This window comes from Aquisalinus luteolus (assembly GCF_009712425.2).
GTDB classification, from domain to species: domain Bacteria; phylum Pseudomonadota; class Alphaproteobacteria; order Caulobacterales; family Parvularculaceae; genus Aquisalinus; species Aquisalinus luteolus.
In genome coordinates this window covers 57672-169994 of sequence record NZ_VCJR02000002.1, presented here as the reverse complement: position 1 = coordinate 169994, position 112323 = coordinate 57672, and the positions used below count along the sequence as shown (strand labels likewise).

General features: G+C 60.0%; 116 protein-coding genes, 1 tRNA gene and 1 pseudogene (2 of these 118 running past the window's edge). 74 read left to right on the top strand and 44 right to left on the bottom strand.

The genetic code is table 11. The features are described from left to right. From cydB to hemH, 3 genes are all read right to left on the bottom strand, one after another. Positions 1–222, bottom strand: partial view of a cytochrome d ubiquinol oxidase subunit II gene (gene cydB / locus FF098_RS09210; protein WP_155139784.1) — the 5' portion only. It extends 792 nt beyond the left edge of the window; the window shows 222 of its 1014 coding nt (coding positions 1–222); the start codon lies at positions 220–222; the stop codon falls past the left edge of the window. A gap of 4 nt (positions 223–226) precedes the next feature. Further along, a complete protein-coding gene (locus FF098_RS09205) occupies positions 227–1801 on the bottom strand; it encodes a cytochrome ubiquinol oxidase subunit I (RefSeq protein WP_229714568.1) in 1575 nt (524 codons plus the stop codon). Between the two features lie 103 nt (positions 1802–1904). Continuing rightward, complete coding sequence (gene hemH, locus FF098_RS09200) at positions 1905–2933, bottom strand: ferrochelatase (RefSeq protein ID WP_155139782.1); 1029 nt, start codon at positions 2931–2933, stop codon at positions 1905–1907. Between the two features lie 106 nt (positions 2934–3039). On the opposite strand from hemH, the gene FF098_RS09195 reads away from it, so the two are divergent. The 5 genes from FF098_RS09195 (at position 3040) to FF098_RS09175 (ending at position 6223) form a co-directional block, all read left to right on the top strand. Then, positions 3040–3432: a hypothetical protein gene (locus FF098_RS09195; RefSeq protein ID WP_155139780.1), complete on the top strand. Its 393-nt coding sequence runs from the start codon at positions 3040–3042 to the stop codon at positions 3430–3432. Positions 3433–3482: 50 nt separating this feature from the next. Continuing rightward, a complete protein-coding gene (locus FF098_RS09190; RefSeq protein ID WP_155139778.1) occupies positions 3483–4139 on the top strand; it encodes a hypothetical protein in 657 nt (218 codons plus the stop codon). 13 nt (positions 4140–4152) lie between these two features. Next, positions 4153–4647: a heavy-metal-associated domain-containing protein gene (locus FF098_RS09185; protein ID WP_155139776.1), complete on the top strand. Its 495-nt coding sequence runs from the start codon at positions 4153–4155 to the stop codon at positions 4645–4647. A gap of 113 nt (positions 4648–4760) precedes the next feature. Continuing rightward, a complete protein-coding gene (locus tag FF098_RS09180; RefSeq protein WP_205967456.1) occupies positions 4761–5024 on the top strand; it encodes a hypothetical protein in 264 nt (87 codons plus the stop codon). Between the two features lie 131 nt (positions 5025–5155). Next, positions 5156–6223: a hypothetical protein gene (locus tag FF098_RS09175; protein ID WP_188544093.1), complete on the top strand. Its 1068-nt coding sequence runs from the start codon at positions 5156–5158 to the stop codon at positions 6221–6223. A gap of 4 nt (positions 6224–6227) precedes the next feature. Here FF098_RS09175 and FF098_RS09170 read toward each other — a convergent pair whose 3' ends face one another. Further along, positions 6228–7160, bottom strand: coding sequence for a hypothetical protein (locus FF098_RS09170; protein ID WP_155139774.1), 933 nt, complete (start codon positions 7158–7160; stop codon positions 6228–6230). A 210-nt stretch (positions 7161–7370) separates the two neighbouring features. Between FF098_RS09170 and rpmI the strand changes: the two genes are divergently transcribed. The 9 genes from rpmI (at position 7371) to FF098_RS09125 (ending at position 14149) form a co-directional block, all read left to right on the top strand. After that, positions 7371–7571 carry a 50S ribosomal protein L35 gene (gene rpmI, locus FF098_RS09165; protein ID WP_155139772.1) on the top strand — a complete coding sequence of 67 codons (201 nt, stop codon included), beginning with the start codon at positions 7371–7373 and terminating at the stop codon, positions 7569–7571. 26 nt (positions 7572–7597) lie between these two features. Further along, on the top strand, positions 7598–7954 hold the full coding sequence (gene rplT, locus FF098_RS09160; protein WP_155139770.1) for a 50S ribosomal protein L20: 357 nt from the start codon (positions 7598–7600) through the stop codon (positions 7952–7954). A 104-nt stretch (positions 7955–8058) separates the two neighbouring features. Continuing rightward, positions 8059–8412, top strand: a complete 354-nt coding sequence (locus tag FF098_RS09155; protein WP_155139768.1) for a GFA family protein — start codon at positions 8059–8061, stop codon at positions 8410–8412. Positions 8413–8424: 12 nt separating this feature from the next. Further along, complete coding sequence (gene pheS / locus FF098_RS09150; protein WP_155139766.1) at positions 8425–9501, top strand: phenylalanine--tRNA ligase subunit alpha; 1077 nt, start codon at positions 8425–8427, stop codon at positions 9499–9501. A 5-nt stretch (positions 9502–9506) separates the two neighbouring features. Beyond that, entirely contained in the window at positions 9507–9929 is a 423-nt protein-coding gene (locus FF098_RS09145; RefSeq protein ID WP_155139764.1) for an acyl-CoA thioesterase, read from the top strand. A 2-nt stretch (positions 9930–9931) separates the two neighbouring features. Beyond that, entirely contained in the window at positions 9932–12349 is a 2418-nt protein-coding gene (gene pheT / locus FF098_RS09140; RefSeq protein WP_155139762.1) for a phenylalanine--tRNA ligase subunit beta, read from the top strand. A gap of 9 nt (positions 12350–12358) precedes the next feature. Beyond that, positions 12359–13042, top strand: coding sequence for a GNAT family N-acetyltransferase (locus FF098_RS09135; protein ID WP_155139761.1), 684 nt, complete (start codon positions 12359–12361; stop codon positions 13040–13042). 107 nt (positions 13043–13149) lie between these two features. Next, positions 13150–13225: transfer RNA gene (locus FF098_RS09130), tRNA-Thr, on the top strand. A 252-nt stretch (positions 13226–13477) separates the two neighbouring features. Continuing rightward, the gene (locus FF098_RS09125; protein WP_155139758.1) at positions 13478–14149 is read left to right on the top strand and encodes a sulfotransferase family 2 domain-containing protein; all 672 of its coding nucleotides are present in this window, start codon (positions 13478–13480) and stop codon (positions 14147–14149) included. A gap of 136 nt (positions 14150–14285) precedes the next feature. On the opposite strand, the gene FF098_RS09120 is transcribed toward FF098_RS09125, so the two are convergent. Further along, positions 14286–16661 carry a serine/threonine-protein kinase gene (locus tag FF098_RS09120; RefSeq protein WP_155139756.1) on the bottom strand — a complete coding sequence of 792 codons (2376 nt, stop codon included), beginning with the start codon at positions 16659–16661 and terminating at the stop codon, positions 14286–14288. Between the two features lie 168 nt (positions 16662–16829). Between FF098_RS09120 and FF098_RS09115 the strand changes: the two genes are divergently transcribed. The 21 genes from FF098_RS09115 to FF098_RS09015 all read left to right on the top strand — a co-directional run bounded on the left by FF098_RS09115 (position 16830) and on the right by FF098_RS09015 (position 38476). Beyond that, complete coding sequence (locus FF098_RS09115; RefSeq protein WP_166426451.1) at positions 16830–17396, top strand: ECF-type sigma factor; 567 nt, start codon at positions 16830–16832, stop codon at positions 17394–17396. Positions 17397–17528: 132 nt separating this feature from the next. Then, positions 17529–18515 (top strand): hypothetical protein, encoded by a 987-nt coding sequence (locus tag FF098_RS09110; RefSeq protein ID WP_155139754.1) that lies wholly within the window; start codon positions 17529–17531, stop codon positions 18513–18515. A gap of 2 nt (positions 18516–18517) precedes the next feature. Further along, positions 18518–21643, top strand: a complete 3126-nt coding sequence (locus FF098_RS09105) for a hypothetical protein (protein WP_155139752.1) — start codon at positions 18518–18520, stop codon at positions 21641–21643. Continuing rightward, a complete protein-coding gene (locus FF098_RS09100) occupies positions 21640–22605 on the top strand; it encodes a porin family protein (protein WP_155139750.1) in 966 nt (321 codons plus the stop codon). Before FF098_RS09105 ends, FF098_RS09100 begins: the two co-directional genes overlap by 4 nt. Positions 22606–22732: 127 nt before the next feature. Next, a complete protein-coding gene (locus FF098_RS09095) occupies positions 22733–22987 on the top strand; it encodes an XrtV sorting system accessory protein (RefSeq protein WP_155139749.1) in 255 nt (84 codons plus the stop codon). A gap of 99 nt (positions 22988–23086) precedes the next feature. Then, positions 23087–24568 (top strand): mechanosensitive ion channel family protein, encoded by a 1482-nt coding sequence (locus FF098_RS09090; RefSeq protein WP_155139747.1) that lies wholly within the window; start codon positions 23087–23089, stop codon positions 24566–24568. A 110-nt stretch (positions 24569–24678) separates the two neighbouring features. Beyond that, positions 24679–25194 carry a CC0125/CC1285 family lipoprotein gene (locus tag FF098_RS09085; protein ID WP_155139745.1) on the top strand — a complete coding sequence of 172 codons (516 nt, stop codon included), beginning with the start codon at positions 24679–24681 and terminating at the stop codon, positions 25192–25194. A gap of 100 nt (positions 25195–25294) precedes the next feature. Continuing rightward, positions 25295–27415: a prolyl oligopeptidase family serine peptidase gene (locus FF098_RS09080; protein ID WP_155139743.1), complete on the top strand. Its 2121-nt coding sequence runs from the start codon at positions 25295–25297 to the stop codon at positions 27413–27415. Between the two features lie 99 nt (positions 27416–27514). Further along, a complete protein-coding gene (locus FF098_RS09075; RefSeq protein WP_155139741.1) occupies positions 27515–28843 on the top strand; it encodes a dicarboxylate/amino acid:cation symporter in 1329 nt (442 codons plus the stop codon). After that, positions 28840–29337 carry an asparaginase domain-containing protein gene (locus tag FF098_RS09070; RefSeq protein WP_155139738.1) on the top strand — a complete coding sequence of 166 codons (498 nt, stop codon included), beginning with the start codon at positions 28840–28842 and terminating at the stop codon, positions 29335–29337. Before FF098_RS09075 ends, FF098_RS09070 begins: the two co-directional genes overlap by 4 nt. A gap of 226 nt (positions 29338–29563) precedes the next feature. Further along, entirely contained in the window at positions 29564–30916 is a 1353-nt protein-coding gene (locus FF098_RS09065) for a TadE/TadG family type IV pilus assembly protein (protein ID WP_155139736.1), read from the top strand. An 11-nt stretch (positions 30917–30927) separates the two neighbouring features. Then, positions 30928–31509, top strand: a complete 582-nt coding sequence (locus FF098_RS09060; protein ID WP_155139734.1) for a TadE/TadG family type IV pilus assembly protein — start codon at positions 30928–30930, stop codon at positions 31507–31509. A gap of 13 nt (positions 31510–31522) precedes the next feature. Next, complete coding sequence (locus tag FF098_RS09055; protein ID WP_166426450.1) at positions 31523–32398, top strand: TadE/TadG family type IV pilus assembly protein; 876 nt, start codon at positions 31523–31525, stop codon at positions 32396–32398. Between the two features lie 167 nt (positions 32399–32565). Next, positions 32566–33585, top strand: coding sequence for a glucokinase (locus FF098_RS09050; protein ID WP_166426449.1), 1020 nt, complete (start codon positions 32566–32568; stop codon positions 33583–33585). A gap of 242 nt (positions 33586–33827) precedes the next feature. Further along, positions 33828–35342: a signal recognition particle protein gene (ffh, locus tag FF098_RS09045; RefSeq protein WP_155139728.1), complete on the top strand. Its 1515-nt coding sequence runs from the start codon at positions 33828–33830 to the stop codon at positions 35340–35342. Between the two features lie 14 nt (positions 35343–35356). Further along, on the top strand, positions 35357–35581 hold the full coding sequence (locus tag FF098_RS09040; protein WP_155139726.1) for a DUF768 domain-containing protein: 225 nt from the start codon (positions 35357–35359) through the stop codon (positions 35579–35581). A 29-nt stretch (positions 35582–35610) separates the two neighbouring features. Then, positions 35611–36054, top strand: coding sequence for a 30S ribosomal protein S16 (gene rpsP, locus FF098_RS17855; protein WP_155139724.1), 444 nt, complete (start codon positions 35611–35613; stop codon positions 36052–36054). Between the two features lie 48 nt (positions 36055–36102). Then, on the top strand, positions 36103–36642 hold the full coding sequence (rimM, locus tag FF098_RS09030; protein WP_155139722.1) for a ribosome maturation factor RimM: 540 nt from the start codon (positions 36103–36105) through the stop codon (positions 36640–36642). After that, entirely contained in the window at positions 36639–37370 is a 732-nt protein-coding gene (gene trmD / locus FF098_RS09025) for a tRNA (guanosine(37)-N1)-methyltransferase TrmD (protein ID WP_155139720.1), read from the top strand. The genes rimM and trmD overlap by 4 nt, the downstream gene beginning before the upstream one ends. Beyond that, entirely contained in the window at positions 37367–37738 is a 372-nt protein-coding gene (gene rplS, locus FF098_RS09020; RefSeq protein WP_155139718.1) for a 50S ribosomal protein L19, read from the top strand. Before trmD ends, rplS begins: the two co-directional genes overlap by 4 nt. A 147-nt stretch (positions 37739–37885) precedes the next feature. Beyond that, a complete protein-coding gene (locus FF098_RS09015) occupies positions 37886–38476 on the top strand; it encodes an SRPBCC family protein (RefSeq protein WP_155139716.1) in 591 nt (196 codons plus the stop codon). A gap of 19 nt (positions 38477–38495) precedes the next feature. Here the strand turns inward: FF098_RS09015 and FF098_RS09010 are convergent, their stop codons facing one another. The 6 genes from FF098_RS09010 to FF098_RS08985 all read right to left on the bottom strand — a co-directional run bounded on the left by FF098_RS09010 (position 38496) and on the right by FF098_RS08985 (position 45408). Next, positions 38496–39671 (bottom strand): alkaline phosphatase D family protein, encoded by a 1176-nt coding sequence (locus tag FF098_RS09010; RefSeq protein ID WP_166426448.1) that lies wholly within the window; start codon positions 39669–39671, stop codon positions 38496–38498. Positions 39672–39766: 95 nt separating this feature from the next. Beyond that, on the bottom strand, positions 39767–41194 hold the full coding sequence (locus FF098_RS09005) for a M20/M25/M40 family metallo-hydrolase (RefSeq protein ID WP_205967455.1): 1428 nt from the start codon (positions 41192–41194) through the stop codon (positions 39767–39769). A gap of 79 nt (positions 41195–41273) precedes the next feature. Beyond that, positions 41274–42218, bottom strand: a complete 945-nt coding sequence (locus tag FF098_RS09000; RefSeq protein WP_155139713.1) for a fatty acid desaturase family protein — start codon at positions 42216–42218, stop codon at positions 41274–41276. 16 nt (positions 42219–42234) lie between these two features. Continuing rightward, positions 42235–42792: a GNAT family N-acetyltransferase gene (locus FF098_RS08995; protein WP_155139711.1), complete on the bottom strand. Its 558-nt coding sequence runs from the start codon at positions 42790–42792 to the stop codon at positions 42235–42237. A 58-nt stretch (positions 42793–42850) separates the two neighbouring features. Continuing rightward, complete coding sequence (locus tag FF098_RS08990; protein WP_155139709.1) at positions 42851–44080, bottom strand: glycosyltransferase family 4 protein; 1230 nt, start codon at positions 44078–44080, stop codon at positions 42851–42853. Then, positions 44080–45408 carry a nucleotide sugar dehydrogenase gene (locus FF098_RS08985; RefSeq protein WP_166426447.1) on the bottom strand — a complete coding sequence of 443 codons (1329 nt, stop codon included), beginning with the start codon at positions 45406–45408 and terminating at the stop codon, positions 44080–44082. Before FF098_RS08985 ends, FF098_RS08990 begins: the two co-directional genes overlap by 1 nt. A gap of 213 nt (positions 45409–45621) precedes the next feature. Here FF098_RS08985 and FF098_RS08980 point away from each other — a divergent pair, with 213 nt between their 5' ends. Then, on the top strand, positions 45622–46374 hold the full coding sequence (locus tag FF098_RS08980; protein WP_166426446.1) for a helix-turn-helix transcriptional regulator: 753 nt from the start codon (positions 45622–45624) through the stop codon (positions 46372–46374). A 531-nt stretch (positions 46375–46905) separates the two neighbouring features. Here FF098_RS08980 and FF098_RS08975 read toward each other — a convergent pair. From FF098_RS08975 to FF098_RS08960, 4 genes are all read right to left on the bottom strand, one after another. Beyond that, positions 46906–47505, bottom strand: a complete 600-nt coding sequence (locus tag FF098_RS08975; RefSeq protein ID WP_155139703.1) for a peroxiredoxin family protein — start codon at positions 47503–47505, stop codon at positions 46906–46908. A gap of 110 nt (positions 47506–47615) precedes the next feature. Next, positions 47616–48650, bottom strand: coding sequence for an isoaspartyl peptidase/L-asparaginase family protein (locus tag FF098_RS08970; RefSeq protein WP_166426445.1), 1035 nt, complete (start codon positions 48648–48650; stop codon positions 47616–47618). Further along, complete coding sequence (locus FF098_RS08965; RefSeq protein WP_155139699.1) at positions 48601–49341, bottom strand: hypothetical protein; 741 nt, start codon at positions 49339–49341, stop codon at positions 48601–48603. The genes FF098_RS08970 and FF098_RS08965 overlap by 50 nt, the downstream gene beginning before the upstream one ends. Before the next feature lie 173 nt (positions 49342–49514). After that, positions 49515–50870, bottom strand: a complete 1356-nt coding sequence (locus tag FF098_RS08960; protein ID WP_155141296.1) for an alanine/glycine:cation symporter family protein — start codon at positions 50868–50870, stop codon at positions 49515–49517. 356 nt (positions 50871–51226) lie between these two features. Here FF098_RS08960 and putA point away from each other — a divergent pair, with 356 nt between their 5' ends. Beyond that, entirely contained in the window at positions 51227–54352 is a 3126-nt protein-coding gene (gene putA / locus FF098_RS08955; protein ID WP_155139697.1) for a bifunctional proline dehydrogenase/L-glutamate gamma-semialdehyde dehydrogenase PutA, read from the top strand. A 3-nt stretch (positions 54353–54355) separates the two neighbouring features. Here the strand turns inward: putA and FF098_RS08950 are convergent, their stop codons facing one another. From FF098_RS08950 to FF098_RS08935, 4 genes are read right to left on the bottom strand one after another with little or no spacing between them, the layout of a single operon-like run. After that, positions 54356–54805, bottom strand: a complete 450-nt coding sequence (locus FF098_RS08950) for a methyltransferase family protein (protein WP_166426444.1) — start codon at positions 54803–54805, stop codon at positions 54356–54358. 8 nt (positions 54806–54813) lie between these two features. After that, positions 54814–55575, bottom strand: coding sequence for an ABC transporter permease (locus tag FF098_RS08945; protein ID WP_155139693.1), 762 nt, complete (start codon positions 55573–55575; stop codon positions 54814–54816). After that, entirely contained in the window at positions 55572–56498 is a 927-nt protein-coding gene (locus FF098_RS08940) for an ABC transporter ATP-binding protein (protein ID WP_155139691.1), read from the bottom strand. Before FF098_RS08940 ends, FF098_RS08945 begins: the two co-directional genes overlap by 4 nt. A 32-nt stretch (positions 56499–56530) precedes the next feature. Further along, a complete protein-coding gene (locus FF098_RS08935; RefSeq protein WP_155139689.1) occupies positions 56531–58834 on the bottom strand; it encodes an NADP-dependent malic enzyme in 2304 nt (767 codons plus the stop codon). 164 nt (positions 58835–58998) lie between these two features. Here FF098_RS08935 and FF098_RS08930 point away from each other — a divergent pair, with 164 nt between their 5' ends. The 6 genes from FF098_RS08930 to FF098_RS08905 all read left to right on the top strand — a co-directional run bounded on the left by FF098_RS08930 (position 58999) and on the right by FF098_RS08905 (position 62128). Next, positions 58999–59583, top strand: a complete 585-nt coding sequence (locus FF098_RS08930) for a NifU family protein (protein WP_155139687.1) — start codon at positions 58999–59001, stop codon at positions 59581–59583. 67 nt (positions 59584–59650) lie between these two features. Further along, positions 59651–59863, top strand: coding sequence for a dodecin (locus FF098_RS08925; protein WP_155139685.1), 213 nt, complete (start codon positions 59651–59653; stop codon positions 59861–59863). A 24-nt stretch (positions 59864–59887) separates the two neighbouring features. Further along, complete coding sequence (locus FF098_RS08920) at positions 59888–60517, top strand: malonic semialdehyde reductase (RefSeq protein WP_155139683.1); 630 nt, start codon at positions 59888–59890, stop codon at positions 60515–60517. A 54-nt stretch (positions 60518–60571) separates the two neighbouring features. After that, a complete protein-coding gene (tsaB, locus tag FF098_RS08915; protein WP_155139681.1) occupies positions 60572–61234 on the top strand; it encodes a tRNA (adenosine(37)-N6)-threonylcarbamoyltransferase complex dimerization subunit type 1 TsaB in 663 nt (220 codons plus the stop codon). Next, positions 61231–61695, top strand: coding sequence for a ribosomal protein S18-alanine N-acetyltransferase (gene rimI, locus FF098_RS08910; protein WP_155139679.1), 465 nt, complete (start codon positions 61231–61233; stop codon positions 61693–61695). The genes tsaB and rimI overlap by 4 nt, the downstream gene beginning before the upstream one ends. Before the next feature lie 16 nt (positions 61696–61711). Continuing rightward, on the top strand, positions 61712–62128 hold the full coding sequence (locus FF098_RS08905; RefSeq protein WP_155139677.1) for a Fur family transcriptional regulator: 417 nt from the start codon (positions 61712–61714) through the stop codon (positions 62126–62128). Positions 62129–62131: 3 nt separating this feature from the next. Here FF098_RS08905 and cutA read toward each other — a convergent pair whose 3' ends face one another. Then, complete coding sequence (gene cutA / locus FF098_RS08900; protein WP_155139675.1) at positions 62132–62482, bottom strand: divalent-cation tolerance protein CutA; 351 nt, start codon at positions 62480–62482, stop codon at positions 62132–62134. Between the two features lie 79 nt (positions 62483–62561). Here cutA and grpE point away from each other — a divergent pair, with 79 nt between their 5' ends. Beyond that, positions 62562–63173, top strand: a complete 612-nt coding sequence (gene grpE, locus FF098_RS08895) for a nucleotide exchange factor GrpE (RefSeq protein WP_155139673.1) — start codon at positions 62562–62564, stop codon at positions 63171–63173. Positions 63174–63311: 138 nt separating this feature from the next. After that, complete coding sequence (locus FF098_RS08890) at positions 63312–64607, top strand: surface lipoprotein assembly modifier (protein WP_166426443.1); 1296 nt, start codon at positions 63312–63314, stop codon at positions 64605–64607. 81 nt (positions 64608–64688) lie between these two features. Here the strand turns inward: FF098_RS08890 and FF098_RS08885 are convergent, their stop codons facing one another. Both FF098_RS08885 and FF098_RS08880 read right to left on the bottom strand, forming a co-directional pair. After that, the gene (locus tag FF098_RS08885; RefSeq protein ID WP_155139669.1) at positions 64689–65864 is read right to left on the bottom strand and encodes a transferrin-binding protein-like solute binding protein; all 1176 of its coding nucleotides are present in this window, start codon (positions 65862–65864) and stop codon (positions 64689–64691) included. 105 nt (positions 65865–65969) lie between these two features. Then, entirely contained in the window at positions 65970–66212 is a 243-nt protein-coding gene (locus FF098_RS08880) for a DUF2061 domain-containing protein (protein ID WP_155139667.1), read from the bottom strand. A 284-nt stretch (positions 66213–66496) separates the two neighbouring features. Between FF098_RS08880 and dnaK the strand changes: the two genes are divergently transcribed. From dnaK to FF098_RS08860, 4 genes are all read left to right on the top strand, one after another. After that, positions 66497–68416 (top strand): molecular chaperone DnaK, encoded by a 1920-nt coding sequence (dnaK, locus tag FF098_RS08875; RefSeq protein ID WP_155139665.1) that lies wholly within the window; start codon positions 66497–66499, stop codon positions 68414–68416. Between the two features lie 150 nt (positions 68417–68566). Further along, positions 68567–69733 (top strand): molecular chaperone DnaJ, encoded by a 1167-nt coding sequence (dnaJ, locus tag FF098_RS08870; protein ID WP_155139663.1) that lies wholly within the window; start codon positions 68567–68569, stop codon positions 69731–69733. Beyond that, on the top strand, positions 69733–70542 hold the full coding sequence (gene dapB / locus FF098_RS08865; protein WP_155139661.1) for a 4-hydroxy-tetrahydrodipicolinate reductase: 810 nt from the start codon (positions 69733–69735) through the stop codon (positions 70540–70542). Before dnaJ ends, dapB begins: the two co-directional genes overlap by 1 nt. 87 nt (positions 70543–70629) lie before the next feature. Beyond that, the gene (locus FF098_RS08860) at positions 70630–71172 is read left to right on the top strand and encodes a retropepsin-like aspartic protease family protein (protein ID WP_155139659.1); all 543 of its coding nucleotides are present in this window, start codon (positions 70630–70632) and stop codon (positions 71170–71172) included. Between the two features lie 14 nt (positions 71173–71186). On the opposite strand, the gene FF098_RS08855 is transcribed toward FF098_RS08860, so the two are convergent. Both FF098_RS08855 and FF098_RS08850 read right to left on the bottom strand, forming a co-directional pair. Beyond that, positions 71187–72422 carry an FAD-dependent monooxygenase gene (locus tag FF098_RS08855; RefSeq protein ID WP_155139657.1) on the bottom strand — a complete coding sequence of 412 codons (1236 nt, stop codon included), beginning with the start codon at positions 72420–72422 and terminating at the stop codon, positions 71187–71189. Positions 72423–72596: 174 nt separating this feature from the next. Then, positions 72597–73307, bottom strand: coding sequence for a TorF family putative porin (locus FF098_RS08850; RefSeq protein ID WP_166426442.1), 711 nt, complete (start codon positions 73305–73307; stop codon positions 72597–72599). Between the two features lie 339 nt (positions 73308–73646). Here FF098_RS08850 and FF098_RS08845 point away from each other — a divergent pair, with 339 nt between their 5' ends. The 7 genes from FF098_RS08845 to FF098_RS08815 all read left to right on the top strand — a co-directional run bounded on the left by FF098_RS08845 (position 73647) and on the right by FF098_RS08815 (position 80933). Next, complete coding sequence (locus tag FF098_RS08845; protein ID WP_155139653.1) at positions 73647–74966, top strand: ammonium transporter family protein; 1320 nt, start codon at positions 73647–73649, stop codon at positions 74964–74966. Positions 74967–75181: 215 nt separating this feature from the next. Then, positions 75182–77632: an FtsK/SpoIIIE family DNA translocase gene (locus FF098_RS08840; protein WP_155139651.1), complete on the top strand. Its 2451-nt coding sequence runs from the start codon at positions 75182–75184 to the stop codon at positions 77630–77632. A 67-nt stretch (positions 77633–77699) separates the two neighbouring features. Further along, on the top strand, positions 77700–78212 hold the full coding sequence (locus tag FF098_RS08835) for a hypothetical protein (protein ID WP_155139649.1): 513 nt from the start codon (positions 77700–77702) through the stop codon (positions 78210–78212). A gap of 69 nt (positions 78213–78281) precedes the next feature. Next, on the top strand, positions 78282–78644 hold the full coding sequence (locus tag FF098_RS08830; RefSeq protein WP_155139647.1) for a hypothetical protein: 363 nt from the start codon (positions 78282–78284) through the stop codon (positions 78642–78644). Between the two features lies 1 nt (position 78645). Next, positions 78646–79122: a cupin domain-containing protein gene (locus FF098_RS08825; RefSeq protein ID WP_155139645.1), complete on the top strand. Its 477-nt coding sequence runs from the start codon at positions 78646–78648 to the stop codon at positions 79120–79122. A 122-nt stretch (positions 79123–79244) separates the two neighbouring features. Continuing rightward, positions 79245–80066 carry a LolA family protein gene (locus FF098_RS08820; protein WP_155139643.1) on the top strand — a complete coding sequence of 274 codons (822 nt, stop codon included), beginning with the start codon at positions 79245–79247 and terminating at the stop codon, positions 80064–80066. Positions 80067–80327: 261 nt separating this feature from the next. Further along, the gene (locus tag FF098_RS08815) at positions 80328–80933 is read left to right on the top strand and encodes a hypothetical protein (protein WP_155139641.1); all 606 of its coding nucleotides are present in this window, start codon (positions 80328–80330) and stop codon (positions 80931–80933) included. Positions 80934–80988: 55 nt separating this feature from the next. Here the strand turns inward: FF098_RS08815 and FF098_RS08810 are convergent, their stop codons facing one another. Continuing rightward, entirely contained in the window at positions 80989–81768 is a 780-nt protein-coding gene (locus FF098_RS08810; RefSeq protein WP_155139639.1) for a sulfite exporter TauE/SafE family protein, read from the bottom strand. Between the two features lie 116 nt (positions 81769–81884). Here FF098_RS08810 and FF098_RS08805 point away from each other — a divergent pair, with 116 nt between their 5' ends. The 4 genes from FF098_RS08805 (at position 81885) to FF098_RS08790 (ending at position 84644) form a co-directional block, all read left to right on the top strand. Next, the gene (locus FF098_RS08805) at positions 81885–82493 is read left to right on the top strand and encodes a glutathione S-transferase N-terminal domain-containing protein (protein ID WP_155139637.1); all 609 of its coding nucleotides are present in this window, start codon (positions 81885–81887) and stop codon (positions 82491–82493) included. A 74-nt stretch (positions 82494–82567) separates the two neighbouring features. Further along, entirely contained in the window at positions 82568–83212 is a 645-nt protein-coding gene (locus tag FF098_RS08800; protein ID WP_155139635.1) for an RDD family protein, read from the top strand. A gap of 75 nt (positions 83213–83287) precedes the next feature. Beyond that, positions 83288–84094: an exodeoxyribonuclease III gene (gene xth, locus FF098_RS08795; protein ID WP_155141295.1), complete on the top strand. Its 807-nt coding sequence runs from the start codon at positions 83288–83290 to the stop codon at positions 84092–84094. A gap of 28 nt (positions 84095–84122) precedes the next feature. Next, positions 84123–84644: an RNA methyltransferase gene (locus FF098_RS08790; protein WP_205967452.1), complete on the top strand. Its 522-nt coding sequence runs from the start codon at positions 84123–84125 to the stop codon at positions 84642–84644. 67 nt (positions 84645–84711) lie between these two features. Here FF098_RS08790 and FF098_RS08785 read toward each other — a convergent pair whose 3' ends face one another. Continuing rightward, positions 84712–85908, bottom strand: a complete 1197-nt coding sequence (locus FF098_RS08785; protein ID WP_229714567.1) for a MarR family winged helix-turn-helix transcriptional regulator — start codon at positions 85906–85908, stop codon at positions 84712–84714. Between FF098_RS08785 and FF098_RS17705 the strand changes: the two are divergent. Then, a pseudogene (locus FF098_RS17705) lies at positions 85817–86278 on the top strand (NUDIX hydrolase); the annotation flags it as partial. The gene FF098_RS08785 and the pseudogene FF098_RS17705 sit on opposite strands and share 92 nt — an antisense overlap. 11 nt (positions 86279–86289) lie before the next feature. On the opposite strand, the gene FF098_RS17700 reads toward FF098_RS17705, so the two are convergent. From FF098_RS17700 to mtaB, 3 genes are read right to left on the bottom strand one after another with little or no spacing between them, the layout of a single operon-like run. Then, on the bottom strand, positions 86290–87081 hold the full coding sequence (locus tag FF098_RS17700) for an inner membrane-spanning protein YciB (protein ID WP_155139633.1): 792 nt from the start codon (positions 87079–87081) through the stop codon (positions 86290–86292). Between the two features lie 26 nt (positions 87082–87107). Beyond that, on the bottom strand, positions 87108–88682 hold the full coding sequence (gene ftsY / locus FF098_RS08775) for a signal recognition particle-docking protein FtsY (protein WP_155139630.1): 1575 nt from the start codon (positions 88680–88682) through the stop codon (positions 87108–87110). After that, the gene (gene mtaB / locus FF098_RS08770) at positions 88679–90019 is read right to left on the bottom strand and encodes a tRNA (N(6)-L-threonylcarbamoyladenosine(37)-C(2))-methylthiotransferase MtaB (RefSeq protein WP_205967450.1); all 1341 of its coding nucleotides are present in this window, start codon (positions 90017–90019) and stop codon (positions 88679–88681) included. The genes ftsY and mtaB overlap by 4 nt, the downstream gene beginning before the upstream one ends. A 120-nt stretch (positions 90020–90139) precedes the next feature. Between mtaB and FF098_RS08765 the strand changes: the two genes are divergently transcribed. Both FF098_RS08765 and FF098_RS08760 read left to right on the top strand, forming a co-directional pair. Next, positions 90140–90682, top strand: a complete 543-nt coding sequence (locus FF098_RS08765) for a DUF3833 family protein (protein ID WP_166426440.1) — start codon at positions 90140–90142, stop codon at positions 90680–90682. 89 nt (positions 90683–90771) lie between these two features. Beyond that, positions 90772–91317 (top strand): DUF3833 family protein, encoded by a 546-nt coding sequence (locus FF098_RS08760; RefSeq protein WP_155139624.1) that lies wholly within the window; start codon positions 90772–90774, stop codon positions 91315–91317. Between the two features lie 5 nt (positions 91318–91322). Here FF098_RS08760 and dapF read toward each other — a convergent pair whose 3' ends face one another. From dapF to ccmA, 8 genes are all read right to left on the bottom strand, one after another. Next, positions 91323–92183, bottom strand: coding sequence for a diaminopimelate epimerase (gene dapF, locus FF098_RS08755; RefSeq protein ID WP_155139622.1), 861 nt, complete (start codon positions 92181–92183; stop codon positions 91323–91325). 57 nt (positions 92184–92240) lie between these two features. Beyond that, entirely contained in the window at positions 92241–92786 is a 546-nt protein-coding gene (locus tag FF098_RS08750) for a hypothetical protein (RefSeq protein ID WP_155139620.1), read from the bottom strand. Between the two features lie 249 nt (positions 92787–93035). Continuing rightward, positions 93036–94580, bottom strand: coding sequence for a glycosyltransferase family 2 protein (locus tag FF098_RS08745; RefSeq protein WP_155139618.1), 1545 nt, complete (start codon positions 94578–94580; stop codon positions 93036–93038). Beyond that, positions 94577–94828, bottom strand: a complete 252-nt coding sequence (locus tag FF098_RS08740; protein ID WP_155139616.1) for a hypothetical protein — start codon at positions 94826–94828, stop codon at positions 94577–94579. The genes FF098_RS08745 and FF098_RS08740 overlap by 4 nt, the downstream gene beginning before the upstream one ends. Continuing rightward, complete coding sequence (locus FF098_RS08735; protein WP_155139614.1) at positions 94828–95622, bottom strand: hypothetical protein; 795 nt, start codon at positions 95620–95622, stop codon at positions 94828–94830. Before FF098_RS08735 ends, FF098_RS08740 begins: the two co-directional genes overlap by 1 nt. A 112-nt stretch (positions 95623–95734) precedes the next feature. Then, positions 95735–96241 (bottom strand): invasion associated locus B family protein, encoded by a 507-nt coding sequence (locus FF098_RS08730; RefSeq protein WP_229714566.1) that lies wholly within the window; start codon positions 96239–96241, stop codon positions 95735–95737. Positions 96242–96359: 118 nt separating this feature from the next. Continuing rightward, a complete protein-coding gene (locus FF098_RS08725) occupies positions 96360–97013 on the bottom strand; it encodes a heme exporter protein CcmB (RefSeq protein WP_155139612.1) in 654 nt (217 codons plus the stop codon). Further along, on the bottom strand, positions 97010–97645 hold the full coding sequence (gene ccmA, locus FF098_RS08720; RefSeq protein ID WP_166426439.1) for a heme ABC exporter ATP-binding protein CcmA: 636 nt from the start codon (positions 97643–97645) through the stop codon (positions 97010–97012). The genes FF098_RS08725 and ccmA overlap by 4 nt, the downstream gene beginning before the upstream one ends. A 149-nt stretch (positions 97646–97794) precedes the next feature. On the opposite strand from ccmA, the gene FF098_RS08715 reads away from it, so the two are divergent. Both FF098_RS08715 and FF098_RS08710 read left to right on the top strand, forming a co-directional pair. Beyond that, a complete protein-coding gene (locus FF098_RS08715) occupies positions 97795–97992 on the top strand; it encodes a hypothetical protein (protein ID WP_166426430.1) in 198 nt (65 codons plus the stop codon). A 109-nt stretch (positions 97993–98101) separates the two neighbouring features. Then, positions 98102–98638 (top strand): Dps family protein, encoded by a 537-nt coding sequence (locus tag FF098_RS08710; protein WP_155139609.1) that lies wholly within the window; start codon positions 98102–98104, stop codon positions 98636–98638. Between the two features lie 67 nt (positions 98639–98705). Here FF098_RS08710 and FF098_RS08705 read toward each other — a convergent pair whose 3' ends face one another. The 5 genes from FF098_RS08705 to FF098_RS08685 all read right to left on the bottom strand — a co-directional run bounded on the left by FF098_RS08705 (position 98706) and on the right by FF098_RS08685 (position 102612). Continuing rightward, entirely contained in the window at positions 98706–99911 is a 1206-nt protein-coding gene (locus tag FF098_RS08705; RefSeq protein WP_166426438.1) for an energy transducer TonB, read from the bottom strand. Between the two features lie 154 nt (positions 99912–100065). Next, positions 100066–100356 carry an anti-sigma factor family protein gene (locus FF098_RS08700; RefSeq protein ID WP_155139605.1) on the bottom strand — a complete coding sequence of 97 codons (291 nt, stop codon included), beginning with the start codon at positions 100354–100356 and terminating at the stop codon, positions 100066–100068. Between the two features lie 7 nt (positions 100357–100363). After that, a complete protein-coding gene (locus tag FF098_RS08695) occupies positions 100364–100885 on the bottom strand; it encodes an RNA polymerase sigma factor (protein ID WP_166426437.1) in 522 nt (173 codons plus the stop codon). A gap of 494 nt (positions 100886–101379) precedes the next feature. Further along, positions 101380–101910, bottom strand: coding sequence for a carboxymuconolactone decarboxylase family protein (locus FF098_RS08690; RefSeq protein WP_155139600.1), 531 nt, complete (start codon positions 101908–101910; stop codon positions 101380–101382). Between the two features lie 156 nt (positions 101911–102066). Next, positions 102067–102612, bottom strand: coding sequence for a peroxiredoxin (locus tag FF098_RS08685; RefSeq protein WP_155139598.1), 546 nt, complete (start codon positions 102610–102612; stop codon positions 102067–102069). Positions 102613–102769: 157 nt separating this feature from the next. Here FF098_RS08685 and FF098_RS08680 point away from each other — a divergent pair, with 157 nt between their 5' ends. After that, a complete protein-coding gene (locus tag FF098_RS08680) occupies positions 102770–103705 on the top strand; it encodes a hydrogen peroxide-inducible genes activator (protein ID WP_155139595.1) in 936 nt (311 codons plus the stop codon). Here FF098_RS08680 and FF098_RS08675 read toward each other — a convergent pair. Beyond that, on the bottom strand, positions 103702–104907 hold the full coding sequence (locus tag FF098_RS08675) for an AI-2E family transporter (RefSeq protein ID WP_155139593.1): 1206 nt from the start codon (positions 104905–104907) through the stop codon (positions 103702–103704). The genes FF098_RS08680 and FF098_RS08675 overlap by 4 nt on opposite strands. A gap of 162 nt (positions 104908–105069) precedes the next feature. On the opposite strand from FF098_RS08675, the gene FF098_RS08670 reads away from it, so the two are divergent. From FF098_RS08670 to FF098_RS08655, 4 genes are read left to right on the top strand one after another with little or no spacing between them, the layout of a single operon-like run. Continuing rightward, positions 105070–106500 carry an anthranilate synthase component I family protein gene (locus FF098_RS08670; RefSeq protein ID WP_155139591.1) on the top strand — a complete coding sequence of 477 codons (1431 nt, stop codon included), beginning with the start codon at positions 105070–105072 and terminating at the stop codon, positions 106498–106500. Beyond that, positions 106497–107096 carry an anthranilate synthase component II gene (locus FF098_RS08665; RefSeq protein ID WP_166426436.1) on the top strand — a complete coding sequence of 200 codons (600 nt, stop codon included), beginning with the start codon at positions 106497–106499 and terminating at the stop codon, positions 107094–107096. Before FF098_RS08670 ends, FF098_RS08665 begins: the two co-directional genes overlap by 4 nt. Beyond that, complete coding sequence (locus FF098_RS08660) at positions 107093–107947, top strand: aminotransferase class IV (RefSeq protein WP_155139589.1); 855 nt, start codon at positions 107093–107095, stop codon at positions 107945–107947. Before FF098_RS08665 ends, FF098_RS08660 begins: the two co-directional genes overlap by 4 nt. Then, a complete protein-coding gene (locus FF098_RS08655; RefSeq protein ID WP_155139587.1) occupies positions 107947–109098 on the top strand; it encodes a class I adenylate-forming enzyme family protein in 1152 nt (383 codons plus the stop codon). Before FF098_RS08660 ends, FF098_RS08655 begins: the two co-directional genes overlap by 1 nt. Before the next feature lie 50 nt (positions 109099–109148). On the opposite strand, the gene FF098_RS08650 is transcribed toward FF098_RS08655, so the two are convergent. Continuing rightward, positions 109149–109616, bottom strand: coding sequence for a pilus assembly protein N-terminal domain-containing protein (locus FF098_RS08650; protein ID WP_166426435.1), 468 nt, complete (start codon positions 109614–109616; stop codon positions 109149–109151). Between the two features lie 228 nt (positions 109617–109844). On the opposite strand from FF098_RS08650, the gene FF098_RS08645 reads away from it, so the two are divergent. The 4 genes from FF098_RS08645 to cpaB form a co-directional block, all read left to right on the top strand. Next, the gene (locus FF098_RS08645) at positions 109845–110567 is read left to right on the top strand and encodes a Crp/Fnr family transcriptional regulator (RefSeq protein WP_155139583.1); all 723 of its coding nucleotides are present in this window, start codon (positions 109845–109847) and stop codon (positions 110565–110567) included. Between the two features lie 140 nt (positions 110568–110707). After that, positions 110708–110881, top strand: coding sequence for a Flp family type IVb pilin (locus FF098_RS08640; protein WP_155139580.1), 174 nt, complete (start codon positions 110708–110710; stop codon positions 110879–110881). Between the two features lie 171 nt (positions 110882–111052). After that, on the top strand, positions 111053–111559 hold the full coding sequence (locus FF098_RS08635) for an A24 family peptidase (RefSeq protein ID WP_155139578.1): 507 nt from the start codon (positions 111053–111055) through the stop codon (positions 111557–111559). 97 nt (positions 111560–111656) lie between these two features. Beyond that, positions 111657–112323, top strand: the 5' portion of a protein-coding gene (gene cpaB / locus FF098_RS08630; protein WP_155139577.1) for a Flp pilus assembly protein CpaB. Its footprint extends 92 nt past the window's final position; 667 of the gene's 759 nt are visible here — the first part of the coding sequence; it begins with the start codon at positions 111657–111659; the stop codon falls past the right edge of the window.

Genomic DNA, 112323 nt, shown 5'->3' with positions numbered 1-112323 from the left:
GAAGGCAGCAAACAGCCCGCCCCCGCCGAGGACCAGCCAGGTTTCGTTGCCGTCCCAGACGGGCGCAACGGAGTTCATCATGACGTCGCGGTTCTTCCTCTCCGGTACCAGCCCGAACAGGATGCCGATGCCGAGGTCGAACCCGTCGAGGACGACATAGATAAAGACGGCGAGGACGAGGAGGGCGGCCCAGGCGATGGACAAGGCAATGCTGACTTCCATGGCGTTACTCCCCTTTTCCGTTCTTGTCGCCGGGCTTTTCAGCGGGGTTGTCTTCGCTGGCCTGTCCGTCGTCGATCTGATCGTCACCGGTGAAGTGCTCGCCATCGGGAACCGGTGTCGTGTCCAGTTTCGGCGTCCCGCCGGGTCCCCAGTTGATGCGGCTGCGGGCGATGCCGGGATCGTCCGCGTCGGCGAGGATGACCTGCGAGGCAGGCGTGATGCCGGCGGCGCGGATCGGACCCTTCTGGTCTTTCGCGCGCGGTTCGGCCAGCAATGGTGGACGGTTGGCAAGACGCATCAGGTAGAAGACACCGGCACCGAAGACGAGGAAGTAAACCACGATGAAGAAAAGTAGCGAGCCAGCGACCGCTGGGGCGGCGATGGGCGAGACGCTCTCCTCCGTGCGCATCAGGCCATAGATCGTGTAGGGCTGGCGGCCGACTTCGGTCGTGATCCACCCGGCGAGAACGGCGACAAGGCCCGACGGCGTCATCGCGACGGCGGTGCGGTGCAGCCACCTGTTCGTGAAGAGCGTATTCTTCCACCGCGCCCACAGGCTGAACAGGCCGACGCCGAGCATCAGGAAGCCGATCGCGACCATGATGCGGAACGACCAGAATACGATCGTGACCGGTGGCTGCTCATCGTCGGGGATCGTGTCGAGCCCATCCATCGGCGCGTTGAGGTCGTGCTTCAGGATCAGCGAGGACAGCTTGGGAATGCCCACGGCATATTTCAGCTCTTGGGTTTCGTCGTCGGGGATGCCGAACAGGTATAGCGGTGCCCCCTCAGGATGGCTCTCGTAATGGCCCTCCATCGCCATGACCTTTTGCGGCTGGTGTTCCAGCGTGTTCAGGCCGTGCATGTCGCCGAGGAAGATCTGGATCGGCGCGACGATGGCGGCCATCCACATCGCCATGGAGAACATCACCTTCACGCCCTCATTGTCGCGCTCGCCACGCAACAGATGCAAAGCCCCGACACCGCCGATGATGAAGGCGGTGGTCAGATACGCCGCCGTCAGCGTATGGGCGAGGCGGAACGGGAAGGACGGGTTGAAGATGATCTCCAGCCAATTCTGTGGCAGGAACTGGCCGTTCTCGCCGATGACGAACCCGGCGGGTGTGTGCATCCACGAATTGACCGACAGGATCCATGTTGCCGACAGGGCGGTGCCACCGGCAACGGCAAGGCAGGCAATCATGTGCAGGGTCGGGCCGACGCGGTTGCGCCCGAACAGCATGATGCCGAGAAAGCCTGCCTCGAGGAAAAACGCCGTCAGTACCTCATAGGCCATGAGGGGGCCGATCACCGGCCCGGCGCGATCGGAGAACACCGACCAGTTCGTGCCGAACTGGTAGGACATGGTGATGCCGGAGACGACACCCATGGCGAAGGTGATAGCGAAAATCTTGATCCAGTAACGGAAAAGCCGGAGGTAGACGTCCTTGTTGGTGCGCAGGTACAGCCCGTTGAGGACGGCCAGATAACTCGCCAGCCCGATCGTGAAGGCGGGAAAGATGAAGTGGAACGAGACCGTGAAGGCGAACTGGATCCGGGCCAGCAACAGGGCGTCCATGCGGGGGCTCTCCTTGGAAGCGGTCGACTGACTTCAACATAGAGCTTTGCGGCCCGGCCTCAATGAAAACCGGTCGCGGCGCGGTGCCGCAGAGCGGGGCGGGTCAAAGCCAGCCAGCCGCCTCCGTCCGCAGGATTTCCTCCAGCAGGCCGATCATGTCGTCGCTGTCGTTGAGGCAGGGCACCTGTGCCAGCGTTTCGCCGCCATGTTCCTCAAAGGTCTCGGCGAGGCCGATGCCGACCTCTTCCAGTGTCTCGATGCAGTCGGAAACGAAGGCGGGCGTGATGACGGCGATATGCTTCAGACCGTCTTCAGCAGCCTTTTTCACAAGGTCTTCCGTCGCCGGCTCGATCCACTTGGCGCGGCCGAATTTCGACTGAAAGGCGATGGGCGCGCAAGCCTCATCCCAGCCCATCCGCTCGCGCAAGAGACGCGACGTCTTCTGGCAATGGCAATGATAGGGGTCCCCCGCGAGGAAATAGCGCTCCGGCATGCCGTGATAGGACAGGATTACCCGTTCAGGTTTTTGCGCCATGGTTGATGACAGCGAATTGGCCAGCGCCGAAATATAGCGCGGATGGTCGTGGAAGGCGGGCACGGTGCGCACGGCGGGCTGCCAGTTCATGCCCTTCAGGATACGGAAGACTTCATCGTTCACCGTCGCTGTCGTGGTCGCGGAATATTGCGGATAGAGCGGGAAGATGACGAAGCGGTCGCAGCCCTGTTCCTTCAGCGCGGTCAGGCGGCTTTCTATCGACGGATTGCCATAGCGCATGGCCCAGTCGACGATGACTTTGTCGCTGCCAAGTCGCTCGCCCACCTTTTCCGCCTGCTGGCGGGTGTAATAGCGCAACGGGCTTTCATCGCTCTCCGTGCGCCAGATCTTGGCATAGGCCTCGCCGGTCTTTTTGGGTCTCGTGTTGAGGATGATCCCCTGCAGGATCGGCTGCCACAGCAGGGGCGGCAGATCGATCACCCGCGGGTCGGACAGGAACTGCTTCAGATAGCGCTTCACCGCGGCTGCGTCCGTGCCGTCCGGCGTGCCGAGATTGACCAGCAACAGCCCGGTGCGCCCGGTCCTTACAGGCGGGTGGTTTTCCGGAAGCGCTGCCTCGTTCACTGTCTCAACCATCTGTATTCCCTGTCAGATCTGCCCGAACTCGCCCTGCATATAGAAGGTTAGCCCTCAAAGGCCAGCGCAAGTGTGATCTTACCGCAATTGGCAGCAGTGCCACCTCATGCTATTGCCAGTTTATATGAAAATGCTGCTTGCCATCCTTTTCGGCCTATCGGTCACGCTCAATGCGCCGACCGTTTGCGCCCATGCGCTTGGCGCTACGAGCAAGTCCATGCTGCATGAGGCGATGATGGCAGGCGATAGCCATCATGAAATGGCTACCCACACGCAGGCATCACAGAAGCAGTCGCACCATGACCATCATGGCGACACCAGCGGCCGTGACGACTGCAAGGGCGGCAGCGACTGCGATGGCTGCACCATGGTCGTCGCCTCGATGAGTGACGGCACAGCCCTCTACCTGCCCGATGCCTGGCACGCCTCCACCATGCCCATTGCGACCGGGCTGACCGGCGCGCCCGACGCCATAGAGCCGCCACCCCCGCGCGGCTGAGCCCCTTTCACGCTCACCAACTCTAGAATCGACATCTGAAAGGAAAAGCCATGGCGCGCTTTATCGCGGCCATTGCTTCCCTCATCTGCATGACGTCAGGCTTCATGGCTCAACCCGCCATGGCCAGACCCGTCTCCTATGAGGGTGGCTGGACGCTCATCGAGGAAACAGACCGTCAGAGTACGGCGCTCTGGGTCCACTACACAGTAAATCCGAGTCTCTCGCTCGGCTGGCGGACCGAATGGGACCGCCAGAACGATGTTCTCTTCAACGGCCCGCAGGCGACATGGCTCGCCAAGCGGTGGTTCGGGGAGAACTATCAGGCCAATCTCTACGGCTTTGCCGGGGCAGGGGCCCTCGAAGGCATCAACGGCAACCCCGCCGACCGGGAGGCTGCGGCCTTCATCGGCGCCATGGCCGACTGGGAAACGCGGCGGCTGTTCGCTTCCTACAGGGTCCGTGGCCTTGAGGGCGGTGATGTCGATGGCTCCTTCATGCAGGCAGCCCGCGTCGGCTTTGCCCCTTACGAAGGCGACACAGGTGACTTGCACACCTGGCTGATGGTCGAGGTCGACCACCGCCCCGACGCCGAAGACCCCGTCGGCGTGACGCCGCTTGTCCGCTTCTTCAAGGGCGCTGCCCTGTTCGAAGCAGGCTGGAGCGTCACCGATGACGAACCAATGCTCAACTTCCAATACCGTTTCTGAAAGGAACACTGAAATGATCCGTACGCTTTTTATCTCCGCCGCTTTCGCTTTCACCGCCCCGGTCCATGCCCAGCAGATGCAACATGACGACATGCAGCATGAAGACATGCAGCATGGCGAGCATGACCATGAAGACCATGATCACAAGGATCATGACATGGAAGCGGATGAGGCCGCACCGGGCGAGACCGTCACCCTCAGCCGCACGCCGGAAATCGATGCCGCGCTGGCCGCCGGCGGCGAACCAGCCGTCGCGCAGGTGCTCGGCGTCGTCTGCGACTTCTGCGCCAAGGCGATGAACAAGACCTTCGGCAAGCGCGAGGAGGTCGCGGCAACCTATGTCGATCTCGACACCAAGACGCTGAACCTGGTCTTCAAGCCGGGCCAGAGCCTCGATGACGAGACCATCGGCAAGCTGGTGACGAAAGCCGGTTACAAGATCGCCGCCATCCATCGCGGTGAGGCGGTGATCGCAGAAACCGCAGCGAACGCAGAGGCAGCCCAGTGAGATTGTTGCTGAGAGAAACGGCCGGCCCGGCACTGGCCCTTTTTGCCAGTACCGGGACCTTGCTCTGCTGTGCCCTGCCGGCCTTGCTAATCACCCTGGGGGCAGGGGCGGTCATGGCCGGTCTTGCCGCAAATGTGCCCGGTCTGATCTGGCTGACGGCAAACAAGGGGCCGCTGTTCATCGTGGCGGGTATCCTGCTCGCGGTAGCGGCATTCATGAAATGGCGTGCACGGAATGCGCCTTGCCCGATAGACCCTGCGCAGGCGCGTGCCTGCATGCGGATGCGGCGCATTGGCACAGTCATCCTGTCCATTGCGATCGTCACCTATCTCGTCGGCGGCTTTTTCGCCTTCTTTGCAGCGGATCTGCTGCTGTAAACCGGCTCGCCGCGCCGCTGTCAAAGGCGGTGCGGCGTTTCATGACACTTGTGTGAAACCCATGTCATAAAAGGGTTACACGCGGCGGCTATGCCCGGCGGCAATTGTACTGATTGCATCCGGGTGATCCCATGGAATTCGATATCTCGCTCTGGGCCATTATCGGCTTTACCTTTGCCGCCTATGCCGTCGTCGGCAATGACGCGCTGCAGACGCTGGGCACGTTCATCCTGTCCAATGGTCGGCTGCACTGGTCCGTGCTCTTCGCATTTGCTGCGATCATCCTTGTCGCGGTCTTCACCTATGGCTGGGTGATCAATGGCGGCGACCCGTCCTACGGGCGCCTCGCGAACACGGCAAAATATCCGGTCGTCGATATTCAGTGGTACCACACATTGCCGCCTCTGGTGCTGCTGGTCATCACCCGCCTTGGCATCCCGGTCTCGACGTCGTTCATGGTGCTGGCGATCTTCGCGACGCTGGACGGCCTGACCTCTATGACGATCAAGTCCATGCTGGGCTACGGTCTTGCCTTCGTTACCGCGCTCGTCCTCTATCTGGTGCTGACTCCGACGCTGGAGAAATTCTTCCGCCGGACCGAACACCAGCAGCACTTCATCGGCTGGGTGCTGTTGCAATGGATCACCACCGCCTATCTCTGGGGCGTCTGGCTGGCGCAGGACTTCGCCAACATCTTCGTCTTCCTGCCACGTGAACTGACGGCATTTGAAAGCTTCGGCGCGATGTCGATCATCGTCGTGCTGCTCGCCTATACCTTCGCCAATCGCGGTGGCCCGGTGCAGGCAGTGCTGAAGTCGAAATCCAACGTCACGGATATCCGCTCGGCGACGATCATCGACTTTACCTATGCCTCGCTGCTGTTCTTCTTCATCACGCTGAACGACATCCCGATGTCGACGACCTGGGTGTTCCTCGGCCTTATTGGTGGGCGCGAGATCGGCATGAACGCGATGGGCAAGACGCGGGAATGGCAGGAAGTCGCGCGGATCATCTTCTCCGATGCTGGCAAGCTGTTCATCGGCTTCGTGATTTCTGTCGCGCTCGCCGTCCTCCTGCCGATGCTGGCATCATCGATGACGGGCGGCGGCGCCGAAGCGACCCCGCTTTCGGATGTGGTGGAAGAGTCGATTGCGCCTGACAGTGGGACTGACGAAACCGACCCTCAATTGTTCAGGTAGTCGATCAGAGCAGCGCAGCCAGTTTTTCCGGCAGCGGGGTTTCGCCCTGCAGCACGCGCAGATGGGCAACCAGCGCTTCTTCCGCGTCATTCACGAGGCCGTCGCGCTTGATGCGATCGACGAGCCATTCGGTTTCTTCCGCACTCAGTTTCCTGGCAACCTCCGCCTCCAGTGCGCGGCGCTCGTTAAGGGCGCCTTGGGGTGATGGCTGGCGTTGATAGCTGTCGATGATCGCCCTGAACCCGCCCTGTGTCATGCGCCCGAAAAAGCCGGTGATGTCGGCCTTCTGGTTCTTCAGCCACGCATCGCGGCGCAGCGCCTCGCGCCGAGTCGGCGGCAGGTAGCCGATATGGGCCATCAGGTGATTGGCGATGGCTTTCATGAACAGGTCTGCCCAGGCCGGATCGTTGCTGGCGGAATAGACCGCGTCATTCAGGTCGAACAGGAATTCCGCTTCCTCGCGCGTGATCGCCACATTGCCGGCGCCGCCTGCCGCAAACAGGAAGGTGCGGATGCGTTCCACATCACGCGCATCAATAACGGCGTCCGACAGCACGCTCTCGCGAATTGCCTCAAGACCGAATTCGATCACCTTTTGCGGCACCTTGTGGGCATGCTTGACCATGTGGACCATGGCGTCGATCAGCGCGCCGTTGACGGCCCATGGCTTGCCGAGGCACTTGATCAGGAAATCTGCATTTTCCTCGCTCATATAGCCGCGCGGCTCTGCCTGGCGGATGAAGAAATCTGCCATCGCCTCGCCCATGAACTGTTGCCAGCCGGTGTCGCCATCGGGCGCCACTGCGGCGAGCTTCAGCAGGTCCGCCATTTCGGCATGGTCAACGACCTGATCGCCGAAGACGCGGCGGCGCATGCGAAGCACGTCTTCGGTGCTGACAAAACCTTGCGAGGTGAGGGCCTTCATATATGCGTTCATGGTTCCGTATCCCTTGGTGAAAGGCCATGATGAACAAAGATGGTTAATAACGACCAAACGCGCGGGCCGGTTGGCGACAAAGCCGGCAAACAGCCAAGAATCCGCTTGATTCGCCCACCCAAGCCGCTATAACCCGCGCTTCAACCGGCGGGATGGCCACAGGGTATTGCCTCCCCCGCCTATCGACCATTCCAGACAAGGAAGTGAAAAATGCCCAAGCTGAAGACGAAATCCGGAACCAAGAAACGGTTCAAGGTCACCGGTAGCGGCAAGATCATGGCCGGCCCCGCTGGCAAGCGCCACGGCATGATCAAACGCACACCGAAGCAAATCCGCCAGAAACGCGGCCTGTCCGTCATGTCCGAGCCCGATCAGAAGATCGTGCGCAAATACATGCCATACGCGCGCTGAGCCGACGATTTAAGGAGACCTGAACCATGTCACGCGTCAAAGGGGGCCCAGCGTCCCACGCCCGTCACCGTAAAATCCTGAAAAAAGCCAAGGGCTATTACGGCGCCCGCTCCCGCCTGTTCCGCACTGCGAACCAGGCTGTGGAGAAGGCCGGCCAGTATGCCTATCGCGACCGCAAGGCCAAGAAACGCAATTTCCGCTCTCTGTGGATCCAGCGCATCAACGCCGCTGCCCGCATGAACGGCCTGACCTATGCGACCTTCATGCACGGCCTTTCCGTGGCCGGTATCGAAGTCGACCGCAAAGTGCTCGCCGACATCGCCGTGCACGATCCGGAAGGCTTTACCGCGCTCGCCAAACAGGCTGAAGCGGCACGGGCTTAAAAGATCATTTCCCGGCTCCAAAAGGGCGGGAAATCATTGAACAAGACAATGCCAAGGCGCTATCAGTCCTTTGATAGCGCCTTTTTCTTTGGGAGATTGGGAACATGACAGAAACGATCAAGGGCGGATGCCATTGCGGCAAGGTGCGCTGGGAAGCCGAGGCTCAACTTGAGACTGTTTACGACTGCAACTGTTCTCACTGTTCGAAAAAAGGGTTCCTGTTGACGTTTGTGCCGCTGGAAAAATTCACTCTCCTTTCTGGGGAGGACGGCCTGACTGAATACAAATTCAACAAGCACGCCATCAGCCACCTGTTTTGTTCAACCTGCGGGGTGCAATCCCATGGCCGCGGCGTCGGCGCGGATGGTGTGGACACGGCGGCGATAAATGCGCGCTGCGTGGATGATATCGATCTCGAGGCGCTGACTATCGTCCCTGTCGATGGAAAAAGTTACTGAACGGAAGAAACAATGTCCGACCTAGACCAACTTGAAAAAGACCTGAGCGACAGGATTGCCGCTGCAGAGACTGAAGCCGCGCTTGAGGAAGTGCGTGTCCATGCCCTCGGCAAGAAGGGGGTCGTCAGCGAGCGGATGAAGACACTGGGCAAGATGAGCCCGGAAGAGCGCCAGCAGATGGGACCGGCCCTGAACGGGCTGAAGGCCCGTATCGGCGAGGCTATCGCCGCGCGCAAGGCGATGCTGGAAGAGGCGGCGCTGGAAGCGCGGCTCGCGTCAGAGAAGGTCGACATCACCTTGCCTGTGCGCCCGGAAGCAAAGGGCAAGATCCACCCGGTGACGCAGGTGTTCGAGGAGATGGCCGCGATCTTCGCCGACATGGGCTTCGAGATCCGCGAAGGGCCGGAAATCGAGGACGATTTCCATAACTTCACCGCGCTGAACTTCCCGCCTGACCACCCGGCGCGGGAAACCCATGACACCTTCTTTTTCAACGAGAAGGAAGACGGCAGTCGCAAGCTTCTGCGCACGCACACATCGCCGGTACAGATCCGTACCATGATGACCGAGAAACCGCCGCTACGCATTATCGTGCCGGGGCGCGTCTATCGCTGCGATTCAGACCAGACCCACACCCCGATGTTCCATCAGGTCGAGGGGCTGGTGATCGACAGGGAAACCCATATGGGTCACCTCAAGGGCACGCTGGAAGCCTTCATCAAGGCGTTCTTCGAGATCGACGAGGTGACGACCCGCCTGCGTCCGCACCATTTTCCGTTCACGGAGCCTTCCGCCGAGATGGATGTCGGCTATGAGCGTGTTGGTGGCGAGCTGCGCATCGGCCAGGGCGAGAGGTGGATGGAAATCCTCGGCTGCGGCATGGTCCACCCGAATGTCCTGAAGGCGTGCGGTCTCGACCCGGACGAATATCAGGGCTTCGCCTTCGGCATGGGCGTCGACCGCCTCGCCATGCTGAAATACGGCATCCCCGACCTGCGCGACATGTTCGCGTCAGACGCCCGCTGGCTGGAGCATTACGGCTTTGACCCGCTCGACCAGCCCAACACTGCGACAGGACTGAGTAGGTAATTCGAATGGCTGACGATCAAGATGCACCTCAGGGCAAGCTCTCCACCCGCACGCTGACCATGCCGGCGGATACCAATCCGGCGGGCGACATTTTCGGCGGCTGGGTGATGAGCCAGATGGACATTGCCGGTTCGCTGCACGCGGTCGAGCATGTACGCTCGCGCGTCGTCACCGTGGCGGTGGACTCCATGACCTTCGTCAAGCCTGTCAAGGTCGGCGATGTCGTGTGCTGCTACACAGAGATCGTCCGTGTGGGCCGCACCTCCATCACCGTCAATGTCGAGGCCTGGGCGCTGAGGAATGCGCTCGGCACGCGCGAGAAAGTGACCGAAGCCCGCTTCATCTATGTCAAGCTGGGTGACGATGGCCGCCCTGCCGAGATCCAGAATACCGAAATCAAAACCGATACTGACAATAAAGAAGACTAGTCATGAAATTCACCCTGAGCTGGCTGAAGAAGCACCTGGACACCGATGCGACGCTGGACGAGATCGTCGAGGCGATGGTGCGCGTCGGGCTGGAAGTCGAGGAGGTCGATGACCCCGCCGAGCGCCTGGCCGCCTTCACCATCGGTCACGTGATCGATGCACAGCCGCACCCGGATGCCGACAAGCTGCGCGTCTGCCGTGTCGCGACGAAAGACGGCGAACAGCAGATCGTCTGTGGCGCGCCCAATGCCCGCACCGGCATCAAAGTCGCCTATGCCCCGGTCGGCGCCTATGTGCCTGGCATCGACGTGACGCTGGGCAAGGCCAAGATCCGCGGTGTCGAATCCAACGGCATGATGTGTTCGGCCCGCGAACTGGAAATGGGCGACGATCATGACGGCATCATCGAGGCACCGGAAAGCGCGGAGGTCGGCCAGCCGGTCGCGGAGGTGATGGGCGCGAATGACCCGGTCATCGATTTCGAGGTCACGCCTAACCGTCCGGACACGAATGGCGTTGCGGGTGTCGCCCGCGACCTCGCCGCTGCCGGTGTCGGCACGCTGGTCACCAAGACCTATGATGAGCCAGTAAGCGATGGCTATGACAGCCCGGTCAAAATTGAACTGGAATTCGCGCCGGGTACGGAGAGTGCTTGCCCGGTATTCGCCGGTGTCTACGTGCGTGGTGTGAAAAATGGCCAGAGCCCGAAATGGCTGCGCGACCAGCTGCGCGCCATCGGCCTCAGGCCCATCAACGCGCTCGCCGACATCACCAATTATGTTTCTTACGATCGCGCCCGCCCGCTGCATGTCTATGACGCCGCAAAGATCGGCCCGGTGATCCGTGCCCGCCTCGGCAAGACCGGCGAAGATCTCGAAGCGCTGGACGGCAAGACCTATAAAATCGATGAGACCATGACCGTCATCGCCGATGAGACCCGCGTTCTTGGTCTGGGCGGCATCATGGGCGGTGAGTATTCCGGTGTCGAGGAAGATACGACCGATATCTTCATCGAAAGCGCCTATTTCGATGCTGTGCGTACGGCAAAGACAGGCCGCAAGACTGGTATCGTTTCCGACGCGCGGTATCGCAACGAACGCGGCATCGACCCTGCCTCCTGCGTCGCCGGTCTGGCCCAGGCCGTGGAAATGGTGCGCGAGTTCTGTGGCGGCGAAGTCAGCAAGGTTGTCGTCGCCGGTGCCGTTCCCGATGTCAGCAAGACGGTCACCTTCCCACCCGCTGAGGTGAAACGCCTGACCGGTATCGATCTCGACGAGCCGGAGATGGAGCGCATCCTGACGGCCCTCGGTTTCGGCGTCGAGCAGGGCGATACATGGTCCGTCAGTGTGCCGAGCTTCCGCCCGGATATCGAGGGCAAGGCCGACCTGGTCGAGGAAGTCGCGCGCATCGTCGGCCTTGACGAAGTGCCGTCTACCCCGCTGCCGCGCCTGTCTGTCGTCGAGGCGCCGAAATATTCAAGATCACAGGACCGCGTGCGCCTCGCCAAACGGGCGCTGGCATCGCGCGGTTATCTGGAAAGCGTCACATGGTCGTTCTGCGATGCGCCGGAGGCTGCGCTTTTCGGTGGCGGGCAATATAGGGAAAAGGGGGGCAATCCTGACCTTGTCCTGTCGAACCCTATTTCGTCGGACCTCGGCCACATGCGCCCGTCGATCCTGCCGAACCTGATTGCGGCCTTGCGCCGCAATGCTGATCGCGGGCGTGATGATCTCGCCCTGTTCGAGGTCGGTCCTGTCTATGCCGGCGATGGCCCCAAGGATCAGGCGACGACCGCCACCGGTGTACGCCTGTCGAACCCAACTCGCCACTGGCAGGGTGCTCAGTCTGCGGATGTGTTCACGGCAAAGGCCGACGCCATGGCAGCGCTGGAAGCCGCCGGGGCCCCCGTCGCCAATTTGATGGTCATGGCCAATGCACCGGACTGGTATCACCCGGGCCGCTCCGGCGTTCTGTCCCTCGGCCCGAAAAACGTGCTCGCCGAGTTCGGCGAGATCCACCCGCGTGTCCTGAAAGAGCTGGATATCGAGGGTCCGGTCTATGGCTTTGAGGTCAAGCTCGACAACATTCCGTTGCCTAAGGGCAAGGGCGGCAAGACGAAAGCTGCGCTCGATGCGTCATCCCTTCAGGCTGTCTCGCGCGATTTTGCCTTCATCGTCCCGGCGGACATGCCGGCGGAAGACCTGATGAAGGCGGTGCGTGGGGCCGAGAAGAAACTGATCTCCGCCGCGTCGCTATTCGATATTTACGAAGGCCCGGGCGTCGGTGAAGGGAAAAAGTCACTCGCCGTCGAGGTCACCCTGCAGCCGAAGGACCGTACGCTGACGGATGAGGAGATCGACGCCGTTGCTGCCCGCATCATCGCACAGGCCGAAAAGGCCGGCGCGACCTTGCGCGGATAGGGCCGTCCGGTGGCGCGTGAGCTTTCAGACTGGCAGCCTTGTCCGGTTCCGGGGGAGGTATCGCTGCCGGGGCATGGCTTACGGCTGGAGCCGTTCGAGGCAGGCCGCCATGTCGCGCCCCTGTTCATTGCCCTGTGCGGGCCGGGCAATGACGGCATCTGGGACTGGATCCTGCACGGTCCGTTCGACACACCTTCAAAGCTGGGAGATTTCTTCCAGACGCGGAATGCGTCCGGTGAATGGCGGACCATGGTCATCTACGATGATGCGACCGACACCTGTCTCGGTACGGCAAGTTATATGCGGCTGCGCCCGGATCAGGGCTCTGCCGAGATCGGCGCCGTGCTCTATTCCCGTGCCCTGCAGCGCACCCGCGCCGGCACGGCGGCCTTCGCCCTGATGGCCACGCATGTGTTCGACGAGCTCGGCTATCGCCGCTTCGAGTGGAAGTGCAATGCACAGAACGAGGCATCGGGCCGGGCGGCGCTGCGCTATGGTTTTTCCTGGGAGGGCCGGTTCCGCAACGACTATGTATGGCGCGGGCGCAACCGGGACACGGACTGGTACTCGATCATCGACGCTGAATGGCCGGCGGTGAAGGCGGCGCTGGAGGCGTGGCTCGACCCGTCCAATTTCAACGAAACCGGAGAGCAGCTGAAAAGCCTCTCCGCGGTCCGGGAGCGGCTCGCCTGAGAAGGCAATTTCCGGCGTGCGCCTTTTCTAATTTCGGCTTGCGCCGGGACTGCTGAAATTGTATGCAACCTGCTCCGGAGGGGCCGGTTACCGGCCGCTCGCGAAGGGCCGCTTTAGCTCAGCTGGTAGAGCACATCATTCGTAATGATGGGGTCAGGTGTTCAAGTCACCTAAGCGGCACCATTTCTTTTTCGCGCTACCGCCGATCACCAATCTCACATTACAGAATTGCCTGACGGGAAGACGATGGCTCTGCCAACAGGCTTGGGCATTTGCGGCATGCGTTTCCCCTGTTCGGATGATATCGCCTACCCGACATCGCGGTTATACCGCATTGCGAAAAGTGATTGATCAAACAGCGATATTGCGCGACAACAGGTCAAGAGGACCTGGACGGGGGATGTCGGGTCACAGGGGAAATTCAAGCGAGGTATCATGGCTGTCTGGATCAAGAAGTACAAGCTGCTCTACGCACTCACACCGAGGACGGCGAGCACGGCCACAGCCACGGCACTGAGAAAAAATCTCGGGGGCAAACAGGTTCCCAACGAAGATATCCGCAATGACGCCGGCAAGGTGATCGTGGCGCGCAAGCATTCGAAGCTGTCGGAAATCATGAAGCATGAGCTGATCGATCCGGCGGACTTCAACAATGCCGTTCGCGTCACCACGGTCAGGAACCCGTTCGATTCCGTCTATTCGCTCTGGTACAAGAAGAAATATACCTATGTGCCGTTGCTGGATGACCCGTCATCTTTCATCCACAAGGACCAGAACTCGGTAAATGACATGCTCTTCGTCAAGGAGAATGGCTTTGAAGAGTGGTTCAAGAAGCATTATGACACCGACGAGACCGGCAAGACGAGCCAGGGCATCTACAAGCGCTGGACGCATCAGGCCAACCACATCATGAAGTTCGAAAACCTCGCCGAGGACTTCAGCGAACTTCTGGACAAGCTGGGCGTCGAGAAGAAATTCGAGATCGGTATCCTGAACCCGACCGAAGGGCGCAAGCGCGATTACCGCACAGCCTATACTGACGAGATGCGCCAGATCGGTGAAAAGGCGTTTGCGGCCGAGCTGAAAAAATACAATTACGAGTTCTGATGCGAAGCGTCGCAGGGCGCAAACCGCTAGATCAGGTTATTGCGGCAGGCCATTGAATGATGGTCTGCCGTTTTTGCTCCTGAGTCTCAGGGGTCAGCGACGAGCCAGTGGTTCCCCATCCGCTAGGCCGTATTCGCTAGCCCGCGCAATTCTCGGCCAGCAGCGTGGTCAACTCATCCATCCGGTCACCTTCATCATATTCGGTGAGCGTGCCTTGTGACTGCATCTCCTGCATGATCGACATGGCGTCTTCCAGATAGCGGCATTGCATGTCGGGTTTTCCGATCTCGCCATAGACGATGCCTGCATCCTTGTAGGTCAGCGCCAGGTCGCGGCGGTGGTTGAGCACATCCGGATAGCGCTCTGTAACCGCCAGGCGCGTTGCGATCGCACGCGCTATCGTCGCTTCGGCTTCTGCCGCCTGCCCGGCTTCGGAATATGATCGTGCCAGCTGTTCCAGCTGGGAGGCGAGAAAGTGGTCGCCATTGGCATCTTCCGGGTCGAGCGCCTTGATCTGCTCGGCCATGCCGACCGCGCGCCGGCCAGCCTCGATACTGCGAGCCAGGTCGCCGGTTCGCCGTGCTGCCGGTGCGATCAGTCCATAAAGACGCATGACCTGGACGAGCATGTAATAGCTGTCGGGTGTCTCTGCGAGCGCCTTCTCCTGTACGGCGAGGGCGTCGGTCAGCGGTCCCAGCGCTTCTTCATACCGGAACAGTTCGAACAGCGTCTCGCCTTCCGTTGTCGCCATATAGGCAGACAGCCGCTCGTGATTGCGCAAGGTTTCGGCAAGGGCAGGTTCTGCGAGTTCAGCGCGATAGAGGCGCACTTCCTCAAGGGCGGTTTCCTGATCATTGGCATAGCTGAGAACTTTCAGCCGGTCGGTGCGCACATTCCAGAACCGGTTGGCAAGACGCGTCTCTTCGGCTCCCGGCAGGGACAGGCCCCGCGTTGCAATGACCCGTGCCTTGTCGTTGGCGCGGCGGGCCGCATCCACATCAAGGTTGTAGAGTAGCTCCTGGTTCGTCATCAGCCGCAGCGTCCAGACCAGCTCATCCATTGTCTTGACGTTGTCAGGATCCCTTTCCAGAAGCTGGTCCAGAACCTGCTCGGCATTTCTCAGCAGGTCATAGGATGTCTCGACGTCGCCCAGATTCGAAATGCCGACGCCGCCATAAAGGTCTGAAAGCCGGTTATATTGAACTGCGACGTCCATCAGGATGTCGTCCGGCGCAAACCGGTCACCAGCCAGTTCATCGACGTAGCTCTTAAGCACATCGGCCATCTTGCCGCGTACGTCCAGCGTGCCGGAAATCAGGGAGATCTCGTCATAAATGTCGAACACCATCGTCCGCGCCAGTTCGCGGGATTGCTCGAACCGCGCATTGGCGCTGTCGAGGGCGCTTTCAGCACGCATATATTGTGTCAGCGTCAGGCCAAACGCACCGGCCAGACCGATGATCGCCGCACTGCCCAGCAGCACACCCGCCTTGTTGCGGGATATGAATTTCGACAGGCGATACCCTCGCGTCGATGGCCGTGCCCGGACTGTCTGCCCGCGTTGCATCCGGTCGATATCATCCATCAGGGCATCGACGGTGGCATATCGTTCTGACGGGTCCTGTGCCGCGGCCTTGCCGATGATCGCCTGCAGGTCCGGTCCCCGCATGGTCGCCGGCACGATCGCTTCCAGCAGTCGACCGAGGGAATAGATGTCGCTGAGCGTATTGGCTACGGCTCCCTTGCGCCGCTCGGGCGCGGCAAAGCCGGGCGTGAAGCTGAGGCTGGGGATCGACGCCTCTAGCTGCTCCTCCTCTTCGCCGGTAAACGGCCTGGCGATGCCGAAATCTATCAGGCGTACCTCGCCTGCGCTGGTCACCAGCATGTTCGACGGGGTGATGTCGCGGTGGATGATCAAATTGCGATGGGCGTGGGCAACAGCGCTGCACCCATCGAGGAACAGGCGCAGCCTTGCCTTCCGGTCCAGCTGTTCTTCCTCGCACCACAGGGTGATCGGCACCCCGTCGATATATTCCATGATGATATAGGGGGCGCCATCCGCCGTGGTGCCGCCATCATAGAGCCGGGCGATATTGGGATGGGTCAATCTTGCCAGTGTCTGGCGCTCGCGGGAGAAGCGTTCGACAAGCTCCTCCGACAGGACTTTCGGCTTGATCACCTTGATCGCGACATCGTGGTCGAAATCGCCGCTCATGCGCTGGCCGCGGAAAACCGTGCCCATGCCGCCCTGACCGATGATGCCGGTTATGCGATAGGCCCCGATCGTTTCGGGGATCGGGGTTTCGTCATCGCTATCTGCTGAAGCACCGCCAGTGCCCAGCAAGGGGCGGTCGCTGTCATAGGATAGAAGCGACAGTGCCCTGTCGCGCAGGGCCAGGTCATCACCCGCCTGTCGTGCAATCCACGCGGCGCGCTCATCGGCGTCTATGTCGAGGGAATCCTCGAATAGTCTCAGCGCCCGTGCCTCGAGGTCGTTATTATCCGTGTTCATCTATTCCCCCTTTCGGTCCCGACAGTCGAAACCATAGTCACTGCGCACCACTACCCTGTTGTAGATTGGCGCAAAAAAACCGCCTGGCAGGTCACGCCATATTGGTCGGCACCATTTTTCCGATGGACAGGAGCCCCTCTCTCTTACACACTATAGACACTATCGGGGGTGCGTATCGAGACCGATATTGAAACACGAGATCTATTCGAGTCCTGGCGGGCCGGAAGCGATTCTGCCCGCGATGCCCTTTTTGCGCGCTTTTATACAGACCTGCGCCGTGTCTCCGCCGCCCTGTTGCGGCGCGAGGGGCGTGTCTCCCTGTCGACAGGCGACCTGGTGAATGAAGTCGTCATGCGCCTCATCCAGCTCAACCAGATCGACTGGCGGGACAAGTCGCACTTCATGGCCCTGTCGGCAAAGATGATGCGCCGGGTGCTGATCGACCACGTCCGAAAGAAGCAGGCGGGCAAGCGCCATCATCAACAGGTCACGCTGATCACTAATCACGGGGCCCATGGCGACGCCGTCGACCTGCTTCGCCTGGAGGAGGCATTGCGCCGGCTTCAGGCGATCGACCCCAAGCGCGCGGAGATCGTCGAGCTGCGTTATTATGGCGGCCTGTCGGTGGAAGAGGTTGCTGAAGTGACGGGCCTGTCAGCGTCCTCCGTAAAGCGCAGCTGGCAGGCGAGCCGAGTCTGGCTGATGCAGGCGATCAGCGAAGGCATGTCAGATTAGAGGCGGAATAAACCCTAGCGCCCCGTGTGCAGCCCGCCCCTCCCGAAAAAATTTAAAAAAGTGTTGAACCGATAGACCCGGCTTTCCCGCCTACCTGAGCAGACGCCAATCTTTGCAAGGGGGTAGAGGGCAGTGCGACGCATCGGTTTATTCGGACCAAGACGTATTTTCGGTCCACGCAGGACAAGATCCACATCACTTTACGGGTTTGCCGCCATCGCTGCGGCAGCAATCGGCTGCCTGCCGGCAACGGCGGATGCCCAGGGATATGCCGAAGTGGGCGCTGGAGAAATCAGGGCGGTCAGCCTGAAGAGCGGACAGGCCGTCTCGCCAAATGCCCTAGAGACCGGCGATCAGGCCGTGATCGAAAATGGCAACGGGCTAGTTTCCTTTGCAGGCTATGATGTCGACCTCGACAATGTCAGTGGTGCGATGGGCTATTCCAGCGCTGCTGCCTATGTGATCGTCGCAAGCGGTGCGGCCTCCGCAGCTGGCGAGACGGCGCGGGCAGGGGAAATCCTGATCCTGATGCCAAGGGGTGAGGGTGCCGCTGCCCAGTTCTATGACGCAGGGCGCTATGCGGGATCGTGGGACGAGGCGTCCATCAGCGCTCACCCCGCCGTGTACGAACAGCTCGATGCTGTCGCCGGGCGCCAGAAATGGAAGATCTTCTTCGGCCGTCTGGGCACTACCTCCTTCAACATTGCCGCACCGGGATCGGCGCATGCGGAAACAGCCCGCCGGTCGATCGTTGGCGATGCGACGGTGCGCGATATCCGCTTCTCAGGTGTATCGGACGGCGTCGAGATCGAGCGATCCGTCGTGCGCACTTTCACCGATGCCCTGTCGTCGGGCGACGTACGCACAGTCGCGGAGCTGCTCGACCCGACGCCCTATGGCGGCGCGAATATGAGCGGGCAGGCCGCTGCGGCAAGGCAGATGGTCGCCGAACGCATGGTCGATCAGGAACAATGGTCGAGCCTCGTTGCAGGCCGTGAGTTCACTCGGACAGCCGATGCCGGTGTATGGCAGGCCGCAACGCCTGCAGGTGAGATCGTCATCAGGCTGACCTATGCCAATGACTTCATTTTTGTATCCAATATCAAGCGGGGGATTTGATCATGCGCATGAATGGTCTTCACAAAAGCGGCCGGAATATTTTCAAGGCCATGCTGCTCGGCACGACAATCGCCGGTGGTGCGATACAGCCGGCAATGGCGCAGGACGTAGCAGGTGATATGGATGTCTACCTGTTGCAGTTCGGCTCCGAATTTGCCGATGGCACACAGGTGCTCAGCCATTCGCAGGAAGCGTTGATGGCGCGGTCCTTCTATGACGCCCGCTCCCAGGTCATGCTCGACTTCCGCAATGGTGCGGTCACGATCGCGGATGCCAGTGGCACCAATGCCAGTGCGTTCTCCAGCCTGACGCCGACGGAAGTCAATTACGGCTTTGACTATGACTCCGGTACGTTGCTGGGCGAGAGCACTTTTTTCCCGTTCTACAACGACACTATCCGGGGACAGATCGGTAATGGCGTCCCGCTGGGCCAAAGCGGTGAGTGGCAAATAGAGGTGCCGGCAAGCACGCTGAACCTGCCGATCGGGGCCGCAGGCTCGATTCCGGTCACGGTGTCACGCAGCTACACATCGCATAATGGCCAGGATGTCGCCATCATCGAGTTCGATATTGCCGCGTTTGAGTATGACCTTGCCTCGGGGGAGGATGTCATCCAGTGGGGCAAGGGCGTTGCCGTGACGGACGACAAGTTCGGTACGATCCATGCCGTCGCTACCCACCACCGGGCGCTGGTCATGCAGCCTGATGGCACGATGCGTCCAATGAGCATGAAAACAACGGCCTACGCCAAGAATACTGACGGCACCTGGCGGTTCGATTTCGCCGGGTTTGACGCGGTGGAGGACGCCATGGCCCGCGTTGCGGCGGGTACTGAGGGCTATGTCCACACGATCGACTTCAGCGGCAATGATGTCGAGGTGGACCAGACGCCATTCGATGTCGCCAACTCCCTCCAGCTGATCGCGATGGCGTCAGGCGAATTGAGCGCCAACGGTCTTGCCGGCGATATTCAGGCCTATCTGACAGGCGGTCCGCAGGACCCGATGACCGCTGCCCTCGAGGATACGGGGTCGTGGAGTGGTGCCGTGAACACCTTCCTGAATGCATATGTAGAGCAGAACGGTCCGGTAATGGATGCCAACGCCGTCAAGGGCGCTGCGACCTATGTGATGGAGGAGCTGGAGTTCAGGGCCAACCGGGCGGTGGAGACGTATACGCGCCAGCGGGGCACGACAAAGATCCTCCGAGATAATGCCGTAAGTGATGTTCGCTGGTACACGAAGGAAATTGCCAAGTTGAATGTCGATGGGGAGGACTACTCCCATCTCATGGCTGGATATGAAGAGGCAAAGGACCGGTTGAGCACGCTGGACATGTCTCTGGTACAGCAGGATGTCGAGCTTGAAATGGCGGGCAGAAAGTATCAGACGGCACTTCAGGATTATGAAAAGCTGGCAGATAATGTGCCGACATCTGGATCGAAATTTGCCAGCACGCTCAACAAGATGTCCGAGATGGTGCCGGAGAGTATCAAGAAGCTGGGCAATGGCAGCCTCAGCGCACTCGACAAATACGGCAAGGCGAACTCGGTCTGGACCATCGGCAAGGCCGGTTACAACGCCACTCAGGATACCTCCTCAGGCAAGATCAACCTGACACGGAGCTATTCCGACCGGCCGCAGGGCGATCGTACCTTCACCGAAATGATGCTGCAGGAGCCTTACTACGCCATGAAGGATGTTGGCGTCGATGTTCTCGGCATTATCGTCAACGCCTATGCCGGTGACAAGAAATCGGCTGCTCTCGACGCCACCGCGCTTCTCACCTCCAGCGCCTCGGATGTCTTCGTGTCCGGCAAGGGCCTTTCCGAGATCAACACGCTCAATCGCGAACTTACCGAACAGAGCAGGGAGATGGAAAACCGGCTGCGCGAAATGGAAAGGCGCTCGGCCGAGATCGAAGGCAAGCGACTGGCGGACGAATATGTCAACGACCTGATCTATTCCGATGTCGATCCGTATGCCAATGGCTACGATCTGTCGGACCCCCGTATCGATCATAGGACGGGCTACCCGAAAGAGGCCTATTGGGAATATCTCAGAAACAACGATCCGCAAAAACTGGTCAATATGGGGATCGACCCGAACATGCCGGTCGGTGGCTGGCCGGAACAGCCGATCTCGACGGAGCCGACCGCAGAAGACTGGAACAAGTTCAACCGCGACATGGCGGACATAATCAACAACCCCGGCTATCCGACGGCACCCAAAGACCGCATGCCACCGGCAAAGCCGGTCGACACGGGTCCACAATATTCCGAAGTGCCCGAATGGCTGAAAGATCAGTGGGCCGAGATGGACGAGCGCCGCGCCCGTCAGGAAGAACTCAACCGTATCCAGTTGCAGATACTGATGGACCAGAAGCACGAAGAAGCCTTGCGCGATGAAAAGCGCAAGGAACAGCGTGCGGCATCCGGCATCGACAGCATGGACAGTTTCTTCAGGAACAATGCCTTCGAGTATGAATCCATGGTCGGGATTGTCGCGACGGACCTGACGCCATGGCTGTCATGGCTTGTCCAGCAGGATGTGGATCGCCTTGAGCGCCTAGCACTTCAGGCCGGCTATCCGAACCTCGCCTCTGCCCTGGCGGATGCAGCAAACCTGATCCGGAATGCTGAAGACGAAGGCTTCCGCCGGTGGGCAAACACGGCACCAAGCTGTGCAGGTATTGCCGGTTGCGGGCCGCAATACCTGGAACGCTGGGCGATGAAGAAGTCACAGGTGGCGCTTGGCGATATCCTTGCCGACAGCCGGGATATCTTCTCTACAGCGGGTCTTTCCGATATCAAGATCAGCGGCTTCCTGCTCAGCTATATCATGCGAGACTATTCGCTGGAGGACGGCGACATCGTCGATGTCATCATCACCCAGTTCGGTCGCAAGATCTTCGAAACGCAGATCAGCCTGTTGAACGCAGGTACGGATTTCAACATCAACCTGCAGCCTGGTGTTGCGGCCATCGAGATCACTGCCGTGAACGAGGGATACTCCTCGCCCAACACCGCTGCGATCACCATCGCCAATGTCACCGAGGGTGCCAGCGAGCAGACCTACAGCCTGCGCACTGGCGAGACGGCGACCCTGCGTGTGGAGCCCGGTCAATGATTTCGCACATGATCTCCTTCCGCAAGCTGACGGCTGCGTGTCTCGCGGCGACGGGTACCCTCGCCGGCGCGATGCTGGGCGCGGCCAGTGCCCAGACCATCAACGACCTTGAGTCTGCGGTGACGCAGGGTGCCCAGTTCGAAGATGCCCAGCGCCAGGCGGACCAGTTCCGCCGCCCGAGCGAAGATGAAGCCATGCTCGACGGCGAGCCGGGCGTCTTCATCCTGCGGGTCAATGAAATCTTCCATGTCGGCGCCGCTGCAGGCGTCGGCTACTCGACCAATCCGGGCCGCACCCTCGACATCAATGCCGAGGAAAGCGGGTTCTCCAATTTCGCCCTGAATGCAGGGATCAATACGGTCATCGGCGGTCATGTCGAGGCCGGGGTGAACCTTGTCGTGTCGGGCACAGACTATTTCAGGAACAACGAGATAGACAACAAGAACGCTATCGCAAGCGCCTATGTCGGCACGTCGGTGCTCGATGACCGTGTCTATGTCACCGCGGGCGCCAATTACGGCACGTCCGGCGACGGCAATTTCAGCGATACGACAGATTTCTCCGGCGTCTCGGCCAGCGCCTCCACGGTGTTCCAGATGCGCGAGAACGTGCTGCTGCAGCCGACGCTGACTGTCTCGCGCCAGTTCTCCCAGAACGAGGCTCAGGAAAACATCGCGGTCACGGCTGCGGTGCGGGCTGTCTGGGCGCCGACTGAAAACTGGCGGGTGTCGGGTGAGGTGACCTATACGGACCGTACCTATGACAACTTCTATGAGGATGTCACCTTTGTGGAGCGAGAGGATGAAGTCTGGTCCGCAGGCCTGTCAGTATCGCGCGCCATCGCGCCGGACCTGCAGGTTACGGCATCCATCGGATACACGGAACAGACCAGCGCTTTCTTCCTGTCCGAATACGATGCGGTCGATGGCGGCCTGAACCTGCGCCTTTCGAAGCGGTTCTGACGGAGGCGAAGCGGTTCTGACGCAGGCGTGATGAGAAATCCGGCGCTGGGTAAAATTTTACCCGCTCCATCAAGGCAATGGTAAAGCCCGTTACCCATGCTGTCCCTGAAAAGAGGGAGACTATCTCATGGGCTTTTACTTCAACTTCTTCGCGATCGTCCTGTTCCTTGCGACGGCCGCGGTATTCGTCTGGCGGTCCCGCACCCAGCGTCCGCGGATCATGCCTTATGCCGTTACCGTCGGTGGCACGATGATCGCCATGTTCGCTGCGAATAGTGGTGCATTCTATTCGGCGATCGTCATCTTCGCTGCGGCCGGTTTCCTGCTCGTGCATCAGGCAAGCCAGCCCTTCGATGAAGAGGCCGACGACCAGAACGCCTGAGTACCGCTGTAAAAATTGCCTGCCAGCATAACCTCCTCTATGTCATTACTTCCGTCGTGACCGGGTGCCCGAGCGGCACCCGCAGGAGAGACAAAGCGCATGCAGGCAGAAACGAGCGAACAGCCGGACGGTCAGGATGATGCCGCAACGGCGCAGGAAGATGCGCCCGCAGTCAATGGTGATGGCGAGACACCTGAACAGGAAGCGGCCGAAATCCAGGCAGACCTGCAGGATGCTGCGCCCGACGGATCGGCACTGGAGGAATTGCTCGGCACCGAAGAGCTGCAGACGGTTCTGACCAATCTTGTCACCTGGGCCCGTGAAGAACTGCTGACCTGGAATGTCCTCCTGCAGTTCGGCCTCCTGATGGGAGCGCTTGTCCCGGCGGTCATATTCGGTCCGCGCCTGAAAGATCTCATCAGTGACCAGCTGACAAAGCGCGCGCCCTATGGTGTGCTGAAGCGGCTGGCCAATGCGCTTGCCACCATCGCGACGCCCATCGCGCTTTGGGTATGGGTATCGATTTTCATCATCGTCCTCGGGGCAATCGACCAGTCGACGGGCCTGCTGGAGGCCGGCCGATCGTTGTTATCCGCCTGGATCGTGGTGCGCCTTGTCACCCTCGTCATCCAGTCGCCATTCTGGTCAAAGGTCGCGTTCTATACGATCTGGCCGATCATGGTGCTCGACGCCATCGGGGTGCTGGACGATGTCGTGGACCAGCTGCAGCAGACCGATATCCCGGCCCTGAACCTGACACTGTTCGCCGTGGTGCGGGCCGTGATCGTGTTCGGCCTGTTCTTCTGGGTCGCCAACCTGGTCGGCGGGTTCATGACCAGCCGCATCAACAAGGTCGAGGAGCTGAACCCCTCCCTCAAGGCCCTGTTCGCCAAGATTTTAAACCTGATCCTGCCGGTCGTCGCCCTCCTGCTGGCGCTTGCCACTGTCAATTTCGATTTCGCGACGCTGGCGATCTTCGGCGGTGCCATCGGTATCGGTGTCGGCCTCGGCCTGCAGCGGGTCATCTCGAACTTCGCCGCCGGTGTCACGCTGCTGGCAGACAAGTCGATCAAGCCAGGCGACACAATCGAGGTCGGCGATACCTTTGGATGGATTACCAAGATGAATACGCGTTATGTCGCGGTCCGCACCCGTGACGGGACGGAGCATCTGATCCCCAACGATATATTCATCAATGAGGGCGTTATAAACTGGACCCATGACGACCGGGTCGTGCGCCTTCATGCGCCGTTCGGCACAAGCTACGATTTCAAGGATGTCCGCTTCATCCAGAAGATGGCCGAGGAAGCCGCGCTGACGGTGCCAAGGGTCCTTTCGACACCGAAACCACGTTGTAATCTTGTTGAGTTTGGGGACTCTTCCGTGAATTTCGATTTGCGCTTCTGGATCAACGACCCTCCAAATGGCGTCACCAACGTTACCTCCGACGTCATGATGGTCATCTGGGAGCGCCTGCATGAGAACAATATCGAGATCCCGTTCCCGCAACGTGATTTGCATATCAAGTCCGGCAGTCTAAAGTTGCCACCAGCTGAGGACGCGACCGACGAAACCGGGTGATGAGTTGCGGTGTTATCGTGATGCTCCTCACGTAAAGTTAACGCTATTGCGGCGCCCGCATTGTTATAATGCAACATGACCGCAGACCATCGCGGTCGAAAGGACCTGTAATGAAAAAGACCCTCTCTACCCTAGTCGCTCTTGGCAGCCTTGCCATTCTCGGCGCCTGCGCTTCCTCCACGCCCTATGTGCCGACGGCGGAAGGCAATGGCTATGGCTTCTCCGAGCAACAGATCGAAAGCAACCGATATCGCGTCACCTTCCGCGGCAATTCGCTGACGTCGCGCGAGCAGGTCGAGAACTATCTCCTCCTGCGCGCCGCCGAGCTGACCCTGATGAATGGCTATGACTATTTCACCATGGTCAAGGACGACACCGAGAAGTCGACCAGCTATCGCTCCATGGGCGGGCCCGACTATGCCTATTATGGTCGCGGTCGCCCGTTCCCTTATTACGGCTATGGTTTCGGCTGGGGCCCGAGCGATTTCGATGTTCGTGAAACGACGCGCTATAATGCCATTGCCTATATCCTGATGGGCAAGGGTACGAAGCCGAATGATGTCGCGTCCTATAATGCGGCAGAGGTGCAGCAAAACCTGCGCCCGACCGTTGCTGTTCAACCTTGATGGGAAGCTGAACGCACTCACCTGTTCGTGACGGGTAAACCATTTGCCCGTCACGACTGGAACGATAAGGTAACCGCTGACCTGTCAGAAGGGAATCCTTATGAAAAAATCTCACCTCCTGCTTGCTTCGGCAGCAGCCATCCTCGCCACGGCCATCTCACCGGGGCTCACCTCATCCGCAACAGCCCAGGAAGAAAGCGAAACCGCCATGAGCGACGATCCCTATCTGTGGCTGGAAGAAGTCGAAGGCAAACAGGCCCTTGAATGGGTCGAGGACCAGAACACCCGCTCTCTCGCTATCCTTGAGGGCGATGAGCGGTTCGAGCCGATGAAGGCCGAGGCGCTCGCAATCCTCAATTCCAACGAGCGTATCCAGACCGCTGCCCTGCGCGGGGACTATGCCTATAATTTCTGGCAGGACGAGACCAACAAGCGCGGCCTGTGGCGACGTATGCCGATCGAGGATTACCTGGATGGCAATCGCGACTGGGATGTGATCCTCGACATTGATGCGCTGGCAGAGGAAGAAGGCGAGAACTGGGTATACAAGGGGACCGATTGCCTGGCGCCGGACTATGAGCGCTGCATCATCACCCTGTCGCGCGGCGGCTCTGACGCCGCTGTCCGCCGCGAGTTTGACATTGCGACCAAATCCTTCGTCGAGGACGGCTTCATGCTGGAAGAGGCAAAGGCTACAACCGCCTGGATCGATCAGGACACGATGCTGTCCGGCATGGATCTCGGCGAAGGCACGATGACGGACTCGGGCTATGCCCGCACCGTGCGTCTTTGGAAGCGCGGGCAAGCGATCGCCGATGCGCCGGTAATATTTGAGGGCGAGACGAGCGATGTCGGCGTCTATCCGTGGGCCGATCATGCGGGTGACAAGGCCTGGGCCGGCATTATTCGTTCAGTGACTTTTTATGAACGTGAATACTATCTGATGGATGATGCAGGTGAGTTGAATCAGCTGCCCCTGCCGCCAAAGGCCTCCATGGTCGGCATAACCGGCGGCCAGTTCATTATTTCCTTGCAGCAGGACTGGGACCATCAGGGCGAAAAATGGCCTACCGGCGCCCTTGTTGCCATGGACCCGGAGACCTATGCCGTTACCGGCCTGTTCGAGCCGACCGAGCGCCAGGCGCTTGACGGCGTCTCTGCCGCAGATGGCGTGATTTATGCCGAGCTGCTCGATAACATCAAGGGCAAGGTGCTGAAGTTCACGCCGGGTGCCGATGGCTGGGTGCAGGAAACGATAGCCCTGCCGGAAACGGGTGTCGTCTCCGTCGTCTCCGTCAATGAAAGCAAGGGCGACCTGCTCGTCAATTTCGAAAGCCCGCTGACGCCGGAGACGCTCTATCATGTCACCGCAGACAGTCTGGAGCCGGAGACGCTGGCAACAAGCCCGGCCTTCTTCGATGCAGGCGGCATGGTGACGCGCCAGTATGAAGCGACGAGTACGGATGGCACGAAGATTCCCTATTTCGTGATCGGCAAGGAAAGCGTTCTGGAAAACGGCCCTGCGCCTACGGTGCAGTATGGTTATGGCGGTTTTCAGGTTTCCATTCTGCCGACCTATTCCGGCTTGACCGGCAAGCTGTGGCTGGAGCGTGATGGCGTCTATGTCATCGCCAATATTCGCGGCGGTGGCGAGTTCGGGCCGAAATGGCACCAGGCAGGTCTGAAGGGCAATCGCCAGATCATCTATGATGACTTCTTCGCGGTGTCCGAAGACCTCGCCGCCCGTGGTATTACCTCGCCGGATCATCTCGGTATTCTTGGCGGCTCCAATGGCGGCCTGCTGACCGGCGTTTCCATGGTCCAGCGCCCAGACCTCTACAATGCCGTGGGCATCGGCGTGCCGCTGCTCGACATGTTGCGGTTCGACAAACTGCTGGCCGGCGCGAGCTGGGTTGGCGAATATGGCGATCCGGACAATCCGGAAGAGCGGCCATTCCTCGAACAGATATCGCCTTACCAGAACCTGGATGAGGATGCCGACTATCCGGTTCCGTTCATCTTTACCTCGACCAAGGACGACAGGGTTCACCCCGGCCACGCCCGCAAGTTCGGTGCGCGGCTGGAGGAATATGGCCACTCCTTCCTCTATTACGAAAACACAGAGGGGGGCCATTCGGCCAGTGCCAACCGCGAACAGTCGGCCCGGCGCTATGCCCTTCAATATGTCTACTTCCTCCGTCAGCTGAAAGACGCGGAATAATTTGCCCTTACAGGTCCCGGCAGGCATAGTGTCCGCCGGGACTTTTATATCTGGACCATGCAAGAGCGTGGCTGGATCAGCGCGAGAAGGGGAACATCCATGGCATTGGGCGCCGCAACTTTCTGGATCATCACGCTTGCGGTCTTTGCCGTACTCTTCCTGCTCGGCCGCGTGGCGAAGTGGCCGCTGTGGTTGCGGGTCATTCTCGCCCTCATCGCCGGCGGCGCCTGCGGCTATTTCTTTCCGGAGGCGGCGCCCGCTATCAAGCCGATCGGGGACGCCTTCGTCAATTTGATCCGCATGCTGGTCGTGCCGCTGATCTTCACGACCCTCGTTGCCGGCGTGATCTCCATGGGCGATCCCAAGCGGCTTGGCTCGCTGGGGGTCAAGACGCTATCTCTTTATATCTGCACGACTGTTTTCGCCGTCACTCTTGGCATCATCTTCGGAGTCCTGTTGCAGCCGGGCGTCGGCGTTGATTACGGCCAGGCCAGCACGTCTGCCGTCGACACGCTGACGAGCAGGATCGAGGGCGGGGCACCATCGCTCGTCGATCGACTGCTGGCGATCATCCCGACAAACCCTGTTGCCGCCATGGCCAGCGCCGATGTTCTCGGCATCATCTTCTTTGCGATCCTGTTCGGTGTCGGCATCCTGATGGCAGGCGAGCAGGGCAAGCGTGTGGGCGAGGTGATGGAATCCGCCGCAGAAGCGATCCTGAAAATGACCGTGTTCGTCATGGAGCTTGCCCCCTATGGCGTTTTCGCGCTGATGGCATGGGTGCTGGGCGAGCAGGGGCTGGGCGTCCTCGTCAATCTCGGCAAGCTGGCGATCGCGCTTTACGCCGCCTGCATCGTGCAGATCATTCTGGTCTATGGCGGCATCATCCGCATCATTCTCGGCCTGCCCTTCATGCGCTTCATCAGTGGCATACTGGATGCGATGGCGACCGCTTATTCCACGGCGTCATCCTCGGCGACGCTGCCGGTGACCATCTCCAATGTCAGCAACAATCTCGGCGTGAAGAAATCCGTCGCGGGCTCCGTGTTGCCGCTGGGTGCGACCATCAACATGGACGGCACCTCGATCTATCTCGGTCTTGTCGCCCTGTTCGCTGCGCAGGCGCTGGGCATCGAGCTGCAGCTGATCGATTACGTCATGATCGCGCTGACGGCGACCATGGCCTCTATCGGTGCGGCGGGCATTCCTTCTGCCTCGCTATTCCTCGCGATCACAGTGCTGACCGTGTTCAACGTGCCCGAGGAGCAGGCAATCCTCGTCATTGCCTTCATCTTCCCCTTCGACCGCCTGCTTGACATGATGCGTACCCTGACAAATGTCACCGGTGACGCTGCCGTTGCCAGTGTCGTCGGCAAGTGGGAAGGGGCGCTTGATGAAGAAGTGTTCCGGGGCAAGTCGAAACAATGAAGCCTGTCCGCATATTCGTGACGGGCGGCACGATCGACAAGGTGCACGACCCCTATACCGAAACGCTGGCCTTTGCTGCTGACGGGTCTACGCAGATACCTGAAATACTGCATTACGGGCGCTGCCATTTCCCGGTCACGCAGATCGTGATGATGCTCGACAGCCTGAACATGACAGATGAGGACAGGGAAAAACTCGCCGGTGCGATCCGGGATGCAAGGGAAGAGGCCCTTGTCGTCACCCATGGCACCGGAACGATGGGCGAAACGGCGCGCTATCTGGCCAAGGCCCTGGAGGGGACATCAAAGACGATCGTTTTGACCGGGGCCATGCGGCCCTTCTCCCTCTTCCATTCCGATGGACCGTTCAATCTGGGCGGGGCGATCATTGGTGCCCAGTGCCTGCCAGCAGGCGTGCACGGGGTAATGAACGGCCGCGTATTCGAAGCCGGGAAGCTCAAGAAGAATACGGATTTGGGCCGGTTTGACCTGTAGAATTCCGTGCCATTTAAAATCTTCTCCATCGGAATAATAAATTTTTCAATTTTATCAAAGACACTAATTCGGCTAGAAACAAAGGCCTCGTGGCAGCTCTTAAGGTTTCCGAAACCATCTGCACACAAATATTTCCGATAATGCTGCGTTAACCAGATTTTTCAACGCGCCATTAACGCACATTCCCTAAAATTAAATTCAATTGAGATCAGCAGGGGTGTGCCCGATGGGTTTGTTGAGAAGCCTGAAAGCATTTGGAAACAGTCAGCGCGGCAATGTCGCGATGATGACCGCGCTGGTCGCAGTGCCATTGCTGGGGCTGCTTGGCGGTGCCGTCGACATGGTGCGGATGAACCAGATGCGCTCTGAAATCCAGGGTGTCGTCGATGCCGGCGTGCTTGCCATTTCCGAGATCAACAACAATAACGACCCTAAGACGACCGTAGAGCAGTTCATCAAGGCGGGCCTGCGCCAGAGCAAGCTTGATCCTGAAGCTATCGATATCGATGTGACCGTTGCAGAAGTCCTCAACGGCAAGACGGTCGATGTGACGGCGAATTATGAGATGAAGACGTTCTTCCTTGGCATGCTCGGCATGAACAAGATGGACATCAAGATCGCTTCATCGGGTACGCAGACCTACTCCGATATCGAAATCGCGCTGGTTCTCGACATCTCCGGGTCGATGAACGGCACGAAATTCACCAACATGCAGCAGGCCGGGAAGGACTTCATCGATGCGGTGCTGACCGACAAGATGAAAGCCCAGACGACAATCAGCATCATTCCTTTCTCCTCCAATGTGAATGTCGGTGACGACTTCTGGGAGTTCGTGAAGAAATCTACTGTCGATAACAATCACGACACGAACTTCTCCGATGGCCATAAATGGGACGGGTGCGTGGAATGGACTGCCACCCTGTTCAACGACAAAAAGCCTTCCGCCAATTCCCTGGAGGTGATGCCACGCTTTACCGATGATCCGGATGCGTCGCTGCGCCACTGCCCGGAGAGCAATAATGAGGCGCTCTATCTTTCGAATACGAAGAAAGACCTGAAGGACAAGATCGACGACCTGACGATCTCGCGCAATACAAGCCTCGATGTCGGTGCCCTGGTGGGCCTGAAGGCCCTGTCGCCGGAAATGAAGGCGCACCTGAAAGGTGATCAACAGGCAAAGCACCCCGCGGCCTATAACAGCGGCGTCATGAAGGCCCTGATCATCATGACCGATGGTGAGGCAACAGCCCACAACCGCCCCAATGCCGGTTGCGATGTCCTGGGGTTCTGGGAGTGGAGCAACAGTCTCTACAAGTGGCTATGGAAAGATTGCAGCTACCAGAAATACGGCGCATCGAAAAACCGCAGCAACTTCACTGCCGTGTGTAACGATGCAAAGGCAAAGGGCGTTATCGTCTACACGATCGGCTTCCAGATCAACAAGGGCGGAAACTCCGACCAGATCATGAGTGACTGTGCATCGTCCGTGTCTCAATATTACTACATCGAGGACACGAATATCGGTGCCGCTTTCAAATCCATCGCCGCCAGTATCAATGGCGTCCGGTTGACCCTGTAAGGAATTCAGAGATGTCGTTCAGACACAAAAGATATTCTGCTCTCTTCGGAAGCTGCAGGCCTTTCGCGAACAACAAGCGCGGGACAGCGGTGATCGAATTCGCGATCCTGGCGCCCTTGTTCTTTGCGATCCTGTTCTCCGGGTTCGAGGCGGGCATGATGTATCTGAAGATCGGCATGGTCGATCACGGAGTCTCTGAAATCTCCCGCCAGATATATACCGGCAAGGCGAAGGGAAAGAGCGCTGAAGATGTCATGGATATCTTCTGTGACTCTGTACATACGGTCATCAAGTGCGATGGCAATGTCACGCTGGAAATCAGGAAACTGTCCGGGTACTCCAGTTTCGATCCGGGCGCAGCGACATGCGTCAACACCGGTGAGGACCTGAAAGACGAGGACAAGCCGGCATATGCCAATACGGCAGGGGGCGACATCGTCTATATCCGCGTTTGCGTGAACACCAGCCTGCTCGTGCCAGGGCTGAAGAACATGACTTTCTACCTGACCAATGTCGGGCTTCAACTGCCGGAATCAGCACCCGGAAAATACGAGCTGACTTCTTCTACCGTTATCCGCAATGAGCCATTCTGAAGGGGGGTGGAACATGAGAGAGATGTTGAACAGATTTGCGAATTTCCCGAGAGACACAAAGGGCATTGCGGCGATGGAATTTGCCATCATCCTGCCTTTCATGCTCCTTCTCATCTTTGGTTCGGCCAGTATCTTCGACTATGTGAAGGCAAAAAACGACGCCCAGCGTGCGACGGATGTCATGGCGGACCTTGTTACCCGTTCCATGGAAATGGATGATGACGAGTTCGAGATCGTTATCGATGCAGCCGAACTCATGCTGACGCGTTACGGCGCTGACATGACTGTCCAGGGCCGTGTCACGGCGTTCAAGCGCGTCGATGATGGCAACAAATGGGAAGTGGACTGGAGCAAGGCTTACAATCTGCCGAACCTGAAAAAAGGCGAGAAAGTCGGCAAGACCAACTATCCGACCAATCACGCCAAGGAAATGGTCATCAGTGTAGAAACCAATGTGGTCTACGATAACAACAGATACATGGTCGACCTGGCCCCGCTGACCTTCAAGAAGGAAACAGTTCGCCTGCCGCGTTACTCGGGCAAGATCGAGTACAAGGATGACATCGATTATGATGACTCCGAAGACCCTGAAGACATACCGGCCAGTTCAGCGCCTTCAGGCAATGGGGGCAATAATGGCAATGGCGGTAACGACGGCGATGATGATGACGATGACGATGGCAATAACGGCCATGGCAACGACGCCGATGGCCATGACGAGAGCAATCCCGGAAACAGCAATGGTACCAATGGCGGCAATGGCAATGGCAATGGCAATGGTAACAACGGCAACGGCAACGGGAATGGAAATGGGAACGGAAACAACAATGGTGGCGGCAATAGCGGCGGCAGCTGCGGCTTCCTTGCCTGGTTGTTCGGCCTTTGCTGATGACCGGCCTCAGGGCCGGACCTTTCTCAGCCACAGCTTTTGATAGAGGGAAATATTAAATTTCCCTCTTTTGTCTTTACGTTAATGACTCCCTATCGATTAGCCTGCATTCTTGCCTGATGCACAAAGCCCGGATCACACGGGCTGCTGATAAAAGGGAGGCTTGCTTGACCAACAGGCAGCAATTCGACGCACTCGTTGTCGAGATCACGCGCGGCGTAACGCGCTTCGCGCTGGGTATCGGCATGGACAGCGCGGGCAGCAAGCCCGTGCTCGGCCATTACCTCAAGATCCAGACCAGCGACTTTGACGATATCGTCGGCCTTCTCGGCCACTATATCGGCCAGCATGGGGGCATGGAGGCGATGCCGCCTGTGCTTGCCCTGTCCCATGCCGGGCCGCAGATCGGTGAGAAGATCATCATCCCGGGCAGCGATCTGGCCTTCACACTCGATGAGATCCGCCAGGCATTTCCTTTTACCCGAATTGTTAACGCTAACGATTGCGTTGCCATGGGCTCGGCCCTGCCCTGGCTGGACCCGAAGGACGTTGTCAGCATCGCCGGGCATGAACAGCCGGCCTATGTACACAAAAAGGGCCGCTACGGGCTGACCGTGCCGACCTATGGCCTCGGTGTTGCCAGTGTCATTCATACCGGCAAGACGGTGCAGGTGATCGATTCAGAGGGCGGCCACGCCAATTTCGCGCCATGCGATGCATGGCAGGCGGATTTCATGATGCATCGCATGGCGAAGGGCGAGCGGCTCTCCTTCCACGAGGTGGTCAGCTATCCCGGGCTGGAAGGCGTCTACAGCTATATCGCCGAAAAGGCCGGCAGCAAGACGCTCGACCTGCGCGCGCAGGAAATCATGCTCTACGCCCGCAACGAAGCCGATCCCCATTGTATCGAGGCGATCGAGCGTTTCGCCAATGCCCTCGGGGCCATGGCGGGCGATGTCGCGCTGATGCTGGGGGCCATTGACGGCATGTTCCTCGTCAGCCCATTCGTCAACGAGGTCATGGATCTCGGCGACGACATGGCGGACACCATCCGCCGGCGGTTTGAGGACAAGGTCGACTTCAGGCTCTATATGCAGCGCATTCCGCTTTACACCATCACCCACCGGCGGGTTTCCATGATTGGGGTGTTGCGCATCGCGTGCGAACGCATCGAGCTGGCGGAATAGCCCTATTGCTTGACCTTGCGGGCTTCTGCCTGTAAGACCCGCCTCGATTTTACGGAAATTCCATGAGATTTCCGCGTCTGCCGGCACGACCCCTCTGACTTTGCGCGATCGCGCACCTACATGGAGGACGGGGCCGGGGATGTCCCTCCGTCGGCGTAATGCGCTCACGGGGGCTTTTGGTGCATGGTTATCTGCCTGACGGCAGGCTGGCACCCCGACGCGTAAATCTTGAGAGGATCGATATGTTTGAAACCCTGAGCGACAGGCTATCCGGCGTCTTTGACAAGCTGCGTGGCCGCGGCTCCCTGAGCGAGGCTGACGTCAGCGAGGCGATGCGCGAGGTGCGCGTTGCCCTCTTGGAGGCTGACGTCGCCCTGCCGGTTGCGCGCGAGTTCATCGGCAAGGTCAAGGAGCGCGCCATCGGCCAGGATGTGCTGCGCTCGGTCACGCCCGGCCAGCAGGTCATCAAGATCGTCCATGATGCACTGGTCGACATGCTTGGCGGCGCTGAAGCCGACCACGCTCTCGATCTCAATGTTGCACCGCCTGCCGCCATACTGATGGTCGGCCTGCAGGGTTCCGGCAAGACCACTTCGACCGCCAAGATCGCGCTGCGCCTTCAGAAGAAGGAAAAGAAAAAGGTCCTGATGGCCTCGCTCGACACGCGCCGCCCGGCCGCGCAGGAGCAGCTGAAGGTCCTTGGCGAGCAGGCAGAGGTGAAGACGCTGCCGATCATTGCTGGCCAGCAGCCCGTCGACATCGCAAAGCGCGCAATGGAAGCGGCCCGCCTCGGCGGCTATGACGTCGTCATGCTCGACACCGCAGGCCGCCTGTCGATCGACGAACAGCTGATGGCAGAGGTCGCCGACGTACACCGGATCGCCAACCCGGCGGAAACATTGCTGGTCGTCGACTCCCTGACCGGTCAGGACGCGGTCCAGACGGCGGAAAAATTCAAGGCCCGCGTGCCGGTCTCCGGTGTCGTCATGACACGGATCGATGGCGATGGCCGCGGTGGTGCTGCCCTGTCCATGCGCGCTGTCACCGGTGCGCCGATCAAGCTGATCGGTATCGGCGAGAAGCTCGATGCCCTCGATGAGTTCGACCCCAGGCGCATGGCCGGGCGCATTCTCGGCATGGGCGACATCGTCTCACTGGTCGAGAAGGCATCCGAAGAGGTCGATCAGGAAAAAGCCGAGAAGATGGCGAAGAAACTGTCCAAGGGGCAGTTCGATCTTGATGATCTCGCGGACCAGCTGAAGCAGATGCGCCGTATGGGTGGCATGGGTGCGATCATGGGCATGATGCCCGGCATGGGCAAGATGAAGAAGCAACTCGACGCCGCCGGTGGTTTCGAAGGCAAGGAAATTTCCCGTCAGGAAGCGATCATCAGCTCCATGACGAAAAAGGAACGCAAGAACCCCAAGGTCCTGAACGCCTCGCGCAAGAAGCGCATCGCCGCCGGTTCCGGCACCAGCGTGCAGGAGGTCAACCGCCTGCTGAAAGCCTATCAGGGCATGTCCACGATGATGAAGAAGATGGGCAAGAAGGGCGGCATGAAAGGCCTCGCCGGCATGATGGGCGGCGGCGGTATGCCCGGTGGCGTGGGAGGCGGAAAGCTGCCTTCCGGCCTGGGAGGCGGAATGGGTGGCGGCCTGCCCGGCCTTGGTGGCGGGTTAGGCGGCGGCAAGATACCGTCCGAAGATGAACTGGCAAAGCTCGGCCTGCCTGGCTTGCCCGGCTCCAAGAAAAAATAATCGGAGAACGGATCATGAGCGAACGCGCATCGGAATTTCTCGCCGAATGGGTCGGTAAGAATGTCAATAAAGTGCCGGAGGACCAGCGCGAAAAGAAAGCCGAGCAGCTGACCGAGCAATGTCTCGAGGACGCGCGGGCGCAGGGTATCCATGCAGACGAGCTCAATAATGCAGCCCAGGACGGGCTGCACCATTACATCCTCGCCGAGCTTGGCGGGGTCGAACAACCACCTCACTAGATTTCAGACCGTTTGAAAGGAAAAAGATCATGGCACTGAAAATGAGACTGTCCCGCGGGGGCTCCAAGAAGCGTCCGTATTACCACATCGTTGTTGCCGACGCCCGTGCGCCGCGCGATGGCCGTTTCATCGAGCGTATCGGCTCCTACAACCCGCTGCTGGGCAAGGATGACGAGAAACGCGTGCAGCTCGACACCGAAAAAGCCAGTGAATGGCTGAAAAAAGGTGCCCAGCCGACCGAGCGCGTCGCTCGCTTCCTCGGCACTGCCGGTCTCGTGAAATGGGAACACGGCGACAACCCGAACAAGGCAAAGCCGGGCAAGAAAGCGCAAGAGCGCATTGCCGAAAAAGAAGCCGCCGCTGAAGCTGCCCGCGAAGCTGAAGAGGCCGCAAAGGCCGCTGCCGCCGAGGCAGCCGCTGCTCCGGCTGAAGAAGCACCGGCAGAAGACGCCGCTGAAGAAAAGTCCGAATAAGGCTTTTTACACTTGCCGGGCAGCCACAAGCTGCCCGGGAGGGCCATCATGGCTGATCGCAAAATGATCTGTGTCGGTACATTTGCCGGGGCCCATGGGGTGCGCGGCGAGGCGAAGCTGCGCGCCTTTACCGAGGTGCCGGTTGATGCCGTGGGTTATGGCCCCGTCTCGACCGAAGATGGGCGCCGCTTCACGCTGAAGCTGGTGCGTGAAGCAAAACCGGGTCTTCTCGTCGTCCGCTGTCCCGAGATCGCTGACCGCGAGGCGGCCCAAGCCCTTGGCGGGACAAAGCTTTTCGTGCCGCGCGACTGCCTGCCGCCGCCCGATGAGGACGAGTTCTATTACGAGGACCTCGTCGGCCTCGCCGCCTTCACGAGCGATGGATCATCCTTCGGCAGGGTCAAGGCAGTGGTCAATTACGGTGCCTGTGATTTGCTGGAACTGATGAACGTGCCCGGCGAGAAAACTGCGGTGCTCATTCCGTTCACGAAAGAGGCCGTACCACAGATCGACTTCGCCGGTGGCAGGATAACCATAGACCCGCCTGTCTATGAAGATGCGGATGGGGAAGATGAGGCCGCCACATGAGCTGGCATGCCACCATCCTTACCCTGTTTCCGGAAGCCTTCCCCGGCATGCTCGATGTCTCGATCATCGGCCGGGCACGGAACGAAGGCCTGTGGTCGCTAGACACGGTCCAGATCAGAGATCATGCCCACAACAAGCACCGTAATGTCGATGATACGCCCGCCGGCGGCGGGCCGGGCATGGTGATGCGCGCCGATGTGCTGGCTGCGGCGGCTGATAGTGTGGAACGCGCAGGCCGACCTTTTATCTATCTCTCCCCACGGGGAAAGCCGCTGAAACAGGCCCGTGTGCAGGAGCTTGCCGCCGGGCCGGGGGTCATCCTGCTTTGCGGCCGGTTCGAAGGGGTCGACCAGCGGTTTCTCGATGCGCGGGACGTGGAGGAGGTCTCCATCGGCGACTTCGTTCTCGCAGGCGGGGAGGTTGCTGCGCAAACGCTGATAGAGGCTTGCGTTCGGCTCATTCCCGGTGTATTGGGCGCGTCTCAATCGAGCGAGGAAGAAAGTTTCGAGAGCGGCCTGCTGGAATATCCCCAGTATACCAGGCCCCGGGACTTTGAGGGCCGGGAGATCCCGCCCGTGCTTCTCTCGGGAGATCATGAGGCTGTTGCCGGCTGGCGCCGGAAGCAGGCATTGGACATAACGCGCGCGCGACGACCCGACTTGCTGCCTGATGACAGGAATGAAGCGGGGTCCAATCCGGCACCAGAAAAGAAAGAAGACGACCAATGAATATCATCGAACAGCTCGAAAAAGAGCACATGGAAGAATTGAACAAGACGGTACCGGAATTCGGTGCCGGCGATACGCTGCGCGTCAACGTCAAAGTGCGCGAGGGCGACCGCGTCCGCCTGCAGGCCTATGAAGGCGTCTGCATTGCCCGTGGTGGCGGCGGCCTGAACGAGAGCTTCACCGTTCGCAAGATTTCCTTCGGCGAAGGTGTCGAGCGCGTATTCCCGATCTACTCCCCGCTGGTCGACTCCATCGAAGTCGTTCGCCGCGGTAAAGTCCGTCGCGCCAAGCTGTACTATCTGCGTGGTCGTCGCGGCAAATCTGCCCGCATCACCGAAAAGGTCGATCGCCGCGGCAAGAACGCATGAGCGTCCCGGCAAACTGAATTTCGGAAAAAGCGGCCATCTGGCCGCTTTTTTCATGTCTCGCCTCGGCTGCCCTCTATTGCGTTAACCGCTTTTGGCTTGCGCACAGGCCCGGCTTGGGATCAGCATGGCAAAAAAGGGAGATGACCGATGGAAATCCTGTTGCTGATCCTGCTTGTGCTGGTCGTTCTGGCGCTGGGGGCCTATGCCCTCGGCTTTTTCCTGCCCGATCATGTGACGATGAGCCGGGACATCACCATCAACGCACCGCGCGAGACGGTGTTTGCCCTGATCGGCGATTTCAACCGCTGGCCCGCATGGTCGCCCTGGGCGGATCGCGATCCGGAGGCGAAATATACGATCGAAGGGTCAGGCGTCGGTCATCTCATGGCATGGACCAGCGAGGTGAAAAGCGTCGGCAACGGGTCCCAGCGCATCACCGCCTATGACCCGCCCCGCCGCATGGAAAGCGACCTGAATTTCGGCGCCATGGGCGGTGCCCATGCAGTCTTTCAGCTTGAGGAAAAAGGCCCGTCCTCTACGCATATTACCTGGTCCTTTGACTCCAACATGCGCCGCGGCGTGCCGGTGCTGATGCAGCCCATGGCAACCTATATGGGCTTCATGATGGAGAAATTTCTTGCCCCCGATTACGAGAAGGGACTGGAAAGCCTGAAGGCCTCAGCAGAGGAAGAGGCCGGCGATGCACCCGCCCCTGCGCAGTTCACGCCGCGACCCTGAATACGCCAGCTTCTCCTGATCAGTATACGGGGCGCAGCTCGGACAGGCTGACGGTTTCCCGCGTGATGATCCCGCCATCGGCGCCGCGCAGTTCCAGCGACAGCGCCTCATATTCCCAGTCGATATCGATGATGCCGAAATTGGCGTCATAGACCATGCCGCCCAGCCGGTTCGGGCCCGGCTCGACATAGGTCGTGCCGCTTTCCTCGCGCCAGATCGATGCCGGCAGGTTGAGCGAGGAGGAGGTGACCTCATAGAGCGGATAGGTCAGCGTTACATCCTTGCGATAGATCGCCCCTGCATGGCGGTCGCCGGACAGCAGCACGACATTCTCCGCCCCCGTTGCATTGATCATGTTGTACAGCCGCTCGCGCTCGGCTGGCAGCATCTTCCATGCTTCCCAGCCGTGACCGTCGGCAAGGACCTGAATGGATGACACGATCAGGCGCAGGTCGGCAGGCTTCAGCAGCTCGTTGTTCAGCCAGCGCCATTGCTCTGCACCCAGCATGGTCTTGGCGGCCGTCGGGTCGGGAATATAGCGCTCCTTGCCCGGTGCATCCGGCGTATCTGTCGGCAGAAGGGCAGAGCGGAAGAAGCGCGTGTCGAGCAGGATGATCTGGACCATGCGCCCGCGTTCCTCGCCCAGCATCCAGCTCTGATAGATACCGGGCCGCTGGCGGCGTTCATCCGCTTCGGCCAGATCCCACACATCCTCGAACAGCGCTTCTGCCTGTTCCTTGAAGACATAATCGGCACCGCCATCATTCAGGCCGTAATCATGGTCGTCCCAGACAGCCAGCACCGGCGTAGACTGGCGCAACGCCTCGAACGGCTTGCTCTTGCCGAGGTCGACATAGGACTGGCGCATCTTCGGCAGGTCGGGGTCGTTGAACCGGGCATCATCTGCCTTGGCATCGCCATAGACATTGTCACCCATGAACAGGAAGACGTCAGGCTCTGTCGCAGCGATCTCTGTCCAGATCGACTGGTCTTCCGTTTCGTCAGCGCAGGAGCCAAACGCGATGCGTGTCACCGTGGCGCTGGTATCGAGCGGGGCCGAAGACAGGATGCGGACCGGTACAGGGTCCGGTGGCCCCGGCAGTTCGACCGTCAGGTCAGGGTCCTGGCCCTGGCTTGCGCAGGCGGCAATCGCTGTCAGGCATGCAGCGGCCATCAGTCTGTTCAGCGTCTTCATCCTCATACCCCTCATTTTTCCCCGATACGGGCACGCAACTGTGACCGGAACTGTCATGCCGTCCTGATACCCCGGCGGCATGACAGTTTTGTGTTCTACTGGCTCGCTTCCATCATGACCGGGTCGCGGAAATCACCGTCCATGTTTGCGGCCATCCAGACGAAGGCGGCATAGGCGGCGACATTCTGGGCGATATCGTCCGGGTCGATCTTGTCGAGCGTGTCATCATGGGTGTGATGCAGGTCGAAATAGTCCCACCCGTTCTGCTTCAGTGTCACCACCGGCACACCGGCACCGCGCAGGCCGATCATGTCCGGCCCGCCCGATGCCTCGTTATTGCCAGGTCCGATGCCAAGCGGGGCGAGCACGCGCTGGAATTCCTTTGCGCGGTCCAGTTTTGTTTCGCCGAAGCGCGTCTGGAACTGATAGATCTGCCCTGCGCCGAAATCGGATTCCGCGCCGACGATATGCTTGTCGAGATCGGCAGCATATTTCTCCGCATAATGAATACCACCATAAAGGCCGATTTCCTCAGCTCCGAAAGCGACGATGCGGATGGTGCGTTCCGGTTTCAGGCCGGATTCGAGAATGACCTTTGCCGCACCCATGGTGATGCCGATGCCTGCACCATCGTCAACCGCACCAGTGCCGAGATCCCAAGAATCGAGGTGCCCGCCAATGACAACGATCTCGTCGGTCCGGCCGGGAATTTCGCCGATGACATTGCCGGAGGGACGGGTCCCGGGTGACACCGTATCCAGCCGCACACGAACGGTCACCGGCCTGCCGCGCTCCAGTGCCCGCTGTAGCTGGTCTGCATCAGGGGCAGACAGGGCGGCAATCGGTACCTTGCGGTCCACCTCGCCATAACGCATCTGCCCGGTATGGGGAAAGCGGTGGCTGTCCGTACCGACGGAGCGGATCAGCGCCGCGACAGCGCCGCGCTTGCCGGCCTCGATCGCCGCGCCGGAGCGCTTGGCGACGGCAACACCATAGCCCGAGCCGTCCTGCGTGCGCGTCATGTATTCGTCGACGAACACTATCTTGCCTTCGAGGCCCGTCATCGGCGCATCCTGCAGATCGGCCAGCGTCTCGAAGCGTACAATCTCGCCGGTCACACCTTTCTCGGTTGTGGCGACGGAGCCACCAAGAGCGGTCAGCTCAAGGCTCTGGGGATAAGGCGAGATGATCTCGGCCTCTTCGATGCCGCGTTCCCAATAGGGCACATCAAACGGGTCTATACGGACATTCTTCAGCCCCAGTGCCGTCATCTTCGCAACGGCCCAGTCGCGGGCGCGGGCCTCTGCCTCGGAGCCTGCAAGCCGCGGGCCGATCTCCGTCGTCAGGCTCTCCACAACCTCATAGCCGATGGTTGAGGATAGCCCCGCATCCATCAGCATTTCTGCTTCATCGATGGTCTCCTCATCGAGGGCGGGCGCCTGCGCCTGCGCCTGTGCCAATGGCGCGGCAAGCATGATCGCGGCTGCAAAGGCCGATGCGCCAAGATTTGCGGCAAATTTCATGAAATGTCTCCTGTTCGCTCCCCCTACTATATCGCCCGATATTGCGCCGCGTCAAAGCAGGAAGGCAAAGGCTTGGAGTTTAGACCGTTTGAGATTTGGTCGCCGCCATGCGCAGTATTTCGGCATAAGACCGCGCCATCGGAATGCGCGCGCCATGGCCCTTTGCCTGCATCATCGCGTGCGCCTTTGGCAGGCGGTAACAGGGCAGGTGCATGAAAGCGTGGTGCTCCGAATGGTAATGCACCCAGTAGGGCGCGATCAGAAGCCGCTCCCACCAGCTCGGCACGGTGGTGCGGGCATGACCGAGCGGGTCGTCGGTCGTCTCGACACATGCATGCTCGGCGATATTGCGGATGCGCGTAACGAACGGGAACCATGTCGCCATGGCGATGAGCCACAGCGGATATGCCCACCACAGGCCTGAGACGATGGCGATCGCCAGCAGGACGCCATTGGTGATGAGGAAATGATAGAGCCCCTTGCGTCCTGACAGCACCTCTGCCTGTTTCTCCGCTGCGCTGTCGCCTTTCATCTGCACGAACAGGCCGAGGATGCGCTGGCGAAAGAAGGTCTGGCCGGTCAGGTCACGGATGAATTTGCGCCGCATCGAGGCTTTCGTGACCGGGAAGGGGGCCGACAGGATCAGGTCCGGGTCTTCGTCGCTCTGCACATATTTGTGGTGGGCGAGATGATAGGCGCGATAGCTCGGCAATGCCGCGCCGACCGGCGCCGCGCTCAGCCAGTGGCCTAGGAAGTCGTTCACCTTGCGGTTCGGGTGCAGCGCGCCATGGGCGGCCTCATGCATCAGGATAGCGAGGCCCAGCTGGCGCGCACCGATCAGCATGATCGCGAGGATCACCGTCACCGGGTTAGGCCAGATCGCGACGAGCGCGATGGCCGCGGCGATGATGCCCCATGCATGGGCGACCAGCAGCGGTCCGCGCCATGGCTGGCGGCGGGAAAGATCGGCCCATTCTTCCGCTGTAAAGATATCTGTCGGGCGCAGGCGATTGGCAGCTGTCATGCGCCCAGTATAACAATTATCCGGCGGCCCTGCCATTAACCCATGCAGTGCGGCTGATCTCCCAGATCTCTGTCTTGTAGCCGAAAACCTCGAAAATCTCGCCAGTGTTTGCCATGCCGAGGCGCTCCGCGACCTTTTGCGACGGGCGGTTGGCCGGGTCGATGACGCTGATGAATTTCGTCAGTTCTGGCTTTGCCGCGAACAACCAATCTGCGCTCGCCCCTGCGGCCTCGACCGCATAGCCCTTGCCCTGTGCCGCGGCGTTGAGCGTCCAGCCGATTTCCAGGTGCGGCCAACCGACGGGAAAATGAGGCCCGATCCGGCCCATGAATGCGCCGGTCGCCTTTTCCTCGACAACGAAAAAGCCGAACCCGCGCAGGGCCCAGTGACCGGCAAGCCCGGCGAATTGCCGCCACGCCATGTCCGGCCCGACCGTGCCGCCGATGAACCGGGCGACGTCCTCGTCGGCCATCATTTGCGTATAGGCGGGCAGGTCGCGCATTTCCCAGCCGCGCAGGATCAATCGCTCGGTCTCGATGATGGGTGTCGGGTGATAGATGGTTTTGTCTGTCATGGCACTGTCCTCGTTCCGCCGCTCTCATATCACTGAGTGGTGTGGAGGACTAGCAGCGTCAGCCAGCGTTCAGCGTGTCGAGACAGATGCGCTCGAAGACTTCAGCGACGCTTTTCTGACTGCAGTTTTTCTCGACATAATCCCGGGCAGCCATGGATAGCATCCGGCGTGTGTCGGTTTCTGCCAGTAGGCGCAGCGTGGCAGCGGCAAAGTCTTCCGGCGTGTCCGCCTTCAGGTAATGCTCGCCCGGTGACAGCGGCAGGCCCTCGACGCCGAGCGCGGTGGAGACGACCGGCAGGCCCATCGCCATCGCCTCATAGGCCTTGATCCGTGTACCACCGCCAACGCGCAGGGGAATGACATAGGCAGAGCCTTCCGCAGCATGGGGGCGGATATCGTCGACAAAACCGGTAAAGGTCCAGTTGGCACCGGCATTCTGCGCGGCATCGATCAGATGCTGGGGCGGGTTCTTGCCGATGACCTTGAAGCTGGTTTGCGGGCGCTTTTCGGCGATCAGCGGCCAGACCTCATTGAGAAACCACATCAACCCGTCCTGGTTGGCGCGCCAGTCCATGGAGCCGGTAAAGATCAGCGACCCGGTTTCGTCAGTCGGCGACGTGTAGCCGAAGAAGTCGAGGTCGACGCCGGTCGGGATGGCTGCGGTTCTTGCCGTGCCAAAGTCTTCCTTGAGCTTGGCGGCATCGCGTTCGGATACGGCAATCACCGTGTCGAAGCGGCTACAGGCGTTGCGCTCGAACCGCGCCATTTTTGCCCGTTCCATCTGCCAGACGATCGACATGGGGAAGGAGGAGGTTCTGGCGTGACGGGCGAAAATTTCCGTTTCGACATTGTGGGTGAAAAGGACCGTCCGTGCTCCGCATTTTTCCATGAAGCTGTAGGAGGGCATCAGGGCAGCACAATGGGTGAAGTCGAAAACGGCAACATCAGGCCGGGTCTTCAGGACAGTCTCGACCGCCCTCCGGCTCTCGGGAAGGGCATCTGACCAGACCGAAACAGGCAGGGGAGAGAGGAGTCCGGCAAAACGATGCAGCCTGTCGCGTGGCGCAATCCGCCATGGTGTATATTCATCACAGATGCCGGTAACCTCGGCACCCCAGCTCGTCTCCTCATCGGGCGTCGCCGGCGAGATCAGGTGAATGCGGAACGCCCCGCCCTTCATGTTGCGCAGGATATTCGTTGTGCGAATCTTTCCGCCCGCATCGAGCGGAAACAGGAATTGCGGCGAGACGAAGAGGAGAGTTGGCCGCGTGTCGTCTTGCGCTGCCATTACCAGCACACGCCTTCATAATCGATGTCGTCGCGCGCGCGAAGCGAAGAGATATTGGCAAGGTCGATCACCGTCTTGCCGCCTGCATGCTCGCCGATCATGGCGAGATGGTCCTTGGAGGCATGACCGATGATCAGGATGTCGTTCTGAGCGAGGGTCGTCTCAAGGTCCCGGTTCAACAGTGCTTCGAAATGCGGGATCTCCTGCTCGATGAATGCCTTGTTCTTGCCAAGCAACCGGCTGGTCTTGACCCATGGGTCGATGATCGACAGGTCGAACCCCTTGCCGATCAGTTTTTCCGCCAGCGCGACATAAGGGCTTTCACGCAGGTCGTCCGTACCCGGTTTGAAGGACAGGCCGAACAACGCCGCCTTGCGCGGCTTGCCTCCGGCGATGCGCGCCATGATCATGTCGAGCACGCTGTCAATATGCGCGCGGTTGGACCCCATCACGGCAGACAGGACCGGCAGGTCTGTGCGGCTCATCGCGGCCATGGACAGGATCGCGCGGATATCCTTGGGCAGGCATGACCCGCCAAAGGCAAAGCCGGGGCGCAGATAGGCGCCGGATGCATTCAGCGCCGTGTCCTGAACGAAAATGCGCATCGCCTCGGTTGCATCGATGCCGGAGGATTTCAGCAGTCGCCCTGCCTCATTGGCAAAGGAAATCTTCAGCGCATGGAAGGCGTTGGACAGGATCTTGATCGACTCCGCGACGCCCGGTTCTGTACGGATCACCGGCGCATCGATGCCGTCATAAAGCCGCGCGGCAATTTCTGCGCCTTCGCTGGTCATGGAGCCGAGAATGGTGAAGGGCGGTTCGCGGAAATCGCGTACGGACGATCCTTCACGCAGGAATTCAGGGTTGAAGACAAGGTGCAGCCCGTCGCCGATCTTGCGTCCGGCCGCTTTTTCCAGAACCGGGGCCAGCGTGCCGACGCAATAGCCGGGCGTGACGGTGGAGCGCACCACGACCGTATGCGTCTTGCCGCTTTCGCGCACCGTATCGCCGATCATGCGGGTCACAGCCTCGACAGCGCCCATCATCGGGCTGCCATCTGCGGCGGTGGGCGTGCCGACGGAGATGATCGACAGGTCTGTCTCGCGCACGGCCGCCTGCTGGTCGGTCGTTGCCGAGAACCTGCCCTCTGCGACCATCTTCCCGGTCAGTTCGCCGATCAGCGCCTCATAGATCGGGGCTTCCCCGGCATTTATGCGGGCGACCTTGTCCGGGTTCAGGTCTACGCCGGTCACCTGGTGGCCAAGGTCGGCAAGGCACGCGCCAGAAACCGCGCCGACATAGCCAAGGCCGAAAATAGACAGTTTCATCGGGCGCATCCCATGGTTAAGCCGAGTTCGCTTCCTTATAGCGCGCGCCACTTAACGGGCCGTTAGCCGCAGGATTTCCGCCGTTTGCAGCATCATGTGCGGAAAACCTTCATCATCAGTGCTTTTCAGTGCTACACTGTTAAGTGGAAGGAAGGGCCGGACAGGTACTGCATGGTGTTGCAGGCCCGCGCCGGAGGAGTGAAACAGACCATCATGGTCCCACCTGGAGAGACGAGCGAGTTCTCGGGTCCGCTGGAGCGGTATCTCGATGCTCTCGGCGGCGTTGACGACGTTTCCGAGCTGATGGGCCTGTTTGAAGATCTTCATCAGGTCTATGGCTTCGCGAGCTGCGTCTATGCGATCCTGCGCAAGGAAATGCAGGCGATGGAGCTCGGCAAGGCGCTGATCTATCACAATTTCCCGCCGGAATGGCTGGAGCTTTATACCCAGAAAAATTATTTCGATATCGATCCGATCGTTAACCAGAGCCCGTTACAGTCCAAACCCTTCTACTGGAGCGACATAGGCAGGCTCACGACCCTGAGCGAAGAGCAGAAGGGCTATATCCGCGACTTTTCGAGATACGGCTACAAGGAAGGCCTGGCCGTTCCAGTATTCAACGCGAAAGGAACGATCGCCTATTTCGGGTTCGGGGCGACGACCGAAAATTTCAGGCTGACCGAAGGCAAGGTGCTGGAAATGCAGGTCGCCTGCCAGCAGACCCATCTGAAATACCTCGAGATCGGCGGTGTGCTGCAGCCTGACTTCATTGTCCTGTCGCCCCGCGAAAAGGAAGTCCTTTATTGGATCGCACAGGGCAAGAGTAATTCTGTCATCGCCAGCATTCTCGATATCTCCGACCATACCGTCGACACGCTGGTGCGCCGTTGTTTCTCCAAATTGGGTGTGACCAACCGCGTCAGTGCAGCACTTCGTGGTGTGGGGGCTGGGCTGATCAAAAGCTAACGCACTGTTTGCGCGTTTGATTTCTTGCCCATATCTGAATTGCCTTTGTGGATTCAGATGTCCCGTAACTCCGGGACATTGTAATTTCAATTTTCTTACATTATGTGATCGCTAACAGCAGGGCGGAGCACTCTCCTCCTCCTTCCCTCGTTCTCGCTCTGCTGCTTGCATTTCTCGTTCAGAAATCTCTCTCTCCCCCCTCTTCTGGAACGGGAATGCCAGGGGCCGCGGAGCAACCGCCCGCGGCCCCTCCCATTTCGGGGCTTTTCGGCTGCATGAGATCTGCAGTCATTTGCAAAGCACCAAAGGAAGCAAGATCTGGCCTGGGTGCCGAAAATAAATTCAGCATGTCACCCACTTGCGTGACATGTAATCGGGCTGGAGCATAGCCACTTCAGTATCGACTGACTGAGGCAGACTTTCATCTCCTGAAATACGAGACTCCGTCCTCGTTCAACTTCTCTCTCCCCCCTGAACGAGTAAACGGAAGGGGCCGCAGGCAACTGCGGCCCCGCCTTTATGCGGTGCCATCTAACTGGACACAGACGCCGCGGCCTCCAGAACGATTTCGATTGCCGGGCGATCCTGATAGCTTTTCGTATTGGTGAGATAATCTTCTTCATAAAGCCGGGCCCGAACCACACCATTTGCATCGACGATGAAAATCGCCGGGAAGGGGATGCCATAGCCGAACTCGCCGGGCTTGTGGTTGGTGTTCAGCAGGCCGAAAGCCTTGATGATTTCCGATTGCGGGTCGGATACGAAGCTGCCGGAAATGTCCCGCTGGCTGGTGAAGGCAGTCTGCTTTTCAACGGTGTCATAGCTGAGATAGACAGGCTCCAGCCCCAGCGCAGCGAAATCGTCATGGGCGCCTGAGGCCTCGATCACCTGCGCCTTGCAATATGGGCACCAGTCGACCGAGCGCACGAAGAACAGCACCATGCCATTCTCGCCTTTCAACTCGTCAAATCCGGGTGCGCCGTCCAGTGCAAGGTCATGGGGAATTGTCTCGCCCACTTCAGGACCGAGGCCAGTCCCTTCCTGCGCCACTGCTACAGAAAACAGTGATGCAATGACAAGGCAGAAAATGCCGGCTACGGGCCGGACAATGAAGGATAGGTTTGCAGGCATGTGCTGATACTCCCTGAGTTCCAACAGCACGATACAATTCCACCCGGTTCTGTCTTCTCACAAGGCAGTCAGGTCAATCGTGAGCAGTAGCTAGTGGGAGGTGGACTGCGTCAGTCAGGCCGGCGTGTTTCCATCTCGTCGAAGACGCCGACGGAATAGAGCACGTCCGGCGTGGCATAGGCGCGGTACATACCCTCCGTACTGTGAGGATAGGTAACGGTGCCATCGGCCCCGATGGCGACAATGCCGCCAGTGCCTGCACCATCTTCGCCTGCTGCCGCCATTTCCTCAATGGATGCGGCCACGGCATCATTCAGGCTCATCCCGCCATATTCCATGCGCGCTGCGGCAGAGCGGGTTGCGGTGAAGCGAATGAAATACTCGCCATGACCGGTTGCCGAAGCGGCGAGCACGCCGTTGCGGGCATAGGTGCCTGCGCCGATGACGGGCGAGTCCCCGACGCGACCCGGGATTTTCGCATCATACCCGCCGGTGGACGTGCCAGCGGCCAGGTTGCCACAACGATCAAGCACAGCTGCGCCCACCGTGCCATGTTCTTCAGGTTCATCCGTATGCTTATTATTCCTGAAATAGGAGGGCTCGACTGTCTCGGCGCCGCGCTCGGTCACGGCTGCCTCGCCACGATCGCCGACCATCATGACATGCCGTGTCTCGTCCATGACAAGGCGTGCCGCCCGGATCGGGTTCTTGACGAGGCGCATTGAGGCAACGGCCCCCGCTTCCATTGTCTCGCCATCCATGATCGAGGCGTCGGTTTCAACGAAGCCACCGGCATTGTTGATGGCGGCCCTGCCTGCGTTGAACAGGCCTGAATCTTCCATCGTCACGATGGCCTTTTCGACGGTGTCGAGCGCGGTTGCCCCGGCGGCAAGTTCATCGCGAAGCCGGGGCAGCATCTCCCTGAACAGGGCAAGCCGCTCCTCGCTTTCGGTCCCGAACCGGGCTGTGCCACCATGGACGATCACGCCGTAAATATCAGAACCAGCACAGGCCGCGTCGGTCTGTGCAATAGCTTCTGTCGTCATGGAGAAGAGGACAAGCAGTGTCGCTGCAACCCCGGGAAGAACGCTGGTTCTAGTCTCTGGCAGCGATGGCGCGCATTGGCAGCGGGGCAGGTCTGTCATCTGAATCCGACACTCTTTCGATTTTCTTTGTCTCGCGAGTGTCGCCCCGGCCAGGTGTCTCGTCAACATTTACCGGCTCAAGCTGTACGACGTCATCATAGGTGCTGTCATAAGTGCGCGGTTTCGGCGAGACATAGATGTCAAACTCCTCGCCGGTTTCCGTCATCCCGATGCGGCGGTCGTCTTCAACAAGAGTATTGCTGGCCGTGATGGTACTGTCGCCCGGCTTTGTCGTCGGCGTCGGCGTCTCGCAGGTATTCCGGTGAATATAACCACGCAGGTAGGCCCGGCGGATCTGGCCACGGAAATAAGCAGCGGCAACCTTCTTTTCGTGTTTGGTCGCGCCGGAGACATATTTGATGACGTCCTCGAACGGAATGAAATCGCTGATCGTCGACTCGATCGCGTCGCTGGCATCGAGGCTGATCATGCCGAATTCTTCAGCATCCAGCGCCGCCTCGTCAATACCGAGAAGCTTGTTGAGGTTATCATATTCGACCTTGGCGACCAGGCATGAAGTCGGCTCGTCATAGGTCTCGTCCGGTCCCGGAAGATGATTTGGAATTTCTTCCTTCTTGATATTCAGTATGTAGAGAGGGGACTGGAATGACTTGGTGATGCTTTCGCGATCCATGTCCACTTCGATCCGGTCCGGATCAAAGCGACTCGTGACCTGGTCGTCCGTCTTCATGGACGCGCAGCCTGCGCTGAGCAGGAGAACAGAACTCAGAAGCCCAATGCGTAGCATATCTACCCGTTGCCTCACCATTGCGTGATATCACACGCCAGAAACACGCCAATTGCAAGTTAAAGCGTATGATATCTTGGTAACCTCAACCGGGTGGGTTTAGTTCACAATCGCGTTTAATTTTTGCGCTTATCGAAATATTCCTTCGACATTTTGAAGACTATTGGCGAGAGCAGCAATAATGCGATCAGGTTCGGTGCCGCCATCATGCCAGTCAGCGTGTCTGCGACGAGCCAGAAAAGGTTGACGATACCCTGCACGCCGCCTGCCTCTGCGCCACTTCCTTCAAGGGTCAGTACCCAGCAGCCCGCAAACACGACGACAATCCAGATGACCTTGAACGGGAAGATGACCCACTCACCGAACAGGTATTCCGCGCACCGCTCGCCGTAATAGCTCCACCCCAGAATGGTGGTGAAGGCGAAGATGGCAAGGCCGATGGAGACGACATACTGACCCCAGTCACCTGGCAGGCCGTGGGAAAAGGCCTCTGCCGTCAGCGGGGCGCCGGTGAAGGCAAAGCCGGTCTGCGGGTCGATGATAGAATAGGCGCCGGTCGTGATAATGACGAGGCCGGTGATCGAGCACACGATGATCGTGTCGATCAGCGTGCCCAGCATGGCTACGATGCCCTGGTTGACCGGGTCATTGTTCTGGGCAGCGGCGTGCGCGATCGGGGCGGAACCCTGGCCTGCCTCGTTGGAGAAGATACCGCGTGCGACACCGAACTGCATGGCCAGCATAAGGGCGCCGCCGGTGAAACCGCCAACAGCTGCATCATATCCGAAGGCCCCTTTGAAAATCAGCCCGAACGCCGCCGGTATCGCCGGGGCATTCATGATGATCACGATAACGCCGAAGAATATGTAGGTCAGCGCCATGGCCGGAACGAGCTTGGTGGCGACATTCGCAATCCAGTTAATCCCGCCGAGGATCACGAGGCCCGCGGTGGCTGCGAGAACAAGACCGGTGACAAGCGGTGGAATGGCAAAAGAGTTTTGCAGCACGTCAGCGACGGAGTTCGATTGGATCGAGGCGCCAGTGCCCCAGCTTGCCAGCATGCCGAAAGCTGCGAACAGGAAGCCCAGCCAGACCCATTTCTTGCCGAGGCCGTTCTTGATGTAATACATCGGCCCGCCGACCCGCTTGCCGCGATGGTCGACCTCACGATATTTCACGGCCAGCACGGCTTCGGAAAACTTGGTCGCCATGCCAACAAGGGCGGTCATCCACATCCAGAACAGCGCGCCCGGCCCGCCGACGGCGATGGCCACGGCCACCCCGGCGATATTGCCCGTACCGATTGTCGAGGCGAGGGCCGTCATCAGTGCGCCGAACGGCGAGACGTCGCCTTCGTCGCTGCCTTCGCGTTTGCGGAACATCTCGCCGAACGCATAGGGAATCTTGCCCAGCGGCATCAGCTTGAGGCCGATGGTCAGGAAGAGGCCCGTCAGGAGCAGAAGAGCCAGCATGGGCGGGCCCCAGACAATACCATTCACCTGGCTGATAAGATCGGCAATATTCACGGCATTCCCCTCGTCAAACGTCGCTGGTCCAGCCGCCGACTGTAAGCACACCCTGTCGGCCTGTCCAGTTGAGTTGGGGCAACACTGAGCAATTTTCTGCTAAGGGGGTGCAGCTTGCGGAACGCCCGGCACCGCCTGCGAAGGCGAAGTCACCAATTACGGTCAAAGCGGCCCGGCTTTGCTTGCATTGGCTCGCCCGTTTCGGCAATCGGGATACATCCGTTTTAAAATATCTTGAGGAACAAGGGGAGACCTCGACCCGTTGGTGGGGGTTCTGTCGACACGATCTAAAAAGGATATTCATGGCCCGAGACTCCGCTTACCCGCCGTTTGAAGCCGACTACGCCCCCGATGACCGGGAGCTGATCCTGAAAATGCTGGACGATAACCGGCACGACCCGCAAATGGCGCAGCGTATTCGCGACAGGGCAACCCGCTTTATCGACGGGATCAAGAACACCAAGCACACGACCGGACTTGAAGAGTTCATGCAGGAATATTCCCTGTCGACCAAGGAAGGCCTCGCGCTGATGGTCCTCGCCGAGGCGCTATTGCGTGTGCCCGACGCCAAGACGCAGGACCGGTTGATCGAGGAAAAACTCTCCGCCGGTGACTGGGACGAGGAAGATGAGGATGACGACGACCACGACGACAGCTGGCTGTTGATGGCCGCCAGCTGGGGCATCGGCATGTCGGCCAATATCGTCCGCCCGCGCGAAAAACCCGGCGCCGTTCTGCATGGCATGGTCAAGCGCCTTGGCGTGCCTGTCATCCGTCAGGGCACGCGCCAGGCGATGCACTATCTCGGCCGCCACTTCGTGCTCGGACAGACGATAAAGGATGCGCTGAAACGCGCCGAGAAACAGAGACGTGAAGGGTTCTGGTTCTCCTTCGACATGCTGGGCGAGGGCGCACGAACGCAAAAGGACGCTGACCGCTACCTCGAATCCTATTCCGATGCTCTCGACGCCATTGGCGAGCAGTCGAAGAGCTTCGATTCCGAGCTGCCATCCCGCCCGGGTCTTTCCGTCAAGCTGTCGGCGCTGCATCCGCGCTACGAGGCCCGCAATCGCGACGAGGTGATGCGTGAGTTGGTGCCCAAGGTGATCGAGCTTGCAAAGCGCGCCAAGGAATACCAGCTCAACCTGACCATTGATGCGGAAGAAGCCGACAGGCTGGAACTGTCCCTCGACGTCTTCCGCGCTGTGGCCGAAGACCCTGGTCTTGACGACTGGATGGGTCTTGGCCTCGCCGTCCAGGCCTATCAGAAACGCGCCCCGGAAGTAGTCGACTGGGTTGCCGGTCTTGCCAAGTCCCTCGATCGCAAGTTTATGGTCCGCCTCGTCAAGGGCGCATACTGGGACACCGAGATCAAGCGCGCGCAGGAGCGGGGGCTGGAAGACTTCCCCGTCTTTACACGGAAGGCTGCCACCGATCTGTGCTTTCTCGACTGCGCCCGGCGCCTGCTCGATGCGCGGCCGCATATCTTCCCGCAATTCGCCACCCACAACGCCGTCACCCTCGCCGCAATCTTCGAGATTGCCGGCGACAAGGTGGGATACGAGTTCCAGCGCCTGCATGGCATGGGCGAGTCCCTCTATGACCTCGAAATCAAGCTGGAAGGCGTGCCCGCCCGTATCTATGCGCCGGTTGGGGGGTACAAGGACCTTCTCGCCTATCTCGTCCGGCGGATGCTGGAAAACACGGCGAACTCGTCTTTCGTGTCACAGATCGCAGACCCGCATATCACGCGCGAGGCGCTGCTCGTCTCCCCGCAGGAACATGTCGCGGCAACGATCACCGGTTCCGGCGATGGCCGCCATCCGCTGATCCGCCGTCCGCATAATCTCTATTCAGATCGCAAGAATTCCGCCGGGATGGAGTTCGGCCACAAACCGGTGCTCGATCATGTCGCAAAAGTAACGGCGGACTTTACGCCGCCATCGCAGCCGATTGCCGCGATCATCAATGGCAAGGAAGAGCGTGGCGATAAAGAGACATCGCCGCTGCTCAACCCGACCACGGGCGAAGAATTCGGCAGCATGCTGATCTCCTCACCGGAAACGGTCGACAAGGCGGTCAAGGCCGCCCGTGATGCGTTCCAGACATGGGGCCGGACGGAGGCAGAGGACCGCGCGCTTTACCTTACCCGTTATGCCGATATCCTTGAGCAGAACATGGACCGCTTCTTCTCGCTCTGTGCTGTCGAGGCCGGCAAGACCATCGACGATGCAGTCGCCGAGGTGCGCGAGGCAGCAGATTTCTGCCGCTATTACGCCCTGCAAGCGGAAAAACAGATGGGTGGCCGCATCGAGCTGGATGGTCCGACCGGCCAGCGCGACAGCTGGCAGCTGGAGCCGCGTGGCATCTTCGCCTGTATCTCACCGTGGAATTTCCCGCTGGCGATTTTCATCGGTCAAGTCACGGCGGCGCTTGCCGCCGGCAACACAGTCGTGGCGAAGCCCGCCGAACAAACCCCATACATCGCCCATGTGGCGGTGGAGTTGATGAAACAGGCAGGCTTCCCCGATGGCGTCTGCAACCTCGTGCTCGGCGAAGGTGAGACCGGTAAGGCGCTGGTCGAGCATGACGACATCAACGGCGTCTGCTTTACCGGCTCGACCGCGACCGCCCATGCCATTAACCGCGCGCTGGCGGCCAAGGACGGGCCGATCACGCCGCTGATCGCGGAGACCGGCGGCATCAACGCCCTCGTCGTCGATTCGACGGCCTTGCCGGAACAGGTTGCCGACGATGTCGTCACCTCCGCCTTCCAGTCGTCCGGGCAAAGATGTTCCGCCCTGCGCATTCTCTACCTGCAGGATGATGTCGCCGACGACATGCTGGAAATGATTATCGGTGCAGCAGAGGCGCGCCGCTTCGGCGATCCGTCTGATCCGAAGACCGATATCGGCCCGGTTATCGACAAGGAAGCGATGGACAATCTCCAGGCCCATGCCGACAAGATGGAAAAACAGGGCAGGCTTGTCTGGAAAGGCAAGACGCCTGAAGGCCTGAGCGGCACTTTCATGGCGCCGCATATTTTCGAGCTTGATGCGCTCGATGCCCTGAAGACGGAAGCCTTCGGCCCGATCCTGCATGTCGTGCGCTGGAAGAACGATCAGCTCGACCAGGTTCTGGAAGCGGTCAACGCGACGGGCTACGGTCTGACCTTCGGCATCCACTCGCGCATCGACGGCATCGCCGACTATGTGCTGCCGCGGGTGAAGGCGGGTAATATCTACGTCAACCGCAACATCATCGGCGCAATCGTCGGTGTACAGCCTTTCGGTGGTGCCGGTCTTTCCGGTACAGGGCCAAAGGCAGGCGGGCCGAACTACCTCCAACGTTTCTGCGAGGAGAAAGCGGTCTCCGTCAACACCGCAGCAGCCGGCGGCAACGCCTCGCTGATTGCACTGGCGAACTAATAATTAGATCCAGCGCCGCGTTTTCTGCAGGTAGTCAGTATGCGCGGCGCCGAATTTCTGAGCCAGCACACGCTCTTCCGGCACGATCTGGATGGCCGTCATCACCAGCACGAACCCGATGATGGTCAGGGCGCCGAGCGGATTGCCGAGCTTGATCACCCAGCCTGTCAGTAAGAGCGCCATGCCGAGATACATCGGGTTGCGGGTGTAACGGTAGATACCGTCCGTCACGATGGTGCTTGCCTGTTCCAGCGCGACAGGGCTGACTGTCGTCTTGTGGCGGTGGAACTGGACAATACCTGCGATGGCAATGACAACAGCACTGATCGAAAGCACTGCGGCTGTGACATCCTGGCCGGGCCAGTCCCATTCAAGATCAGGAAAAAGCCGCGCCAGCCCCCACGCGATGAAGGCCCAGAAGGCAACTTGCAGGACGGGGGGTATGCGCATCATTTCTCTCCTTACCGGGCCGGTTGCCACCGGAAGCTGCGCCAGGCGATGATCGCGCCGATACCGCCCCATGCCGCGATGATGATCAAGTCGTGCAGGTCTGCCCGACCGCCGAAGAACGTTGCTGTCGCGGCATCGGCAAACGGGCGCACTGGCAGTGCGTTGGCGGCAAGGTCCAGCCAGCGCGGCATGTTCGGGATCGGGAAGAACACGTTCGAGCCGAAGATGATCGGGAAGGAGATCGCGTTGAGGATCGCCGGGCCCGCCTGCGCATTGGGGATAAACGCGGTGATCGCAAGGCCAAGCGCCGACAGGCTCGCGGCGCCGAGGATGATGATGGCGAGAAAGCCCGGCAGGATCGACAGGTTCAGCGGCACGCCAAAGGCGGTCACACCAAGGATCACGCACAGGATCGAAGTGATGACGCCGACGCTCATCGCCAGCAGGATACGCGCGGCAATGTAAGACGAGATCGGCGTCGGCGTGCCGCGAATGCGCTTCAGCCGGCCCATGTCGCGATCATAGAGCAGCCCGGCGGCGAGATTCGTAAAGCACGTCATGATGACGGAGAAGACCGACATGCCGGCGGTATAGAACGCGGTCATCGGCAAATCGCCGCCGTCAGGGGCGGCAAAATCGCCGAACACCAGCGAGTTGATGGTCAGGAACATCAGTGGGAAGAGCGTTCCGAAAAACGCCGCCATCGGATTGCGCAGGAAGGATATCCCGGCATAGCGGTAATGCAGGAAGGTGATGGAAAGCCAGCGCATCATGCCCCTTCCTTCCGTTCTGCCGTGTCATTTGCGATGAGCGACAGGTAGATTTCTTCGAGTGTCGGGCGCTCGACTGTCAGGTCGGTCAGGCTGACGCTTTCGGCCATCGCCCAGCCGGTGAGGTCGTTGAGCAGTGGTACTGGATCATCGGCGATGATCTGCATCGCGCCACGTCGTGTCATGCGCGCCTCTGCCGCGAAGCGGTCCGGCAGGTCAGTGCCTGCGGGCAGGCGAAAGCTGATCGTGCTCGCCGCCTCGGCCCTGCCGCCCAGCGTCTCCGGCGTGCCAGTGGCGATGATGCGCCCGACGGCAATCACCGCGACTTCATCGGCAAGGTTCTGGGCCTCGTCCATGTAGTGCGTGGTCAGGAGCACAGTCTTGCCCATATCCTTCAGCTCCCGGATCATCGCCCAGGCTTCCTGCCGTGCATCCGGGTCGAAGCCGGTGGTCGGCTCATCGAGGAAGCAGAGGTCCGGGTTGCCGACGATAGCGAGCCCGACATCGAGGCGCCGCTTCTGCCCGCCGGACAGCTTGCCGACGCGGGTGCCTGCCTTGTCGGAGAGGCCGACCAGCGCGATTACCTCGTCGACATTGCGGGGGGCTGGATAGGCGCCTGCAATCATCGCCATGATTTCGCGCACGGTTAGGAATGAATCCGCTGCCGTTTCCTGCGACACGATGCCGATGCGCCGCTTCATCTCCAGCTGGTTCCGGGCCGGGTCGAAGCCGAGAACGCTGACCTCGCCGCTGTCGCGCTGCTGATACCCTTCGAGGATTTCGACCGTCGTCGTCTTGCCTGCGCCATTGGGGCCGAGCAACGCAAATATCGTCCCGGTACGGATCGACAGATCGACCCCGGCAACGGCCTGCACGCCCGGAAAGGCCTTGCGCAGGCCGGAGACTTCTATCGCAGCTTCTGTCATCGTGTCTCCCCTCCCGAGCCTCTCACTAATGCCTAGTGCTTCTCGGCCCAGTCGCGGTGGGCGCGGTCGAGGTCATAGGCAGACATCGCCGCCAGCGTGACAACATCGACGACCTTGCCACCGGTCTGGACGATCTGCACCGGCTTTTCCATGCCGATCAGCAGCGGCCCGATGACGATGGCACCGCCGGCCTCGCTCATCAGCTTGGTCGCGACGGAGCCCGAATGGATGCCCGGTGCGATCAGCACGTTCGCCGCTCCGGTCAGGCGCGAGAACGGATAGATCCTGCGGTGTTCCTCATTCAGCGCCATGCGCGGCGTCATCTCGCCTTCATACTCGAAGTCGATATCCTCGCGGCTGTCGAGTTCCTTTACCGCGATGGACACGCGTTCCGAATATTCCGTCAGCGGATTGCCGAAATTGGAATAGGACAGGAAGGCGACGCGCGGGTTGAAGCCCAGCTGTCGCACGGCGTGGGCTGCCTGCACGGCGATGTCGGCGAGCTGGTGCGATGTCGGCATTTCGGTGATCGTCGTGTCAGCCATGAAAATAGCCCTGCCCCGCGCGAGAATGGCGGACAGGCCGATGACCCGCTCGCCGGGCTTCGGGTCGATCGCCAGTTTCACGTTCTCGAACGCGACATTGTAGTGGCGGGTGACGCCGGTCACCATGCCGTCTGCGTGGTCCATAGCCAGCATGCAGGCGCCGAAGACGTTCCGGTCATTGTTGACGAGGCGTTCGCAGTCCCGATACAGCATGCCGCGCCGTTGCTGGCGGGCATAGAGATATTCCGTGTACTCTTTATTATGGGACGAGGCGCGGGCGTTCCAGATTTCGATATCCGGGTTCGCCGGGATGCCGAGATGGTCGAGCTGCCGCTGTACCCGGTCTTCCCTTCCGATCAGGATCGCCTGTCCCAGCCCCTGGCTCTGGAACGCGTATGCCGCGCGGATCACCGTGTCGTCCTCACCCTCGGCAAACACGATACGCTTCATCGCACTGGCGCGTACGGAACCATAGACCTTCTGCAGGAAGGACGCTGACGGATCGAGGCGCGTCTGTAGTGTTGCCTTGTAGGCCTCCATGTCCTTGATCGGTCGTCGGGCAACGCCCGTGTCCATCGCGGCTTTCGCCACGGCCGGCGGGATGTGGGTGACAAGGCGCGGGTCGAACGGCGTCGGGATGATGTATTCGCGCCCGAACTGCAGCCGTTTGCCATAGGCTGCGGCGACCTCGTCGGGCACGTCCTCGCGGGCAAGTTCAGCCAGCGCCTTGGCGCAGGCGATCTTCATTTCTTCATTGATCGTCCGTGCACGGGCGTCAAGCGCCCCACGGAAGATGTAAGGAAAGCCGAGCACATTGTTGACCTGGTTGGGATAGTCCGACCGGCCCGTCGCCATGATCGCGTCATCGCGCACGGCGTGGACTTCCTCCGGCGAGATTTCCGGGGTCGGGTTGGCCATGGCGAAGATGATCGGGTCCTTCGCCATCGATTTTATCATGTCCTGGGTGAACGCGCCGGCCACGGACAGCCCGATGGCAACGTCCGCCCCTTCCATCGCTTCGGCCAGCGTGCGCTTGTCGGTATTGACCGCATGGGCGGAACGCCACTGGTCCATCTTTTCGTCGCGGCCCTTGTAGATGACGCCCTCGCGGTCGCACAGGATCGCGTTCTCATGGGGCAGGCCCATCGCCTTGATCAAGCCGATCACGGCGAGCGCGGACGACCCGGCACCGGACACGGCGACCTTCACGTCCTTGATGTCCTTGCCCGCAATCTCCAGCGCATTGATCAGTCCGGCGGCGGCGATGATCGCGGTGCCGTGCTGGTCGTCATGGAACACCGGAATGTCCATCAGCTCTTTCAGCTGCTGCTCGATAATGAAACTGTCCGGCGCCTTGATGTCTTCCAAGTTGATGCCACCAAAGGCAGGCCCCAGATATTTCACGCAATTGATGAAGGCTTCCGGGTCGGATGTGTCGACTTCCAGGTCGACCGAGTCGATATCGGCGAAGCGCTTGAACAGCACCGACTTGCCCTCCATCACCGGCTTGGAGGCCAGCGCGCCGAGATCGCCAAGCCCGAGGATCGCCGTGCCGTTGGAAATGACCGCGACCATGTTGCCCTTGGAGGTATAGTCGTATGCCTTGTCGGGATCCTCGGCGATCGCCTTGACCGGCGCCGCGACGCCGGGGGAATAGGCCAGCGACAGGTCGCGCTGCGTCGCCATCGGCTTGGTCGCGTTGATCTCCAGCTTGCCGGGCTTGCCGCGGGCGTGAAACTCCAGCGCTTCCTCGTCGGTTACCTTGGCGCGGTCATCCGTTTGTGATGGCATATTATCTGGCTTTCCTCGTCTCTATTCCGGGCATTATCATTATGTGGTCCGTTCAAGCCCAATGCGTCCCTTCCTGCAAGAGCGCGCAACGGGCCCGCAAGCAGTGATGGTTGTTTTTAACGCTATCAGGCCGCATATGTGGCGCAAGCTGAAAGGTAAGTTTCATGTTCATCCAGACCGAAGACACCCCGAACCCCGCCTCGATGAAATTCCTGCCCGGCCAGCCGGTGCTGGGCGAGGGCAAGATGGGCATGGATTTCCCCTCGCGCGACTCCGCCGCCAAGGCCCCGATGGCCGAGGCGCTGTTCGATATCGATGGTGTCGACAGCATCTTTCTCGGCGCTGATTTCGTCACGGTGACGAAGACCGACGGCACAGAATGGCACCACATCAAGCCGGCGATTCTCGGCACCATTGCCGATTATCTCACGGCCGGCCTGCCGGTGCTGAGCGAAGGCGCGGAGACGAAGGACCTGACCGCCGGATCGGCGGAGGATTATGACGGCGAGACGAAAGAGATCGTCGAACAGATCATCGAGCTGATCGACACCCGCGTGCGCCCGGCCGTCGCCAATGATGGCGGCGACATCATCTTCCACCGGTTCGAAGAGGATAGTGGCCTCGTCTACCTGACCATGCGCGGCGCCTGCGCCGGCTGCCCGTCCTCGACCATCACGCTCAAGAACGGCATCGAGAACCTGCTCAAGCACTATGTGCCGGAAGTGAATGCGGTTGAGGCGGTGATGTGATCTGCGGGTTTGCCTCGCGACCAAACGCTCTAATTATCAACTCGAGAGCAACCAGAGGAGAACCTCCATGTCTGATGACAAGGTCTATGCCGTATCGAAGATTGTCGGCACGTCGAAGAATTCCATCGAGGACGCCATCCAGAACGCCATCGGCACGGCGGCCAAGACGCTGAAGAACCTCGACTGGTTCAATGTCTGCGAGACCCGCGGCTATATCGAGGACGGCAAGGTCGCCTGGTATCAGGTCACCATCGAACTGGGCTTCCGCTACCAGAAATAATTCACGACCAAGGGGACGATCTTTATGGCCGACCAGCCCGAAACGCTGAAAGAAAAGCCGACTGACAACAAGCCGATCGGCGATCACGCGCTCGACCAGATCCTGCGCGAGGCGCGCACCTATAATGATTTCTCCGAGGAGCCCGTCTCCGACGCGATGATCAAGGCGCTCTACGAGCTGACCAAATGGGGCGCGACATCGGCCAATTCCTCGCCCGCCCGGTTCGTGTTCATCACCTCGAAAGAGGCGAAGGAGCGGCTCGCCCCGCACCTGACCGACCAGAACCGCGCCAAGACGATGAAATGCCCGCTCAATGTCATCATCGCCCATGACATGGAGTTCTACGAGAAATTGCCGAAGCTGTTTCCGCACACCGATGCGAAAAGCTGGTTCGAGGGCGACGCGGCCAAGATCGAGGAGACGGCCTTCCGCAACGGCACGCTTCAGGGCGCTTACCTGATGCTCGCCGCCCGCGCGCTGGGCCTCGATTGCGGGCCGATGTCCGGCTTCGACAAGGCCGGCGTCGACGAGGAGTTCTTCAAGGGCACGCCGCTTAAGTCGAACTGGCTGTGCAATATCGGCTATGGCACGACGAAGAACCTGTTCCCGCGTTCCCCGCGCCTGTCCTTCGACGAGGCTTGCGAGATACTCTGACGGATAGCGACCTCACTATTTGACAATGTCAGGTTTTGTCCCGATGAGGGCGCCATGATCGTTCTGTCCATCGACACCTGCCTGCAGGCCTGCTCCGCTGCCATCGTAAAGGATGGCGCGCCATTGGCCGTGCGCTCGGAGGCCCGCGAGAAGGGCCATGCAGAGCGCCTCGCGCCGCTCGTCGCTGAGGTGCTGGACGCAGCAGGCACCAACCCGGCACAGATCACCCGCATCGGCGTGACGACAGGCCCCGGCTCGTTTACCGGCGTGCGCGTCGGCCTTGCCTTCGCCCGCGGCCTCGCCGTGGCGCGGCCTGTCGAGCTTGTCGGCATCTCGACGCTGGAGGCGATCGCCGCCGGTGTAACCGTGCATGATGGCGCGGTGCGCGGCGTGCTCATCGATGGCCGCCGAGGCCAGGTCTATGGCCAGCTCTTCGACGGTGCATCGCTGATGCCGCTGGCAGAGCCCTTCGTCGAGAACCCGGATATCGCCGCGACCCTGCTGCGTGATCAGGCCGCCGGGCGAGACCTCGTGCTCGCCGGCACCGGCGTGCCGCTTGCCTTCCCCGACCGCATGGATGATTTTGACTGGGCCACGCAGCAGCCGGACGCGGTGGTCATCGCGTCTCTCTCCGCGGCTCGTCCCGCTGATGCGGAGCCGCCAGCGGCCTTCTACCTGCGTCCGCCCGACGCCAAACCTGCCCGGCCCATGCTATGAGCGGCCAGACGATTTCCTGCTCGCTAGCAGGCCCGACACATGCGGATTTGCTGGCTCGTCTCCATGCCGAAATATTCGTTTCGGAGCCTTGGGACGCTAACTGGTTCGGCCGCATGCTGCTCAATCCGGCGGTTTCAGGCCTGATCCTGTCACGAGACGACGAGCCTACAGGACTGGCGCTCACCAGCGCCGTCGCCGATGAAGCCGAAATTCTGACTATCGGCATCCTGCCAGCCTGCCGCCGTCAGGGCCTGGGCGGGGCGCTGCTGGAAGCCGTCATCGGAGATGCTGCCGGCCGCGGCGTCACCCGGCTGCATCTGGAGGTTTCCGCCGATAACCACGCCGCCATCGCGCTTTATGAAAAAGCGGGCTTTGCCCGCACGGGGTTACGCCGTAAATATTACAGGAACGGCGCCGACGCAGTGATGATGGCGCATGAACTACGACCACCGGCGCTTTAACAAAGGCAGGACATCCATGAACCGCATCGAAAATCTCTGTCTTGAAAAAGGCCTGCGCATGACCGACCAACGCCGTGTGATTGCAAGGGTCATTTCGGAAGCGGAAGATCATCCTGACGTTGAGGAAATTCACCATCGGGCCAATGGCATCGACGAACGCATCTCGATAGCCACCGTCTACCGCACCATGCGCCTGTTCGAGGAGTACGGCATTGTCGAACGCCACGACTTCAATGATGGCCGCTCGCGCTATGAAGAAGCGACGGAAGACCATCACGACCACCTCATAAACCTGAAAAGCGGCGAGGTGATCGAGTTCGTCAATGAGGAGATCGAGAAGCTGCAGGAAAAGATCGCCCGCGAGCATGGCTTCCGCCTCGTCGATCACCGGCTGGAGCTTTACGGCGTTCCTTTGAAAGACGACGACAAGTAAGCCTCACTGCACCGACACGCATTTGCGCACCCACGCGGCATAGCCATTGGTGGCGGCAATGACCGGCAGGGCAATGATTTCCGGCTCGTCATAGGCATGGTTTTCCATCACCAGCCGGGCGAGCGGATCGAACGCGCCGCCCATGGTCTTCATCACCAGGAGGAACTCGGTATCTTCCTCTATCTTGCCCTGCCAGCGATACTGGCTGGCGATTTCGCTGATCTGGACACAGGCAGCAAGCCGTGCGTCCAGCACCGCGCGGGCGATCTTTTCTGCGTCTTCCTCGCTGGAAGTCGTCACGTGCACGGCGATCAGGTCGCGGACCCCACTCGTGATCTGGCTCTCTTCACTCATGCTTGAAATACTCCTCTAATATGCGTACATCCCGGTTCTCCAATTTCCCTGACACACTCCGCGATGAAAAGGCTAGTCGATGAGCGACCGTAACGATCTTGAAAATGATGACCTGGAAAACGAGCCGGGCCTTCTGGATGACGAAGATCTGGGCGATGAGTTCGGTCTCGGCGACCCGGAAAGCATGGATCTGGGCGATGAGGACCTGACCGACGAGGGCTCTCGCGCCGCCCAGCTGGAAGAGGAACTGGCCGCGACGAAAGACCGTATGCTGCGCCTTGCTGCCGATCTGGAGAACACCCGCCGCCGGGCCCAGAAGGAAAAGACCGAGGCCGCGCAATACGGCATTTCCGGCTTTGCCCGCGATCTTCTGTCCGTCGCTGACAATTTCCAGCGCGCGCTGCAATCGGCCCCGGAAGAGGGCGCGGAAGTAACCGCCGAGACGATGGCAGGCCTGATCAACGGCATTCGCATGACCGAGAAGGAATTGCTGAGCGTGTTCGAGCGCAACGGCGTCAAGCGCGTCTTCCCGGAAGGGGAAAAGTTCGATCCGCACCTGCACCAGGCGATCGCCCATGTGCCGGGCAATGGCAAGCCGGCCGGCCATGTCGTCGATGTTGCCCAGCCGGGCTTCGTGCTGGGTGAGCGCGTCCTGCGCGCGGCGATGGTCACCGTTTCTTCCGGCGAGTAAACGCCTGCCAGGTCTGGCCTAATCGTAAACAAGTCTTAACCATGCCGGGCCGAGACTGCGGCCCGCATGGTTAGCTCGCTTACACCCTCACGGCCCCGCCGGGGCATGCTGGCGGCTGTTCTCCTCTCGGGAACGGCCATGCTTGGTGTGCCTGCATTCGCGCAGAACAACTCAGCGCAGTCGGCTGCAACGGTTACGGTCACGAGCGATCAGGCACTGGCCATTGCCGGCGAGCTGGTCGCCAAGGGCAAGCTGGAAGAGGCGGAGGTCATCATCGACCGCCTGATGATTGAGCAGCCGGATGGCATCGACCAGACGCAAGTATCTTTCCTGAAAGGCATGATCGCTGCCAGCCGCGAAGACTATGAAGCGGCGGAAAAGATTTTTCGCGATATCCTGGCCGATCGTCCTGACCTTGTCCGTATACGGCTGGAACTGGCGCGCGTCCTGTTCGAACAGGAAAAGGATACCGCCGCCGCCTATCACTTCCGTCTTGTCATGGGCAATGGCCTGCCCGATGAAGTGATCGCCAACGTCAAACGCTATCTGACAGTGATCGAGAATCGGAAGGTCTGGCGCGTCTCGCTGTCGATGGCGGCGGAGCCCTCGACCAATATCAATGCCGGGCCTGATGACGAGCGCGTCACCCTGTTCGGCCTGCCATTCCAGCTTAGCGACGATGCGCTGTCGCAATCGGGCGTCGGCGTGTCGACGTCGCTCAACATCTCTGCCATGCCACAGATCAACAGCCGTGCCCGGCTGGAGGCGCGCGCCGGTATTCGCTACACGGATTATGAAGGTGCGGGATTTGACGATGCGTTCGCTTATGCCGAGGCAGGCCCGCGCATTTCCGTCGGTCGCCTCAATGCGGCGGTACTGGCAACGACCTCCAGGCGCCAGTTCGGTGGGGACAACTACTCGACCAGTTATGGCGCCCGGCTTGTGCTGACGACATCGCTGTCCCAGCGCACCCGGTTCTCCGTCAATCTCTCCGGTCAGGAAGTCGATTACGATCAGGCGATTGCCCGCAATGGCCCGGTCTGGTCTGGCGGTGTCAGTCTTGCCCGTATTCTCGACCGGCGCACGCGCGGCGATGTCGGTATCCAGATCACGCGAGAGGATGCAGAGGCCGACCCGCTGAAGAATACGCAGACGCAAATCTATGTCTCGATCATGCGCGAATTTCCCTGGGGCATCACGGCGGCCGTTCGTCCTGAATATATCCGTCGCGAGTTCGACGAGCGCGCCATCATCGATCCGGAAATCCGCGAGGACGAGGCATGGGCCCTCAGCATGCAGATCACCAAGCGGGACTGGAGCTATCACGGCTTTGCGCCGGTTTTCCGCTACAGCTACCTGACCAATTCATCGACCCTGAGCCAGTATGAATATGATCGCCACTCTGTCGATGTCAGCGCGACGCGAGAGTTCTGACTTCATTCAGGCAAAAGAGGACCCGGCCTTCGTGAAAAGGCCGGGCGAGTTTTTCCGAGAGGTAAGTTTTATTCCTGCGAGTTATTGCTGCGATGTCGCGTCCGGGTTGGAGCCGACAAAGCCGCCAATGCCGTGGACATTCTCGTTGCCGAAGACAAACGTGCCTGCAACTTCATCCGCATCGGCACCGAAGAAGCCGCCTTCAAGCTCGCCGATGATTGACTCGTCACTGTCGCTGATGAACTCGCCAAAGAAAGTATCGACATAGACATTCCCGGATCCGGTGAAGGTGTCATAGTCGAAATAGTCCGTACGGCCATTGATACCGGTCTCGGCGATATCGGCATCCATGGTGAAGGCCATGGTCTGGGCGGTGAAATCGAAATCGAAATTGATGGCACCTGTCAGGAACTGGGTGTTGTTGTTCTGCAGGATGTGCCCGGCCATGGCAGCGGCATAGCTTGCCGTGCCGGTGCGTGGCACTTCATAGCGCGGGGTCGGCAGGCCGAATACCGCAACACCGTAACTGGCCTCATCGGCCTGTGTCTGGTCGAACCAGATGCCAAGGGAGGTATAGTTCGTGGTCGTTGCATAATTGTTCAGCCGAAGATGGCTGTAGGTAACGCCATTGCTGGTGTAGGTGAAGAAATCGCGGTCGGTCAGGTAGCGATCGACACTTTCCTGCAGGGCGGTGAGCCGCTCCTGGTCGTCCTCATCTTCTGAATTCTCCAGTCCGATCAGGTAGCTGTCCACCGCGTTGGGGTTGCCATCATATTCGGCGCCAAAGCCGAAAGCAGACGGCAGGGAGGAGATCACAATGGCTTCATTGGAATATTCCCAACCCGTCGTTTCAGGGTCGGGCATGGTCAAGATGACATTGCGGAACGTCTCCTCCATGGTCACGTCGCCGGAAGAGATATCGAAAGTGAAGGTCTGCATGTCCCGGTCATAGAACATGGTGTTGCCATCATCGAAGGAGCCTCGCACGGATTCGCGCAAGGAAAGCGCGCCGTTCGGCGCAACGCCCAGGCGCATGGTTGTCGCCGCAACGGCAAAGGTCTGATCGACGCCGTCACCGTTTGACGGGTGGGCATAGGAGACATCTGTCAGGATGAAGTTGGATGGGGGCGCCGTATTGCCGCTGCCATCAACCACCGGCAAGGTCGGGTTCGGTGTGCCACCGCCGCCAGCCGACTGGCATGCTGCCATCGTGGCTGCCGCGATCATCAGAGTGAAGATATTTGCCGTGCGCATCATGCCCGGTTCCCCTGTGCAAAAGAATACTCTGCCTCAGGATGTACCAGACCCGGATGAATGCATGGTTAAGGGAGTGTCTATGATTGCGCCTGTCGGCCGGGCGCGTCAGGCGGCAAGGCCATGATTGTGCGGTTTGCGAGGCTCACCGGCTTTCGACCAGAGTGTTTCGTGAATATTATAGAAGATGGTCTGCACGAAAGGCTCGATCAAGCCGATGGACAGGGCGATGGCGACCGATCCGGTCAGCGCATAGGCGACGAGGAACGCCACAGTCAGGTGCATAATTCCATAGGTAGCGGTCTTCAGCGCGGACCTGCTTTTCAGCGCATTTGTTGCAATCCTGACCATGGTGCTACTCCCGGGACTATATATCTGCAAAATCGATTACAATAACAATGTGCATCAACAACACCGATCAATCCAGTGCCGTTCAGATTTATCGCAAAAATGTGATCCTGCACTGGCCGTAACGGTTGCGGACCCGTGAGGCCCTGCCTATATGCGCTTCGAAGCCGGTTTTCCCGGCCCAAATCATTATCTTTAAAGGGGCTAGCCGCCCGCGAGTGCTCACAACGGCGTCTCAGGCGCCAGAGGCTCCTTTAAGGCCAGCCTGCTAAATGGAGACAGAAAACATGGGTAAAGTAATTGGTATCGACCTCGGCACGACCAACTCCTGCGTCGCCTTCATGGACGGCAAGGATCCGAAGGTCATCGAAAACGCCGAGGGCAACCGCACCACGCCGTCCGTTGTCGCCTTCACCGAGGATGGCGAGCGTCTGATGGGCCAGCCGGCGGTTCGCCAGGCCGTCACCAACCCGTCCAATACATTCTTTGCGATCAAGCGCCTGATCGGCCGCACCTTCGGTGACCCGACCGTCAAGAAAGATGCCGAGATGGTCCCTTATGCGATCGTGCAGGGCGACAATGGCGATGCCTGGGTCGAGAGCCGCGGCGAGAAATACGCCCCCTCCCAGATTTCAGCTTTCATCCTGCAAAAGATGAAAGACACCGCCGAAGCCTATCTCGGCGAAAATGTCACCCAGGCCGTCATCACCGTTCCGGCCTACTTCAACGACGCCCAGCGCCAGGCAACCAAGGACGCCGGCAAGATCGCGGGCCTTGAAGTGCTGCGCATCATCAACGAGCCGACCGCGGCGGCCCTCGCCTATGGCCTCGACAAGCAGGAAGGCAAGACGATTGCCGTATTCGACCTTGGCGGCGGTACGTTCGATATTTCCATTCTGGAAATCGGCGACGGCGTCTTCGAAGTGAAGTCCACCAATGGCGACACTTTCCTCGGTGGTGAGGACTTCGACATGCGTATCGTCGAATACCTCGCAGACGAGTTCAAGAAGGATCAGGGCATCGACCTGCGCAAGGACAAGCTGGCCCTGCAGCGCCTCAAGGAAGAAGCCGAGAAAGCCAAGAAAGAGCTGTCCTCGGCGACCCAGTATGAAGTCAACCTGCCCTACATCACGGCGGATGCTTCGGGTCCGAAACACCTCAACCTGAAACTGTCCCGCGCCAAGTTCGAGAGCCTCGTCGAGGATCTGGTCAAGCGCACGGTCGAGCCATGCAAGGCCGCGCTGAAAGACGCCGGCGTTTCCGCCTCCGACATCGATGAAGTCGTTCTCGTCGGCGGCATGACCCGTATGCCGAAAATCCAGGAGACCGTGAAGAACTTCTTCGGCAAGGACCCGCACAAGGGTGTGAACCCGGACGAGGTCGTTGCGCTTGGCGCCGCGATCCAGGCCGGCGTCCTGCAGGGCGACGTTAAAGACGTCCTGCTGCTCGACGTCACCCCGCTGTCGCTCGGTATCGAGACGCTGGGCGGTGTCTTCACCCGGCTGATCGACCGCAACACGACGATCCCGACCAAGAAGTCCCAGGTCTTTTCTACTGCGGAGGACAACCAGTCCGCCGTGACGATCCGGGTCTTCCAGGGTGAGCGCGAGATGGCTGCCGACAACAAGATGCTCGGCCAGTTCGATCTCGTCGGCATACCGCCGGCCCCGCGCGGCGTGCCGCAGGTCGAGGTCACTTTCGACATCGACGCCAACGGTATCGTCAATGTGTCGGCGAAAGACAAGGCGACCAATAAGGAACAGTCGATCCGTATCCAGGCTTCCGGCGGTCTGTCCGATGCCGACATCGAACAGATGGTCAAGGATGCAGAAGCAAACGCGGAAGCCGACAAGGAACGTCGCGGTCTGGTCGAAGCCCGCAACCAGGCAGAGGCCCTGATCCACTCGACCGAAAGTGCCCTGAAAGAGCATGGCGACAAGATCGAGGGCTCCGATAAGGAAGCGATCGAGAAAGAGATTGCCAGCCTGAAGGAGCTGTCCGAGGACGATAGTGTCACCGCAGAGAAATTGCAGGAAGGCATCCAGTCGCTGGCACAGGCTTCCATGAAGCTTGGCGAGGCCATGTACTCCGCCCAGGGTGGTGACAGTGGCGAAGCTGCTGCTGCCGCAGATGCGGCCCGCGAAGCAGCCGAGGACGCCGACATTGTCGATGCCGACTACGAAGAAGTAGACGGCGACAAGAAATAAGACATTCAGGCCCGGCTCAGATGATGAGCCGGGCCGTTCGTTTTTCCTTTAGCGGCGTCGGCTTTTACAGCAGGCGCCGTTTTACAGTCAGGGCTTGCCAATTCTCAATTTGTGGCGCTGACACAAGAAGCGTGATAGGGCGCATGGGTTATGGCGCAGGATTTTTACACAATGCTGGGGGTGGCGAAGGATGCCGACGGGCCGACGATCAAGTCGGCCTATCGCAAGCTTGCCATGAAATACCACCCCGACCGCAATCCGGGTGACGCCGAGGCCGAGGCCAAGTTCAAGGAAATCGGCGAGGCCTACGAGGTTCTCTCCAACGAGCAGAAACGCGCCGCCTATGACCGGTTCGGTCATGCTGCCTTCAAGAATGGCGGGGGCGGTGGCCCCGGCGGTATGGGTGGCGGCTTCGGCGGCGGGGCGCAGGGCTTCGGGGCCGGTGCTTTCTCCGACATTTTTGACGATATCTTCGGCGAATTCATGGGTGGCCAGCGCGGTGGCGGCCAGCGGCGCAGTCCCGGTCGCGGTGCCGACCTCAAGCACGAAATGACGATCTCCCTGCGCGATGCCTTCGAAGGCAAGAAGCAGACGATCACCGTACCCTCGTCAGAAGCATGCGAGCCTTGTGAAGGCTCCGGCGCTGAGCCGGGCTCGGGCCCGACGACCTGCGGCACCTGCGGCGGCGTCGGCCGCGTGCGTGCGCAGCAGGGCTTCTTCACGGTCGAGCGCACCTGCCCGACCTGTTCCGGTCGCGGCCAGGTCATCACCGATCCGTGCAAGGCCTGCAATGGCCAGGGCCGCGTGCGCAAGGACCGCACCCTGCAGATCGAGATCCCCGCAGGCGTCGAGGACGGCACCCGCATCCGCCTTGCCGGCGAAGGTGAAGCTGGCGTGCGCGGCGGGCCGTTCGGCGATCTCTATCTCTTCGTCTCGGTCAAGGACCACGAGCTGTTCGAGCGTGACGGGCCAGAGCTCTACTGCATGGCCCACGTGCCGATGACGACGGCGGCCCTTGGCGGAGAGATCGAGGCGCCTGTCATCGATGGCGGCCGCGTGAAGCTGAAAATTCCGCCGGGCAGCCAGTCGGGCAAGAAATTCCGCCTGCGCGGCAAGGGTATGACCATGCTGCGCCGGAAAGGCCGCGGCGACATGATCGTCGAGCTGCATGTCGAAACGCCGGTCGACCTGACCCCGCGCCAGAAGGAACTGCTTCAGGAATTCTGCCGCGAAGGCGGCGACGACCGCTGCCCGGAATCGAAGAACTTCTTCGAAAAGGCCAAGGACTTCTGGGCCTCGATGAAGGACCCGTCCTGATGTCAAACCCGAACGTTATCGTCGCGGGGATCAGGGGCCGCATGGGCCGCCAGATCGCACGTCTCGTGCTCGACAGTGAAAAACTGGCGCTGAGCGGCGGTACCGTGCCTGCCAGTGACAGTCTCGCTGGTGACACGATCGCGATGACAGATACCCGCGACACCGCGCATGATATTCCCGTCACGGATGATCTGGCGAAGTTCGACGGCGTGCCGGATGTGGTCATCGATTTCACCGCACCGGATCATACGATGTCATTGCTGGAGACCTGCCTCAGGGAAAAGTCGGCACTGGTCATCGGCACCACCGGCTTCAGCGATGAACAGGAAGAGAAAATCCGTCAGGCTGCGGAAAAAATCGCCATCGTGAAAGCGGGCAATATGAGCCTCGGCATCAACCTGTTGACCCTGCTGGTCGAACAGGCCGCCGCTGCTCTTGGCCCGGATTATGACATCGAGATCCATGAGGCCCATCACCGCCATAAAAAGGACGCCCCCTCCGGCACGGCTCTGATGCTGGGCGAGGCCGCTGCAACAGGGCGCAAGGTCTCGCTGAAGGACCAGGCAGTCTACGCCCGAGAGGGCCAGACGGGTGTGCGCCCGGAAGGCGCGATAGGCTTCTCCGTAACCCGCGCCGGCGGTATCATCGGCGAGCACGAGGTTCTTTTCGGGGCAGAAGAGGAAATCATCAGTTTGTCCCACAAGGCGCTGGACCGCTCGGTCTTTGCCCGTGGCGCCGTCACGGCAGCAGGCTGGGTCGCGGGGCGTGAGCCCGGCCTTTATTCCATGCGCGACGTGCTGGGGCTTTAAGCTTCCCTTAACCCTGTTCCTTACCCGGATTTTCATTCCTTGGCCTCAGGATGTGCGCAGGATCAATGCTGCGCCAAGGGTCACCGCATGCTCAAACAACTGGCTGCCACGCTGTTTATCGGCTTTGTCATTGCCGCTGGTGTCTCTTTTTTCGAGAGTAATAACGGGCAATTGTCACAGCCGGACACCGAAGAAGGTGTGAGCCGCCGACCGGTCATGATGTCGGCAACCGCCTCACCGGTCTCGACTGGTCGCGCAATAGAGATATCCAAGGGCCGGGATGGCCATTTCCGCACGACCGTGAAGCTGAATTATGCCGATGTCCCGGTCATGATCGACACGGGCGCCAGCCTTCTCGCCCTGCGCGAAAGCGATGCCCGCAAGGCCGGTATCTATCCGCGCCGGGATGACTATACCTACTCTGTTTCAACGGCGAACGGCACTGTCATGGCCGCCGGCGCTGAAGTTCGTGAGCTGACGATAGGCACGGTCCGCATCCGGAATGTCGAAGCCTTCATCCTCCCGGATGAGGCGCTGGCAACGAACCTGCTCGGCATGAATGTCCTGTCGCAGTTCGGCGAAGTATCCTTCCGCGGCGACAGGCTGGTGCTGGACAGTCGTGCCGGGTAAGCGCTACCGAGCGGTCAGGGCTGCATCAGGCTCGGTAATGTGCCGAGATCGGCGCCCGCCTGTTTCATGAACATGTTCCGCAAGGGATCGACCCTGTTGACCAGGCCCATGCCGGTCGAACGCACCAGCCGCAGTGCCGGATTGTCGTTGGAGAAAAGCCGGTTCAGCACATCGGTGCCAAAGGCCAGGCTGGCGCTGTCGAATTGCCGCCAGCGATCGTACTGCGCCAGCGCCGTGCCATGGCCGATATCGAGCCCGGCACCGCGATGTTCGGCCAGCACATCGCATAGCGCGGCGATATCCTTGACACCCAGATTATAGCCCTGGCCGGCAATCGGGTGGATACCATGGGCGGCATCGCCGACCAGCGCCATGCGGTCGCCATGGAACTTCGTCGCCAAGTGAAAGGCGAGGGGATAGGACCAGCGCGGCCCGTCTAGCGAGAGGGCGCCAAGATAGGGCCCGAAGCGCTTCTCGATTTCTGTAACGAAATCCTCGTCGCTCAGGGCCAGGAAGGATCCGGCGCGATCTGCCTTCTCCGTCCACACCAGGGATGAGCGATTATTCGTCAGGGGCAGGATAGCAAACGGTCCTGACGGCAGGAAGAATTCCTGCGCGATGCCAAGATGATCTTTCTCATGGGCAACGGTGCAGACTATGCCTGTCTGTGGATAGGACCAGTTCAGTGTGCGGATACCGGCCCGTTCACGCAGGGGCGAGCGGCGGCCATCGGCAGCGACCAGCAAGCTGGCGGTCAGCGTTTCACCAGTGCTGAGCGGCACCGAGACCGAGGCGGGGCCGGTTTCCACCGGGCCGACGGTTGCCGGGGCGATAACCCTGATTGCTTCGCTGGCTTCCAGTGCGGCATTCATCACCTGGCGCAGGCGGCGGTTTTCCACGATCCAGCCGAGCGGCGTGTCTTCCGCCAGCTGCGATGAGTCAAAATGCAGGAAACCAGTGGCCTGGTGGCCCTTGCGAAACCGGTCCGCAGGACGACCGTCCGTAACCAGAATATCGTTGATCGCGCCAGCATCGGCGGCAAGGTCATCCCACAGGCCAAGACGCCTGAACAGGCGCACCGAGGCATAGGCAAGCGCCGTGGTGCGACCGTCGAAGTCAGGCAGGGTCTTGTCTGCTGGCGGGGCCGCATCGACCATGCAGACGGTAAAACCTTGATGGGAAAGGGCGAGCGCCGCAAGGCTGCCGCCGAGGCCGCCACCGGCGACGATGATGTCTGCTTGTTTTTCCATGTCCTGAACATAGGCAGGCTTTGCCGCCGGGTCGAGCGTGACATTGTGCGCTTCAGGAGCTGATCTGAAAGAAAAAACGCCCCGCCAGATGGCAGGGCGTTTTCACTCTCTCAGATACTGGCGCTTTCCTCCCCCGAGCGAAAGCGCCGATCTTCCCCGTATCGGGAGAAGGTCTTAGTTGGAGAAAGACAGACCGATACCGGCCCAGATGCCTGTGGAGTCGAATTCACCGTTCTCGATGTCATCGATGAACGTGTCTTCGGAGCTGTAGCCGGCGTTGACGCCTGCATAGCCGCTGACGGATTCAGAGAAAGCCTGGCTCAGTGCAAGGCCGACAGAACCGTACTGGTAGCCGTCGCCTTCATCCGGCTCGACGAAGCCCAGGGCAGCGCCGAAGTCGAGGCTCGTGGCTTCGCCCAGCGGCCAGGAATAACCGCCAGAACCTTCAAGCGTGAAGGCTTCCAGGTCGAAGTCGTAATAAGCATACACAGCCGGTGCGAAAGCAACGGTGTCGAAGCTCAGGCCGCCGTAGATTTCAGTCGTGGAGTCGAAACCATCGGAATAGGTGTAGGACGTGACGCCGACGTCAGCGGAAATGCTTTCGGACAGGGCGAAACCGTAACCGATGTAGTAATCGGTCTCTTCCAGGTAGTAGAAGTCGTCTTCTACCGGAGCGGAGTACCAGACACCGCCGTACAGGCCGCCATAGGACAGCTCGATACCCGGCTGGATGGCGCCCTCGGCCAGGCCAACGCCGCGGAATACATACTGGGATACATAATCGATCGACGCAGATACGCCGAGTTCTTGGGCGGAAGCCGTGGACATTACTGCCGGGGCGGCTACGCACAGCGCTGCTGCACTGATCATCAGTTTTTTGAGCATTACTATCTCCTTGTTACCTCTCTGTATATGGATTTGCCGCGGCGCATCCATACGTGACACAAAATGCCTAAAATTGCTGCGTTGCGAAATCAACGCCTTTTTTACAAAACTGTAAAATCCAACCAATGCTGTGACGTGTATGCAACAATTAGTGCTATTGGCAGGGGTTGGCTTGATATTAAATGCTAGTATAAGGCGATTCAGAGCATAAAATAGAAATTTCGTGCTGCGCCGCACAAGTTTTCGTGTTGCCACTCGTTTCGAATGACAATAGGATGACAGTTCGAGTGACGGGCGGCACAAGCCCAAAAACAATAACACCGACGAGGGTTTATTCTCATGAAATTAACCAGACAACTGATTGCCGGCGGGGTCGTGTCCATGCTCGGCATGGTCATGGCCAGCGGTGCCATGGCGCAGGAAATTCAGCCGGCTACCGAAACTTCGGCATTCGTCTTCAACTCGATCCTGTTCCTTATCTCGGGCATGGTCGTCATGTTCATGGCTGCGGGCTTCTGCATGCTCGAGGTCGGCATGGTCCGTTCCAAGAACGCGGCCACGATCTGCCTGAAGAACATCGCGCTGTACTCCATTGCGGGCATCATGGTCTGGCTGTTCGGCTATGACTTCATCTATGGTGTCAGTGAAGGCGGCTTCCTGACCAGCGATTTCGGTTTGTGGAAGAGTGACGCCCAGGGCTCGGCCATCGAACAGCTTGCTGTCGGCTATGCGGCCCACTCCGACTGGTACTTCCAGATGGTTTTCGTCGCCACGGCAGCCTCGATCGTTTCCGGCACGCTGGCAGAGCGCATCAAGCTTCTGCCTTTCCTGATCTTCACCGCGATCCTGACCGGCTTCATCTATCCGATCCAGGCTGGCTGGCAGTGGGGCGGCGGCTGGCTCGCCGCAGGTGGCTTCTCCGACTTTGCCGGTTCCACCCTCGTGCACTCCACCGGTGGCTGGGCGGCGCTGATGGGCGCGATCATCCTCGGCCCGCGTATCGGCAAATACATGGATGGCAAGGTCAGTGCGATGCCTGGCTCGAACCTGCCCTTGGCAACGCTCGGCACGTTCATCCTCTGGCTCGGCTGGTTCGGCTTCAACGGTGGCTCTCAGCTCGCTGCCGGTACGGCGGAAGACATCATCGCTGTCGCCACGATCTTCGTTAACACCAATGCCGCTGCTGCAGCCGGTGTCGTCGCCGCGATGATTGCCTCGCACTTCCTGTACAAGAAAGTCGACCTGACGCTGGCGCTCAACGGCGCCATCGGCGGCCTCGTTTCCATTACGGCCGAGCCGCTGGCTCCGGTCATCTGGCAGGCCGTGTTCATCGGTGCCGTCGGCGGCGTCCTCGTCTGCCTGACCGTGCCGCTGCTCGACAAGCTGAAGATCGACGACGTCGTCGGTGCCATCCCGGCCCACCTAGTCTGCGGCATCTGGGGCACGCTGATCGTGCCGCTGTCCAACGCCGATACAAACATCGTCTGGCAGCTGATCGGTGTCGTCTCCATCGGTGCCTTCGTCTCCATCGTCTCTGCACTGATCTGGGTGATCCTGAAATTCACCATCGGCATCAGGGCGAGCGAGGCGGACGAACAGGTCGGCCTCGACAAGGCCGAGCTGGGCCTCGAGGCCTATCCGGAATTCCGCGCCGGCTAACGCAAAGCCCCGGTTGTGGAAAACAAAAGCCCGGCATCTGTCATGGATGCCGGGCTTTTTGCCGATTCAGCGCCGTTTGCGGCAGCTTACCCGATTGTCATGTGCCCTCGCGCAATGCTTAATCAGGCGTTAACCTAATCTTTGCAAAGCGCATGGCAGCCTGTCAGTTCAGACTGAAGTTCGCGTAAAAACCAGAGCAAGTACCAACCGTTTCGATGAGCCGCACAGCCCGCCGACCCATACAGCCAGAACCGGAAATTTCCGCGCTCGCCCGTGCCGGCAACGCGGTCAAGGGGTTGGTCGTGCGCTGCGGCGGCGCGGCGTTGATCTTCCTTGCCGCAATGTGCTGGCTGGCGGTGGCCAGCTTTTCTATCAACGATCCGACCTTCAATAACGCCACGGGTAATCCGGTAACGAACCTCGCCGGGCCGGTTGGCGCCAATATCGCCGATTTCCTGTTGCAGCTGCTTGGCGGCGGTGCGCTCTTGCTGCCCGTCACGCTGATCGTTTGGGGCTGGTCGGGCCTGCGCCATGGCGCGCCGGAGGGTGCGACGCCCTTGAGCGCCTGGGCCAAGTTCCTGTGCTGGATTGTCGGTTTCTTCGCCATGGCCGGCTTTGCAGGTGGCCTGCCGCTGACGGCGGACTGGCCCTATCTCGTCTCCATGGGCGGGCTGATCGGTGGCGGATTGTCCGCCATGCTGACCTGGCCGTTCGCCCTTGTCGGCATTCCCGGCGCCGTTGCCTTCGCCGGGGCGATCTGGCTTGCCATTGCAACCTGGGCGACCTGCGTCGCCTGTGGGGTGGAGCGCTGGCATGTCGAACTGGCCATGGAAGCTGCCTTCGAGATCTGGGATGCCGCCCGCGAAAAGATGGAGGCGCTCGCCGCCCTGGTCATGCGTGACCGTCGCGACGAGGAAGAAGACGTCGAATACGAAGACGAAGCCGTTGCAGAAGACGAAGTATATGAAGAGGAAAACGATGAGGAAGAGGATGAAGATCGCCTCGTCGCCGACCCGGCCCTTCGCGCAGATGGGCGCACTGGCGTCTCTGACGAGGTCAAGCGCAAGATCATTCGCAACCAGAAGAAAAAGGCCAAGTCGAACCGTGAGGCCGCCGAGGTCCAGCCCGAATTCCCTGTCTTCGATGCCGGCAATTACCGCCTGCCGCCGCTGAACCTGCTGGCCAAGCCGACGGACCGCGACCGCATCGCCGTGTCCGACGAGGCGCTTGAGCAGAACGCGCGCATGCTGGAAACGGTGCTGGCCGATTTCGGCGTGCGCGGCGAGATCATAAATGTCCGCCCCGGCCCGGTCGTCACCCTGTACGAGCTGGAGCCCGCCGCCGGGGTCAAATCCTCCCGCGTTATCAACCTCGCCGACGATATCGCCCGCTCGATGAGCGCCGTTGCCTGCCGTGTCGCCGTCGTGCCGGGCCGCAACGCCATCGGCATCGAGTTGCCGAACCTCGACCGCGAGACGGTCTTCTTCCGCGAGATGGTGTCTGCGACCGAGTTCGAGCATGCCAAGGGCGCGTTGACCCTGTCGCTGGGCAAGAATATTGGCGGCGAGCCTGAATTCGCCGACCTGTCGCGCATGCCCCACCTGCTGATCGCGGGCACGACAGGCTCGGGCAAATCCGTCGGGATCAACACCATGATCCTGTCGCTGCTCTATCGCCTGCCGCCTGACCAGTGCAAGCTGATCATGGTCGACCCGAAAATGCTGGAACTGTCCGTCTACGAAGGCATTCCGCACCTGCTGGCCCCTGTCGTCACCGATCCGCGCAAGGCCGTCGTCGCGCTGAAATGGACCGTGCGCGAGATGGAAGAACGCTACCAGAAAATGTCCAAGGTCGGTGTACGGAATATCTCCGGCTTCAACGAGCGCATCCGTGAGGCAGAGGATCGCGGCGAGGTCCTCTCCCGCACCGTGCACACCGGTTACGACAAGGAGACGGGCGAGCCCGTCTACGAGACCGAGGAACTCGATTTCGAGACCATGCCGTTCATCGTCGTCGTTATCGACGAGGTTGCCGACCTGATGATGGTTGCGGGCAAGGATATCGAAGGCATGGTCCAGCGCCTCGCCCAGATGGCGCGGGCCGCCGGTATCCACCTGATCATGGCCACGCAACGTCCGTCGGTCGACGTCATCACCGGCACGATCAAGGCGAACTTCCCGACACGGATCTCCTTCCAGGTCACCTCCAAGATCGACTCGCGCACCATTCTGGGTGAGCAGGGCGCGGAGCAACTACTCGGCCAGGGCGACATGCTCTACATGGCCGGCGGCGGCCGCCTGACCCGTGTGCATGGTGCCTTCGTCTCCGATGATGAAGTCGAAAAGGTCGTCGCCCACCTGAAGAAGCAGGGTGCCCCGGACTATGTCCAGGAAGTCACCGAAGGCGACGAGGACGGCGAGAATCCGGACTGGGCCGACGGCATGTCCATCGGAGGCAACACCTCCTCCGGCGATGCGCTCTACGATCAGGCGCTCGCCATCGTCGTGCGCGACCGCAAGGCCTCGACGTCTTACATCCAGCGCCGCCTATCTATCGGCTATAACCGCGCCGCGACGCTGATCGAGAAGCTGGAAGAAGAGGGCGTCATCTCGCCAGCCAACCATGCCGGCAAGCGCGACGTGCTGCTGGGCGAGGACGCGGCCTAGATTTTCCCGTCTGCAAGTGCAAAGGTTTCCGGGCTCAGTTTTCGGGCCATGCATCAGGGGGGGAGCCATGTCAGACCAGCCGGTGTCACCGCCATTCCATATGACTTTCACCGTCTGGTACAGGCGGGTGTTCCAGTGGGGCATCAGCCTGCTGTTCCTGCCCGCCTCGGTGCAGGCCTATCTCACCCTTGCCGAAGGCGTTGCCGGGCCGATGGATATTCCAAGGCTCCTCCTGCTTGCCACCGTGCTCGCTGTTGTCTGGGCCATTGCTGCCGTTTTCTTCACGCTGGTCCTGTTGGGTCTGGAACAGGTGCTGCGCCCTGCATCTGCCAGGCAGGCAGGGTTTGGCGAGCGTTTCACATCCCGGTACCAGCGTGTCTTCATCTGGGGGCCATGCCTTCTTTTCTTCGTACTGACGGCACAGGCCTGGCTGACGGGCCTCACCGATGGCAGTGTCCTGCAGATGGTCACGCCGCTTCTGTTGCTGATGGTCGTGCTGACGATCCTCTGGGCGGTTCTGGCGGTTCTCGTCTCGCTCGCCCTTGTCGGTGTGCTTCGTGCTATTGGCCGCCGAGCTTAAACCATGATGGTGCGCAAGCCCTGACGCCATGCTACGCTTGCCTCCGGAAACGATACGGGGACGAAACAAATGCGTTATTTTCTGTTTTTCGCCTACTGCCTCGCCGCACTGGTCGCGATCCTCTACTACGCCATTCCCATTGGCGGCCATGTCGCTGGCGGCGTTTTGACGTCCATGGCCGGGGGCTGGGGCTATGCGTTCCTCTTTGTCATCCTCGCGCTGATCACCTTCATCGTCGTCAAGCCGTCCGCGCCGCCGACCTTCGGGCGGTCCCTGCTGGCGACATTGTTCGTTGCCCTGATGGCGGCAGCCATGATGCTGCTCGTGCGCCCCGCCCCGCCGGGCCATCTGGCGCTGACCATTGCCCTTGCAGGGCTGACCGCGCTGATGATCCTCTTCGCCATGGCGGCGCTTGCCGGGCGAAAGGCCTGACATGGCTGGTTTTGACCGGCTGATAGATCGCTATGACCTCCAGCCTCACCCCGAAGGGGGCTGGTTTGCGGAGACCTATCGCGCCGGAGTGACGGTCGATACATTGAAAGGACCGCGTGCAGCATCGACGGCGATCCTGTTCCTGCTGGCCGCCGGCAACGTCTCCCATCTTCACCGAATTGCCTCGGACGAGGTCTGGCACTTCTATGAGGGCGGGCCGCTGCTGGTTCATGAATTGCGAGATGGCGAGGTGCATGTCACCCGGCTGTCGCAGGACAATCCCCAGCATGTCGTGCCCGCCGGCACATGGTTCGGGGCGCGGCCTGCGTCAGGCACTGCGCATTCTCTAGTCGGCTGCACTGTCGCGCCGGGGTTCGACTTTGCCGATTTCGAACTGGCAGATCGCGAGGCGTTGCTGGGCGAGGCAGGCTGGTCGCGCGCCGCGCAGGACGTGATCAAGGCGATGTGCGCCAGCTAATCGGTAAAACCGCCCACAATCATGTGATGACGCGCCACAATCTGGCCGCACCTTGCCCTTCCTTTGACCGGACCGGCCCCCTAGATTGCGTATCAACTAAATGAATTGGTGAGGAGCCTCTCATGACCATATCCGCCCTTTACCCGTGCCTCAGCGTGTTCGCGCTGGCAACCGCCACGCCCGCAATGTCCGCTCAGGCGTCTGTCGCGACAACACCCGTAACCTCCGCTGCTTCGGCTGTCGCAGTGGTGCAGGAAGATGCGCAGGACGATGTCGAGCCGATCGGCGAGGCGCGTGACCTGACGCAACCTCCCGAACTGGCTGATCAGTCCACAGCGCCGGCCATGACACCAGCTGATCTGGAAGAGCCCGTCGGCGTTGAAAATGCCGTCTTTGCCGATCTCAGCGATGACGAGATTTTCGCCAAGGCTGTCGATTATCTGCAAGGCATTTCCACGATGGAGGCCCGCTTCACGCAGATTGCGCCGAGCGGCAATGTCACCGAAGGCACGATGCAGCTGTCGCGCCCGGGCCGCCTGCGGTTCGAATATGACAAGCCTGTCCCGACGCTGATCGTTGCCAATCAGGGCCTCGTCTATGTCCATGACAGCGAGTTGGAGACGACCGACAGCTATCCGGTCAACAAGACACCGCTGAAATTCCTGCTGGCCGAGCAGATCGACAGCGCCGATGCGGAGCTGACAGCGGTCAATCGCCAGGCTGACACTGTCTCCCTGACGCTGGAGTCGAGCGATATCGAGACGGAAGGCCAGCTGGTACTGGAATTTGCCGCGCCTGATCTCGAACTGATGCGCTGGGCCGTTTATGACCCGCGTGGCGGTGTCACGGTCGTTGAGCTGCATGACCCGAAAACCGGTGTGCGCATCGCCAACAACGCTTTCAGGGCGCCGGAAGCTGGTGGGTCATTCCTGAGGGACCGCTAACATTTGTATTCGCGCAACAATCAAGGAATTTTTTCCATTCTGTAACTTGAAAATTCCTGACTGATGCGTGAAAGTAACACTACGCGTTAGGTTTGAGCAGTTCAGCGTCGCCCCCCGCTTGCAGAGCTGCTTCCGCGTCGCCGGATTCCCCTCCCGGTGTTGAAGAAGCGCTACAGCGCAAATTTGCGCCCGGCTCGGCCGGGCGCTTTTTTTTCGCTTGAAACATCCACGGCTCCGCGCCACCTCTATGGTATGTCAGACATGTATCCAGACGATATCGATCTTGAACAGCTGGAACGGGAAGTGCCCGTTCTCTCCCGCCTGCGTCGCTTTGCCGACGGGCTGGAGCTTATTCCGTGGTTTTCCCGCCTCGGAGAGCCGCTTAGCCGCTCCACCCGCCAGCTTGCCGATGACTATCTCGACCGTCTCGGTTTCCCGGGCACCGAAGTTGCCGTCCTGCCGAGCTGGGACGAGGCCGCCGCCGCGTCGGAGACCTTTGACTGGTCCAGCCCGGCCTGGGAAGCCGAGGAGCTTGCTCGCGCCGACCTGACGGGCCGGGCGCTGGAGGCGATTTCCGAGGAAGCGTTGCAGCTTGGCCTGTCCGTCGTCTCCGACAAGGCAGGCCACGCCGTCAAAAGTGCGCTGCTGGATACCGCCGCCCTGTGGGACATGGTCGATGAGGAAGTACACAACCTTTCCGTCGGCTCGGCCGTGCAGACGACCCACAATGCGGCGCTGACGCTGCTTGCCGCCGCTGTCGATCCGGACCTCGATCCGGCCGATCATCTTTTCGCGCTGAAATTCCGCCTGTTCGAACAGGGTCGCTGGCCGGTCTCGGTCATCGGTTCCAGCTTCAACATTTTCTGATCTTTTTGCTGCGCGCCGCTGAACCGAAAACCGGTTCCCACTTTTCGGTGCGGCGCTAGAAGAGAACGAGAAGCACCAGATAGGCGGCGATGCCGGTCAGGATCCATTTCAGCAGGCTGCGATACATCGCTTCATCGATATTGTGCAGGACGCGTGTGCCGATAAAGGTGCCGACAAATCCTGCCGCGATGCATAGCGCGATGAAGGGCAGCCATGGCGCAAACAAAAAGCCGCCAAAGCCGAAGATCAGTACCTTGACCGTATGCTGAAAAGTCATGGAGACGCCTGCCGTCGCGACGATTTGTTGCCGCGTCAGCCGGTCCTTTGACAGGACGGCGGTCATGAACGGGCCGGTGGCGCCGACGAAAAGGGTCAGGAAGGTGGAAATTGCCCCGGTGACGATATAAACGATGCTGCCCTTGCGCCCTTCGCCGGAAACGAAGCTGCCGATCTTCGGCCCCCACTGGGTAAACAGGATGAAGGCGGCAATGGCGAGCCGCAGGATCTGGGCCGGCAGGGAGAAGACGACCTGGCTGCCGACGAGGCCACCCGCGACAAGCCCGATGACGAACCAGCCCCAGATACGCCAGTTGACATACTTTATCAGCAGGATGGAGCGCCCGGCATTCGACCCGATCATGATCACAGCATGAACGGGGATGACGGCAGCAGGCGGGAAGAACGCACTCATGATCGCCACCAGCAACAGCCCGCCGCCGATCGATGTCGCGGCGGTCATTGCCGCGCCGATCAGGCTGACAAGGATGACGATAATGGCCTGCCACAGCGTAAGGTCGGCTGGTATCAATGGGGGAAGGGAGCTGAGCATGTCCATGGCGTTGCTCTAGATCAAGCTGCCTGCAATTGAAATCAATCGACTGCAGAAAAGTTGGTCGCACAGGACGGGCTTGAGCTGTTAGTCTCCGCCCACGACAGACAGGAAGTCCTCCCATGAAACTCTACGGATCGACCACATCACCCTTCGTTCGCAATTGTTTCCTGGTGGCTGCCCATCACGGACTTGGTGAGTCGCTCGAGGTCGTCCGCATAGATACGGCAGGGGATCGCGCGCACCTGCAGGCGATGAACCCGCTGGGCAAGATACCGGTGCTGGAAACCGATGATGGCGAGATGATCTATGACAGCGCCGTGATCTGCGATTACCTCGACACTATCGGCGAAGGCGACAGCCTGTTCGTGAACGAAGACCTGCCGCCATGGCGGATCAGGACGCTCCTTGCCCTGTGCAATGGCGTCCTTGATGCCTGTGTCAGCCGCACGATGATGCGCCTGCGTACACCCGATGGCGAGGCGCAATCGCCGTGGTGGATGCAGCGCTGGGCGGACAATGTGGCGACAGGCGTCAAGGCCATGGCTGCTAGCCTGGATGAGATTACCGATCACAAGACCATGGCGTCGATCGCTTTCGTCACCACGCTCGACTATCTCGATTTTCGCATGCCGGAGCTTGGCTGGCGCACGGACTATCCCGATATGGCGGCGTGGGTGGATGAACAGCTGGCGCAGGATCTGTTCAAGTCGACTGACCCGCGACGCTGAACATGAATTCAGGCTGTTCTTCTCGACAGTTTCCCGTAAGGTTTTGATCGGGAAAACGGACGGGGACAGTCAGCATGAATACGACACCGGAAGAGCAGGCTATGGGCAGGGCCGGTCAGCCAGAGGCAGGCATCGAAGAAAAACCGGTCAAGACGCGGCCTTGGGCGCGATATGTCGCCAAGCAAATAGACTTGTTGCTGCTTTATTTCGTGCCGGTACTGATCGTCGGTTTCCTTGTCGGCCTGACAGGGTTGTTCGTCGAGCCTCTGGGTTACTGGCTGGATGACGTACTCTACTCGGATTACAGCTACTTCTTCGACCTGGCGCTTGGCGTCATCACGATCCTTACGATCTATCCCCTGGTCGAAGCCGCAATCATCAGCGGCATCGGATCTACACCGGGCAAATCGCTGATGGGTATTTCCCTGCGCACGACAGATGGCAGCAAGCTGGGGTTCGGTCAGGCCTTGCGCCGCACCTATGGTGCTCTCATTCTGGGGCTTGGCATGGGATTGCCCATCCTCACTCTCGTGGCGCATGTGCTATCCTACAATCGCCTGAAGGAAAACGGCATCACCCGATGGGATGCCGGAACCCAAACGCGTTATCTCAGCCGCGCTGTAAATCCGTTCCGCTGGATTGTCGGCATTGCCATCGCTGTTCTGGTTGTCCTCGCCAATGTCGTATTGGCCATCGCCGCGCGATTAGGCAGTTTCTAGCGCTGGTGCAGGTGCGTGCGGGTGGCGCATAGCGGCGATGTGGGTTAAGGCGAGTGCTTGCAACGTCCCGGAAGCCTGACCATGAAAATCACCACCTGGAACATCAATTCCGTCCGCCTGCGCATCGGTCTCGTAGAGCGTTTCCTGAAAGAAGAAAGCCCTGACATTCTGTGCCTGCAGGAGATCAAGTGCCTGAACGACCAGTTTCCGCGCAAGGCGTTCGAGAAGGCCGGCTATCCGCACATCGCCGTACACGGGCAAAAGGGCTATCACGGCGTTGCCATCGCCTCGCGCACCCCGTTCGAGGAGGAGCGGGCAGACCAGTTCTGCAGCAAGGAAGATTGCCGCCACATCGCAATCCGCCTGAAAGGCAATGTGCACATCCACAATTTCTATGTGCCGGCCGGCGGGGACGAACCGGACCCTGCCGTCAACGACAAGTTCGCACACAAGCTCGACTTCATGACAGAAATGGCCGAGCGCTTTGCCGATACGGTCGACAAGAAGTCGATTCTCGTCGGCGATCTCAACGTCGCGCCGCGCGAACATGATGTGTGGTCGCACAAGCAGCTCCTGAAGGTCGTGTCGCACACGCCGGTGGAGGTCGAGCATATGGCGCGGATCATCGAACGCACGGGCTGGGTCGATGTCGCACGCGAACTGATCCCGGAGCCGGAAAAGCTCTACACCTGGTGGTCATACCGCGCGAAGGACTGGAAGGCATCGAACCGCGGCCGCCGTCTCGATCATATCTGGGTCACGCCTGCCTTGAAGAAAGCGGCGCTCGCCGGCGGGCGCGATGCGTATACGATCCACGAGGACGCGCGCAGCTGGGAGAAACCTTCCGATCACGCACCGGTTTCGCTTACACTGGCGCTGTGAGGGAAGCGGCAAGAGGGAGTGTAACGCGATGATGCGGGGCTATTTCGGCGTCGGTGCCGAGCGCATTTCAAAGGCGCGCAATCTCGGGACGATCCTGCGCACCGCAAACGGGTTCGGCGCGAGTTTCGTCTTTACTGTTCAGATGCATCACAGCCTGCGGGATATCAACTCTGCCGACACCTCCAAGGGGGCGCAGCACCTTCCATTCTATCCATGGCCAAGCCTTGAGGAGATGCAGCTGCCCGCAAGGTGTACGCTTGTCGGGGTCGAGTTGACCGATGAGGCGATTCCGTTGCCAAGCTTTCGCCATCCCATGCAGGCGGCCTATCTGTTCGGGCCTGAGAAGGGTAGCCTGTCTGACGAGGCGACAGCGATGTGCGATCATGTGATCAAGATCCCGACGCGCTTTTGCGTCAATGTCGCCGTAGCAACAGCGGTCATTCTCTATGACCGGATGATCTCGATGGGAACGTTCGAGAACCGGCCCGTAATGACAGGTGGGCCGCCGCCCGTCTCACGCTGGAAAAAGCGCGCCGTCTCAGATGAATAACCGAACAAAAGAAAACGCCACCGGCTAGCGGTGGCGTTTTGCTCGTTCATGCGCGAGTCAGGCCGTCTCAGGCTTTCTTCTTCGTTGCGCGTTTTTTGGTGGTTTTCTTTGCCGGTGCTTTTTTCGCAGCAGCTTTTTTCGCCGGGGCTTTCTTGGCGGTGGTTTTCTTCGCAGCGGCTTTCTTGGCCGGCGCTTTCTTCGCTGTGGCTTTCTTTGCCGGTGCTTTCTTCGCCGCTACCTTTTTGGTAGTTGCCTTCTTGGCAGTGGTCTTCTTGGTGGTTGCCTTCTTGGCAGTTGTTTTCTTTGCAGCCTTCTTGGCCGGTGCTTTCTTCGCAGCAGCTTTCTTGGTGGTTGCAGCTTTCTTCTTGGTTGCCTTGCGCGGCGCGCGTTTCTTCGGTGCCATTTGTTCAGCCTCTATTTTGTCCAGCGCCTCTGCATAGGTCGACAGACCTTTCATGAACGCTGCCTGTTGGGTTTTTGGCAGGACGTCGAGAGCGGCAGCTTCCGCTTTTTCGACTTTTGCCGTTGCAGATGACAGAACGCGCTTGCCAGCAGCTGTCAGTTTTACAGAGTTCGCCCGAGCATCGGCTTTCGTGCGCTCGCGAGCGAGCATGCCTTTCTTGATCAGACGGGAAATCATGTCTGCCAGGGTGGACCGGTCGATGCCTGTCTTGCGGACCAGGTCGGTCTGGCTCAGGCCTTCGTTTTCAGACACGGTATGCAGCACCGCGAACTGACGCGGTGTCGGGCCGGTTTTGCCCACTTCCTTTGCATACAGGTCGTATGCATATTGTTGAGCCCGGCGGAGCAGGTGACCGGGGGATTGTTCGAGCGAAAAATTAGCCATTGTCTTCCTCTTATCTTTCAACGAGCCGATCTTCAGTACCGGCTTTAGCCAGACGATATGGAGAAGGTGTCCCCGCTTATAACCGCCCTGGTGGTCCTTGTTTGCATCGCGCATGTTAACAAACATTTTCACGGTGTCCGGTGTCGGAGCATTTTGCAAGATTTTTTCCACATTTTTCGACGGAAAAAGGGGTAAAACGGAATATCTGTGGCAAGACCATACCAGCGCACCGAAATTCAGGGAGGGTGACATGGCCGGTTCGGACGAGCAAAAACCAGATAGGATGGAACCGGACTTTACGCGAAAGGTGCCGGACGGCGACAACATGGAGCGCTCTGTCTGTACCCGGTGCGGCTTCATTGCATACGACAATCCGAAGATTGTTGTCGGCTCTGTCGCCACGTCAGGAACGCGCATTCTTTTGTGCCGGCGTGCGATCAATCCGCGCAAAGGGTTCTGGACCTTGCCCGCCGGCTACCTCGAACACAGGGAAACCGCAGAGGACGGTGCGATGCGCGAAGCGCGCGAAGAGGCCTGCGCAACACTGACGATCCACCAAATGCTCGCTACCTATTCGATCATGCATATATCGCAGGTGCAGCTCATGTTCCGGGCAACGCTGGAAAATCCGGAAACGATTGCACCGGGGCCTGAAAGTGAAGAGGTGGCTCTGTTCGAATGGGATGATATCCCGTGGGACGAGCTTGCCTTCCCCAGTGTCGCCTGGGCGCTGCGGCATTATCATCAGGTCAAGGACAGTGACGCTTTCCCGCCCTTCACCAATCCTGTCGAAGGGCTTCAGCCCGGCTTGTTATCGCCTTCACTGCCTTTTGCAGCCGTGGTCTCGTCATCTGCATCGCTGACATTGTCCGTGTTGACGAAGGCCGCCGTATCGTCCGGGCCGTCTACGACCTTTGCGCCGTCTTTCTTGCTGTCTTCCATGTGTTTGGCAATGAAGGGGCCCTGCGTGATGATGAACAGGATATAGGCTGCAGAGAAGCCGAAGATCTTGATATTCACCCACGTGCCTTCACCGGCGCATTCGGCATCGGGCACGCAGCCAGCCGTCAGCGTGCGCCATGCGATTTCATTGGCGATTGCCATGACGAGGAAAGCGGCAGCAAATCGCCATGTCAGTGTGTACCAGGCCTTGTCGGGCATGCGGAAGGCATCGTCAAAGAGCAGCTTCAGGAAATTCTTTCCGGTCAGCAAACCGCCTGTCAGCACCAGTGCAAACAGCACGTAGATCACCGTCGGTTTCATGTAGAACAGCGTCTTGTTGCCGGACAGTAATGTCAGTCCGCCAAGGCCGATGGCAATGACGCCATTGACCAGCAGCATCGGTGCAATACGCCGCTCGATGATCAGTGAGGCGATGAAGGCAACGATGTAAGCAGGCAGGAACAGCGTCAGCGCGAGATAAAGCTCGTTGCCATCCTCGGTGAAGAAGCCCGTCGAGAACAAATTGTTGACGATCGGGCCAACGCGATCCGGCAGGAAGTAGCCGATGAAGAAAAGCGCGAGTGGTCCGAAGTCGACCGCCGCTTTTTGCCAGCCAGATAGTTTGCGCCCCTTGGTGCCTGTGCTCATCTTTTATTCCTGCCCTTGAGTGGTGACTATTGATCCGTGGCGATACCTGCCAGCGCCCGTGCGAATTTGCGTGCCTGAAAAGGCTGCAGGTCTTCGACGCTTTCGCCAACCCCGATATAGTGGATCGGAATTGCGAACTTGTCTGCGAGGGCGACCAGCACACCACCGCGCGCCGTGCCGTCGAGCTTGGTCATGACAAGCCCTGTGATGTTCGCTGTCTGTGAAAACGCCTCCGCCTGACTCAGCGCGTTCTGGCCAACGGTCGCATCGAGGACCAGGATCGCATCATGCGGTGCAGTTTCGTCCAGCTTCTTGATGACACGGACGATCTTGGCGAGTTCATCCATCAGCTCGCGTCGGTTTTGCAGGCGCCCGGCGGTATCGATCATCAGGACGTCGATGTTCTTTTCCTTCGCTTCCTTCAAGGCGTCGAAGGCAAGACCGGCTGCGTCAGAGCCGACAGGGCGGGTGATCACAGGGGCGCCTGTGCGCTCGCCCCAGACCTGCAGCTGCTCGATCGCGGCGGCACGGAACGTATCGCCCGCCGCCAGCATCACGGATTTTCCGTCATCGGCGAATTTCTTCGCCAGCTTGCCGATAGTCGTTGTCTTGCCCGCGCCATTGACGCCGGTCATCAGGATGACATGGGGCGCGTGGCCGGTACCGATCTGCAGCGGCCGCTCCAGCGGCTCCAGTGTCTTTGCAACTTCACTAGCCAGGACATCGCGCACTTCTTCCGGCGAGACGTTCTTGTCGTATCGCCCTTCGGACAGGGCCTCGATGATCCGTGTGGTCGCGGGCAGGCCAAGGTCAGCAGAGATCAGCAGGTCTTCCAGTTCCTCCAGCGTCTCATCGTCAAGCTTGCGCTTGGTGAAGATCGCGCTGACACCGCCGGAGAGTTTTTCGGACGACCTGGAAAGACCATCGCGCAGACGCGAGAAGAAGCCGCCTTTTTTTTGCGGTTCCGGTGTCGACGGGGTTTCAGCCTGTGCCTGAGTTGTGTCCTGAACATCGGGTTCCGGATAATCGATGACCGGGCTTTCCGGTTCAGCTTCCGGCGATGGTGTCTCTTCAGCAATGCCTTCAACCGGCTCAGGAATATCGGCAATCGGGGCGGAAGCCGCTTCGCCCGTACTGGTTCCCTCGAATGGTTTTTCTTCCTGTATTTCTGGCGCGACATCGCCTTCCGTTTCCGTAACCGGAATGTCGTTGAGGTGACGCGCCTCGACATCGGGCACGGCAGGGCCGGTATCGGCGACGGGCATCGCCTCTTCGTCCTCGATCTCGAGATAGCCATCTGCGTTAGCATTGGGGGCGAGATTGTCTTCATCCTCGCGTTGTGCCGGTACTTCGGCTTCGGCCTGTAACCCTTCCTGCAGGGTGACGGGGGCACCGGCTTCGCTGTCTTCAACGGCGGTGGCGGCAGCTTTTTCCTTGTCGTCATCAGGGCGCTGCGCATGGACATCGTGTGCATCGCGGTCGGTGACGCCCTGACGGCCCTCGGTCGCCTTCTCGTCATTCTTGACTTCGTCGCCTTTGTCAGTCTCGGCAGCATCGCGTGCGCCGAACAGGCGGCTGAAGAATCCCTTTTTCTCGCTCATCCCTTTGTCCGTTCCGTTGTCTCATGCAGCGTGGCGATTAACGCGCGACCGTCATGGCCGGTGATGGTGACATTGGTTATATGTCCCGGTTCGCGCAGATGGCCATTGTCACCGGCGTCAAACCGTACCTCGGTAAAATCGGCGAGGCGCGCATGGCCGGTGCCATCCTTTCCGGCCTTCTCGGTCAGAACGCTCACCGTCTTGTCAACAAATCCTGCAAGATGACGTTCCAGCGCCGCGTCTCCTGCGGCACGCAGGAGGGCGGCCCGATCCTTGATAATCGTGCCATCCAGCTGCGGCATGCGTGCGGCGGGTGTGCCCTTGCGCGCAGAATACGGGAACACATGCAGGAAGGTCAGGCCGCATTCCTCGACCAGTTTCAGCGAGTTCGCGAACATCTCGTCCGTCTCCGTCGGGAAACCGGCGATGATGTCTGCCCCGAAAGTCACCTCAGGGCGGCGTGCCTTGATACGGGCACAGAACTCGATTGCCTGTTCGCGCGTGTGGCGGCGCTTCATCCGTTTCAGGATCATGTTGTCACCCGCCTGCAAAGATAAATGCAGATAGGGCGCGATACGGCTCTCGCTGACCATCAGCTCGAACAGGTGTTCGTCTATCTCCGCGCCATCGATGGAGGACAGGCGCAGGCGCGGCAGGTCGGGCACGTTTTTCAGGATGCGCGAGACGAGCATGCCCAGTGTCGGATTGCCCGGCAGGTCTGGACCATAGGAGGTAACGTCGACACCGGTCAGCACGATCTCCTTCACCCCCTGCGCGGCGATGGCGCGGCACTCTTCAACGACGTCAGCAATCGGCACCGAGCGGGAATTGCCGCGGCCAAAGGGGATGATGCAGAACGTGCATCGGTGATCGCAGCCATTCTGGATTTGCACATAGGCGCGGGCACGCTCGACCTTTGGCAGCGGCGCTGCGGTCGGGGCTTTTGTCTCTTCCATGATGTCGCTGACGGCGGGTACGGAGCCTCCGGATACGGACTGCCATGCTTTCGCGGTCAGCTTGTCGGCATTGCCGATAACGACATCGACTTCCGGCAGGCTGGAGAAGCCTTCAGGATCGATCTGCGCCGCGCAGCCCGTCACCACGATGCGGGCCTCCGGCGCGCGCTTGCGGGCCTTGCGCACGGCCTGGCGTGCCTGTCGCACGGCCTCGTTCGTCACTGCACAGGTATTGATGATGATCGTGTCAGACAGACCACTCGCGCTTGCCAGCTCGCTCATCTTTTCAGACTCATACGCATTCAGCCGGCAGCCGAGGGTCACGACCTCGGTTTTCCTGCCTGTTGCTGGTGCGTTGGAAGCAGCGGTGTTGTCTGTCATGTCAGGGTACATGAGGCATGAGCGGGCCTCTTGCAAGCGGGGCCGTGGCTTCAAAACCCTTCTCGCTGTCCCGTCATGGCGCGCGGGCTATATACACAGACAAGCAATACCGGACATTCCATGAAGCTCTTTGCCGCATTCGTGTTTGTTATGGCGCTCACCTCGGCCTGTCAGGGGCCGCCGGCCAATCCCTATGACACTGCCGAAACGACAACGATCGATATCAGCCGCGACCTGCAGGGTGCGTTCATCGCCAATGCAAACTTTACGGCGATCAACGGTACTGACACAGAGTTCGCCGCGCAGATGAACGGGCAGTTCAAGGATGGCACGCTGATCTATGTTGAGGACTTCACCTATGAAGACGGGCGCGAGGAGCGTCAGACATGGCAGCTCACGAAGCTTTCCGATGGCACATGGATTGGTACGCGCGATAATGTCATCGGCGTGGCGCGGGGGTGGCAGGACGGGCCTGTCTTCCGGCTATCCTATAATGGCCAACTTCAGGGCAGCGAAGACGGGCAGGGCATGAAGGCGTCATTCGAGCATGCCATCATCAAGCGGCAGGACGGAGTGATCGTGAATATTGTCACCGTCGGCAAGTTCGGCATCCGGATTGGCAAGGCGACCATGACAATCGTGCCGGTCGAAAAAACGCAATGACACGACAGGTGGTCCACCTTGCCGCAGGCGCTTGGCCCGGGGCACCCTCAATCTATCTCTCTCAATAGCAAACCCGAAGGGGAAAGACGATGACTGCCTTTCGCATTCTTGCAGCAATGGCGCTTGCCATACTGACGATCTCCGCCTGTGCAGGCCGCCCCGCCGTGCCGCTCGATGAAGCGGCGATCGAGCCCTTCGTGGTCGAGCGTGATCTGGCCGGCAGGACCATCGGCGAAGGATCTTTCTCTGCGATCAATGGCACGAACCGTTCCTTCACGGCCTGGCTCGATGGCTCGTGGGATGGCGAGACGCTGACACTGCTCGAGGATTTCGAATATGATGACGGCGAGACCGACAAGAAAACATGGCGGCTGACAAAGCTTGAGAATGGTGAATACTCCGGCACGCGCGAGGATGTGGTGGATACGGCGCGTGGCTATATGGACGGTGAGGCCTTCCGGCTGGAATATACGGTCCTGTTGCCGGGTGAAGACGGCGGCAAGGGCATGACGGTGAAGTTCCGCGACGTGCTGGTCAGGCAGGCAGATGGCGTCATCATCAACAAGGCAACGGTCGGCAAATGGGGCTTCCGCGTAGGCAAGGTCGACCTGACGATCACGCCGGTCACGGAGTAAAACGGCTACTCGAGAATACCGTCATATTCGAAGGCGACGGGGCCGGCCATCATTACGTGATTATCGCTTTCACGCCACTCGATGGCGAGCGTGCCGCCATCCAGCACGACGCTTGCCTTGCGCGCAGTCAGGCGGCGGCGATGGGCGGCGACGAGGGCAGCGCAGGCAGCGGTACCGCAGGCCTGCGTAATGCCGGCGCCGCGTTCCCATACCCGCAGGCGGATCTCGTATTTCGACTTTACCTGCGCAACGGAAACATTGGCGCGTTCGGGGAACATCGGATGATGCTCGATCATCGGTCCGAAGCGGTCGAGCGCCTGTGCCTCCACATCCTCGACGAAGAAGATGCAATGTGGGTTGCCCATATTGACGGCGGATGGCCCCCACAGCACCGGCTTGTCGATGGGCCCGAGCTTGATATCGACATAGCGCGTGTCCTGTGTCTCTTCCGCCAGCGGAATATCTTCCCATTTCAGGCGTGGCTCGCCCATGTCGACGACGACGCGATTGCTGCCGACGCGCTCGGCGCTGATCGGGCCTGACGGCGTCATGAAGGCGACGGCATCCTCGCCGCTCTCATCCATCAGGATCTGGCCGACGCAGCGCGTGGCATTGCCGCAGGCGCCGACCGCGCTGCCATCGGCATTCCAGATGCCCATGAAGGGCTCGCCTGCGCGCTCCTCTATCGTGATGATCTGGTCGCAGCCATAGGGCCCGTTACGGTCACCCAGATATTGCGCAGCCTCCTCCGTCACCTTCACGCCACGGTGGGCGCGCAGGTCGATGATGACGAAATCATTGCCGAGGCCGTTCATCTTGCGAAAGGGCAGGCCGGCAAGATCGCCGAGAGGAGAGGGCGTATCCATGACCCTGCGATGCCACAAAAAGGCAAGGCCGCCAACTGCCAATCGTGTCGGCAGGTTTCACGAAGCGTAGAGCCATACCGCGCCCATGCCGCTTGCCCATGCAAGGGTCAGCCCGGCGAGTGCCATGCGTGATGGCGTTGCCGCGATGAACGGGATATTCGCGGCAAGCATCGCGCCCAGAAACACCAGCGGAGAAACCGGCAGCGTAAAATGCGCGGCAATGGCCGGGGCGAGGATCAGGCTGAGCATCACATAGGCCGCATGCCTGCCGCCTGTCTGCAGCCGCTCTCGCACCAGGCACAAAACAGGCAGCGGCGCGGTGAATACCGTCCAGACAAGGGCGCTTGCTGCTGCCGTCTGGAAATGGCCACCAAAACGCGCAAGCCATATATCCGCCCCCGGCAGGGCCTGCCGGGCCGCGAACCAGTCGCGGGCGCTGAATATCGCCGCTGTCCGGTCGAACGCGCCGAGAAAATCGAGATAGGCGGCAGAGAAGATCGCGAGAATGACCGGCAACAACAGCACGATGAGAAAGCCGACAGTATGCCGATGCAGGTGTCGTCGCGGCATGATGATCACCAGCCCTGCGATCAGGAAAGGCATGTAGAGAATGCTGTAGGCGCTGGAGAGGTAAAGCGCGGAGGCTGGTGCCTGCGAGCACGCTTGACTGCTGCAGCCCGGCGCGTGGCAGCAGGCCTGCTGCCATGAAGACAAGGCCCAGCCCGGCGACCAGCAACAGGGCCTGGGTATCGGGGAAAAGCGTGACGATCAGCGGATTGGTCAGTATCAGGAGCGCGATGGCGGCCTGCCGTACCCTTTGCCGCCAAGGGGCAAGTTGTCGACGCAATGCGGTCATGACTTGTCCGCCACCAGCGACGTCACCGTGTCATTCCCCTCAGCATCGGGTGCGCCATGCATGGTCTTTTCCCAATAGAACGGCTTGACGATCAGTTGCCACAGTGCCTTGTACCCGGCAACCGACAGCATCAGCCAGTAGACCGGCATCAGGACGACATAGACACAATGATCGTACCAGCGCCGGCGCAATGGCGCGACGATGGTCAGATAGGCCATGAAGGCATTGCCCCCGAGCAGGGTGAAGACTGAAATTTCCAGAAGCGGCGAAGGGTAGATGTTTGCCAGCCAGTCGCCATGGCCCGAAAGCCAGAGAATATACAGCAGCCAGAAGATCGGGTTGACGACGGCCGAGACGAGCACCCCGCCCATGACAAGGTGGAGTGTAATGAACCGGGTAAAGCCTGCCCTGGAGAACAGCGGTGGCTTGGCGAAATAGGGATTGCGCCGCGTGTGCACCAGCCATGTCTGGAAATAGCCCTTCAGCCAGCGCGAGCGCTGGCGCACCCACTGGCCTGCATGGCTGACCGCCTCCTCGTAGGTCGTCGAGTTGATGACACCGACACTATAGCCCACTGCGGCGAGGCGCAGGCCGAGATCGGCATCCTCGGTGACGTTATAGGGGTCCCAGCCGCCGATATCCTGCAGGATGCGTGTGCGGAAGAAATTCGATGTCCCGCCAAGCGGGATCGGGGCGCCGACCCTTGCGAGGGATGGCAGCACGATATCGAACAGCAGCGCATATTCCATGGAGAACAGCTGCGTCAGCCAGTTCTTGCGACGATTGTAATAGTTGAGGCGAGCCTGCACGCATGCCAGCCGGTCTTCGCCGGCGCGAAAGGCTATCACGGCCTTTTTCAACTGGTCCGCTTCCGGACGGTCCTCGGCATCGTAGATGACGGTGATCTCACCCAGTGCCGTCCACAGGCCGTAATTGCAGGCCTTGGGCTTGGTGCGCGGCAGGTTGTCCGGCACATGGACGAGGTCGAAACAGGGCGCGCGGCAAATCCTTTCGGCCAGGGCGCGCGTCTCTGTATCGTCCTCTTCCAGCAGGATCTTGATGTCAAGCCTGTCCTGAGGATAGTCGAGGCCGAGCAGCGCATCGACCAGATGGGGCAGGGTTGCCGCTTCCTTGTAGAGCGGGATCAGGATGGTCACGACCGGCCAGTCATGGACCTGCGCTGGTGCGGCCGCTCTCGCCTGCGGCCTCAGGTTTGACAGCAGCATCCAGCCACGCAGGGCAAGACCCGCGCAGCAGTAGAGAACAAACAGGCCATTGATGACCGTCAGTGTCCTGAATGGCGCCACAGCCAGTAAGGCGGTGATGAGCAAGACCAGCACGAGGCATACAGCCTTCTGCCTGCGCGAAAGCCGGTGACTGGCGCTCAGCATCGGCATGTCGTCGCGCAGTTTTTCCAGCGCTGCCCAGTCCAGGAAACCGGCATTGTCATGCCTGATGGCAAGGATGTCGCCATGTTTCGCGCTGGCAAGCCGCGCCTGCAGGCGCGCTGCCTGCGCCGAGCGTCCCTGCCTGTCGCTCATCTGTTGCGGGTCCGTCGCTGCAGCTGCCGTCTTGCCAGCAACCAGTATCCAACAGGCAGTACGACCAGCAGGAACACGATCATCAGGGAGGGCAATCGCAGCCCCGCGACCGCATCACCGATATCCACCTGCTGGATGGCGAGGCCTATGCTTGCTTTGGCGGGAGCAGGGTCCGGCGCGATCGTCAGCGAAGACAGCGTTAGCATGCAGACTATGGCGAAGACCGCCCGGGCCGAAATGCGCAGCATCAGAACCGGCTCCATATGCCAAAGAAGGCCGCTGTACCGGTCGCGATGTTGCGTCCGCCAATATCTGTGCGCAGGCCGATTTCATAGCTCGTCGGCCCCTTCGGCGTCCACGCGATGACAGGCTCCAGACGATAGATGTCGTAGTCGGCCAAGGGCCTGTCGCCATCGGTCAGGCTGGTCGTGTTCAGTGACTTGACCATGACCATCCAGCGCTCGTCCGGCTTCCAGCCGATGACCAGCTCGGTGTTGAGACGTTCCGGGTCCAGCCCGAGTGAGGTGCGATATCCGGCCTTGGCCGACAGGAATATCTTGCCGATATCGCGGCCATAATGAAGGGCGGGTTCGATGGCCGCATCCTGTTCGACCAGCTCTCCAGTTCCAGCCGCCAGCACGCGGCTGATATTGGTCTCTGCGCTGTAGAGAAGGCTCGCGGAAAAGACGGCGTTTTCGGTCTTGTGGAGGCGGCCCTGAACAAAGGCTTCTGCCGTGGCGATACCTGAGGAGGCACCGGCAAACGCTCCGTCATTGAACTGGTCTGCATAGAAGAGAGAGCCGCCGAGCATGACCCTGTCGGTCAGGCCTGCCTCGACGTAAAGACTGGTCGCAATCTGTTCATAGCGCGCGGCGAAATGGCTTCCCCTGAAATATTCGCCACGGTTGATCAGGAGAATGTCGCCGGCTGGCCTGGTCCAGGCGGAGGCTTCGGCAAGGCCCGGCCACAATGAAAGAAAGGCCGCCAGCAGGAATGCTGGCGCGGTCAGGCTATACTGTCTGAAACAAGCCCCCCAGCTCATCCCCGTTCCCCTTGCAACCCACGGTTAAGGTCACGCTACGGTGCGGGCAATAAGCAATCCACCAACCATAGGTTGATAAGGCTGGAAATGCAATCGGGAATCGGCTAGCGGCTCAGCGGCATTCCCGGCTGGCGCGTTCCAGCGCGTCGGACACGCCGATCAGCGAGAAGGTATAGTTCGTCGCCGTACCGCGTTCTGAAACGGCAGAGATGCGCATGTCAGATCCACGGCGCATGGCGGCGACGAGACGCTCCTCGTCGCTGGCTTCATCGATGAAGCCTTCGGTCTCGGAAATGAACATGTCCCATTTGTCGGAGCCGATGCGGATCGTCGGCTCGGGCGCATCGCGCAGGGCATAGCCGGTCATCAGGCTCGGCTGGTTCCTCGCGACGCCGGATTTCCACGTCGAGACCAGAAAGAAGACATTGCCGTGATTGACGGCGGCCGGCAGCTTTTCCGTCGGCTCGGTCACGACATAGCAGATCGTGTCGCCATTCAGGTCCTGCTTGTAGACGACCCAGTCGCGATAATTGGCGATGGTCTGCGGCGCAGCCATGGCAGGCAGCGCGATGAGGCTGGACATAAGCGAAAACAGAAAAATCAGGCCGGTCTTCTTCATGTATTCCTTCCCGTGGTGTCTTCCCCAGCAGGGTCTAGTAATAGTGGTAACGCTACGCTGTCTTGCATCAATCCCGGGCTTTAGTGGACCATGTCACGCATGCCTTGTCCATTTAAAGCTATTCCATGTTCTGGCGAATGGCGAGGCCGGTGATCAGCGGGCACAGGGCCACAGTTTGCAGGCTGAAAGCGGCAAGAAAAAGACCGGCTGACAGGGCCTCTTCGCCCCCGGTAGCGAGGCGCGTGCCGAAAATCAGCGCTGGTGCGAAGAACGGCAGGGCGAGAAAGATGACGAGGCCCGTACCGCGCTTGACCACGCCTGCAATGGCGGCGAGCGTTGCCCCCAACATGGCAAGCGCCGGCGTGCCGATCAGCAGCGACAGTGCGATGGACATGGTGGCCTCGCCACTGCCGGCGAGAAGCCAGGATACCGGCAGGCTCGCCAGCACCACAGGCAGGCAAACGACCAGCCAGTAGGTGCCCATGGTAATCAGCGCGATGGCCCATGTGGGCAGGCCGGACAGGCGCAACACCGCCATGCGGCCCGAGGCGATATCCTCCTGAAACAGCCCTTCCAGCCCGACAAGCACCGAGATTGCCGCGATCAGCCAGACATAGCCCGGCGCTATTTCCCGTAGCAAGTCAGGTTCAGGGCCGAGGGCGAAGGGCGCGAGGATGCCCGCAAGCACGAAGAACCCGAATGCCACATAAGGTGCGGGCCCGCCGGCACGCAGGCGCAGTTCGTCCCTTATAAGGGCAGTCACCTTGCTCATGCTGCCTCAGCCCTTTGCAGGGACAGGGTGATGACCCCTGCAAGCGGGAACAGTCCGTGTGAGGAGGAGATGATGATGCCACCCTGTGCGCGATGGTTCTGGCAGATGGCGACCAGCATGTCGCGCCCGGCGGCGTCGAGGGCGGTGACCGGTTCATCGAGCAGCCAGACGGCCCGTGGTACAACCAGCAGCCGGGCAATGGCGAGGCGTTGCTGCTGGCCTGCCGAGAATTTCCATACAGGCCCGTTTTCGAGGCCAACCGCATTCAGCGCGGCTTCAGGGGCAAGTCCTGCTGTCGGTGCCGGATTGCCCAGCAGCGCGCGCCAGAAGGAGAGATTCGCCAGCGCGTCAGCCCGCCGGTTCACCCCACTCTCATGGCCGAGATAATGGACATGGGTCGCAATCGCCTCCTGCCGGTCGCGTGCATCACGCCCATCGGCAAAGGCGATCATGCCGTCGAACCGGGCAAATCCCGCGATCGCGCGCAGCAGGCTGGTTTTTCCCGATCCATTCGGGCCCGTCAGCATCAGCGCATCACCGGCGGACAAGGTGATGCTTACGCCCGCGACGACATCTGCGCCGCCGCGGGCAACACTCACATTATCGAGAGACAGGGTGACGGAATGCTCCATGGACATAGTTCTCTATAGAACGCGCTGTACGGGCGCCACAAGATGTCAGTGATTACAGGGCTTTAGGCCAACGGTGCCAACAGCATTTTTTGGAACCTGCGGGCCTTCAGGCTGTTATCACAGTGCAGGAAATCTGAAAGGATCAAACCATGGTCGAAGTATCAAAAGAAGAAGGACGTCAGGGCGAAACGCGCAACGAGATGCGCTGGGTACTGCTGATTTCGACGATCCTTGCTGTGCTGGTACTGGGTGCTTTCCTGTTTTTCAACACAGGTGGCGACGCCGAGACCGCGCAGCAGCCGACAGGATCGGCAACGACAGCAATATCATCCAGCTACCTGACGTAGCCCCTTAATCCGTTTTCATCACCGGGCGTGCCGCGCTGCCTTGGCAGGGCGGTGAAATAGCGCCTGTCAATTCAACAGTCTTGTACATCCAAAGAGGAGGTAATTACCCATGGCAAACGCCGCATTTGACGCACGAAGTGAAGAATTGCCGGTAGAATCCGGTATCGATCGTGACCAGCGCAAGAAGCTGGCCAAAAAACTGGGCCAGGCACTGGCGAGCACCTATGTGCTCTATCACAAGACCCATGCCTATCACTGGAACGTTACCGGCCCGCTGTTCTATTCGATCCACAAGCTGACCGATGAACAATATGTCAATCTGGCAGAAGCCATCGACGAGATCGCCGAGCGTATCCGTGCACTGGGCTTCCTGACACCGGTCGGTTTCGAGAAATACTCCAGGGACAGCGTTATCGAAGGCGTCTCGTCCATCCCGGATGCCTCGCACATGGTCCATGAACTGGCGCGGGATCATCACAAGATTTCCGCCCAGATGCGCGATATCGCCGAGGCCGCAGAAGAGGCAGAGGATATCTATACGGCAGACCTGCTGACCGCTCGTATCGGGTTCCACGAAGAAGCGGCATGGATGCTCAACTCCCTGATCGTGGAAAACAAGGAAGGTCTTCTGCACGCAGACGATTGATCCATCTCCGGCAAAAAGTCACGGAAAGCGCAGCCTCGTCAGGCTGCGCTTTTTTGTTGCCTGAACTCTATGATCTTATGCTGAACTGAAACGTCGTGATGAGGTTGCTTCGGCAATCTTCGGAAACGCCGTCCACGTCTGCTTTCCAGTCTTTGACTTTTTCAAGAACGACATCGCCAAACGTGGCTGTCGGTATCTCCGCCAGAATTCTCTGGCCGTAGACATTCCCCTTTTCATCAAGGTGAAAGCCGAGAAGGATCGATCCGCTTTTTTGTGTCCGCGCGGCTCTCTGGGGGAATTCGGGCTGCTCCCGCTTCCCGTTCGCCCAGACGTCTGTCCCTTCCGGACAGGATTTTTCGAATGGATGGCGCGGCGCCTCATCTTCCGGATAGTCGAGCTCGACCTGCAAGACATAGGCATAGACAGAAACAAGTGCATTCCAGGCGTGCAGCCGGGCAAGAATGTCATCGAATGTTTCGATGCTTTCCTGTGTGGGAAAGGCTCGGGTCGCCTTTCTGAGGATGGTGCTTGCTTGCTGCAGGGCGGCAGCCTTGTCAGCGCGGTCCCTGTCCGGCATGGAAATTGGGGGCGTCGTGCCGCTGTAATTGTTGACGGCGATATCAACCGAAAATATGTCCCCGGCATTCATGATGGCAGCGACTTCCATGATCGTGACAGCGCCAAGCTGTCTTTCCAGAATCGGGCTCATTTCGTCCAGTGCCTGGCGGGCCGGAGCTGCGGCCTTCGCGGCATCGCGCCACGCGCCCTTTTCAAGCGCGACCTGCGCCAGTCTGGTGCTCGCTGTGAGGCTCAGCTCAGTCACGGCCGCTTCCGCGATATCCTGTGCCCACCACTTATCCAGTGCCGAAAGAAGGGCATCGCGGTTCCTGCCGCCCGGCTGGTGAAGGCAGTTGGCTGTCGCCGCGAGGATTTCCAGCTCTAGTATCGAGAATGAGTCCGTGCCATATCCCTCAAGGCCCAGTTGCAGTGCCCGCTCGGCCGGTGCGATGGCGCGCTTCGGTTCATCGAAGACGGTCAGATAGGCAATATTCTGGGCAAGGACGGCCAAGGTTGCCGGGTCGACGTCGCCATTTGCTTCCGCCAGCTCCCACGCTTGTTCGGCCTTGTCGATGGCGCGCTCGTTCTCGCCCTTCTGTATGGCGTCCTGGTAGGCCTTGAACGCGTCGAGATAATCCTGCGCCTGAACAAGTGTCGGCGACATCGACAGGAGGCAGGCGATGCCTGCCGCTGCCATGAAGGATCTGATACTCATATTTTCCGCCCTCGTTTCATAACGCTTTTGCACAACTCTACCGAAGTTGTGGTGGCGCTCAAGCTGCACGTGAGGGTCGCGCATCAAAAAAGCCGCCTGCATTGCTGCAGGCGGCTCGAAATCAAAATATAGCCGGGGAATATATCGTCGATCATCAGCCCCGATTGTGCATCATCACATTCTCAAAATGCGGCGGCTCATTGCCGGCACAACGGTGCTTCTTAAGAAGTCGCTCCACTTCCGTTTTCAGTTCCTGATCCTCATAGAACTTCTCGCGGTAGCGATGAAGGCCAAGATTGGTGCGGAACAGCTCGATTGCCCGTTCAAGGGTCAGATGCCGGTCCGCCAGGAAGCGTTCGACGGCGCGCCGTCTGGGTTTGGACAGCTCGCCGTCGATATAAGCGTGTAAATCTTGTTCGCGTATGAGGTAATGTGGCTGTGTCATACCCTCCTTACACGACAGCGGCCAGGGAAGTTCCCTCCTCGACGCCTTCGTCTTCCATCAGCTCGACCAGCTTGGCGCGGGCACGCGACAGGCGGGAGCGAACGGTACCGACCGGAATCTCAAGGACAGCGGCGGCCTCGTCGTATTTCAGTCCCTCGATAACGACCAGCGACAGGATCACCTTGTCGTTCAGCGGCAGTTTGGAAAAGTTCTCTACGACGTCCTGGAAATGCATTTTATCCTCCTGAAGGGCTTTGGCGGAAAATTTGGATTCTGGGGTGTTTTCGATATCGACTTGGGTACCGCGGCTTTTTTCCTTGCGGATCTGGTTGAGGAAGACGCGGCGGCAGATGGTAAACATCCATGAGCGCAGATTCTGGCCATCGAACAGATGGGCTTTGTTAAGGGCGCGCTCTACGCAGTCCTGAACCAGATCGTCGGCGCGGTCGGCGTTACGGGTCAGTTTAAGCGCGAACCGGTTCAGCGCCGGAAGGACTTCCTGAAGCTCTGCTGAAGTAATGGTCGTCACAATCAACTCTCCTGTGTTCGTTTTGCTGATGACGAAATTACGCCCCCACAGAAAAAATGCAAACAAAAACATATACTTAGCATGAGTGACTGCGTCATCATGAGGGGGGTGATGAGGCCCATCAGGCCCCTCAGGACCATCATGGGGAGGGGGTTACTCATCATGAGTATGTGGAGTTGTTTTGAGGGGAATTAGGGTTCCGTTAACTCCCTGAAAAACCGGTGAAATTTCTAAAGCGGTTAATTCAGGTTAAACCCGATGTCATGGAACCGGCAGTGGTGCCGGGCGCGTCAGGGCGCTCGACGCGCTGTTTGCAGGGCTCACCCCGCAGCCAGACCCGCCGAAATTTTTTTCGAAAAAAGATCTTGCCCGGCCTGTTTTAGTGGCTCTCGCCGCCCGGGGGATAAAGAAAAAGGCCCTGCCGGTGGGGGCAGGGCCTTCTGGATGCTCGAAGCGATACGCGCCTCAAGCCTCGGGGGAGAGAATTCGCCGGATCAGCTCAGCGCGTCTTCGCCATCAATGACGGCACCGGCTGCAGCTACTACAGAAGCGATGCGCACGGCGGTCTGGACCATTTCGCTGGTCATCCCGGCCTTGCGCACGACGGCCTCATGGGCATCGATGCACATGCCGCAGCCATTGATGGCGGAAACGGCAAGCGACCAGAGCTCGAAATCGGCCTTGTCGACACCCGGATTGCCAAGGATGTTCATCCGCAGCTTGGCCGGCAAGGTCTTGTAGGTCGGCTCTTTGGTGAGGTGCAGGAAGCGGTAATAGACATTGTTCATGCCCATGATCGCCGCGGCGGACTTTGCCGCTTCGATCGCTTCCGGTGACATCTTGTCTGCAACTTCCTCATTGATCGCGCGGATCACATGGCCATTGCCTGTGGCAAGGGCGGAGGCGAGGAAGCAGCCATATTTCTGCTGGTCGTTGAGGGTGGTTTCATTCGCCAGGCTGCCGAGATTGAGGCGGATATCCTTGGCGTAATCGGGAATGCGGCCGCGAAGGGCTTCAATAGACATCGAGCAGGTCTCCTGTGTGAGAAGGCTTTTTGTGTGCGATGAGGAAGAGAGTTGGAAGTACCGGCTCGCCATTTGGGCAGGGGAGAGGGTCGAGCCGGTACTTCCTGAACTTGGTTGCCTGAAAGGGCAGGAACGGCAACCAAAACTTCATCAGCGCTACAGTGTGTCCCCGCCAACAGGGCGGTTGCAGGGACAGAGCTCATCTGTCTGAAGTGCGTCGATAACACGGAGCGTGTCCTGCGGGTTCCGGCCAACGTTCAAATTATTTACGTAAACGTGCTGGATGACATTGTGCGGGTCGACAACGAAGGTCGCGCGCAGGGCAACGCCTTCATCGGAGCGGATGCCGAGACCGTCGACAAGGGCACCGGTCGTGTCGGCAAATTGCCAGGCCGGGTGCTTGTTCAGGTCGGCATGGTCGCGGCGCCATGCGAGTTTGACGAACTCGTTATCGGTCGAACCGCCCATGACGATGGCATCACGGTCAGCGAATTCACTGGCCAGCTTGCCGAATTCGGCAATCTCGGTCGGGCAGACGAAAGTGAAGTCTTTCGGGTAGAAATAGATGACTTTCCATTTCCCTTCGAAGGAGTCCTGCGTGATGTCCTCGAATGCGGACTCACCGTTCTCTTCGATATCGTTGAAGCCCGGCTTTACGCCGACAACTTTGAATTCAGGCAGTTTATCGCCAACACCTAGCATTGAAATCTCCTTGCAGGTTGGTGTGAACTTGAAAATCTCAGGTTGAAAACAACGAGGTCCCCCGCTGTCAGGAGCCTTATGGCGCAATGACGCGTATTTGATCAAATAGATTATACATCTTGATATTATCGATTTATTTGATAATGTTTCCCCCACCATGAAAGCACTCCCGACCCTTCGCCAGTTACAGTTTTTCGTCGCCCTTGCCCGCCGGGAATCCTTTTCCCGCGCCGCCGAGGACTGCCTCGTGTCCCAATCGACGTTATCGTCGGCGATCAAGGAGCTGGAGACCGTGCTGGACGCGACCCTGGTCGACCGCACCAGCCGGTCCTTTTCCCTGACGCCGGTCGGGGAGGTGTTGCTGCGCCAGGCAGAAGAGCTGATCGCGCTGGCTGAAGACATGATGCGCTCGGCGAGTCGGCCGGAGCCATTGACCGGTGTGATGAAGCTGGGCGTGATCCCCACCATTGGCCCGTTCATCCTGCCGGAGGCGATGCCGCTATTCGAAAAGGGCTACCCGGAACTGTCGCTCTATCTGCGCGAGGACCTGACTGCGAGCCTGATAGAGCGCCTGAGGGCCGGGCTGATCGATGTCGCGCTCATAGCCTTTCCCTATGAGGCGGAGGGACTGGACACGATGGATATCGCCGAGGACCCGTTCTGGTTCGTCTGTGCGCCATCCCATCGTCTCGCCGAACGAAAGCGCATAGGAGTTTCCGACCTGACCGGCGAGGATTTGCTGCTGCTGGAAGACGGCCATTGCCTGCGCGACCATGCGCTGTCGGCCTGCCAGCTGCAGATGCGCGAGACGGCAAATACCTTCGGCGCGACCAGCCTGTTCACCCTGACCCAGATGACCCGTTCCGGTCTTGGCGCGACGCTGTTGCCGCAAATGGCGATCCGCCAGGGCCTCGCCAAGGCGTCGAACCTTGTTGCCATTCCGTTTGCGGGCAAGTCGGACGAAGTGCCTGCCCGCCAGATCGGCCTTGCCTGGCGGCGCGGTTCCGGCTTCGAGCAGGAAGCGGAGGCCATCGCAGGCGTATTGAAGGCGGCACTGAAGAAGCCTGTGCGTGGCGATGTACTCCTGGCCTAGATTCCCTCGGCCTGTTCTTCCCGCACCAGCCGCTTGATCGGCGAAATCTCGCCATTGTCAGACAATAGGACGGCGATGGGGCGCGTATCCTGGAACTGCGAGCAGACGATCATCAGCGACACCGTGATCGGCACGCAGAGCAGCATGCCGGCAAAGCCCCACAGCGTGCCCCAGACCGTCAGTGATAACAGGATGATCAAAGGCGACAGGTTCAGCGAGCGGCCCATCAAGCGCGGTTCGATGACGGAAGAGACGGTCTGCTCGGCGACGGTCAGCAGGCCGAGGGTCAACAGGAACAGGGTGATGCCGCCGCCATCGGGCTGCACCAGCGCCAGGATCGAGGGCAGCATGACGCCGGAAATCGCCCCGATGATCGGCACATAGCCGAGCGCGAAGATCAACAATGCCCAGAACCCGGCAAAGTCGATGCCGAGGAGCGTCATGATGATGAAGGAGAAGGTCGCGGTGGTCAGGCCCATCAGCGTCTTGATCGAGATGTACTGGCGCACCAGGTCGCCGATATCGTTGATGATCTGGCCGATGTCGAGCTGGGCCTCCTGCATGCCGGCGACGATGCCGAGCTTGCGCAACAGGGCGCCACGCTCGATCAGCATGAAGCTGGTATAAAGAAGGATCGTCACGATGTTCTGGGCCAGCGCGCGGATCGCCTGACCGATCTCGCTGGCAATGCCGGAGATGAAGCCAAGTACTTCCTGCTGGAACTGGGTCAGCAGGGCGGCATAGCCCTCCCGGCTGATCGTGCCGTCCTCTGAAAGCGTGTTCTCTGCCTCGACATTGGACACGATCCAGTCGGTGACGAAGGGCAGGCTTTCAAGGAAGTTGCCGATATCGATCAGGATCGCCTGCAGGCGGCGCTGATAGTCCGGCCCGGCACGGATGATGTCGGTGGCATTGGCGGTGATGATCTGTCCCAGCGTGATCAGGATCAGCGCGATGACGGCGAAGGACAATATATAGGCAATGAACTCCGGCAGTAGCTTGCCAAGAAACGGGATGCGCCGGATCGCGGTCTTCAGCGTCACGATAAGGAAAGACAGGAACATCGCGATGACCAGCGGAATGAGGATGCCGCGTGCGACATAGAGAATGAATCCGATCAGGATGGCGATGCTGATCGCATAGAAAACTCGGGCAAGACCGCGCTGTTCGATATGCAGGTGATCGGTTTGTCTGTCGTTCATGGTCCCGTTCCGGTAATTGCCGCCCCTGCATATTGATTAGCCGCGTTCTGCGTCGCTGTCAGCCGGGGCCTGTCAGCCGGAACCTGTCAGCCGGGCTTTGTGCCGGGGACGAGCGATGCAGGCCACTTTATCGAAGCCTGCAATTGGCGTAAGCCAGCGGCGATGATCGAGCGAGATTTCCCCATTTCTGATCCTCTTGCCGCTTTTGCGCCGCTGGCAGGCCAGCCCTTCGCGCATTTGCTGAGTGGCGGGGCTGCTGCGGCACACAGCTGGGGCGGGGCGCAGGACATGATTGTTGCCGCGCCATCCTCTACCCTTGTAGTGCGCGACGGACAGGTCGAGGTCGATGGCCTGGCCATCGGTCCGGCAAGCGAAAACGATCCGTTCGCCCTGTTGAACGAGCGGCTGACGGCCCGCAAGCGCGAGGGCGCTGGAGATGGTTTCATGTCAGGGGCGGTGGGTTATCTCTCCTATGAGATGGCGCGCTATATCGAGCCGGTGTTAGGTGACCTGCCGCCAGCGCCTGGCACATTGCCGGAAATGGCGGTCGGCTTTTACGATGCAGGCGTGCTGTTTGATCGCAAGGCTGGGACGGCAAAACTGGTCGCGCTCAGCGAGAATGCGGCAGCGCGATTGTTGCAGGCGATCGAGACAGAACAAGCCCGTGAGGTAGGCCCTGTCGGGGCAGACAATACCACGCCCCCGGATGAAGGGGATTTCATTGCCGCCGTCGAAGCGTGCAAGGCGCGCATTCTCGATGGCTCGATCTTCCAGGCCAATATCACCCGCCGCCTGACGGCAGGCTTTCCGGGTGCGGCCTTGCCAGGTGCAGATTGGCGCGCGCTGGGCCTGCCCCTGTTCGAGCGACTGCACGAGGCGAGCGCCTCGCCTTTCGGCGCACTGCTGCAGTTTGAGGAAGGTTGTGTGCTGAGCGATTCACCGGAGAAGTTTCTCGAGGTGCGTCCGGAGGCTAGTGGCTTGAAAGCCATTGCGGAGCCGGTAAAGGGCACGCGCCGCCGCCGGGAGGATCCGGTGGAGGACAGGGCAGTGATCAAGGACTTGTTGAGTGACGAGAAGGATCGCGCAGAAAATGTGATGATCACGGATCTTGTTCGGAACGACCTGTCGCGTGTCTGCCGGGATCATTCTATCCGGGAGGAAGCTGTTTGCGAATTGCAGAGCTTTGCGGGGGTGCATCATCTGGTCTCACGCGTCAGCGGTGTGCTTCGCGAGGGGGTGGGCGCGATCGATGTGTTGCGCGCCAGCTATCCCTGCGGGTCGATCACCGGCGCGCCGAAAATCCGCGCGATGCAGGTCATCGCCGATCTGGAACAGAACGGCTCCCAAAAAACAGGAAGGGGCGTTTATTGCGGCGCCATTGGCTGGTTCGACGATCGCGGCGGGGCGATGGTGTCCGTACCGATTCGAACCGCTGTTCTGGAACCTTCCGCCAAGGGTGCGCGCCTGACCTATGGGGCGGGCGGGGGTATTACCGTCCTGTCCGATCCGCAGGCGGAATATCAGGAGACGGTCGACAAGGCGGGCCCGTTTCGGCGGCTGATCGAGCGGCGGTTTGCGGGGGAGGGCCCGTGATCCTCGTCATCGATAACTACGACAGCTTCGTCCATAATCTCGCCCGCTATGTCCGCGAGACGGGGGAGGAGACGGTCGTCTGGCGCAATGACGAGCGCAGCGTTGCAGACTGCCTCGTCCTGTCGCCATCAGGCATTATCCTGTCGCCCGGGCCGGGCAGGCCTGACGATGCCGGAATCTGCAAGGCACTGATCGCCGCTGCGCCCGCTATCCCGATCCTCGGCGTCTGCCTCGGTCATCAGGCGCTGGCGGAAGTCTATGGCGGTGCCACCGTGCCCTCGCGCGAGCCGATGCATGGCCGCACCAATGTGATCGAGCATGACGGCACCGGCGTCTTCGCCGGGCTGCCATCGCCGCTGACGGTTGGCCGCTATCACTCGCTGAGTGTCGACATCATCGATGCGACAGACCTGATCATACAGGCGCGCGCCGGGGACGGGGACATCATGGCGATGCGTCATAGGGACCGGCCCCATCACGGCGTGCAGTTTCACCCTGAATCATTGCTGACGCCGGAGGGCAGGGCTATGATCGAGGCTTTCGTGGCCATGGCCGCGGCCTCTTCAGGTCAAACTGCCATAGACGGGGGATCATGACTTTCTGGATCAACGGGACTTACCGGGAAAAAGCCGACAACGTCATTGCGCTGGCCGATCGCGGGTTTGCGCTAGGCGACGGCCTGTTCGAGACGTTGCTGGTGCGCGAAGGTGAGCCGGTATTCCTGTCGGAACATCTCTCGCGCCTGCATGCGAGCGCCAGGATCATGGAGGTGCCGGTTCGCTATGACGAGACAGCGATCCACAAGGCGATCAGAAAGCTGGCGGGCGTGGGTGACGGCGATATGGCGGCGCGGATCACCCTGTCGCGTGGTGTCGGGCCGCGGGGCATATTGCCGCCGAAAAGCGGGGATGCCCAGCCGGTCATGACGATCGCCCTGTCACCGGCCCCGCCGGTGCGGCGGACATCAATATCGTGCATTCATTCCTCGATCCGGCGCAATGAGGGCTCGCCCGCCGCGCGGATGAAGACGCTGTCCTATATAGACAATATCCTCGCCCGGCAGGAGGCAGAGCAGACCGGCGCAGGCGAGGCGATCATGCTGAACAATCAGGGGCTCGTCACCTGCACCAGTGTTGGCAATATCTTCATCGTCGCAGGAGACAACCAGCTGCTGACGCCAAACACGGATTGCGGCGTGTTGCCCGGTATAGTCCGGCGCAAGATCATCGACCTTGCCCGCGCAGATGGCGTGGAGGTCGAAGCCGGCTATGTTCAGGACAGTGACTATCAGGACCGGCCGATCTTTATTACCAATTCGCTGATGGGCATTTCGCCTGCCCATATCCTGGGGGAGGAGCCGTCGGGAAAGGTGGCGATGATCACACGCCTCAAATCCCTCTATGCTGCCGCCGTGGCCGCCGACCTGAAACAGCGCAAGGTGGGCTGATGCGAAGCTTCTCCCTGTCAGCCAGCCAGATCGCACGATTGTCCGGCGCCCTGACCGGGGATGAGCTGTCGCGCCGGTTCAATACCTATACGGACTTCCTGACACAGTCGGAATGGAACGCGAAAACCGTTATCGGCCCAGGCGGGCTGGGGCTGAGCCAGGAGAGGATAGAGGCCTGCGCGGCGCGGCTGTGCCAGTTCTTCGACAAGACCGGGGTGGACCTCGATCCGCAGCCGACGGATTCCTTTGGTGACTGGGCAGGACGGTTCCTGCCGGAGATAGAGCAATCCCTCAGGGTCATGCGTTTTCATCCGGCTACGCAGGCAGGCTCGGCCGATGTGCGCCACAATGCCGATGAGGTGTTCCAGGACGCCCGTGTCGTTGCCAGCCTGATGCATGGCCGCCGCCGTGTGCTCAGCCTCGTCTCGCCGCACAGCCTGTTCGGGTTCATCACGACGATGCTGGCGCCGAACCTGCAGCACCTGGAAGTGACGGATGCCCGCTCCATGGCGCCGGACGAGTTGAGCGAGGCGGTCGCATTCGGCGATCTGATCATCGCGACACCGACGCTATGGCGCTATCTGCACGAGACGATTTCCGGCTTCCCCAACAATGTCATGGGGCTTGCCTTTGGCGAGCCCCTGCTGCTCGATCTGGCGACAGGCCTGCGTGAGCACGGGCTGGGCGCGATGCGCGAGCTCTACGGCTCGACCGAGTCCGGCATTATCGGTTGGCGTGATACGCCGGCCGAACCCTTCGTCCTGTTCGACCACTGGATCGGGGCGGAGGAGAAACTGGTCCGGATCAGGCCTGACGGCTCCGAGCGCGAAGTCGTCTGCATGGATCATATGGAATGGCAGGGCGAGCGCACCTTCAAGCTGGCAGGCCGGCGCGACGGCGCGGTGCAGATCGGGGCGATCAATGTCTTTCCGTCCAGTATCGGTGCGATCATCGGCGAGCATCCGGATATCCGCGAATGCACCGTGCGGGTGACCCACCGGGCAGGCTCGCTCGATCGCCTGATCGCGCATATTCAGCTGAATGACGGCATCCAGCCGAACCAGGACATTGCATGGTCAGTGGACGAATGGTGCCGCAACCGGCTGCAGCCGCCGGAGCGGCCGCGCATCTATGTCTTCAACAAGAAATGAAAAAGGCAGCCCGAAGGCTGCCTTTCCTGATCTCGGGGGAGATGTCTGGATCAGCGGTCGTTGGCCTGCGCCTGCGAGCGGATCTCGGAATTCTTGATCTGGGATTGCGAGCTGACGGCCTCGAACACTTCCGGGCTGTCGCCGATGACCGGGGTCATCTCGCAATTGCGCGTACAGGTATAGGAGGTGCGCTGGGTGCCGCGATAGACGACGAGCATGTCGCTGGTCTGGCTCTGTACCCGGATATTCAGGTTTTCAAGGCGGTTCCCGTCCTTGTCAAAGAAATAGATATTGGTCAGGCCCGGTGCCTTGCCGTAAAGCAGGACCTTGTTGTTGGCCTGAACGGAGACATCGGCGATGACAGGGTTGCCGACGACGATGCTGGCGACCGGCTGGCGCAGGTCATAGGCGCGAACCTGGTCGATCGTCAGCCACATCTCGTTCGACTGTGCGTTTGCGCCAGTTGCGGCAAAAGCCAGGATCAAGGAAAAGACGGCGCTCAGAATGTTTCTGGCCATGGCAAAACCCTTTGCGATTGAATGGTCGAGTGCAAAATCCCATGAAATGATCAAGGAAGGGTTAAGCGGCCATTCAGTATCTTGAAGACGGGATCCTGAAGCGGGAAGTGCTGGCTGGATTGCCATCGTGCCGGCAGATACAATTTACACGCGATTTTTTACTGGCCCTTAAGACCCGCATGCCAGTGTCCGCAGAAATTATTCGCATGCGGAGCAGGAAACAGGTCGATGGCATTTACCCTCGCGGCAGACGATATAGTCACTGAAGATCCGCTCCTTCTCCTCATCAAGCAGCTACCGCTCTTCTGTCACCTGCCCGACAGCGTCCTGTCGGCGCTGGCGGCGATGTCTACCGAGAAGGTCGTCGCCCCGGGTGAAATGGTGTTCTCTGCCGGACAATATGAATCCGATGACCTGATCTGCTGCATTTCGGGTCGCGGCCAGATGACCAGCGGCGATGGCGGTGACGGGTCGATTACCCGCCGCCTTTTCGCCGAGGGCGATGTTCTGGGCCTGGAATTTGTCCTCGCCGGCCTGCCGGAGCTCGGTTCCTCGATCGGCCTGCAGGCTGAAACGGAGATGCGGCTTGTCCTTATAGATGCCGACAGTTTTCGTGAGGCGATCTCGTCCTCCCATCAGATGGCGGTCGTGCTGCTGCGTGAAATGACGCGGCGGGTTCTCGGCCAGTCCATGGGATATGCCACAGTCGAAAAGGGCGCGGTGGGCCGTGTCGCGAAAGTGCTGTTCGGCCTTGCCGAGCGTGGTGAAGAGAGCGGGCAATGGCGGATCAACACCATGCCCCGCCATCGCGATCTTGGCGTGCTTGCCAGTGCCGGTGAAAAAGAGGCTGCCGAGGCGGTTGCCCGCCTGATCGGCATGCACGTCCTCAAACGGGACTATCCCGGTATGATGATTACGGACTATCCAGCCCTCATGGCCATCGCCGAATAATGCCTGTTCGTAAACGGCTGTTAATCATCAATATTAATATTCCGCTAACTGTATAATATAACCTTTCTTTTACTTCGCGGTGATAGATTGTGATCATTCGGGAGTTCCGAATGTGCAAGTGTAAAACAGGAGTTCGACCAATGAACAAACTTATCAACCGTTTCGTCAAGGACGAAGAAGGTGCGACGGCTATCGAGTACGGCCTGATCGCTGCTCTGATTGCTACGGCTATCATCGCTGCCCTGCAAGGTGTTGCTACCTCGCTGAGCACCAACTTCTCCGAGATCTCTTCGGACATCAACGCTGCCGGCTAATCGCCAGAGCGTTTGAGACAAAAGGGAGGCTTCGGCCTCCCTTTTTTATTGCCTGCCTGTCGCGTGCTCAGATTAACCCAACTCAGGAAAGCGGGGAAAACTTCTTCCCTCTAAGGAATATTTAACGCTGTTTTCCCATAGTCGCGCGTGAAGATAAGGTGAGAAGTTGAGATGCTTGGCTATCTGTTTCTGTCTATTCCCGTAGGGGCCTGGCTGGTTGCGGCAATGAATGATGCCGAAGAGATGAAAATCCCCAACTGGATTTCCATCGCGCTTCTGATCACCTTTCCCGCCGCGGCGATCTATTTCCAGTATTCGACGGAGCTGTTCCTGTCGTCCGTCGCCCTCGGGGTGGCCGTATTGATAGGGTGCTTCATCCTGTTTGCCCTGAACGTGTTCGGTGGCGGCGATGCCAAGCTGCTGGCCGCATCCGCACCCTGGGTCGGTGTCGCCGGCTTCCTGCCATTCGTGCTCAAGATCACCTTGATGGGCGGTGCACTGGCGATCCTCGTCATGATGTTCCGGCGCATGCCGCCGCTGCCGATCTACGCCCAGGTGCCGTGGCTGATGCAGGCCCATGAGGGCAAGAGTTACATCCCCTATGGCATCGCCATCGCCGCCGGCGGGGTGTGGAGCCTGCCGGACCTGCCGATCTACGCTTTGGTTACCGGCGGTTGATACAGCATTAACATTGTTTTGAGAGTTTATGGGCAGAGTAGCTCTCGAATTGCACAAAGCCATACGTGGCGCCTTCAAAAGTTAAGGGCAGTTAGTCATGAATTCAGGACGTATCATTCTTCTTGCCGTGGCACTGGTTGCTGGTGGCGCCGTGTTTTTCCTGATGTCGTCCGGTGGCAATGAACCGGTGCCGACCGCGCAGATCATTCCCCAACAGGACGCGATCGAGGTCGAGCAGGTGCTGGTCGCAGACCGCGATTTCGCCCGTGGCGACCGTCTCGATGTCGAAGGAACGCGCTGGGTAAAATGGCCGGCAAACAATCTGCCGGAAGGCGCGATCACCAAGTCGAACGAAGAGTTTTATGCAGGCCTGCCGGAAACGCTGGCCCGCTCCACACTGGTCAAGAACGAACCGATCACCGAGGCAAAGGTCCTGCGTCCGGGCCAGGCTGGCATGATGGCCGCCCTGCTGACGCCGGGCATGCGCGCCGTGACACTGGACGTCTCCATGCGCCAGTCCGCCGCCGGTTTCATCCTGCCGGGTGACAGCATCGATATCTTCCACACGGTCGATTCAGACGATCGTGACGGTACGCTGACCAGCCAGCTTCTTTACGCCAATGTCCGTGTGCTGGCGATCGACCAGACCTTCGACCAGATGGGTGAGGGCGCCCAGCCCAGCTCGACTGTCACGCTGGAACTCGCGCCGACGCAGGTCGAGAAATTCCTGACATCGCGGGAAAACGGCACGCTGAGCCTTGCGC

What these genes read in the sequence shown, in the direction of transcription:
- FF098_RS09120 (WP_155139756.1), bottom strand. Translation starts at nt 16,661, where the DNA reads ATGAACACGGATAATAACGACCTCGAGGCACGGGCGCTGAGACTATTC.
- FF098_RS09105 (WP_155139752.1), top strand. Translation starts at nt 18,518, where the DNA reads ATGCGCATGAATGGTCTTCACAAAAGCGGCCGGAATATTTTCAAGGCC.
- dnaJ (WP_155139663.1), top strand. Translation starts at nt 68,567, where the DNA reads ATGGCGCAGGATTTTTACACAATGCTGGGGGTGGCGAAGGATGCCGAC.
- FF098_RS08905 (WP_155139677.1), top strand. Translation starts at nt 61,712, where the DNA reads ATGAACCGCATCGAAAATCTCTGTCTTGAAAAAGGCCTGCGCATGACC.
- FF098_RS09175 (WP_188544093.1), top strand. Translation starts at nt 5,156, where the DNA reads ATGGAATTCGATATCTCGCTCTGGGCCATTATCGGCTTTACCTTTGCC.
- FF098_RS08660 (WP_155139589.1), top strand. Translation starts at nt 107,093, where the DNA reads ATGACTTTCTGGATCAACGGGACTTACCGGGAAAAAGCCGACAACGTC.
- FF098_RS08975 (WP_155139703.1), bottom strand. Translation starts at nt 47,505, where the DNA reads ATGCCTGCAAACCTATCCTTCATTGTCCGGCCCGTAGCCGGCATTTTC.
- FF098_RS08805 (WP_155139637.1), top strand. Translation starts at nt 81,885, where the DNA reads ATGAAACTCTACGGATCGACCACATCACCCTTCGTTCGCAATTGTTTC.
- FF098_RS08930 (WP_155139687.1), top strand. Translation starts at nt 58,999, where the DNA reads ATGTTCATCCAGACCGAAGACACCCCGAACCCCGCCTCGATGAAATTC.
- tsaB (WP_155139681.1), top strand. Translation starts at nt 60,572, where the DNA reads ATGATCGTTCTGTCCATCGACACCTGCCTGCAGGCCTGCTCCGCTGCC.
- dnaK (WP_155139665.1), top strand. Translation starts at nt 66,497, where the DNA reads ATGGGTAAAGTAATTGGTATCGACCTCGGCACGACCAACTCCTGCGTC.
- FF098_RS08725 (WP_155139612.1), bottom strand. Translation starts at nt 97,013, where the DNA reads ATGAGCAAGGTGACTGCCCTTATAAGGGACGAACTGCGCCTGCGTGCC.
- rpsP (WP_155139724.1), top strand. Translation starts at nt 35,611, where the DNA reads ATGGCACTGAAAATGAGACTGTCCCGCGGGGGCTCCAAGAAGCGTCCG.
- FF098_RS09075 (WP_155139741.1), top strand. Translation starts at nt 27,515, where the DNA reads ATGGCATTGGGCGCCGCAACTTTCTGGATCATCACGCTTGCGGTCTTT.
- FF098_RS09085 (WP_155139745.1), top strand. Translation starts at nt 24,679, where the DNA reads ATGAAAAAGACCCTCTCTACCCTAGTCGCTCTTGGCAGCCTTGCCATT.
- FF098_RS08940 (WP_155139691.1), bottom strand. Translation starts at nt 56,498, where the DNA reads ATGACAGAAGCTGCGATAGAAGTCTCCGGCCTGCGCAAGGCCTTTCCG.
- FF098_RS09055 (WP_166426450.1), top strand. Translation starts at nt 31,523, where the DNA reads ATGAGAGAGATGTTGAACAGATTTGCGAATTTCCCGAGAGACACAAAG.
- rplT (WP_155139770.1), top strand. Translation starts at nt 7,598, where the DNA reads ATGTCACGCGTCAAAGGGGGCCCAGCGTCCCACGCCCGTCACCGTAAA.
- FF098_RS08785 (WP_229714567.1), bottom strand. Translation starts at nt 85,908, where the DNA reads ATGCGCGTTCCTGACGTGGCGACAGAGCCGACAACAATCTTCGGATTG.
- FF098_RS08800 (WP_155139635.1), top strand. Translation starts at nt 82,568, where the DNA reads ATGAATACGACACCGGAAGAGCAGGCTATGGGCAGGGCCGGTCAGCCA.
- pheS (WP_155139766.1), top strand. Translation starts at nt 8,425, where the DNA reads ATGTCCGACCTAGACCAACTTGAAAAAGACCTGAGCGACAGGATTGCC.
- rplS (WP_155139718.1), top strand. Translation starts at nt 37,367, where the DNA reads ATGAATATCATCGAACAGCTCGAAAAAGAGCACATGGAAGAATTGAAC.
- FF098_RS09205 (WP_229714568.1), bottom strand. Translation starts at nt 1,801, where the DNA reads ATGGACGCCCTGTTGCTGGCCCGGATCCAGTTCGCCTTCACGGTCTCG.
- FF098_RS09000 (WP_155139713.1), bottom strand. Translation starts at nt 42,218, where the DNA reads ATGACAGCTGCCAATCGCCTGCGCCCGACAGATATCTTTACAGCGGAA.
- rpmI (WP_155139772.1), top strand. Translation starts at nt 7,371, where the DNA reads ATGCCCAAGCTGAAGACGAAATCCGGAACCAAGAAACGGTTCAAGGTC.
- FF098_RS08710 (WP_155139609.1), top strand. Translation starts at nt 98,102, where the DNA reads ATGGCAAACGCCGCATTTGACGCACGAAGTGAAGAATTGCCGGTAGAA.
- FF098_RS09065 (WP_155139736.1), top strand. Translation starts at nt 29,564, where the DNA reads ATGGGTTTGTTGAGAAGCCTGAAAGCATTTGGAAACAGTCAGCGCGGC.
- FF098_RS09070 (WP_155139738.1), top strand. Translation starts at nt 28,840, where the DNA reads ATGAAGCCTGTCCGCATATTCGTGACGGGCGGCACGATCGACAAGGTG.
- FF098_RS08825 (WP_155139645.1), top strand. Translation starts at nt 78,646, where the DNA reads ATGGCTGGTTTTGACCGGCTGATAGATCGCTATGACCTCCAGCCTCAC.
- FF098_RS09195 (WP_155139780.1), top strand. Translation starts at nt 3,040, where the DNA reads ATGCTATTGCCAGTTTATATGAAAATGCTGCTTGCCATCCTTTTCGGC.
- FF098_RS08945 (WP_155139693.1), bottom strand. Translation starts at nt 55,575, where the DNA reads ATGATGCGCTGGCTTTCCATCACCTTCCTGCATTACCGCTATGCCGGG.
- FF098_RS08920 (WP_155139683.1), top strand. Translation starts at nt 59,888, where the DNA reads ATGGCCGACCAGCCCGAAACGCTGAAAGAAAAGCCGACTGACAACAAG.
- FF098_RS08845 (WP_155139653.1), top strand. Translation starts at nt 73,647, where the DNA reads ATGAAATTAACCAGACAACTGATTGCCGGCGGGGTCGTGTCCATGCTC.
- FF098_RS09040 (WP_155139726.1), top strand. Translation starts at nt 35,357, where the DNA reads ATGAGCGAACGCGCATCGGAATTTCTCGCCGAATGGGTCGGTAAGAAT.
- FF098_RS09095 (WP_155139749.1), top strand. Translation starts at nt 22,733, where the DNA reads ATGGGCTTTTACTTCAACTTCTTCGCGATCGTCCTGTTCCTTGCGACG.
- FF098_RS08690 (WP_155139600.1), bottom strand. Translation starts at nt 101,910, where the DNA reads ATGTCTATTGAAGCCCTTCGCGGCCGCATTCCCGATTACGCCAAGGAT.
- FF098_RS08995 (WP_155139711.1), bottom strand. Translation starts at nt 42,792, where the DNA reads ATGACAGACAAAACCATCTATCACCCGACACCCATCATCGAGACCGAG.
- rimM (WP_155139722.1), top strand. Translation starts at nt 36,103, where the DNA reads ATGGCTGATCGCAAAATGATCTGTGTCGGTACATTTGCCGGGGCCCAT.
- FF098_RS08810 (WP_155139639.1), bottom strand. Translation starts at nt 81,768, where the DNA reads ATGGACATGCTCAGCTCCCTTCCCCCATTGATACCAGCCGACCTTACG.
- FF098_RS08650 (WP_166426435.1), bottom strand. Translation starts at nt 109,616, where the DNA reads ATGGCCAGAAACATTCTGAGCGCCGTCTTTTCCTTGATCCTGGCTTTT.
- FF098_RS08840 (WP_155139651.1), top strand. Translation starts at nt 75,182, where the DNA reads ATGAGCCGCACAGCCCGCCGACCCATACAGCCAGAACCGGAAATTTCC.
- rimI (WP_155139679.1), top strand. Translation starts at nt 61,231, where the DNA reads ATGAGCGGCCAGACGATTTCCTGCTCGCTAGCAGGCCCGACACATGCG.
- FF098_RS08855 (WP_155139657.1), bottom strand. Translation starts at nt 72,422, where the DNA reads ATGGAAAAACAAGCAGACATCATCGTCGCCGGTGGCGGCCTCGGCGGC.
- FF098_RS09090 (WP_155139747.1), top strand. Translation starts at nt 23,087, where the DNA reads ATGCAGGCAGAAACGAGCGAACAGCCGGACGGTCAGGATGATGCCGCA.
- FF098_RS08820 (WP_155139643.1), top strand. Translation starts at nt 79,245, where the DNA reads ATGACCATATCCGCCCTTTACCCGTGCCTCAGCGTGTTCGCGCTGGCA.
- FF098_RS08950 (WP_166426444.1), bottom strand. Translation starts at nt 54,805, where the DNA reads ATGATGCGCATACCCCCCGTCCTGCAAGTTGCCTTCTGGGCCTTCATC.
- FF098_RS08965 (WP_155139699.1), bottom strand. Translation starts at nt 49,341, where the DNA reads ATGAAGACGGACGACCAGGTCACGAGTCGCTTTGATCCGGACCGGATC.
- FF098_RS08890 (WP_166426443.1), top strand. Translation starts at nt 63,312, where the DNA reads ATGCTTGGTGTGCCTGCATTCGCGCAGAACAACTCAGCGCAGTCGGCT.
- FF098_RS08640 (WP_155139580.1), top strand. Translation starts at nt 110,708, where the DNA reads ATGAACAAACTTATCAACCGTTTCGTCAAGGACGAAGAAGGTGCGACG.
- putA (WP_155139697.1), top strand. Translation starts at nt 51,227, where the DNA reads ATGGCCCGAGACTCCGCTTACCCGCCGTTTGAAGCCGACTACGCCCCC.
- ffh (WP_155139728.1), top strand. Translation starts at nt 33,828, where the DNA reads ATGTTTGAAACCCTGAGCGACAGGCTATCCGGCGTCTTTGACAAGCTG.
- FF098_RS08935 (WP_155139689.1), bottom strand. Translation starts at nt 58,834, where the DNA reads ATGCCATCACAAACGGATGACCGCGCCAAGGTAACCGACGAGGAAGCG.
- trmD (WP_155139720.1), top strand. Translation starts at nt 36,639, where the DNA reads ATGAGCTGGCATGCCACCATCCTTACCCTGTTTCCGGAAGCCTTCCCC.
- FF098_RS08860 (WP_155139659.1), top strand. Translation starts at nt 70,630, where the DNA reads ATGCTCAAACAACTGGCTGCCACGCTGTTTATCGGCTTTGTCATTGCC.
- FF098_RS09080 (WP_155139743.1), top strand. Translation starts at nt 25,295, where the DNA reads ATGAAAAAATCTCACCTCCTGCTTGCTTCGGCAGCAGCCATCCTCGCC.
- FF098_RS08645 (WP_155139583.1), top strand. Translation starts at nt 109,845, where the DNA reads ATGGCATTTACCCTCGCGGCAGACGATATAGTCACTGAAGATCCGCTC.
- cutA (WP_155139675.1), bottom strand. Translation starts at nt 62,482, where the DNA reads ATGAGTGAAGAGAGCCAGATCACGAGTGGGGTCCGCGACCTGATCGCC.
- FF098_RS08980 (WP_166426446.1), top strand. Translation starts at nt 45,622, where the DNA reads ATGGTCCCACCTGGAGAGACGAGCGAGTTCTCGGGTCCGCTGGAGCGG.
- FF098_RS08925 (WP_155139685.1), top strand. Translation starts at nt 59,651, where the DNA reads ATGTCTGATGACAAGGTCTATGCCGTATCGAAGATTGTCGGCACGTCG.
- FF098_RS09010 (WP_166426448.1), bottom strand. Translation starts at nt 39,671, where the DNA reads ATGAAGACGCTGAACAGACTGATGGCCGCTGCATGCCTGACAGCGATT.
- FF098_RS08675 (WP_155139593.1), bottom strand. Translation starts at nt 104,907, where the DNA reads ATGAACGACAGACAAACCGATCACCTGCATATCGAACAGCGCGGTCTT.
- FF098_RS08700 (WP_155139605.1), bottom strand. Translation starts at nt 100,356, where the DNA reads ATGACACAGCCACATTACCTCATACGCGAACAAGATTTACACGCTTAT.
- FF098_RS08835 (WP_155139649.1), top strand. Translation starts at nt 77,700, where the DNA reads ATGTCAGACCAGCCGGTGTCACCGCCATTCCATATGACTTTCACCGTC.
- FF098_RS08850 (WP_166426442.1), bottom strand. Translation starts at nt 73,307, where the DNA reads ATGCTCAAAAAACTGATGATCAGTGCAGCAGCGCTGTGCGTAGCCGCC.
- FF098_RS08635 (WP_155139578.1), top strand. Translation starts at nt 111,053, where the DNA reads ATGCTTGGCTATCTGTTTCTGTCTATTCCCGTAGGGGCCTGGCTGGTT.
- FF098_RS08670 (WP_155139591.1), top strand. Translation starts at nt 105,070, where the DNA reads ATGATCGAGCGAGATTTCCCCATTTCTGATCCTCTTGCCGCTTTTGCG.
- FF098_RS08745 (WP_155139618.1), bottom strand. Translation starts at nt 94,580, where the DNA reads ATGAGCGACAGGCAGGGACGCTCGGCGCAGGCAGCGCGCCTGCAGGCG.
- FF098_RS17700 (WP_155139633.1), bottom strand. Translation starts at nt 87,081, where the DNA reads ATGAGCACAGGCACCAAGGGGCGCAAACTATCTGGCTGGCAAAAAGCG.
- FF098_RS09015 (WP_155139716.1), top strand. Translation starts at nt 37,886, where the DNA reads ATGGAAATCCTGTTGCTGATCCTGCTTGTGCTGGTCGTTCTGGCGCTG.
- FF098_RS08880 (WP_155139667.1), bottom strand. Translation starts at nt 66,212, where the DNA reads ATGGTCAGGATTGCAACAAATGCGCTGAAAAGCAGGTCCGCGCTGAAG.
- FF098_RS08655 (WP_155139587.1), top strand. Translation starts at nt 107,947, where the DNA reads ATGCGAAGCTTCTCCCTGTCAGCCAGCCAGATCGCACGATTGTCCGGC.
- FF098_RS09190 (WP_155139778.1), top strand. Translation starts at nt 3,483, where the DNA reads ATGGCGCGCTTTATCGCGGCCATTGCTTCCCTCATCTGCATGACGTCA.
- FF098_RS09005 (WP_205967455.1), bottom strand. Translation starts at nt 41,194, where the DNA reads ATGAAATTTGCCGCAAATCTTGGCGCATCGGCCTTTGCAGCCGCGATC.
- FF098_RS08970 (WP_166426445.1), bottom strand. Translation starts at nt 48,650, where the DNA reads ATGACAGACCTGCCCCGCTGCCAATGCGCGCCATCGCTGCCAGAGACT.
- ccmA (WP_166426439.1), bottom strand. Translation starts at nt 97,645, where the DNA reads ATGGAGCATTCCGTCACCCTGTCTCTCGATAATGTGAGTGTTGCCCGC.
- ftsY (WP_155139630.1), bottom strand. Translation starts at nt 88,682, where the DNA reads ATGAGCGAGAAAAAGGGATTCTTCAGCCGCCTGTTCGGCGCACGCGAT.
- FF098_RS09180 (WP_205967456.1), top strand. Translation starts at nt 4,761, where the DNA reads ATGGCCGGTCTTGCCGCAAATGTGCCCGGTCTGATCTGGCTGACGGCA.
- FF098_RS08790 (WP_205967452.1), top strand. Translation starts at nt 84,123, where the DNA reads ATGATGCGGGGCTATTTCGGCGTCGGTGCCGAGCGCATTTCAAAGGCG.
- FF098_RS09170 (WP_155139774.1), bottom strand. Translation starts at nt 7,160, where the DNA reads ATGAACGCATATATGAAGGCCCTCACCTCGCAAGGTTTTGTCAGCACC.
- FF098_RS08985 (WP_166426447.1), bottom strand. Translation starts at nt 45,408, where the DNA reads ATGAAACTGTCTATTTTCGGCCTTGGCTATGTCGGCGCGGTTTCTGGC.
- FF098_RS08765 (WP_166426440.1), top strand. Translation starts at nt 90,140, where the DNA reads ATGAAGCTCTTTGCCGCATTCGTGTTTGTTATGGCGCTCACCTCGGCC.
- mtaB (WP_205967450.1), bottom strand. Translation starts at nt 90,019, where the DNA reads ATGACAGACAACACCGCTGCTTCCAACGCACCAGCAACAGGCAGGAAA.
- FF098_RS09125 (WP_155139758.1), top strand. Translation starts at nt 13,478, where the DNA reads ATGGCTGTCTGGATCAAGAAGTACAAGCTGCTCTACGCACTCACACCG.
- FF098_RS08735 (WP_155139614.1), bottom strand. Translation starts at nt 95,622, where the DNA reads ATGAGCTGGGGGGCTTGTTTCAGACAGTATAGCCTGACCGCGCCAGCA.
- FF098_RS08830 (WP_155139647.1), top strand. Translation starts at nt 78,282, where the DNA reads ATGCGTTATTTTCTGTTTTTCGCCTACTGCCTCGCCGCACTGGTCGCG.
- dapF (WP_155139622.1), bottom strand. Translation starts at nt 92,183, where the DNA reads ATGGATACGCCCTCTCCTCTCGGCGATCTTGCCGGCCTGCCCTTTCGC.
- FF098_RS09185 (WP_155139776.1), top strand. Translation starts at nt 4,153, where the DNA reads ATGATCCGTACGCTTTTTATCTCCGCCGCTTTCGCTTTCACCGCCCCG.
- FF098_RS09145 (WP_155139764.1), top strand. Translation starts at nt 9,507, where the DNA reads ATGGCTGACGATCAAGATGCACCTCAGGGCAAGCTCTCCACCCGCACG.
- FF098_RS08960 (WP_155141296.1), bottom strand. Translation starts at nt 50,870, where the DNA reads ATGCTGGCTCTTCTGCTCCTGACGGGCCTCTTCCTGACCATCGGCCTC.
- FF098_RS08750 (WP_155139620.1), bottom strand. Translation starts at nt 92,786, where the DNA reads ATGCCTTTCCTGATCGCAGGGCTGGTGATCATCATGCCGCGACGACAC.
- FF098_RS08685 (WP_155139598.1), bottom strand. Translation starts at nt 102,612, where the DNA reads ATGCTAGGTGTTGGCGATAAACTGCCTGAATTCAAAGTTGTCGGCGTA.
- FF098_RS08705 (WP_166426438.1), bottom strand. Translation starts at nt 99,911, where the DNA reads ATGAGTATCAGATCCTTCATGGCAGCGGCAGGCATCGCCTGCCTCCTG.
- FF098_RS09060 (WP_155139734.1), top strand. Translation starts at nt 30,928, where the DNA reads ATGTCGTTCAGACACAAAAGATATTCTGCTCTCTTCGGAAGCTGCAGG.
- FF098_RS08680 (WP_155139595.1), top strand. Translation starts at nt 102,770, where the DNA reads ATGAAAGCACTCCCGACCCTTCGCCAGTTACAGTTTTTCGTCGCCCTT.
- FF098_RS08760 (WP_155139624.1), top strand. Translation starts at nt 90,772, where the DNA reads ATGACTGCCTTTCGCATTCTTGCAGCAATGGCGCTTGCCATACTGACG.
- pheT (WP_155139762.1), top strand. Translation starts at nt 9,932, where the DNA reads ATGAAATTCACCCTGAGCTGGCTGAAGAAGCACCTGGACACCGATGCG.
- FF098_RS08990 (WP_155139709.1), bottom strand. Translation starts at nt 44,080, where the DNA reads ATGGCAGCGCAAGACGACACGCGGCCAACTCTCCTCTTCGTCTCGCCG.
- FF098_RS09155 (WP_155139768.1), top strand. Translation starts at nt 8,059, where the DNA reads ATGACAGAAACGATCAAGGGCGGATGCCATTGCGGCAAGGTGCGCTGG.
- FF098_RS09100 (WP_155139750.1), top strand. Translation starts at nt 21,640, where the DNA reads ATGATTTCGCACATGATCTCCTTCCGCAAGCTGACGGCTGCGTGTCTC.
- dapB (WP_155139661.1), top strand. Translation starts at nt 69,733, where the DNA reads ATGTCAAACCCGAACGTTATCGTCGCGGGGATCAGGGGCCGCATGGGC.
- FF098_RS08740 (WP_155139616.1), bottom strand. Translation starts at nt 94,828, where the DNA reads ATGCTGCGCATTTCGGCCCGGGCGGTCTTCGCCATAGTCTGCATGCTA.
- hemH (WP_155139782.1), bottom strand. Translation starts at nt 2,933, where the DNA reads ATGGTTGAGACAGTGAACGAGGCAGCGCTTCCGGAAAACCACCCGCCT.
- grpE (WP_155139673.1), top strand. Translation starts at nt 62,562, where the DNA reads ATGAGCGACCGTAACGATCTTGAAAATGATGACCTGGAAAACGAGCCG.
- FF098_RS08730 (WP_229714566.1), bottom strand. Translation starts at nt 96,241, where the DNA reads ATGAAGAAGACCGGCCTGATTTTTCTGTTTTCGCTTATGTCCAGCCTC.
- FF098_RS08885 (WP_155139669.1), bottom strand. Translation starts at nt 65,864, where the DNA reads ATGATGCGCACGGCAAATATCTTCACTCTGATGATCGCGGCAGCCACG.
- FF098_RS08815 (WP_155139641.1), top strand. Translation starts at nt 80,328, where the DNA reads ATGTATCCAGACGATATCGATCTTGAACAGCTGGAACGGGAAGTGCCC.
- FF098_RS08715 (WP_166426430.1), top strand. Translation starts at nt 97,795, where the DNA reads ATGGTCGAAGTATCAAAAGAAGAAGGACGTCAGGGCGAAACGCGCAAC.